Consider the following 115,343-nt stretch of genomic DNA (forward strand, 5'->3'; position numbering starts at 1 on the left):
TTTCAGTTCTGTCGGAATATTGCTCATTGTTCTTGTTCCTTGTTCCGTTTTTTTAAAATGCTTGTTTACCGTTGCGCACAAAGTTTGGCGCCACTACTCTAACAGCCACACGTTTTTTACGCATTTCGACTTCCGCAGTATCCCCAATCGAGCTAGGAACACGTGCCATCGCAATAGAATAGCCCAATGTTGGCGAGAAAGTCCCGCTGGTGATCACGCCTTGTTGCTCTACACCGGCTGCGTCAGTGAAAAATACTGGCATATCATGGCGTAACACGCCTTTTTCTTCCATCACTAGACCAACAAGTTTGCTGGTTCCGGCATCGCGAAGTGTTTCGAGGGCTTTACGGCCGATGAAGTCACGGTCGTTTGGTTCCCATGCAATAGTCCAGCCCATGTTGGCGGCTAATGGGTTGATGGTTTCGTCCATGTCTAAGCCGTAAAGGTTCATACCGGCTTCGAGACGCAGCGTGTCACGGGCACCGAGACCACAAGGTTTAACCCCTTGATCTAACAATGCTTGCCACAAGGCTTGGGCTTCATCTTCTGGGACGATAATTTCGTAGCCCGCTTCGCCTGTGTAACCCGTAGTCGCAATAAACAGTGAGCCAGCTTGCTTACCGAAGAAAGGTTTCATGCCTTCGATGGCGGCGTTTTGCTCGGCACTGAACACGGCAGCGGCTTTCGCTTTTGCGTTTGGACCTTGAACGGCGATCATCGCCAGCTCAGGACGCTCAGTCACAGTGACATCAAAACCTTGGGATTGCTTGGCGATCCAAGCGAGATCTTTTTCGCGGGTCGCTGAGTTCACTACCACGCGGTAGTTTGTGTCAGTGAGGTAATAAGTGATGAGGTCGTCGATGATACCGGCATTGTCATCTAACATGCCGCTGTATAAGGCTTTACCTGGCACTTTAAGTCTAGCCACATCGTTCGCCAGCAACTTACGTAGAAATGCACCAGCGTCGCTACCTATCACATCAACCACAGTCATGTGGGATACGTCGAACATACCCGCGTCTTGACGCACAGCGTTGTGTTCTTCGATTTGTGAACCATAGTTGAGGGGCATATCCCAACCGTGGAAGTCGACCATCTTAGCGTTTGATTCTAAGTGCTTGTTAAACAGAATAGTTTTGTTAGCCATTGTTATCCCTTTTTGCGGCCTTTTTCAGGTCTCTGCCTAGTGTAGGGTGTAGATACTAGGGTCTAAAATGCGGCGAAATTATACCTTGCGTCACAAATTTGTATACAGGAGATTTTTCTAATCCGAAGCCATTGCCATTAGATTTTCTCATCTTCAACATGTAATTTTTTTACATGCGAAGGCCAGATTTGCGCAGCTTGCAGTCAAATTGCTGATATTGTCAGCAATTCTGATCACATTAGCGCAACCTAGGCTAACGGCACAACTTAGGCAGTGCCAACTTATTACCCATGGCCTGTTGTATGAACACTGTTTTCAGCCCAGCGACATTATCAACCAGATTTAATCCCAGATCGCGAATCGCCTTTTTGACTGGGTTTGAACCTTCGAATAGGCGTTTAAAGCCCTCCATCGCCGCGATCATCTCCATTGCATCGGCTTTGCGCCAACGTTCAAGTGCACGCAGCTGCGCATAATCGCCGATATCTTTACCCGCTTGCTGTAATTCGCTGATCACTTCGATAATGCTGGCCGCATCTAAAAAGCCGAGATTCACCCCTTGGCCAGCCAGCGGATGAATAGTATGGGCTGCATCACCTGCTAACACTAAACGGTGGCGGGCAAAATGGCGGGCGTAGCGCATCCGTAATGGAAAGGCTTGGCGCTCGCTTTCCAGCTTGCAAATCCCTAAACGACCGTCGAAAGCAGCGGTTAAGTTGCGCTCGAATTGCACTTTATCCATTGCCAATAATTCAGTGGCGCGCTCGGGCGGCACCGACCAGACGATAGAGCAGAGATTGTCTTCATACAGAGGTAAAAATGCTAGCGGGCCGTCCTGCAAAAACACTTGGCGGGCGGTGGCAAGGTGTGGCATTTCGGTACGAATAGTTGCGACGATTGCGTGGTGGCCGTAATCCCAAAAGGTCAGCGGGATCTTGCACTGCTCGCGCACCCAAGAGTTGGCGCCATCGGCGGCTATCACAAGTGCAGCACTGACACTTTCTATTTCAGAATCGACGCCATTGGCAAGGGTCAACCAAGCTTCGCGCTCACCAAAAGCAATGCGCTCTAAGCGTTGGTTTTGAATATGGGTGATATTGTCAAACTCACTGGCGCGTTTGGCGAGGGCAAAGCTAATGGCATCGTTTTCGATAATCGCGCCGAGACTGGTTTCGCTGATGCTGTTGGCATCAAAGGCAATTTTACCGAAACCGTCTTTATCCCACACCGACATTTTTTGATAAGGCGTGGCGCGGGAAGTGTCTAAATAACTCCATGCCCCTAAGTTTTCTAACAAGCGCTGGCTCGCCTTATTGATGGCGCTCACCCGTAAACGTGGCTCGCCGCTCACGGCCTCTGTGTGGCCCGCATCGATAACGACAACATTCAGATCGGCCTGCGCCAATCCAATCGCGGTGGCGAGTCCCACCATGCCGCCACCCACAATGGCGATGTCATAGGCTTGTGAACTTAACATGGGTACATCCTTTTCGCGTTGCGATACCAGTAAATTGCGGAGTTATTTCCAGCCCATTGCCTTTTGAGCAACGGGGGTTTTCAGTGGCGGAAACCAAGACAAGAGCCTTAATCCTAAGTTACGACCCAGCGCCATCGGCCAATATTGGTTTGAAAAGCCACGGACTAAAAATTCGATATTTCGGATAGTGCTGTTTCTGTCGTGCTCGCGGGCATTAAGGTACGCATGGGTCACAGCGGCGGAGCCAATATCGTCACCCTGCGCGAGCGCCGTTTGGATCACCTCGAGCAAACTCACCACATCCCTCAACCCTAAGTTAAACCCTTGCCCCGCAATCGGATGCAGTGTCTGCGCCGCATTGCCGATAAACACACATCTGTGATGAATTGGCCTTGGCATATAGGACAAATTAAGCGGATACGCATGGCGCGCGCTGACATCGATAAACGTGCCTGCACGATAACCAAAGGCCTGTTGCAGCGCCGCTAAAAACTCAGCCTTAGGCGCGTCTTGCATCTGTTTAGCCCGCGCATCATCGAGCGCCCACACGAGAGAAAAGCGAGGTTGACCTTGAATATCGGCCATAGGCAACAACGCTAAGGGACCTGTTTGGGTAAAGCGCTCATAGGCCCAATGTTTGTGAGGCCTATTGGTTGGCAAATCGGCAGTTTGAATATTGGCAATAATGGCCGTTTGTTCGAAGGCCACTTGAGTCACGGGCAAATTAAAACTGCTGCGCACTTTGGATTGCAAACCATCTGCGGCAACCACAAGTTTGGCTTGAATTCGCTCGCCCGTATCGAGCACTAAGGTGTGACCTTCAACGGCGGGTTCTACTTGGGCAAGCTTGGCGGGGCAATAGAGTTTGACATTACTCTTATTCAACTCGTTAAACAGCACTTGGCCAACCCGTTCAAGCTCAACCACTTGGCCTAGGGCATCTAAATGAAACTGCGCCGCATTGAGTTCTGTCATGCCAAAGTGGCCGCGATCCGACACATGGATATTTTCAATCGCCGTGCCCAAATGGGCGAGCTTTTGCCATAAACCTAAACGGGATAATTCGAAAATAGAACCGTGGGCGATAGCAATAGAGCGGGCATCGAACCCGGGGTGTTGCTTATCGGGAAGGTGCGCTTCGATTAAGGCGATAGAAAGTGGCCGAGCTGCGGATAGAGAAAGACGCGCGAGAGCTAACGCTAGGGTCGCCCCCGCCATCGCACCGCCTACAATCGCGATGTCGACGTGTTGAACTGAAGTATCCATGTGATTTGTGGCCGTCATGGGGATCTCATTCAAGCTTTGGCATAACACTAAGGCATGTAAACATAAAAGATGTAAACATCAGTGCTATGCACTCAAAAATACCAGTGCTATGGACTCAAAGGCAGGTTTGCCCACCTTTGACATCTAATGAAGCCACTACTGTGTTAACTTATTGAACATTAAACAACTGCGGTAAATTAATGCACCACCGCAGTATCGTCAGCCTCGCCATGGGGAAGCTCAGGACCAAACTCCGAGTAACACATGATGGCTGCAATACGAACAAACTCGAGTAATTCAGTGTAAGCGGCTTCGGATTCTTCATCGTCGGCAACATCAAATTCCACTTGGGCAATTTCCGCCAAGTCTTTGATCACTTCACGTACTTCTGCCGAGGCTTGATTCAATTTAGGCTGAATAATCGCCATGCCAGTCAAAAAACTCTGGGTCCACAGGGACAAGGCTTCAACACGTTGGCTGAGCGGCTCTTCTTCTTCGGGCAACAGCGGCATGAAACCAAATTCAAAATCCACTAAACGCGTCACTGAATCGTTAAACAAATCACACACTAATTGGTGCAACTGCGCCGGCAAAGGTTGACCATCGTTCATCAGGTCGAATAAAGGCTTGATCCAAGTGTCGCCAGTTTGCTCTACACCACCGCAAATTAAGCCGACTAAAGCACCGTGAACTTCTACCGGATGCTGGCCGATTTCAGCCGCATCTAAGGCGAGTTTTAAGCTGTCGATACGTAACGAAGGAGGGGTTGCCATATCAGATCCCAATAAGATTTTTCCAGCAGCAATGCTAGCAGAGATAAAGACTTGAACCAATACTGAATCCCAATAATGGCGAAATCGGCCACGCCCTGATAAAAAACTATCCAACTGCTCACACAAACAGCAAACAAAACCGTCAAAGACCAATCCATTTGCGGCTTACCTTGCACTTTTAAGATCAGCCCTATATAGTCCGCCCTAAGAGGCTAACGAAAGGATCACCCGCGACATGAGTAACAGTGCTGTTGAAATTACCCTACTTGGGCGCACCTACTCTATCGCTTGCCCGAAAGGTCAAGAGGATGCCTTACGTACGGTAGCGTTGGGAGTTGAACAACAACTCAGTGCGTTAAAAACCCGAACCAATAGCCTAAGCCGTGAAGAAATTGCGATCATGGCGGCGCTGAATATTGGACACGAGTTGTTCCAAGAAAAGCAAAAAAATAAGCACTACATGCAACAGATGGACGACAGGATCAGCTTGCTGCAGTCGACCCTCGAATGTGCCTTAGTTGAGCGTTCAACTAAATAGATTTAAACTGTGCACCTTAGTGATTTAACACTCATTGAGTTAAACCAACTGACGCACAGTGAATGGCTAAACTGGATTATCAACATAAACCAATGCTTTAGCGATTCAATACCGTTTTGCTCCCTGGGATGCATGCCAACTGGTAATGTCCCTGTGCCGATAATTTTTATCTCAGGGTGAATGCTTTACTGACATTGTGCATGCTCGGCTTGTACCGAGAAGCCTTAGGAGGTAATCATTTACCCGCCTTGAACCTACGGTTCAAGGGCTACACCGGTAGCGGCATTCTGGGGAGCATCTTAATTCTATGTCTACATCTTCCAAACTTTCTCATTTGAATCCCCAAAGCAACACGGCGCAGCTTGCCGTAGAAGTCGCTGATGCCGTAGATGTCGCAAGCTATGCGGCAAATATCGCACTCCATACAAAAGAAAGCCGCAATCTGTTACGCAAAGCCATTCGCACCGCCCGTAAATCTCTCTCCGAAATAGAACAAACCCAAGCAAGTTTAAACGCCTGCCAGCGAATGCTCGATGCATTGCAGACCAACAAAGCGCAACATGTGGCATTATATCTCACCCATGATGGCGAACTCGCCACGCCGCCGCTGATCGCTGCGCTGTGGCAGTTGGGCATAAACACCTATCTACCTAGGTTGCATCCCTTCAATGCCGGACAATTGTTATTCCTGCATTACACCGCAGACACCCCCATGCAGGCGAATCAATTCGGCATCTTAGAACCTAAATTAGATGTGCGCGCCATTATCCCAGTGACAGAATTAGATGTTGTTATCACACCATTAGTGGCTTTTGATTTAATGGGCAATCGCATGGGCATGGGCGGCGGTTATTACGATAGGACGCTGGCGAACTGGCAGCTTAAGGGTAAACCTTTGCCTATGGGTTACGCCCACGACTGTCAGCAAGTGACGAGTTTACCTTGCGAACATTGGGATGTGCCTTTACCGTTCATCATCACCCCAAGTCGGGTACTGACGTTTTGAAAAAGAAGGATCGAGAAACTAGAAGCTAGGGCGCGGCGCTGCTAGAAAAAGCAGAGCGTCGCTCCATAACTGCTCCTGCACTCTTTTTATTAAAGAGTTCTACCTCCTACATCTGACAACTTTGGAGGGTGAAAATGTCATATTTGGTATGAAACAAAATAGATCATGCAGTCGTTAGCTCCTTCTAGAATCTAGAGCCATGCAGTGGCGTTCTAGAGCCTTCTCTACCTCAAATGCCGGCCACCATCGACATTATGGCAACGACCAGTGACGTAGCGGCTATTCAGCAGATATTCCACTAAGTCGATAATTTCCTCATTCCCCGCCTCTTTCGGCAACAGCGCTTTGGCTAAGGTTTTTTGCTGATAGGCAACATCATCTCCTGCATTAAATAGGATCATCGCAGGCGCAATCGAATTCACTTTGACCTCGGGCGCAAATTTGGCGGCAAAGGATAGCGTCATATTGTGCAGCGCGGCTTTACTGGCGGCATAGGCGATATGCTTCTGACTGCCCTTCTCTGCCACATAGTCAGTAATATGAATCACATCACTGCCGCCGATTTCATCGCCAGCAGCCGCACGTAGCTGCGCCTCTAAGGCCAAGTTCAACTGATAGGGTACGCTCACATGCACTTGCATCATCCGCTGCAGCACTTCGCTCGGCGCAAAAGTGGTACTCTTTAAAGACTCATTCTTTGTAAGCACAGGATCAGGCAGCCAGTCAGAGGCATTGTGAATAATGGCGCGAATTTGCGGCAATTTAGCTAACTCATTAATTAAGGATCGCACTTGGGCATCGTCATAAAAATCGCAGGGATACAGAGTCGCACCTAAAACGTTCAGCTCATCAATGCTAGCGTAATGGCTGCGATAAGTACCAATCACACGCTGACCTTGGGCGAGAAAATGTTTGGCTAAGGCGTAACCTATGCGTTTACCCACGCCTGTGATAATGATGGGAGATGTCATACCTATCCTTTTGAGTCGTTATTTGTCAGGCTTTACCTTGTTCACTTAAAAATCAGCAATCAAGTTAAACTGATTAATAACCAAGATGTTACTGCACTCATTTGAATTTTACCTAACAAAAAGCCAAATGAGATGCTGATCCGTTCTACAATCACTTCGATCTAAAACCCTTTCTTCTGCGTATAGGGTAGAAGAAAACCAAGCTTGAGTACTTACTTCAAGTATTGTGATCAAGTCATCAGAGGTAATACCGATGGAACTGCGGATTTTTTACGATGGGAATTGTCCATTATGTAGCGCCGAAATGCGTCAACTGAAAGCGCGCGATCCCAACAACTTGATTGCGCTTGAGGATTTAAATGCGCCAGACTTTAGTGAGCGCTTCAGCCATATCAATAAAGACTACGCCAATACGATTCTCCATGGCGAAACCGCAACGGGCGAAGTGTTACTCGGGTTAGATGTCACTTGTAAAGCGTGGGCACTGACAGGGACGCGCGCCTGGATCCAACTGTTACGCCTGCCCGTGATTAAAACTGTGGCCGATTGGTGCTATCTCAGATTCGCAAAACACAGATATCGCATATCTTATTTACTGACGGGCAAAGCCCGCTGCGATGATAACTGCCAAATTCCCACTAAGCGCCGCTGATCAACTGAATTAGCTTAGTAAAGTATAAAACCCAGGCATAAAAAAACGGAGCTCAATGGCTCCGTTTTTAATTCCTCATAATCTAAAAAGATTATCCGAAATATTATTTAACGAAATCAACGCCTAGTTTGATATCGCCTTTCAGCGTATCTAACATAGAATCACGAGCGTTAGCTTCGAATGCACTCACTTCACCGTAAGGCAGTACTTTTTCAATACCGTTTTTGCCTAACAGCACAGGTTGTGCGAAGAATTCAGCATGCTCGCTGCCGCCGTCAACATAGGCGCATTCAACGATGTTAGCCTCGCCTTGCAGACCACGAACCAGAGACAGACCGAAACGGCAAGCCGCTTGACCCATAGACAGAGTCGCGCTTCCGCCACCGGCTTTAGCTTCAACCACTTCGGTACCCGCGTTTTGGATGCGAGTCGTCAGACTTGCCACTTCTTCGTCAGTGAAAGTCGCGCCTTCAACTTGAGACAGTAATGGCAGAATAGTCACGCCGCTGTGGCCGCCGATCACATTCACTTTAACGTCAGCAACGTTCAGGCCTTTTAATTCGGCGATGAAAGTTTCAGAGCGGATCACGTCTAATGTCGTGATACCGAACAGACGGTTTTTATCATAAACACCCGCTTTTTTCATCACTTCAGCAGCGATAGCTACGGTCGTGTTGACTGGGTTAGTGATAATGCCAACCAAAGCCGTAGGGCAAGTTGCCGCTACTTTTTCGATCAGGTTGCGAACGATACCCGCATTGATATTGAACAGATCAGAACGATCCATACCAGGCTTACGCGCAACACCAGCAGAAATTAGAACAACGTCAGCACCCACTAGGGCAGGCGTTGGATCTTCACCAGCAAAACCTTTGATTTCAACAGCAGTTGGAATGTGGCTCAAGTCAACCGCAACACCCGGAGTTACCGGTGCGATATCATATAGAGACAATTGTGAACCCGCAGGCAATTGAGTTTTTAACAGTAGGGCAAGAGCCTGGCCGATACCACCAGCAGCACCAAGTACAGCAACTTTCATAGTTATCTCCGTTATTTCTCGGATATGTGTGACATGGATCTAATTTGCGTTGGCGTCACATTACTGGAATGTCACAACAATTTCAATTATCCCTTAGTCGTGGGACAAAAGAATTCCGGAATAATGTAGAAGCAATGTAGGACAATTACTCAAATTGGGATTTTTACGCCCCCTACAAACGCTTAACCACTGGGGCTTAGTGAATTTTTATTCAACCAATCTGGTTATTTGTTGACAATTTTTCTAAAAATATTCAAAATGGGCCTGTTTTTTTGAATAACGAATAATAATATTATGCAAACGACCAAGAATCAGGATGACCTTGTTAGAATTTTTAAGTCGATTTTAAAAGAAGAGCGCTTTGGCTCTCAGAGTGAAATCGTCACCGCCTTGCAAGCTGAAGGCTTTGGTAATATTAACCAATCAAAAGTGTCACGCATGCTCAGCAAGTTCGGCGCAGTGCGGACTCGCAACGCTAAGCAAGAGATGGTGTATTGCTTACCAGCCGAATTAGGCGTACCCACCGCGGGTAGCCCACTGAAGAATTTGGTACTCGACGTCGATCACAACCAAGCGATGATCGTCGTGCGAACTAGCCCAGGTGCCGCGCAGCTGATTGCCCGCTTGTTGGATTCTATCGGTAAACCAGAAGGCATTTTGGGTACGATTGCCGGTGATGACACTATCTTCATTTGCCCATCGAGCATCCAAGATATCGCCGATACCTTAGAAACCATCAAATCTTTATTCAATTACGCAGAATAAAAAAAACAGGTCAGTGAGCTGACCTGTTCTATTTTACCTGCACCTTTTGAAGTGCGATGCCGCGCTGGTTATTTGGCCATTGTCCCGATTACGTTACAGATTACAGCACAATATCTAACTCACAATCTCTAACTCAACTGTAGCGATATCAGTAAGCCACGCTGATACGCTGATTTGCGTGAGTGCCCTGTTCGGCTTCGTCTACCATGGCTTTTGCGTAATCGGTTACAGAGATACGACTTTGACCATTGGCATCGGTAAAGAAGCTGTCGCCACCAAGACGGTACGGGCTTTCACTCTCACCGGGATATATCTCAGCCGCAGGGCTCACAAACGTCCAATTGATTGTCGTTTGCGCCGCACGGAATACCTTCAAGGCTTCACCCTGAGCTAACGCTTCATCTTTATATGCTGCAGGGAAATCTGGGCTAGATACCAGCGTCACACCCGGCGCCACTTCTAAACTCCCAGCACCACCGACCCACAATAAACGTGGCACGTTAGCGTTAGGCAGCACATCCAGTAAATGCTGAACCGTACTCGCCACTAGACCATGATTTTGTTGGGCGCGGCCACCAACGGCGGCAATCACGACATCTACACCAGCAAAGGTATCGGCGACCAATGGCTGCTCTAAATCCACGGCATGTACTACTACGTCAGCCACGGATAACTTGCTTGGGTCACGCACTAACGCTGTCACTTGATGTCCACGACTCTGTGCTTCTTTTAAAATTGCACCACCAATCCAACCCGTTGCACCTAAAATTGCGATTTTCATTTCATTGTCCCACTCAGATGATTTACATTGGATCCAGTTTACTTGCAGTTTTTCACCTAATAAACATCAATAATTGAGCATGATTGTTTCAATATAGGATACTAATGTGGATAAAATTGCCGCTATACGCAGTTTCGTCGAAGTCGCAAACTGCGGCAGCTTTACCAAAGCTGCCGAACATTTAGACCTCAGCCGCCTGCAGGTTTCCCGTCATATTCAAGAAGTGGAGCAGTGGTTGAGTTTACGCTTATTACACCGCACCACGCGCAGCGCCAGCTTGACTTTGCAGGGTGAGGAAGCGCTACAATTTTGCCAGCGGATCTTAAGTGAAGTTGCTGCCATGGAGAGCCGTGCCCACAGCCATAACAGTGAACTGGTAGGCAGTATTCGTATCGCTACGCCTATTGGTCTTGGGCAGCACAGTCTGTTTGATGTCGTCGATCGCTTTATTAAAATTCATCCTAAGGTCAACATTCAACTGGTGATGTCGGACAGTTTTGCGCAATTGGTAGATGAGAGAGTCGACGTGGCGCTACGTTATACCGAGCAACCCGATGAGAATCTCATAGCTCGGCGTTTGATGACCATAGATGCAGTACTTTGCGCGGCACCGAGCTATCTTGATAGCGCAACGCCACTCCTCGAACCCATTGATCTGTTGGCCCACAACTGCCTCATACACTCAGCGCAACAAAACTGGCCTTTTCTAAAAGAACTGCAAGCCGAGCACGTCAAAGTTACAGGGAATCTTAGGGCTAACGATATGGGAGTGTTGGTCAGTGCGGCGCTACGTGGACATGGCATAGTGCGTTTACCCTGTGACTTAGCTAACCAATACCTTGCCAGTGGTCAACTCAAAGAAGTCCTACCCGAATTTACGACACCAGGCCAAACCTTGTGGGCGGTATATTTGTCCCGCAGTTATCAGCAAAATCTAGTGCGCGCCTTTATCGATTTCACCGCCCTGCAATGGCAGCTCGATATCAAAAAATGGGTTCCCGCGCATTAGCATAAAAAACGCACTTAGGCGTTAGCTTAAGTGCGTCTCGATTGATACTAATTCGGCTTGATTATAGAAAGCTTATTCGTCGAACTGCAGCATAAAATCCAGTGCGGGGGCAAAGAAAGATGAACCTGTCATCGCCTTAGTAAAATGCATCAAGTGATCATGATTGCCTTCGCCATCACCAAACATCATGCTATGCAGCATCTTTTCAAAATGTTCTGGCGTGCGGCAGTTAGAGATAAACATTAATCCCTGCTCCTTCAGCGAACCATAGGGCATACTCTGACGCAGGATCTCCATTGACTTACCATCGGCATCTTTAAGATTAACGCGCTTGATATGGCTGGTCAGTGGCTTATCTTCAGATTCATACTCGATATTATCTTGCTTAGTTCGACCGATTATATCCTCTTGTTTTTTAACTGGTAACCTATGCCACTTACTTAAGTTATGGGCATATTTTTGCACATGAATATAGCTGCCACCCTTAAACTCAGGATCCTCATCACCCACAAGTGCCACTTCCTGGCGGTGGCGCCCCTTAGGGTTTTCGGTGCCATCGACAAAACCAGTCAAATCACGGCTATCCATAAATCTAAAGCCACGCTCTTCTTCAACTAACTCCACTAAATCTTCAAACATTTGGCTGATTTCATTAGCCACTAAATGCAGAATATCGTAACGATCACTGCGAATATGCACGAATAAATCATATTCAATTGCAGGCGCTTCACGACTGCCCACTTGCATCGCAGGGAAAGGTTTGAGCAGTTCTGGGCGAGCAGTAGGATAGAGGCTATCCCAATAATTAGCACCAATACCAACAAAACCATTGAATGCACTGTCGGAATATTGATCTGTCAGCTCATAAATATACTGCGCAACGTTGGCAAGACAGGGACGTAATTGCGACTCGACATTGTCATTGGCATTAAACATCAAATAGACACTGTGTAAGTTCCCCTCTGCACACACACCCAACTGTTCACGCGGCATATTTTGAATATCCATTTGGTTATCACCCTTTTTCTAAATTCATTTTCGGCAATATTATCCGCAACTTTACCTAAAAATGACATTAACTAACGCACAGTTTGCTCTGATCTGTTTATGATAATGCCAATAGCGGAGCATTATCCCACCCCAGACCCTTAAACATAAAAATTGACGAGACCATTAAAGTCTCGCCAATCAGTTAAATCGAATCAATGACGTCAGGTTCACTCAGTGTTGAGTTTACCTTAGCATTTATCTTAGTGTTAATAGCCTGCGGCGTGACCATCCTTGCGACTCTCAGAGGCCGCACGATATACGCCGGTTTCGGCATTAAATCCAATGGCTTGATAGCCACCAAACTCCCCAAGTCCGTCACGCAGCACATGGCCTTTCTTAATCAACTCACGACGGGTTTCTACCGGAAAACCTGATTCCATACTGACGTAGCCGCCATCCTTCATCACTTCGCCTGTGGGCTCGGTTGACCCCATATGCAAAATTCTGGGGGCATCGCCCGCTTCTTGCAAGTTCATTTTAAAATCAATCAGATTCATTACAATCTGCGCGTGCATTTGTGGTTGAGTCGCGCCGCCCATCACCCCAAAGCTCAGCCAAGGTTTACCGTCTTTGGTCACAAAAGCCGGAATAATGGTATGGAATGGACGCTTGCCCGGTGCGTAGGTATTAAAACGCCCTTCCGTTAAATCAAACATTTGCCCGCGGTCTTGCAGCACAAAGCCGAGATCCGGCGGTGTCATCCCTGAACCCATACCACGGTAATTACTCTGAATGAGTGACACCATGTTGCCATCTTTGTCGGCGGTAGTCAGGTACACAGTATCGCCATGTTGCAACGCTGGATTACCCGCATCGACACTCTTGGCGGCTTTTGTAGGGTCAATTAACTTAGCGCGATCATAGTTATATTTCTGTGAGATAAGCTCAGTAACAGGCACTTTATTAAAGGCCATGTCGGCATAAAACTTAGCTCTGTCGGCAAAGGCGAGTTTCTTTGCTTCGACAAATAAATGGACATATTCAGGACTATTAAAGCCCATGGCAGCCACATTAAAGGGCTCCATAGTTTTTAAGATTTGTAGCGCCGCAATGCCTTGACCATTAGGTGGCAGTTCCCACACATCGTAACCACGGTAGTTCACCGAAACGGGATCTATCCAGTCGCTAGTATGGCTCGCTAAGTCATCATAACTTAAATAACCACCTTGGGATTTCATGTACTTATCGATACTTTTGGCGATATCACCTTTATAGAAAGCATCGCGGCCGCCCTTGGCAATTTTCTCATATGTGTTAGCAAGCGCTGGGTTTTTAAAGATTTCCCCTACGGCAGGCATCTTACCATTAGGCATATAGGTTTCTTTAAAACCGGGGAATTTAGCCAGTTTTTTACCACTAGCATCAAGGTAATAGGCAATCAACTCTGACACAGGGAAACCATCACGGGCGTAATGAATTGCAGGCGCGAGGTTATCAGCCATAGCTAATTTACCAAACTTATTATGCAGCTCATACCAACCGTCCACAGTGCCCGGTACAGAAACCGGCAAAGGTCCAAGCGGCGGTAAATAGTCTAATCCGAGGGATTTAAGCTTTTCTAAACTTAAGGATTTGGGACTGCGCCCCGATGCATTTAGACCATAGAGGCGTTTATCTTTTGCGCTCCAAACGATAGCAAATAAGTCCCCGCCGACACCCGAGCCCGTTGGCTCGACTAATCCTAACATAGCGTTAGCGGCAATCGCTGCATCGACCGCACTGCCGCCCTGTTTGAGTATATCAATAGCGACTTGCGTGGCTAAAGGCTGACTGGTCGCCGCCATCCCTTGGGTTGCATACACTTCTGATCGCGTTGCGAAGGCTTTACCTGTGATCCTATCCATGGCCATCACTCCTGAAGACGATATTGCCGTTGCTACAATAACGAGGGTGCAAATTGAATTTATTGTTTTTATCATAATTCCTCCAAAACCAGAGGATAAAAGTAGCAAGGATGGTCGAAAATATCACCAACCAATACCGCATAGACCCAAGTTAAACGTAAGCAAAAATGTCGTACTTTAGTTGGCTATGTCATATCAGCATTGAATAAATACTCATCGCTTAGATTGGGTCCCCACAGTTTGAATATGCTGAAGATTCAAACAACACGAGCGAATGCGGCTCAGTCGTTACCCCAACTTTTTGGCCGATAGTGAGCTGCATCATTTGGCTACGCACCTCCACATAATAAGCATGGGAAGCGGCTTCAATTTTGACCCAATAATGACAAAAGGCGCCTAAGAAACGTCGCTCAGTGATAGTACCAACGCCCTGTTCATCGGCGCTGAGCGTCAATTGCTGTGGTCGCAAGAATACTGTTCCGCTGAACTCGCTCGGCAAATTTAATGGCGTGAGGCTCGTTAAATGACCTATGGGAGTGACAACACTGTGCCCATCAAACACTGCTGCAGGTAAGTAATTACCGCTACCTAAAAAGTCCGCCACATAGCGGCTGTTTGGGGCGGCATATAAAGCTTCGGCACTACCATGCTGCACTATGATGCCTTGATTAAAGATGGCTAAAGTATCTGCAAATACAAAGGCTTCATCCTTGCTATGAGTAACAAACACCGCACTGACATTACGCTGTTTTAAGATGCTGCGAATTTCCGCCATCATCTCGTAGCGCACTTGGGCATCAATATTGGAAAAAGGCTCATCGAGCAGCAATAACTGCGGCTCATAGGCAAGTGCCCGCGCAATCGAAACTCGCTGCTGCTGACCGCCAGATAATTCATGGGGATAACGCTGTGCCAACCCTTCAAGTTTGACCAAGGCTAGCATTTCATCCAAACGTGCCTGACGTTCTGCGCCCGACAATCTAGCCACCCCAAAGAGGATATTTTCCGCCACAGTCAAATGAGGGAAAAGCGCATAGTCTTGAAAAATCATGCCGATGCCGCGCTGCTCGCTAGGTACAAACTGGCTATCGCCACTCACTATGCGGCCATTAATCTGGATTTCACCTTGGCTTATGGCCTGTAATCCAGCAACCGCACGTAATAAGGTCGTCTTGCCACAACCGCTTGGGCCTAACAACGCCAGGATTTCCCCTTGGGCGAGCGTTAAACTCAAACCTTTAAGTACTTGCTGGCCCTGATAATCGCTATGAATTTGCTTAAGCTTGAGCGTACTTGTCATCAGCTGTGATGCTCCAATGAACGGTTTAAATAAATAAGCGGCACTAAACCCACCAGTACAATCACAATAGCAGCTAATGCGCCGTGCTCGAGTTTTTCATCGGACGCAAACTGGAATACATAAGTTGCAAGATTTTCAAAACCGATAGGCCGCAGCAATAACGCAGCGGGCAGTTCCTTCATGCTTTCGATAAACACCAATAAAGCGCCCGCAAACAATCCCTTGGCAAGTAAAGGCAAATGCACCCGCCGCAAAAGTTGCCTAGGAGTTTGCCCCATGGTCAGGCTCACCATGTCTAGCGATGGCGAGATGCGTTTATAACTGCTTTCAACACTGCCAATCGCAATTGCCACGAAACGTACACAAAAAGCAAAAATCAATGCCATCACACTGCCTGTAAGGATAAGGCCTGGGCCTGCTATACCGAAAAGATCCGCCAGATCGTTAATCGCAAAATCTAACATAGTTAAAGGCACTAATACCCCAATAGCCAGCACAGTGCCTGGTAAGGCATAGCCCGTCGAAGCTAACCGTGAGGGCAAAGCATCACTCTGTCTTGGGCTTATCCGGCGAACGAACATAAGCAGTAAGGCGATTAAGCAACAGAGTAAACTGGTGATCAGCGCAAGACTGAGGCTGTTAAGACTCAATTGCCAAAAACTCTTATCCCAGCTTTGTTCAAAGTAACCAATGGCATAGGATAATAAAATCCCGAAAGGTAACAGAAAGGCTAATAGCAATAGCATGCCGCAAAAGCTGAGTGCGACCAAGGTTTGAGTCATCGAGAGTCGATACAAGTCTGTGGCTTGTATACGTGATTGTTTTTGGAATAACTGCTGTTTACGACGGGCAAAACGCTCAAATCCAATCAGGCTAAATACCACCAGCAAGATAATCGCCGATAACTTAGCGGCGGCGGTCAAATTGCCATAACCCAACCAAGTGTCGTACACGGCTGTCGTTAAGGTAGGCACGGCAAAATAGTTAACCGTTGCAAAATCAGCGGCCGTCTCCATCGCCACTAAAGCCACCCCAACGGCGAGCGCAGGCCTTGCCATAGGCAAAGATAAACGCCAAAAACTTTGCCACGGTGAACAGCCCATAATGCGCGAAGCATGGGCCAAACTTAAGGATTGCTCCATAAAAGCGGTACGCGCCAAGAGATAAATATAGGGAAACAATACCAGCGACAACATACACGCCGCGCCGCCTAAGGTACGAATATCGGGGAAGAAATAATCCTGCGGTGAGTCCCAGCCAAATATCGAACGAAGACCGCGCTGCACTGGCCCCGCATAATCGAGTAAATCGGTATAGACGTAGGCAACAATATACGCAGGCATAGCGAGGGGCAATAATAGCGCCCATTGCAAATATCGCCTGCCGACAAAGTCACAACGAGCCATCAACCAAGCGCAGGGTAACGCGAGTAATAACGCCCCCAGACTCACCCAGAAAATCAGCAATAAACTATTAATGATATATGTCGGCAGAACCGTTGCCATCAAGTGCCCAAACACCGCTTCGTCAGGCTGAAAAGCTTGAAATATCAACGCAAATAGTGGCAATACCAGCAAGGCAGCCACGGCATAACCAGCAAGCGACCAGCTTCTGGCTAATCCTAAAATCATGTCAATCCTTAAAACGTCACAGCGCCAATCACTGGCGCTGATCACCTAAATCTACATTTTGTCGCTAGCACTGGAGCTAGAGATCAAACTGCACTTCATCTAATAGCTTAACCGCCGCTTGGTGATATTCTGCCAATTTAAAAATGGGTAACTGATCTGACTTAAACTTACCCCATGAGGCCACTAAAGATGAAGGTGCCACATCGGCTTTCACTGGATATTCCATATTCACATCGGCATAGGCCTTTTGAGCCACATCGGCGGATAAGAACTCCATCAATTTGATCGCATTGGCTTTATTAGGCGCATGGCGAGTGAGTACCATACCAGACACATTCACATGGGCACCGCGGTCAGCTTGGTTCGGGAAGTTGAGCGTCACAGCTTCGGCGATCGCCTTTTGCTCAGGATCCTGCAACATATTGCCGTAATAGTAGCTATTACCAATGGCGATCTCACACACACCTTCTTTTACTGCGGCAATTTGCCCCCTGTCGTTCCCCTGAGGTTTGCGGGCTAAATTAGTTTTCACGCCTTGTAACCAAGTTTTTGCCTCAGCTTCACCGTGATGAGCAATCATAGATGCGACTAACGCTATGTTGTATGGATGCTTACCACTGCGAGTACAAATCTTTCCTTTATATTTGGGATCGGCTAATTCTTCATAGGTCAATTGCTGCTGGCCTAAACGATCCTTGGCTGTATAGAGATTTCGCACCCGCATAGTCAGGGCATACCACTGGCCGTCGGGATCGCGATACTGCGCAGGAATATTGCTCTCTAGCAGGGGATTTTTGACTGGAGAGGTTAGATCTTTATCCACTAATTCAACTAAACGTGAAAAATCAGACGTCAGCACAAGATCCGCTGGGGATAAACGGCCTTCACGGACGAGACGCTCGGCAATACCGTCTTTAGCAAATACCAAATTCACACCTATGCCAGTTTCTTCGGTGAAACGCGTCAGGATAGGCTCCACCAAGAAAGCTTGGCGATAAGAATAAACGGTTAATTTATCATCTGCATTCGCTGAATGCCCAACCGACATTAACCCAAAAACAGCCGCGCAAGTTACCCATTTCATTACCGAATTCTCCCCAAAGTGATGACGTGTTCTGCAAAATTAGAACACTAACGCATTAATGATAATGCTTATCAGTTTCGCAAGAGTAATAGATACGGAACTTGAGAGCAAGCAGCTAATTAACTTTATGTTTTTAATGGTATTAATCTGAAAATTTGAGATTATCTCAAATCAAACTAAACTGAACCTTAATTTGATTAAAATGCTTTCAGGAGGCGTTATGTTAACTGTTTTGCTGCTAGGCGTAGCCGCAATTGCGCTATTTGGCTTATTCAAACTCAATAGTCGTCCCAAAAGACATAAACACTCTTCTCAAGTTGCAGATCCCAGCATTAATAAAACTCACAGTTTTCACAGTGTGAGCATAGTGAATAACGGCAGTTGCTGTGAGCAGATTGAAGCGCTTTCTGGAAAACGATTTTTATCGAAAGATGCGCCCGAAATTCCGATGGAAGAATGCACTATGGCAAACTGCCAATGCCGCTATCAACACCATGAAGACAGGCGCCAACTAGGCAATGATCGCAGAGTAGAATATGGGGTTACTCGTGAATTATTCGGCGCTTTTGGTGAACAAAATCGCCGTGATAGGCCAAAAGGAAGACGCGCAACCGACGGTTGAGCATCCTCTGCGGATTATTGGGGACGAGTTTGAATAAATGCAGGTAAATCACGCATTTCACTGAACCAAAGTGCTGTCGCAGGTGCAACCTTACGCCAATCTAGCTCTGGATGTCTAAAATCCACATAATCGAGTAAGCAAATCAAGGCTAATTGCGGTGCTTGAATCGTGGTTTGGGTGATCACAGTTTGAAGCTCAATCTGCATAAGGCCGCGCAGCAGTGCTTGTTCAAAACGTGCAGTCCAAAATACTGACCTCACGCCTTCTTCTTCACGCATTTGCTCTTGGCGTAATTTCACCGCGCTATCGATTAAGCCTTTAACTAAAGAATACTGACACTCCAGCACCCAGTTATTATTTGAGATCCCAAACATCTTACGATCGCCAAACTCTGCATCTAGGTAACGCATGATCACTTCACTATCGAATAGTGCTACACCATCGTTGGTAATAAGACACGGGATCTGTCCTAACGGGTTAGCATCGAGTAATTCTGCGCTGTTTTCAAAGGGATTAACTAGCTGCTCTTCAATATTGTTAATCCCTAGATACTGGATTAAGGCTCTTACACAACGGGCATAGGGCGAAGCTTGAGAACTTAACAACTTCATCAAAAATTTCCTTTTGTTTGCATTAAACGCTATGGCTTTTTAGGGGCAAGAACGGAAACAAGTTTACTCTCGCCTTCTATGTAAAATTGAGATTACCAGTATTTTTCAACGGTAATTTGCCCAGGAGCACGGCGTAAATTCTTCACTAACCCTTTATCGAGTAAAGCGGCTTGCGCACCATTAATCATACCCGGATTGCCGCAGATCATAACTTGAGAGTCAGCTGCGTTTAAGGTTAATCCTGCCTTTTTTTCGATTTCACCCGAGACTATTCCCTCGGGAATGCGGCACTGCAAAGCATCGGCAAAGGGTTTACGGGTCACACTCAAGACTAATGTAAATTGTTCAGGGTATTTGCGTTCTAAATTACGCAGCTTATCAAGATATGCCAAATCCTGTGCCTCGCGCACGCCATACACAAGCACGACTTTTTCAAAACGCTCCCAAGGTTCATCGGTGTCGAGCATAGACAAAAATGGCCCTACTGCTGTTCCTGTGGCTAAAAACCACAAATGCTTCCCTTGGAGTTCACCCTTAGGAATTTCAGCTAAGGTCATAAAACCAGTCGCGGTTGAGGTAATTTCAATTTCATCGCCTATTGCAAGGTTGTGTAATTGAGGCGATAACAGGCCATCCTCTACCGCAACGGCGAGCACCTCGGCATAGGGTTTATCGGGAGAATTAACTAAGGAGTAGGCTCTAGCCACACGCTTATCATCTTGCATTTGACTTAACTTGATAAACTGACCAGGAATAAATGGAGCTAACTCGGCAGCAATGCGCAATGAGAATAACTTATCACTCCAATCAATACGTTCTATCACTTGTCCCCTAATCCACATAACCTGCCCTCAAGCGAAACGTTAAATAGGCTTCCAGCATAGACTTTTTTCTGCACAACAAAAACCCCTTATATAAGGGGCTTATGACTATAACGCTGAATATAGAACTGAAAATACTGAGGTATTAACTCGGACTCGATGCTGTCTCATCAGTCTTCTTGTTAAAGCTATCTCTAAAGGCTTGCAGCCCCTCTTGCACTAAGCTGTAGGTTTTATCGACACCATCGGCAATATCACCCTGCAATACTTTAAGGCCGGACAGAATATCTTTAGCCTCTTTAAAGCCATTGTCGATGGCACCGCCAATAATCCCCATAAAGCTATCGAGTTGATCACTTAGACTCATACCCGAATTTTGTTGTTGGTGAATGCTAAAAAACTGCGTCGCAAAACTCACGATACGATCTGCAGTCGCTTCTGGAGAAGTATCTACGCCATTATCGTAAGCCGTCTGAATCGCGTTCTCGCCCATAGTGGGCGCTAATTCTTTATTAATCGACTCTATCGCTGCGCGATAAAGCAAGGCCATAGACTGATCGCCTGACTTGATATTCACATCTTGCTGTGCCGATAAAATCGCTTGATTCATCAGCTGCTTGCTCGTTTGCTGCGCAGTTTGCTTCGAGGTTACTTCTGTGGCTTTCGCGTCCTTCGAATCACTCACTTCGGTGCCCTTAGACGCCGCGTTTTCAGCATATTTTTTCTGTGGCAAAGGGGTACTTTGCACTTGAGGGGGTTTATTGATTTCCATGATGACTATCCATTCAATTCGGGTCGACTTAATTATCGACCAAAATTTAACCAGCTTTAGTAATTTTTAGAATTGAAGTACCATCTGACCACAAGGCCATGATAAGGCCCACATAAATTAAGTGGGTTCATTCTTTAATAAGGTGCATAAAGCGCCAACCCACCGCAATGCAGATCATTACTATCGCTGAGCTTAGACATAAGCCAATAGAAAAGGATGTTACACCATGGCAGCAGGCCGCAGTTTGAGTCATTTCCGCTTTCACGGGTTTACACTAATCCTTAAGCACTATTTTAAGCATAATCTGGGTATCAATATAAAACGCTTTAGCCTGCTAACAAGCCTCGTCATATTCACTTGCCTCGGCTTTACTCCCATTAGCCAAGCTCATGCGGAAAGCAGACTAATTATTTTAGTCAGACATGCGGAAAAAGCCGACACACCAGCCAATAACCCGCAGTTATCACCCAAGGGAGAAATACGCGCAGCATCACTGATCACTGCCTTGAGCCGCACGCCGCTGTCGCAACTTATTGCGACTCAATACCTAAGAACCCAGCAAACACTCGCGCCCATCGCCGAGGATCGCCATTTACCTGTGACGATAGTAGAAGCTGCCAAACCTATCGAAGAACATATTCAACACATTGTCGAACAAGTGCATGCTGTAAAGGGCAATACACTCATCGTTGGGCATTCAAACACTGTCCCACTGATCATTAAAGCCCTTGGTGGACCGGAGATCCAAGCGATAAGTGAAGATGACTATAGCCAGCTGTTTTTACTCTCTCTTAATGATGACCAACCTGCGAGCTTGATCGCCACCCGTTATGGACAAGAATAAGGATAAATAACATGAGTGAACTCAATTGGTTTATGTGGGGACTCGATCTATTTTCAGGGTTGTTTTTAATTATAATAGGACTCGCAGTACTCGCGGTTATTTACATGTATATCGCAGATAAAATGCAGACCAAACAAGCGGTAAGACATAACTATCCTGTAATTGGTCGCTTTCGGTATCTGTTCGAGAAACAAGGCGAGTTCTTTAGACAATACTTTTTCGCCCAAGACAGGGAAGAATTGCCATTCAACCGTGCAGAACGCAGTTGGGTGTACCGCGCGGCTAAAAATGTCGATAGAACTATCGCCTTTGGTTCGACTCGCCCCTTGGATACTGTCGGTACTGTTATGTTTATGAATACCGCCTTCCCAACCCAAGATGAAGAGATCACGCCCATTCATCCACTGACAATTGGCACCAATTGCCGCCAACCCTATACGACTCAAGCCATTTGTCATATTTCAGCCATGAGCTTTGGGGCTCTATCGCGCCCAGCAATTACCGCCCTTTCCCACGGTGCGGCGCAGGCGGGTTGCTGGCTTAACACAGGTGAAGGCGGCTTGAGCCCTTATCATCTAAAAGGTGGCTGCGATATCGTCTTTCAAATTGGAACAGCCAAATACGGTGTACGTAATGAGCACGGACATTTAGACGATGAAAAGCTCAAGTCGATAGCCATTCATCCCGAAGTCAAAATGTTTGAAATTAAAATGAGTCAAGGGGCTAAACCGGGTAAAGGTGGCATTTTACCAGGGATCAAAGTCACAGCTGAAATTGCCCATATCCGCGGTATTCCTCAGGGTTATGACTCTATTAGCCCTAATGGTCATATTGAATTCAAATCCGTGAACGATATTTTGGATATGGTTGAACGAGTACGTAAAGTTACCGGTAAACCAACGGGCATTAAGGCCGTACTCGGTGACGTACAGTGGCTCGAAGATTTATGTGATGAAATCGAACGTCGTGGCGAAGACTCTGCCCCCGACTTCTTTACTTTAGACAGTGCCGATGGCGGCACAGGCGCTGCACCACAACCTTTAATGGATTATGTCGGATTACCACTGAAGGAAAGCTTACCAATCCTAGTTAATGTCTTGATCCAACGAGGCTTGCGTAAACGCATCAAAGTCATCGCTTCGGGTAAACTCATAGTGCCATCAAGAGTCGCTTGGGCTTTAGCATTAGGTGCAGACTTCATCGCATCGGCCCGCGGTAATATGTTCGCCCTAGGTTGTATTCAAGCCTTACAGTGCAATAGAGATACCTGCCCAACGGGCATCACAACGCACAATCCCAAGCTACAACAAGGACTCGATCCTAGGGATAAATCGGCTCGTGTTGCTAACTATAATCATAATTTACACCATGACTTAGCCTTAATTGCGCACTCTTGCGGAGTGACAGAACCAAGACAACTCAAACCCTCACATGTCCGAATTGTACTCGATAGCGGTTTATCCATTTCACTCGATAAATACTATGCACATATGGATAAGTAGCCGCGAACCCTCGCGGTTAATGGCGAATACAACTTTCGTTTATATAGGGTTTACATAAGGTATATTTGAATGCGTATCACAAAAGAGGTAAGATCCGTGACGTGAGACATTATTCAAATGTCTTACCCACAATTGAACTTAAGGAAACACTTTGAAATCTAGCTTCGTAAGCCAACTGCCCGCCAGTAAAACTGTAAGCACTAGCTGTAAGAGCTGTAATCGCCTGACCGAGATCGAAGGTGAACTGGTGTGTTTTCGCGAAGGGCAGATCATTCGACTCACTTTGATAGATGAGTCAGTACCTAAATTGAATCTTTTATGTGAAGGTTGGAAAGCGGGGAAGCTGAACGGCGTAGCTTAATTCAGTCATATTTTATCTCTGGAGTCTCTCTAGAGCATCAAGAATAGAGGCTCACCTCTATTCTCGGACGTTCTCACCTAAACTGTACTAAAGCACTAGCAAACACACCTAACGCATACCCATAAAGTCACTTGTCGGCGCGTTCATATCGCGGATCACACCTGCCAGCACCATTTCTGGATTGACTTTAGCCAAGGTAAGTCGCCGAGTTGTAACCAACAGGCCCGCGTTCAACTCAGCATGAATGCGTTGCAATGAATCATAATCAACACCACGTTTTTTCAATGTCGCCATGATGGCATACCAATCAGTGGCGACTTTTTCTTCTTTACCTTCAATATTAGCTCTCAGTGTAATATTTTCCATGCCAGATCTCTTCCGATTGATGTGTTGGCATTGAGTATAGAGAGCCGAAGCTGAATAAAGACTGAACTGTATTACGCTATTAACTGCTCAGAGGAGTATGTTGTTGCTCATTTTGTATCCGCCATAATTTGGCATAGAGACCATTTGCCAACAGCAAAGTCTGATGATTACCTTGCTCAACTATTTCTCCTTGGCTTAATACCACAATTTGATCGGCATCGACTATGGTCGATAACCTATGAGCCACCACTAGGCTAGTGTGCCCCATAGCGACTTCCCGCAGTGCCGACAAAATAGCTTGCTCGGAGCGACTATCGAGTGAAGATGTCGCCTCATCAAACACCAGCACGGGCGAGCCCTTCAAAATGGCCCTTGCTATCGCGACCCGCTGTTTTTCTCCGCCAGATAGCTTTAAGCCGCGCTCACCCACCTTTGTGTCCCAACCAAGGGCAAGTGATGCAATAAATTGCTCTAAGTGCGCCAGTTTAATCGCGTTACGCACCTCTTCATCCGTCGCGCTCGGGCGACCATAACGTATGTTTTCGACTAATGAATCGTTAAACAACACGGTATCCTGCGGCACTATGGCGATGGCACGCCGCAGCGCATCTTGCGTGAGATGGCGGATATCTTGTCCATCGATTTTAATCGCACCTTGGTCCACATCGTAAAATCGAAATAGCAGTTTAATCAGGGTCGATTTACCTGCGCCACTATCACCTACAACAGCCACCTTTTTACCGGCTTCAACCTTAAAGCTCACGTCCCGCAGAATTTGCCGCTCATCGTAGCTGAAATTAACATTTTCAAATATCAACTCACCCTTAGTGGGTTGAAAATCGAGTGCTTGGGGTAAGTCGACTATCATAGGATGTTTATCGAGCAGGCTAAACATGCGCTCAATATTGGCTAACGCGCCGCGAATTTCGCGATATACAAAACCTAAAAAGTTAAGGGGTAAAAAGAGCTGCATCATAAACGCATTAATCAACACAAAATCACCTAAGGTCATATCGCCATAGGTAACTCGGTAAGCCGCCAGCGCCATCATAGCAGTCATAGCCAAAGCGATAATCACAGCTTGTCCACCATTGAGCGCAAACAAAGATAAACGATTCTTACGCTTAGCTATCTCCCACTGTTCAAGCGCTTGGTCATAGCGCTGCGACTCATACTTTTCATTATTAAAATACTTTACCGTTTCATAGTTCAGCAAGCTGTCGATAGCGCGGGTATTCGATAACGAGTCAGCCTTGGCCGCATCACGTACATACTCAGTACGCCATTCGGTCGCGACCACAGAAAAAATAATATAAGCCAACACAGCAATAAAGGTGATTGCCGCAAACGCAATGCCGTAGTTATAAAAGAAAATGCCAATCACCATGACAATTTCGAGCAAGGTCGGCACTATGTTGAACACCATAAAACGCATGAGGAAACTCACGCCGCTGGTGCCGCGTTCAATATCGCGGGATAGGCCGCCGGTTTTGCGCTCTAGATGAAAATCGAGGTCAAGTCGGTGTAAATGGTCGAATACCGCTAAGCCTAAACGGCGGATCGCCCGCTCGGTTACGCGGCCAAACAAGGTATCGCGGATCTCCCCCGTAATCGCCGTCAGTAAACGAATCGCACCATAGGCCAACACTAATCCTACGGGCACACTGAGGGCTTGCGCGGTTTTATCGGCATCTAAGGTGTCGACCAAATGCTTTAAAATAAAAGGTAGAGCCACGCTGGTCAGCTTAGCGATGATGAGGCATGACATCGCCAGCGCAATACGGCCTTTGTATTCCAATAAGTAAGGCCAAAGCAGTTTCATGACGTGCCAGTTTAATTTATCGACTGGACCTTCAAAATATAACGTTGGGCGCATAGGACATAACCTTGAATGAGTTATGCCAATTGTAACAGTTCACACCGGACATAAGCTAAGCGAAACTAGCAAAGTCTGAATAAAATCAATCAGATTTTCCTGACAGACAAATAGACTTATTCACGACATACTCATCTGCTATTTTGATTGTATTTAAAGCCAAAACATCATACTTACGCATTACACTGGCGTATTCACAATAAATGAATTTATACTGATTTGTGTTCAGGCATGTACCGTTTTACTTAACCTCAGAGCCGTATGTAAGAGGATAAGAGTGCAATAGAAGAAGGCTTGGCACAAAGTTGCTGCTGTTGATTATTTTTGCCGTTTTGCCCAAAATGCCATGGAGGCGGTTATACAAATCAATAGAATTTGTTAACCTCTACGCGCTAGATTTTGCGATTCATACGCCCAAGTTCTAGCGAGAATATTAAGATAAACAAATTAAATTAAGATCAAAGGAAGCTTTATGTTGGATTCCGCTAAAGTTCAATACCCGCCATTACCACTGATCCAAACTTGGGTGTGGATGATGATCGAATCAGGCAATCCAGAGATACAAGATAAAGGTAGAAACAACCTTATTGCCGCCTTTGGTAGCTTAGCCAAAGCAAATGAATACATTGTTGAAATAAGCAATAAATAGATAAAACAAAGGCGCCGGGATAGCGCCTTTGTTTTTACTTAACCCACAATCGTTAACGGCTAACTCAGGTATAGTTGCGATTTATGTTCGCTCGAGCAGACAATTAAACCTGACGGCGTTCGATAATGCTTTGATTCAAAATGGCTAACAGACGCTCGGTATCATCCCAACCAATACACGCATCGGTAATACTCTGCCCATAGCATAAATCTTGACCTTCAATAAGATCTTGACGACCTTCCACTAAATGGCTTTCTACCATAACACCAAAAATAGCAGTATTTCCCGCCGCCACTTGTCCAGCAACATCTTCAGCAACCACTAACTGACGTTGATACTCTTTACTACTATTCGCATGGCTAAAGTCGATCATGATGTTGTCGGCAAGCTTTGCTTTTAACAATTGCTGGCTAATCTCAGTGACATGCGGCGCGCTATAATTGGGCTCGCGGCCACCCCGTAAAATAATGTGGCAATCAGGATTGCCCTTAGTCGAAACGATCGCAGAATGGCCCAACTTAGTCACAGATAAAAAATGGTGTGGTGCATTGGCAGCACCTATCGCATCAATAGCAACTTTAATCGTGCCATCAGTACCATTTTTAAAACCGACCGGACAAGAAAGACCCGAGGCTAACTCTCTGTGTACTTGAGATTCTGTCGTACGGGCACCAATGGCTCCCCAGCACATTAAATCAGCCATATATTGTGGGGTGATCATGTCAAGAAACTCACCCGCGGTTGGCATACCGCTGTCGTTCAAATCCACTAATAATTTACGGGCGGTGCGTAAACCATCATTGAGTTTAAAGCTATTATCCATGTAAGGATCGTTAATCAGCCCCTTCCAACCCACTGTGGTTCTTGGTTTTTCAAAATACACTCGCATCACAATTTCGAGTTGATCTTTATAACGTTCACGCAGTGAGACCAAACGCTGTCCATATTCCAACGCAGCTTTGGGATCGTGGATAGAACAAGGGCCAATCACCACTAATAGACGATCATCAGACTTAGCCAGAATATTATGGATACTATTACGCGCATTAAACACAGTCGCAGAGGCTTTTTCGGAAGCAGGAAATCGTTCAAGAATCGCGATAGGTGGAAGTAACTCTTTTACTTCTTTAATGCGAACGTCATCATTTTGGTAATACATAATTTTACTGCTCCAACGCTGGTGTTTTAGGCTATTTCTATCGCTGCGATAAGGGATCTCAACTGCAATACTGGGTTCAATTTATCGAGTCTCAAGCGCCAATGCAACCAAGTTGTCTCCATTTCAAAAAATCAAATATAACTTATTGTTTTAATATATTTAAAAAAAATAAAAATTCAAATATGCCAGCTAACTCACGGCCTTGATGAACAAAATCGAATATGGCGGATAAAAAGGAATAAACATATTTGCTGCAAGTGTATTTAGGTGCCCTATGTTAGCAAGCAAAGATGTTTACCCGTAATAAGCATAATTGATGGCCAGCTCTCTATAGAAAAGAGCGGGCAAATGCTAATGCTGTAACATGACTTGTAACTTGCTCTGATAGCGTTGACGCTCTGACTCATCTCGACTCAAAGCCAAGGCTTTATCCATATTCAGTTTGGCACACTTTTCGTCCCCCAGCGCCCAGTAGGTTTTAGATAAACCGAAGAAGAACTCATGACGATAATCCGCTTTTGCCAACGCCCTTTGATACCAAGCCAAGGCCTCGTCGTATTGATGCTCATCATAGGCTTGCTGCCCCATGTCATAGTAATAATAGGGATTACGTATTCGCGCTAATTCAAGCACTTTATTAATTTCGGCCCATTCATCAAGCCGCCCCTGCTCCCCTAAAATCAAGGCTAAGTTATAAAGCGTTGTCAGATTTTTCGCATCAAACTTGAGTGCATAGCGATAAACCTGTTCAGCCCGCTTTTCATCACCTTTATGCCGGTAAATAATGGCGAGCGTGTTGAGTGAAGGCACAAACTGGCCGACTTTTAAACCCGCTTTAATCAAGGCATAGGCCCTGTCTAAATCACCGTTCACCAAAGACTCTGCCGCCATGTTGTTGTAAAACATACTGATTAAGGTCTGCCGATCCACTTGGGTTTTACCGTATCCCCGTAGAGCTCGCTCCGGCATAAAGTCCACTAAAACTGCGGTAGATGACACATAAACTGAATGTGCGTTTTCAGGTGGAAGTAAGCGTAAATTCACATGCCCATTGATTAAATAGAAATCACCTTGCTTATCCCATACCGGTTCTATCGCAATATCTTGATACTCAGCACTCACATTCAATATGTCCGCTAACGCAGAAGTCATGACCACTAAAGACATGCAATTACCCGCCCTTTGGGCATAGGTTTCACGGGCAATTTGGGTCAGATTATCTTGATATCGAAAATCAATGTTAGCGCTATTGGTTTGACTCGCATTGATATAACTAGCTAACCATTCATTGGCTAAAATGTTGTTATTGTGTGACAAAGTGTATATCCCATAGCGACGTTTTACGTCTGTCACGACCTCGGGTGGCAGATAAAAAATATCCGCAACAGAAGGAATATCGGCCACAGGGGTAAACAGTGAATCGGCAAGTAACGACTCAAGATCCGACGGATTAGGCTCAATGGTCGTCGAGCTACAAGCAAACAATTGACTGAATACAACGCTCAAGATCGTACTCAAGTATACGGCTCGGAATAGTTTCGACATACGTCCTCCCACACCATTAGCTCCTATTTGAGCTTATTACAAATGGCGAAAAAGACGACATAAAATGGTTACAAAAAATGATAATCGCGATCGATTGAAAATAATCGCAAATAATTTAACGAATTAACTATTGCGAAGGTCGGTCAACTTCTATGTATAACTCACGCTGCTGATAATCATACGGCCGATAGTTATGCTCCCCACAGGTAAAATGTCGATAGGGTTTCATGACCGTAACGCAACCTGAGGGTAAAGCCTGCAAAATTTGGATTTGCTGCTGGCGACGAAGCGACTCCTGCCATTCAAAATCCTTGAGCACTTGATCACGCACAGCAAAGGCATCGACAGGCTCACTTGAGCGATTAACGATCACTTCTCCTGCAAAGGCAGAAACCGATATCCAGCCAGAAATGACGATAAGACTTAGTCGCGAAAATTGACCTATTGTTTTTATATTCAAGCTCATAGAACACTCCTTAATTTATACAAGAAAACAGAATTGCTCAGTAATTAAGCTTACGACCCAGTGCTTAAACTTCAATCACATTGATTACCCATAAAAAAGCAGAGCCTAGGCTCTGCTTCACTATCCCTCGATCCAAGCTAAGCATCAAGGTGAATCACGCGTTAATGTGCAAGTTTAATCAGCCCGCATTTTTGACCGTAACAAACTCAGGATAGGCATCAATACCGCAGTCAGAAGCATCCATACCGTTGTATTCTTCTTCCTCAGTAACACGGATCCCCATGGTTATCTTAATCACATACCAGACTGCAAATGATGAGCAGAATACCCAAGTGAAAATGATCGCTGCCCCCATCAACTGTCCGGTAAGAGTTGCATTGGCATTGGATAATGGCACACACATTAAACCAAGGAAACCAGCCACACCGTGTACTGAAATCGCACCAACGGGATCGTCGATCTTAATGCGATCTAAGCCCACAATCGAGAACACCACCACGCCGCCCGCCACTAAACCAATCACACCCGCCATTAACAATGAAGGCGAGAGAGGATCGGCCGTAATCGCCACTAATCCAGCCAAAATACCGTTAAGGATCATGGTCAAATCCGCTTTACCCCAAATCATCTTACACACGATAAGAGCTGAGATAGCACCAAAAGCCGCTGCAGTATTAGTATTCACAAACACTTTCGCCACTGAGCTTGCATTCGCCGCATCCGACACCATTAATTGCGATCCGCCGTTAAAGCCAAACCAGCCCATCCACAGAATAAACATACCTAAGGTTGCCATTGGCAAGTTAGAGCCTGGAATAGGATTCACTTGACCATTAGGCCCGTATTTACCCTTACGCGCACCGAGTAATATTACGCCAGCAATCGCCGCGGTCGCCCCCGTCATATGCACAATACCGCTACCGGCAAAGTCTACAAAGCCCAGTTTAGCGATAAAACCTTGGCCCCAAGTCCAATAACCTTCTACTGGATAGATAACCGCTGTCATCACCACAGAAAAGAACAAGAAAGCCCACAACTTCATCCGTTCCGCCACTGCACCAGAAACAATTGACATCGCCGTTGCCACAAATACAACTTGGAAGAAGAAGTCAGATTCTAATGCATGGCTCGCATCTGCTGATTGCGAACCAATTAAGGTGCCAATTGACGGTAACCAGCCACCTTCAGTGTTATCCACATACATGATGTTATAGCCAACCAACAGATACATCACACAGGCAATCGCGTACAGCACAACGTTCTTAGTTAAAATTTCAGTGGTATTTTTAGAGCGAACTAAACCCGCTTCTAACATAGCGAATCCCGCCGCCATCCACATGACTAAAGCGCCAGAAATCAAAAAGTAAAAGGTATCGAGTGCAAAGCGTAGTTCAGTGACTGTGCCGCCTAATTTCGTTAATTCTTCCATTGTCAGCCCCTTATAGCGCTTCAGTATCAAGTTCACCCGTACGGATACGGATAGCATGTTCTAAATCAACGACGAAGATCTTACCGTCACCAATTTTCCCCGTATGGGCCGCAGTGGTAATCGCCTCAATCAACATGTCGAGATTTTCAGCCTTAGTGGCAATTTCTAGTTTTACTTTTGGCAAAAAATCCACCTGATACTCGGCGCCGCGATACAACTCTGTATGCCCTTTCTGACGGCCAAAACCTTTCACTTCGGTCACCGTCATGCCCTCAATACCAATTCCGGCGATAGCTTCACGGACATCATCCAACTTAAACGGCTTGATGATAGCGCTGACTAGTTTCATCCTGACCTCCAAAAAAACGCGATTGTTATTAACTTGTATCAAAGGTAATTCAATCATTAGGCCAACAATTTAATCTATTGATTATTATTGGTTTAAATTATTTAACACTATTTTTTAAGGTTAAAAATGCACCATAATCGAGCACTAACTGGTGCGATGCACTCTTTTAGTGAGCAGTTTAAGTGCGGCAGCTATTCGACCTTAGGCCTATTGGTAACAAGGTTAAATTAGGGTCTACTGGGGGAAGCGTAAATCGAGATGAAATCTGAGCATCACAACACAAGCTCTTAAACAAAAGCGAAGATCATCACTAAGACAATCATCAAGCGCAGAAGGAAGGCCCGATGTTAAAACCAGAAGAATGTGTTCTCGTTATCGTCGATGTGCAAGGAAAACTTGCACAAATCATGGATAACAGTGACAAGCTGCATCAACAACTACAGACCTTAATCCAAGGCGCACAATTATTTGAAATTCCAATACTGTGGTTAGAACAGCTACCCGATAAACTCGGAGCAACTAGCCCTGAGCTGCAAACTTTACTTGCGAAAACCAGCTCACCCATTGCCAAGCAGCATTTTAGCGGCTGGCACTGTGACGCGTTTGCAAAGGCATTAACTAAGACGAATCGCAAACACGTCATACTGGCGGGTATTGAAACCCATGTGTGTGTTTACCAAACCTGTTGTGACCTTATCGAACAGCAATATTCGGTGCATCTCGTCGCAGATGGCGTCTCGTCACGCAGTGCCGATAATAAAAAACTGGGTATTCAGATGATGACGGCCAGAGGCGCCTTATTAACTAACGTGGAATCGCTATTATTTGAATTACAACATCAAGCCCAAGGCGAGCGCTTTAGGGCATTATTAAAACTGATCAAATAGCGACTTAGCCCGTGGTATTTCTTCAGCCAGCATGACCAACGCCTGACATTACTCGATATTTTTTTCCATAAAAAAGCCCCCGCTGAGTCAGCGAGGGCTTTTATTTACATGAGGGGTTAGCTCATATTGAAAACTCAACCGCGATTGATTAAAACCTACTTATAAGTGGCTTCGCGTTTTTTCGCTTCTTCATCCCACTTAGGTAACATGTCTTTCTTGAATGCTTCTTTCTCTGCATTCATCTTATCCATATCCATACCTAAGGCTGCTTGTGCCTTAGCTTTGGTAGAGATATCAGGAATAGCGATTGGATCTGTGATGCCTTTTTTACCGAGTAATTGCGCTAACTTAACACGAGCATCAGCAGCTTTACTTACCGAAGTTCCCAGAATACGCAATGCTTCATCAGGTGCGTGAGCTGCAACACCATGGGAAGCAATCGCTAAATCCCAACGCCATTGTGAGTGGCGAATATCTGTCAGTATGGGTTTCATTTCTTCTTCAGTTGCGCCAGCTTTCCACGCAGCCTCTGCTTCAAAGTGTGCTTTGACTAATTGCTCTTCCGCTTTCAACTTCATTTCTTTGACTTTGGCTTTACGCTCATTAGTCACGCCAACCAAAAACTCTTTAGTCTGGCTATGGCAAGTTGCACAGGTTTCTTCAAAACGGTCGAATGGATTGCCCACTTTATGATCGGTAAACTTCTTACCTTCAGCACTGGTCACTTTTGGCATGTGACAGTCAACGCAACTCACATTATTCATGCCGTGAATACCCATTTTCCACGTTTCATACTCTGGATGCTGGGCTTTTAACATTGGTGTCTTAGAAAGGGCGTGTGTCCAATCAGAAAATTGGATTGAGTCATAGTAGACTTCCATTTTTTCAACTGTTGTACCCATATCCCAAGGGAATTTAACAAAATTCTTTTTGTCGTCAGTTTTCTCAAAATAATACTCAACGTGGCACTGAGCACATACCATTGATTCTTTATCTTGTTTAGACGCTTTGCTAAAAGGTGTACCTATAGCTTCAAAAGCACGGTCTGCATAAGGGCGTGAAATACGTAACTTTGGAGAGCTTTTTTCATGGCAATCACCACAACCAATGGTATTTGTCACTTCAGGGCCACCCTTTGACCACTTACCTTTGAAGTAACCATCTTCGCCTTGCTCTTCAATCAAGCGAGGTACATCAGGGCTCTTACAACTCCAACATGCCATCGGCATAGGACCATCTTCCGCATTAGCGGGTGCACCTGTACGTAGCGTGTTGCGCACGTCAGTTACCGCATACATGTGGCCGCGTGGTGCATTATAATCTTTAGCAAAACCATAACCCGCCCATAAGATCACCATATTAGGATCTTGTGCAAGTGCATCCACTAGTTCTTCACTTTTAGCGGTATCATGCCAGCTACTGTATTGATTCTTAAATTTATCTTTATAAACTTCGTTGCGAGGCTCTGTTTTATCACTCGCCATTGCGCCCGCTGCCATGAAGCTGGCGGCAACCAGTGCACTCAGTGCAAAGGACTTACCTGTCATCTTCTTCATCATCTCATCTCCGTGTTGCATTATTGTTGTAAATCACGACATCTCCATGGTCAAACTTAGTGATTTAACCCTGCTAAAAATATACCTCTTAGGGGGTATCTAGGTTGAAGTTTGCGCTAGATCAAAATGTAAAGGTGTTGTTGTTCACATTTCTATACTTTTGTTAATGTATTACATTATTTTCTAATGTAAAAACCACTGCAAAGTGCCATAACAGCGGCCATCAAAATGAACAGCGGATTAATGAAACGAGGTAGTCTCACCTCAAAAATCTTAGGATTAATGTTAGTACTTATTCTGCTCTCTAGTAGTTTATCGACTTTTGCTATCATCAATTTGTCCTACAGCTTAGGCGACGCCAAGGCGATTAATGCCTCAGGGTCGCTGAGGATGCAAAGCTATCGGTTAATGTTTTACGCCAACTCAGGCAGTGAGGCCGCACAGGATAAAATTACCGAATTCGAAAATACGCTCTATTCCGACACATTAAAGCCCTCGGAAAGTTGGTTTAGTCCACCAGAAATTGCCGCTCAATATCAGCTTGTCATCGATAAATGGCTGGTGATGAAACACTACATAGAACAAGAAAACTCCCGCGATTATGTCGCCTCACTGAAGGACTTTGTTGATACCATTGATTTACTGGTGCTTGAGATGGAGCACTACGCCGCCTTTAAACTCAGGCTCCTTGCCGCCAGCCAAATATTAGGCTTAGGCGTCATGCTCATTATCGCTTTTGTGGCCGTGCGTTTTACAAAGAAGAAAGTGGTGATCCCACTGCAAAAACTGATGGAGTCGGCGAATACCATTTCTAAAGGTAATTTTGAAATTGAAATGCCCGAGACCGAATACATTGAACTTACAGCGCTGACCCATGCCCTACAAAAAACGGCTAAGGAACTCGCGACGCTTTATGGCAACTTAGAATCGCAGGTAGCAGAAAAAACCTTAGCGCTGACAAGGGCCAACAACGAGCTGGCATTCTTATATGATAACCTACTGACATTAAACGCAAATAAACTCGATTACAAGGCTCTCAAGGCGGCGCTGAATCAGTTAAAAGGCTATGAATCACTCGACTACCTAAGACTCATCATTCAATACCCAGAGCAAGAGTTAGAAGTGATTGAGGCCGATGGTGGTTGGCCAGATATGACTCAAGAGAGCACCCGTTTCCCACTGCAATTTGAGCAGGCTAATTTAGGCTATTTAGAGTTAATTGCCGACCAAACACCCAATATCGCCTTGTTTAACAATTTCGCAATTATGTTGACGCGCTCAATCGTGATCCACAATGCCACAGAGCAAAGACAGCAACTGGCGCTAATGGAGGAACGTGGCGTAATTGCCCGAGAGCTGCACGACTCTTTAGGTCAAGTGCTATCTTTCCTAAAAATCCAAATTAGCTTATTACGCAAAAACTTAGATTGCAGTTGCCGCAGTCCAATCGTTGAGGCGCAGCTAACCGAAATCAACGAAGGTGTAAGCACTGCCTACGTGCAGCTCAGGGAGTTACTATCCACCTTTAGGCTCACAATTAAAGAGCCCGATCTAAAAAGTGCTTTAGAGGCTATGCTTGAGCAACTCAGGACAAAGACGAATATAAAGATAACCTTAGACTATAAACTTGCGCCACAATGGCTAGAGGCAAAGCAACACATCCACATACTGCAGATCACGCGAGAAGCGACGTTAAACGCCATCAAACATGCTGAGGCAAGCCTCATTAACATCCATTGCTATAAGGATGACGAGGGTATGGTCAATATTGATGTTTGTGATAACGGCATAGGTATTGGACATTTAAAAGAACGAGATCAACATTTTGGCATAGGTATAATGCATGAACGAGCCAGTAAGCTTTCAGGTAAAGTCGTGTTCAGCGACAATGATTTAAAGAGATTTAAACCTGCTATGGCAACCACGACTGAGCAAGGATGCAATGCACAAGACGACGCACTCAACCCTAACAGCCCATTAAACCTTATGCAGCACAGCAAGGGGTCAAGTGGCACTAGAGTGACGCTTATTTTCCCATCTCAACAGGAGCCTTCAAATGGGTAAACCTTATTCAGTACTAGTGGTCGATGACCATCCCCTCTTGCGCAAAGGCATCTGCCAGCTCATCGCTTCAGATCCTGACTTCAGCCTATTTGGCGAAGCCGGTAGTGGTTTAGACGCATTAACCGCAGTGGTCACCGATGAACCCGACATCATATTGCTCGATCTGAATATGAAAGGCATGACAGGCCTAGATACCCTCAACGCCATGCGCCAAGAAGGTGTTACCTCACGCATAGTAATTCTCACCGTTTCAGATGCAAAACAGGATGTTATCCGTTTACTTCGCGCTGGAGCCGACGGCTATTTGCTCAAAGATACTGAGCCAGATTTGCTGCTCGAAAAACTCAAAAATGCCATGCTTGGCCACAGGGTGATCAGCGATGAAGTAGAGGAATACCTTTACGAACTTAAAGATGCGACCGATGAACAAGAATGGATTTCAAGCCTGACCCCAAGGGAGTTGCAAATTCTACAGCAACTGGCGGAAGGCTTAAGTAATCGCATGATTTCAGAGCATTTACACATTAGTGAAGGCACAGTTAAAGTGCACGTGAAAAACCTACTGCGTAAAGCCAATGCTAAATCGAGAACCGAAATGGCGGTGCGCTACCTAAATAATTAAAGATACGAAAATAAGCTTGGTATCGCGCAAACAATAAAGGCAATCCCATGATTGCCTTTATGTTTTTATCAAATAGAGATTAAATAAATGATTACAAACCTTTCTCAATAAATTGCTGCCAACTCAATAGCGCCTGCTCAAAATCCTCAAGGCCACAATAAGCTTCTGACTCAGCATCATAGAGTGACATAGCCTCTTCTAATTCATATTCTTGCTCAAAGCCTAAGGTATTGGCAAAGACTCGCGCCTGTTCACGCTCTAACTCTAAGGTAAAATCATTACCAACAAGACGCCATGAACCTCGTTTATCGGCTTGAATTTCTTTTATCACACCCAACACTTGCTGAATTTTAGCTAACTCAGTCCCTAATTCTTCCGTAAACCATTGCCCAAGCACTTCATGATCCATGCTAAAGCTAGCCAAAAAAGTGCCAGTTAAACTGTTACGCCGAAATTCGTATTCCATTTTATTGTCTCTTTGATCTAAGCCTACTAATGCTAATTTTAACCTATCCTTGGCTAAGTTGCTTGCATCACTCAGCACATCAAATTTATGTCAATTAACGTTTACCTCATGTCGTTAAGCATAAGTACTGACTTCATTTTCATGACAAAATCAGTTAGTTTGTTTGGATGATTTTGAAAGTTAAATGGAATGCGATATGCACGAAGGGTTTATCTACAGTTTAGTGCTAAGCGGCGCCCAAGCGGGTTCCACCTTGAGCCTAGAACAGATCGAAAAATGGGATCCTCAGGATGGCCTACTCTGGTTACACCTTCGCTATCGCAATAAAAAGGCACGCCACTGGATACTCAATAGCGGTCTGCCTAAGGTCGAAAGTGATGCCCTACTCGCCCAAGACACTCGTCCCCGCGCTGTGATAACAGGTGAAGGCATATTACTCGCGTTACGCGGCGTCAACCTCAACCCCAATTCAGCTCCCGAAGACATGGTGGCCGTGCGTATCTATGCCGATAAACAGCGGATCATATCCACCTGCGATCGCGAGTTACAGTCGGTCAAAGATGTCGCCGAGCTGATCCTTGAGGGAAATGGGCCTACAACTACGGGGGACTTTATCGTCGCAATCTGCGAACGACTGACCAATCGTAAAGTCGAGTTTATTGATAAATTAGAAGAACAGCTCTCTGATTTAGAAGAACTAGTCGTCTCAGGCAATGTGAAAGACTTACGTACCGATATCGCCGAACTGCGCCGTCAAACTGTAGCCATTCGCCGCTATTTAGCCCCACAGCGCGAAGCATTCTCGAAAATGATTTCCGAGCAATTCAGCCTATTTAAAGATACCGAACGACTCAAGCTGAGGGAAACAAACGATAAACTTATCCGCACCATTGAAGATCTCGATGCCCTGCGCGATAGGGCTAATGTAACTCAAGAAGAATTACTCAGTCAGCAATCGGAGCAACTCAACAAACGCTTATATTTCTTATCCTTAGTGTCAGCAATCTTCTTACCGTTGGGCTTTTTAACAGGCTTACTTGGGGTCAATATTGGCGGGATACCGGGCGCGGACAACACTTGGGCCTTCGCCACCTTCTGCGGCATATTAATCTCACTCGTCGCCCTGCAAATGGCGCTGTTTTATCGATTTAAGTGGTTATAGCCACCTTAAAACAACAAAGCCAATCGATTAGGATTGGCGTTGTTTTCGTTCATTCTTATAAGCTGAATGTTATGAGCTAATGCTTATGCTCTAAGCGGGCGATTATGTCGTTGGCAACTCAAACACATGAGTCATGACTTTATAAAGCTCTGTTCCTTGGTGCACAGACGCCGAAGCAAAGTGCAAAATCGGCACGCAGTCCTGCGGTAAACTGACCGTTTTTAGCTCATCCGCCGTACCGTATAAATCCATACGCAGTAAATTCACTAAGGGCTGTCCCGCTGCCAGTGGTTCACCCACAGGCGCGAGGTATTCCACTAAGCCAGCGCTTGGCGCGTGATACTTTTTATAGTCCTTAAGGTAACAACCAAAGCGCGGCATTTTAGCGGGCGCAACGGTTTCAGCGATCACGCCTCGGTGGCTTAAATATGCCAAAATCCCTTGTGCATCAACCAGTGCATCCTCAAGACAGACGCGCTCTTGGCTCGCCAATTCCAAGGTTAACGCTGATACTGCAACTCCTAAATCGCGCCCTTGAGATTTTGCAAAATCACTCAATTGCCACCAAGGACAAAACGCCGCCTCATCCATGGCGCCACCAAAGGCATTGGGGATAATGAGCGTATAAGGGATCGACAAAAACTGCGCAGCAGCTAAGTCATATTCAGGACAATACAAGTGCTTACAAGACTTAGGACCGGTGTGCAGATCGAGCACTATATCCGCGCCATGGGCCATAATCTGCAGGTTAACCGCGAGCCTATGGCCAGTAGTAATGCCCCATTCATGACGCAATTTTTGCTGACAAGCTTCAACCAAAGTACTGCGATAGGCTTGGATCAGCTCGCTATCACTCAGCTTGGCATGTTCGCTATACCAAATCGGCAAATCGATAACATGATTCAAATACTCACGATTCCAATTCGCGCCTGTAATAGGGTCAAATCGGCCAAGGGTAAACTCACCACTTTTTTGGTTGATACCGAGTGGATTCGCCAATGGCACTAAGGTGATTTCGCCGCGGATGTCACAGTGTTCAAGCTGCTTCATCAACTGATAAATCACCGCATTACCTTGTACTTCAGCACCGTGGACATTGGCCTGAATATACACTTTGGGGCCAGTCGCCTTATCGTCACTCGGCTTGAAATGGTAGATAGGCAAAGTGAGTGCTTGCCCTGCGGCAAGCTCCCCGATTTGCAGAGACGATGTTGTCGGCAACATACTAAACGCCTTCGAACAGATTTTGATGCAGCGATTTAACCACTTGCGCCGCTTCCGATTCTGCCACTAACACACACAGATTATGTGGGCTGGCACCTTGGCAAATCATCCGCACATTGTGCGGCTCTAACACTTCAAATACACGGCGACAGATACCTGGCGTCGTCGCAATACGATTACCGATAATTGCCACTAAGGCCAATCCATCTTCAACTCGCACACGACAATGCTGTGATAATTCTTGCAGCAATGCCTCACTCAACAGACCTTGACCACTCGAATCTGAACCAGTTTTATCGAGGGTTAGAGACACATTCACTTCTGATGTGGTAATCAAATCCACACTGATCTTATGTCGCGCTAATGTCGCAAAGGTTTCCGCTAAAAAGCCCTGCGCATGCAGCATTTGCAAGCTGTGAAGATTTAACAGGGTTTGATCGCGGCGCAAAGCCACAGCGCGGAATACGGGCGCATCTTCCACTTGATGACGGATCCAAGTTCCGCCCTTTTCAGGCTCTTTACTTGAACCCACAAACACTTGAATTTGCTGACGAACGGCAGGAAGAATAGTCGCTGGATGCAATACCTTGGCACCAAAGGTCGCCATCTCGGCAGCCTCATTGAAACTGATCTCGGCAATCGGAAAGGCATTGGGCGCCAAACGAGGATCCGTTGTATAAATCCCCGCGACATCGGTCCAAATCTCTACCGCTGAGGCGCGTAACGCTTCAGCTAACAGTGCAGCAGAATAATCACTACCGCCGCGACCTAACGTGGTCGTTTGACCCGATTCATCGGCACCGATAAAGCCTTGTGTCACAATCACTTGCTCCGCTAACAGTGGCTGTAGATAATCACGAGCTAAAGTCGCAATCTTTTCAACCTGAGGTTCAGCGCGGCCAAAGTGGCTGTCAGTACGTAATACTCGGCGCACATCGAAGGCACTTGAGTTGACACCTTTCTCGCGGATCACCGCCGAAAACAACGCCGAAGAACATTGCTCACCGAGGGACAACAACTCATCCATAGTCGCTTTGCTGCGTTGTGATGCGAGCGCTTCACTCAATACCGACATGCGACTCAATAATTTATCTAATGCGGCGGCCACATCGTTAGGACGACCGAGCTTATCTAAAATCGCATATTGAATTTGGGCAATTTGTTTTAATCGCTGTAATCGGCCATCGTCGTTGATCGATTCTTGGGTCAATTCCACTAGTAGATTCGTCACGCCGCTCGAAGCGCTGACCACGACTAAACGACAATGAGGATTAGCTAACACTATGTCGGCACAGCGATTCATAGCGTTATAGTCGGCGACTGAGGTGCCACCAAATTTTGCGACAACGAGGGACATTAGCGCACCTCCGTGAAACACGTAGGGCAACAAATAAATGCAGATTGAATAAGATATTGATTAACTAACATGATCACACTCCGAACTGACTTCGTTCGAAGAGCCTGGTGCTCAATGATAACGCACCCCAAAAGAAGGGAAACAGCAATCGTCACCAGAAGCTCTCCACCAATTACAGGTGACAATCGTCAGGATTCAGCCTGAGCGACCGACATAAACATGCAGCAACCATATCTATGCCTCGGCGTTAATCTCCCTCATCAGTCATCGCTGGAGTTTGTGCTCCTCTGACCGACTACCTAGTTAACGCTCCTCTTCTGTTCCTTTCCTAGGAAAGGGACGAAAAAAGTAGCAATAAACCCCTAATGAAGTCAATGCTAATTTCATAACAAATGAACAATTTAAATAAAATCTTTTGAAAACAACTAAATGTTCAAATCGGGTAGCTCGTATACCAGCTGCACATAATCTCTAAATTTGCCTAAACACACTTCATCATGTCCATCCAAGGTGCAAGGCACTAAGCTCACATCCCCTTGTTCGACAACATAAATCGCATATTGATTAAATTTCTTACCCAATTGCAATGCCATCGTTCTATCGATAAACACGGCCCAACTTTTTTCCATGTGGGATAAATCCGGTGCAGCGCCCACTAAAGCACGATAAGGGCTACCGAGTAATTCAATTTCACGAAGAAGTTGGCGATCGAGTAAACGGTTTTGGCTAGGAGAGAGAAGCTTTGAAGCGGGATTATGAGCGGTAATAACAGCAAAGGAAAAATCACAGGATAATGCTTGAGTCAGCAAAAACAACGGCGCTTGGTAACATTGCCACAAATTTTGAGTCGTATTGTCCATTGGTAGTCTAGTCGAAAAATGAACCCAAGCTAGTGTAGCAGAGTGATTGTAAAATCCAAAGAGGCGTGAACTGGCTCACAGGAATAAGAAATACATTAGTTATACTAATCAATAGCTAAAGTAAATATCATGGTAAAAACCCCTGCTCACCTAAAATTTGTTAACATTTCATTTGTTAACAAATGACTAAAACGAGTACAATGTACGTACTGGTGAGTTGAAACAGATTGAGCAAGATGCTTATCGTTCAATACAGTTTGTTACATATATCGCTTAAAGTAACGTGAACTGACCGGGCATCTGTTTAAAATCTGTTCTACATTTGATTTGTCTTTTAAACATTTAAAAAAAACAATAGTTAAGGAACTTATTCTAACTATTGCTTATCGAAGTTGGTACTGATTACGTTTTCTCGTATTACACTTAAACGTGCACTTAATCTACATCCAGATATAGATGTCACCGTAAAGATTTTCCTTTTGAGCACAAAGCAGTTCAAGGAAGTATCAACGCTTTTATGAATATAAGAGCCCGAAGTAAGTTGCTCTTATTGGTTAGTATAAACTGATTAAAATTTAGGTAAATAATATGCAAAATCCGCACATTCTGATCGTTGAAGATGAAGCCGTTACCCGTAACACGCTGAGAAGTATTTTCGAGGCAGAAGGGTATGTGGTAACTGAGGCCAATGATGGCGCAGAAATGCATAAGGCTATGCAGGAAAACAAAATTAACTTGGTCGTTATGGACATTAACTTGCCAGGTAAGAATGGTCTATTGTTGGCACGTGAACTACGTGAAATCAACAACATCGGTCTTATCTTCCTGACAGGTCGTGACAACGAAGTCGACAAAATTCTTGGACTTGAAATTGGCGCGGACGATTATATTACCAAGCCGTTCAACCCACGTGAATTAACGATTCGTGCTCGTAACCTTCTGACTCGTGTCAACAGCGCTGGCGCTGAAGTCGAAGAAAAGAGCTCAGTAGAATACTACCGCTTCAATGATTGGAGCTTAGAGATCAACAGCCGTTCATTAGTGAGTCCACAGGGTGAATCTTACAAACTGCCACGTAGCGAGTTCCGTGCTATGCTGCACTTTGTTGAAAACCCAGGCAAAATTTTGACTCGTGCCGATCTACTGATGAAAATGACTGGCCGTGAACTTAAGCCACACGATCGTACTGTAGACGTGACTATCCGTCGTATCCGTAAGCATTTCGAAAGCTTGCCAGATACGCCAGAAATCATCGCAACTATTCACGGTGAAGGCTATCGTTTTTGCGGTAACTTAGAAGGCTAATAGCCCGCTAAGCGATATCCGCATTAGAAACTGGATTGGTTTGATAAAAATCTATTCACAAAAAACCAGATCCTAGGATCTGGTTTTTTTATGCCTGCTATTTGGCGTTTTTCAACTGCCTATCGAGGAAATCTGCCAGTGAGCGATATAAGTGATTACGCACTTTCTCGCCACGCATCGAATGTTTAGATCCAGGATAATCGATCATCTGGAACAGTTTGCCCTCATCCTGCAACGCCTTATAAACCCGAGTGCTGTTTTCAAACAAGACGTTATCATCGGCCATGCCGTGATACATCAACAAACCCGCTTGATAGTTTTTCACATAAGGGAACACACTGCTGGCTTCATAACCCTTTTCATTCCCCTCGGGATGAGCTAAATAACGCTCAGTGTAATGGGTGTCATACAAGCGCCAGTCGGTTACAGGTGCACCCGAAATCGCGGCTTTAAAGTAATCGGGCGCCTTAAATAGACTCATCAAGGCCATATAACCACCGTAACTGTGGCCGTAAATTGCCACATTATCGGCATCGACAAATGGCAGACTGCGTAAATAGTCCACTCCCACTTTTTGATCCTTGACTTCAGCTTCACCCAAGTGACGGTAAATCACTTGCTCAAACTTTGTGCCCCTGTGGGCGCTGCCGCGGTTATCCAACTGGAACACCACATAGCCTTGTTGAACCAGATACTGGGTAAAGTAGTCCTGCTCGCTCCAACTGTTGGTCACTAACTGTGCGTGCGGCCCACCGTAAACCCGTACAACGACAGGGTATTTCTTGCTCGCATCAAACGGCACAGGTTTGAATAAACGGGTTTGCAACACTTGGCCATCTTCGGCTTTCAGTTCACCAAATTCAGGGAGTTGCCACAGACTCGCATAGTCATATAAAGGATGGCCTTGCTTGACTTCATTTTGCTCAACCCAAGCCAGTTGCTGGCCCTTGTCACCGTGTAAACTGACCTGCGGTGGCTGAGATAAACTATTGAAATAATCCAGATACACACTTTGATTGTCGGCAAACACAGGGTCGTGCATGCCCGCTTGCTTGCTTACCCGCTCAACCTTGCCACCCGCTAAAGGCACGCGATAAAGTTGTTTCTCGATTGGCGTATCTTTGCGGCCAGTGAAATATACCCAACCAGCGGTTTCATCTATGTATTCCAACGCATCAACAGCCCACTCGCCCTGAGTCAATTGCGTTTTAAGTTTGCCTTTTAAGTCAAAAAGATACAGATGATTAAAACCGTCACGCTCAGATGCCCAAATAAAAGCCGATTGTTGTTTTAAAAAGTGCAGATCGTTATTGAGGTTCACCCAAGCGTTACTGCGTTCTTTCACTAAGGTTTTTGGCTTAGTCAGCGCATCTAACGCCACCAGTTGCAAATCTAGCTGATGTTGATCGCGGCTCTGCCACTGGAACGATAAATGTTTGCTATCGGGCAACCAATCGACCCGCGGCAGGTAAATATCTTTGCTCTTGTCTTCGCTGTTCTCTTCGCGCAGAGTCACCCAATTGATAGCTTTATTTTTTAGCGTGACCACACCGAGGGCGATGTCGACATTGTTTTTGCCGGCATAGGGATAGCGCTGCTCAGTAAGTTTAATACCGTCAGCATAGATTTCGTTACGGGTTACTTGCTCGACACCGGACTCATCAATACGGGTAAAGGCGATGGCCGATTCATCCGGCGCCCACCAATAACCTGTCATGCGATCCATTTCCTCCTGAGCGACAAACTCGGCCATGGCATTTTTAATCGCCCCGCCGCCATCGCTCGTCATAGCTTGGAGTTTTTTGGTCGCCAGATCTAACACATACAGATTTTGATCCCGCACGAAAGACACAAAATGTCCCTTGGGTGATAGGCGCGCATCTGTGGCAAACCCTTCGCCAATGGGAAGTTGGCTGACTCTGTTATCCACTAATGAAAAATAATACAGATTACCAGCAGCCGGAATTAATAGCGCTTGGCTATCATCGGCCCAGAAGTACTCCATAATGCCTTCGCCATAAATACGTTGGCGTTCGCGGCGGGCCTTTTCTTCATCGGATAATTCATTGCTTGCCAACTTATCGGCATTGAGCAATAGGCTAGATTTGCCAGTCTTTACATCCATCTGCCAGAGATCATAAAAGTTTTGATTGTCTTTACGGCCCGCAAGATAAGTGACGCGCTGACCATCGGGTGACAGTTTCAAACCACGAGGACTGGTGCCCGCTAATGCGGGCGAGGCATTCATTCGCTCAATCGTCAGTGGCAGTTTGCCGCCTTCCATTGCAAAAGCTGGGGTAATTGAAAACATAGCTGTCGAAATCATGGCCATTTGGCTCGCTATCAGTAGGGGAACGGCGCGCACCTTAAGTGAGCACGCAGGAAACCAAGTTAACCTATTTTTAATCATTATTATTCCTTGGAAACATAATCGCCTAAGATGTCAGCGATTAAAAACAAGCCGACATTGTGCCAGAGGCAAACCCTAAATAGAAATAGCATGCAATATGCCGATACAAATTAGGCCCTTGCGCCAAGCTCAATCCAAATAATCCCAAAAAGCCTTAATATTCGCTAAAAGCATCAGCAACATCGCTGAAATTGTCGACTAACTGAGTTATCATTCGCGGCAAATAACGAAATTGACCTCATTGTTGAACCTCTAAAGGACATAACATGCAGACTCTGGCCCAGTACCTGACCTCACAGGCAGTGAACGACTCCCTCTCCCACCTAATTTTAACCTTAGCCGACACCTCAAAAGCCATTAGCCATGCCGTTCGCCACGGTGCACTTGCGGGCGTGTTAGGCGCGACCGAGCAAGAAAACGTCCAAGGTGAAACCCAGAAAAAACTGGATATCATCACCAACGACATGCTCAAAGATGCCTTAAAAGCTGACGGTACAGTGCGCGGTTTAGCGTCGGAAGAAGAAGATCATGTGGTTGAAGTCAGCCAAAATGGTCAATATCTGGTGTGTTTCGATCCGCTAGATGGCTCATCTAATATAGATATCAACTCGTTAGTCGGCACCATTTTCTCCGTCCTGCCAGCCCCTGCTGGCGAGCTGACTGAAACCAGCTTTTTACAATCTGGCCGCGCACAATTAGCCGCAGGTTATGTACTTTATGGTCCATCGACCATGCTGGCATTAACCACAGGCCAAGGCGTGCAACTGTTTACTTTGCACCCAGAAACCAATGAGTTTTTACTGACGAATGCCGCCATGAGCATTAGCCCAGACACAGCCGAATTTGCCATTAACATGTCGAACCAACGTTTTTGGGAAGCGCCAATGCAAACCTATATTGCCGATTTACTGCTCGGTAAAATTGGCCCACGCGAAAAATCATTCAACATGCGCTGGATTGCGGCCATGGTCGGCGATGTACACCGCGTGCTATCTCGCGGTGGTATTTTCACTTACCCAACCGACAATAAAGATCCTAAAAAACCGTACAAACTGCGCTTGATGTACGAAGCCAACCCAATGGCCTTCTTAGTCGAACAAGCTGGCGGTAAGGCTTCTACCGGTTATGAAACCATTTTGGATATTCAACCAACACAAATTCACCAACGTGTTGCCGTGATTTTAGGTAGCAGCAACGAAGTCGACGCTTGCCTGAGCTATCACGGTATTGATTACAGTGAAGAGCCAAATATAGAGTAAGCCGAATCGCTTAGATTTTGATTTTTTTGGATAAAGCCACTGATTACAGTGGCTTTTTTTATTTATACGGCCTTGCGGCCGAGAAGGTCGTGGGGCTTCACCCCACACCCGACCAAAGAGGACTGCTCGTCCTATCCTCCTTGGATGCTCCATGACGTCCCCAACGGAGTTGAAAGCCCCTTGTGCTCATTGCCAAATCTGCTATCGCTTCCTAAGGATGCGTCCCTGCACCTGCGAAAGCTAGCTCGGCATCCATGCCGAGACTCACGCAATTTGTCTATTCGCCCTGCGGCAACTCCGAGGGGATAGTGTATTCCTCAGACACTGGAGTTATTGGAAAGTAATCAAGGCATAAAAATGAAGCCTATTTGCTCTTTGGCCTTTAATAAAGAGTCTTCAATGCCCTTCTGCAACTTCGCAGGGAAAGATGAACTTCTGCAATCTCAGAGTTAGCTGTTAATCCCAAAAGATTGGTTCCTGAACCATCTTTTTTAATCCAGCTAAACCCTGTGTATATCTGATAGTCAATAATGACACTCCCAGCGTTAATGATTAGCTATTTTTGTCTTTATCTTTGAACTGCAAAGTGGGTATTATGAGGCTGATTATTATCAAGTTATGAATGGATGCTGTTGATAAATGATTCTAAAAACCAAATCACTTCAAAATACCCAAACACCACAAACGATTGCGGGTCAAAAACAAGAACAGGATGTTGCCTTCTATTTACGCCGCGCCTTCAAAGATCATCCTGAAGTGTTGGTCATCAATGATTTTCGATTCACCTTTAATGACGAAACCGCGCAAATTGATCACTTAATCATTTACCCCTATGGCTTTGTTTTAATTGAATCTAAAAGCATAAAAGGCCATGTGGATGTGAACCAACAGGGTGAATGGACTCGCAGTCACGGAAGTAAATGGTTTGGTATGCCGTCTCCTATCAAGCAAGTTGAACTACAACAAGCACTGCTTAAAGAAATGCTAAAACAGCATAGAAGTGAAATTCTAGGAAAATTACTTGGTATAAGACAACAAAGTTTTAGTATGCGTTGCTGGGACCATGTGTGCGCGGTATCAAGCGATGCGGTAATCAACAGAGATACTATGCCAACCGCTATTTCAGAGCTGCTAGTTAAAACAGAGTTTTTAGTCGATAAACTTGAAAAAATCATGAATCTTAAAAGCAAGTTCATGCGCATTATAAATGTAAGCGATACCCGCCCCGACTTTAATCAACATGAACTCAATTCAATTGCGAACTTTTTAATCGATCGACATATAGATCTACATCAGCCAACAAGTGAACAAACGCTCCCGCAGACACAACAAGTCAGAGAGCCTATCGTACACTTTAAAGTTAACAAAGCAGTTGAAGCTCAAACCCAAGCAATAACGCAATCTACTACACACAGCATTCTTAGCTGTAAACATTGCGGAGAATCAACAAATTACACCCCAATGTACGGTAAGTTTGGTTACTACATTAAATGCAATCAATGCACCAAAAACACACCAATGAAACAAGCGTGCCCACAGTGCCAAAGCACACAAACGAAAATAACTAAAGCTAAAGAAGCCTACACACTACATTGTAATGATTGTGATAATCTTTATAGGGTTATCTAAACGAAATCAATTAGGATACTCATAATTTTGTCTACTACACCGAACATGAAGCCCTATCAAATTAAGTTGAGGTACTTTTTATTACCAGTGCTATTGCATATGAGCTGCATTACGCTATTGTTTTTCTTATCATCTATATTCTTCACAAAGTATCTATCCGAGTTAATTAGTCATAGTCACTTCTATCAAATCTATCTAACTAGCATTGAATGGAATGGGATTGTGAGCCTATTCTGCATTTCAGGTTTAGTATCATATTTCTCGACTAGCTTAATAAAAAAGCCTTTTTCATTTGTTGAATTTAAAAAGCCAAGATATAAAAATTCAATGTTGGTATCAATTTTCTCACTGCAGTCACTTTTATTAATATCTGCTTTTTTCTTAAGTTCATTGGGTTTATCAAGGCTATCAGAATTAGATAATCTACCCGAATGGCAAGAAAAAGGAATGCCTATATATTTCAACATCAATACGGTAGATTTATCTGGACAGAAATCAGTACACATTCAATTAAGTCCATCACAAAATATGGTAAAGCGATAGATGTGTTTTGTGTTATTAGCCTTGATAGCAGTGGCCAATTTTGGGCAGGTTTCAACTACCCATTTTCTGTTAAAAAAACAGAAAAACACCCAAGTGAAAAAATAGACAAGCTAATCAGTGATAGTGTTAATAAGTGTAATAAAACATCAACTAGTGATATCAAATACTTCAAGAAAAGTAGTTTCGCCTTTGAAAATAGCGATTATTTAAATGCTTTAAAACGTGTAGTTAGCAGCGATACACTAGAGAATAATAACATCACTTTATTTGTAGCATCACAGCATCTCGAATTTAATAGTGTCAAAACAGACCTATTAAAAGGTTTCTTAATGATGTTCGCTACTATTATAACATTTTTGGCTTATGAACTCTGGCAAGCTAAAATACATTGGGAAACTTATTGGGCCATTAAGAAAATAGAATCTGGACAGGCATAACTCTTTTGGGGTTAACAGCCAACACCGAGATCACAGAAGTTCACCTCCCCTCGGAGTTGCCGCAGGGCATTTGCGTTCGTTGCGTGATCGAGGCATGGATGCCGAGATAGCGTCAGTCGAATCAGGGATGAGCGTCTGACGCGATAGCATAAGGACGCTAAATGCCCAAGGGGCTTTCAACTCCGTTGGGGGCGTCATGGAGCATCCAAGGAAGATAGGACGAGCAGTCCTCCTTGGTCGGGTGTGGGGTGAAGCCCCACGACCTTGATTCACCTCGGCCGTAAGGCCGTATAAATCTGCAACTACAATATGGACGTGAACTAAAAATCGAAGGTTCTACACCAGTAGAATTAACAATTAAAAAGACAAGGACGAGCAGTCCTCCTTGGTCGACTCTTAATTAAACGTCAGGGGTGAAGCCCTAGGACTTTCTAGGCCGTAAGGCCACAAAGCCAAAAGCTACGTAGCAAGTGCAAAATGTGGCGCAAAGAAAATCACGACAGGTACAAACTCCAAAGCACAAATTTGCCACAGCAGCCGCAAGGCCAGTGTGAGTGACCATAGCTGGACTCACACATTTATAAATCAAGAAGGCCAACGCCCCGCAGCATGGTTGGCGGGGATTGGTATTTTGTGGCATAAGCGGTGAATTAAAGCCAGATAAGAGCTGCCACTCCTGTTTGTCGTCTGTCGATTGAATACATCAAACAGGCGGCTTTACTGACATTGCTATTTTACTTCCAACCGATTATTTACCGAGTGCACACCAGAGGTTGCTGCCGTCACCCGTTCAGCTTGGTCTTTCTGAGCTTGGCTATTTACATTGCCGGAAATGGTGACATCGCCCTTGCGGGTTTCTATCTGAATATCTAAATTTTGTAGCTGCTGATCAGCGATCAACGCAGTATTAACTGCTGTGGCAATTTTAATATCATCACCAGTACCATCCTCGGTTGTTACAGTTAAGTCTGGTGTACCTGTTTGAGTATTCACATTGCCACTATCACAACCGTTAAGCAGCAAACTACCAACGAGTACAACACCAGCGGTAACGAACGTAAGTTTCATGGTTTGCATTATAAGCTCCTTCACACTGCAAAAAGTGCAGGGTAATAACCATAATGCAATAACACCAGTTTGAGCTCTGTGCGCTGGCAGACATACAAATCGATCTAGGGCGAGATCACCTTGTTAGACTCTTGATTAAGCGTCAGGGCTGAAGCCCCACGACTTTGATGCACCTCGGCCATTAGGCCGCAAAGCCAAAATCTACACAATAACCCAAAAATAACCCACTAATTGCTAGCACACAGATTTTGCTGAATCTTCCAACGGCGCTGCATCACGGGAATTGAAAAAACATAACAAAACACCACGATTAGAGGCTGAATTTGAAAGCTCAGCTCGGGCCAGAGCATGAAAGCTGCCACACAGGCTAAGGTGCGCACTATCGCATGCACTATGGCCACCTTTTGCGCTGCTAAAACACCGTGGACTAACCACATTAAACCTGTTTGCACCGCAAGGGCGAAAGGCAAAGCCAGATAATTTTCCATAAAAAAGGGAATACTGATGCTAAAGGTTAAAAAACTCATCCCCATCGCAGCGAGAAACACAGTCTCAAACCAATTACGCTCAGCGCTTTTCTTAAACGAGATATTCTCGCCTGTCAGCCGCGAAATACCCATGGCAAGGTAGATAATAGAACCAGTACCGATAAAGACCGCCATCACCAACTGCGAAGGAGGTAATACAAGGCTCAATACAAACAGTAGGATCCACACAATCATGCCAGATAAGGGCATAGCTAAAGCACGTTGTTGACGGTATTCGATTAATTGTTGGTCCAGTGATTTATGTTGCATGATTAAGCCTCCTTGTTTAGATGACTTAAGTATCTGCGTAAAATGTCCATCACGGCAGTGTGAGTTGTCAGCAATCTAGGATGACAAATGTCACTTCCTTCATCAAAGCCCTAAAATGCCAAGAAAAATGATCATCCATGGCTGAATTTGCTTGGTATTAGGTTGAAAAAAGCGACGATCAGACATATCAAAGGCTGTGCACATTAAACGATGTGGCGCCACTAACACCCAAATATGGGTTAAATAACCACAGAGGTTACAAAAAAACACAATAACAGCATATAACTCACGCCCTTGTGATTGGGTAATAGCGCGCATAAAGTGCATTATGTTACTGTTTTAGTCATTAGTGACTCGATTTTTTACCGCATTTTAGATAAAGGGTTTAATGGATTATGGAACAAATATTTGAAAAATTAATGTATGCATCGCGCTGGATTATGGCGCCAATTTATTTAGGACTCAGCTTTGTTTTATTGGGTTTAGGCATTAAATTCTTCCAAGAGATCTTCCATATTCTGCCGATCATTTTTGAGATGACTGAAGTGGATTTAGTGCTGGTGACCCTGTCCTTGATTGATATCACCCTCGTGGGCGGCCTGATTGTGATGGTGATGTTTTCTGGCTACGAGAATTTCGTCTCGCAGCTGGATGTAGGCGAAGACAGTGAGAAGCTAAGTTGGCTGGGTAAATTAGATTCTGGCTCACTGAAAAACAAAGTGGCGGCGTCGATTGTGGCGATTTCGTCTATTCACCTACTGAAAATCTTTATGGATGTGAAGAATATCGATAACGACAAAATCATGTGGTATCTGTTAATACACATCACCTTTGTATTATCAGCCTTTGCCATGGGCTATCTGGATAAAATTACTCGCACTAAGTAATGGGCTAACATTGTTGATGCTAACCTAGCAACACATCAATACCAGCATAGAGAATATTAAACAAAAGCCACTGTTTTCAGTGGCTTTTGTTTTTATAGAATACGACTTAGTGGCACATTAACTCTTCGCTGACTCAAGCTGATGCACTTTCTCGGTTTGATCCACTATAGTCAACACCGCAGTATCACCAACCACGTTACAGGATGTCAGCACCATATCAATAATCCGATCTAAGGCCGCCACTATGGTAAAGGCTTCTATCGGTAAACCCATTTGATGGATTAATACACCTATCATCACCATGCCGCCACCGGGAACACCGCCCGCACCGACAGATAATAGGAAGACACTAAATAACAGCGAAGGCAATTGCTCAGTGGTAATGGGCATGCCAAAAGCGTTGGCGACAAAGAAAATCGCAATAGTGATATAGATCGCCACACCGCCCATGTTCATGGTCGCCCCCAGCGGTACGCCAAAACCAGCAACAGCACGGTTCACGCCTAACTTGTCCGTTAAAGTACGCATGGTCACGGGAATAGTCGCATTTGAACTTGCAGTCGAGAGTGAAAACAGCACTTGCTCTTGGGTCTTCTCGCGGAAGGTTTTGGCTGAAATAGGAGTAAATACCCCCACTGCCATAGGATAAACCACAAAAATCCACAGTAGCAGCAGCGCGAGGATCAGCACCATATACTCAACCACACTCATAAACACACCTGCATCTAAGGTCGCGCCGAGTTTAAACATCAAGGCAAATACACCATAGGGCGCAAGACTCATCACCACAGAAATCAGTTTCATCATGATTTTATTGGCGGTTTGAAAACCTTGGACAGCACCCGCAACATGCTCCCCAAGGGACTTAATCACACCGCCAAGCAACAAGGCCATAAAGATCACCTGTAGCATATTGCCCGACATAAAAGCCGTCACAGGATTACGTGGGACTATGTCGATCACCAGCGCCATCAGGCTTGGCAGCTCAGTTGCTGTAATCGCTACGCCATCCGTGCTGCTCATATCTACACCTTTACCGGGTTCGAGTAGCAGCACCACTAATAATGCGGTCGCGATTGCGACGACAGTATTGATGATATAAAAACCGAAGGTCTTACCGCCCAAGCGGCCAAAACTTTTAAGATCTTGCAGCTCACAGACACCACAAACGATGCTCACAAACACGAGTGGCACAACCAGCATCATGATCATATTGACGAACATAGTACCAACGCCACCAGCAAGCTCGACTAAATTACCCGAGAAAAAACCGATATCGTTTAAGAAGTATTGCACTATTGTGCCGAAAATAAGGCCGGCAAACAGACCAATAAAGATCCGCGTCGAAAGTGATTTCATCATGCTTGTGATTTCCCCAGAAAGGTCATTTATTTGTTATTCATCTTCCATGATGAGCACAATTGCCAATCCATTTTTGGCTCAGGCGGGGATAGTGAAACATGCTAGCCGTTAATTCAATGAATAAATTTACTTATTTAATTTAAAATTAAGCAAAACACATCACAAAAAACTTATATCAATATGATTTTAAATAAAATAAAAACAACTGAATAATAAACAACCAGTTGACCACTTTATTTTAAAATCAAAATAATAACAGAATTAAAACAAAAAAAATCACGATTAACGGGTTTTATTGGGATAACTCTAGATTTAAAAACTGAATAAATACTTTAATTAGCATTTAAAACCACTTATATCGCATTTTACAGAGATATGGGGAAGGATAAAGGTTAACTGTATGCCAGTAGTACTAGCTCAAGCCGATGATGCAGCAGGTGCTGCTGTTTGATACTAATACAGTGTTGATTTAGCCAAACGGCTAATTTTTGCCAATGCTTTAACTCGGTATTTTGCAAATACTTAGCCTGTTTCGCTTGCTTGTCGAAATCATCAGTAGAATTAATTTGTGCTATTGCCAATAACTCAGCAGGTGCTGTCAGCGCAAGTTGTGGCACAAGCCAATGAGTCACGCCCATTAAGGTATGGGCGATTTGTAGTCCTGCGGGATCTAAGTCGGTAAAGGCAATGATCGGCAATTTATCTAACATCGCTTGCAAAAAATGCCGCACGCCAATCGGGGAATGATGACCGCTACCTCGGTAGATAACCATCACATGAGTTAAATCCTGTGGTAAACGCGCTTGATAGATAACATCAAATACATCCAAATTTTCAACCACTAGGATGGCTGCGACATTGAGTTCATGGCAATGCTTTTGTGCTTCATCCAAAGGAATTCGCAGTGATGTGCGAGTTGAAATCCCAGTTGGTGAAGATTCGAAACCTAGATACTTCATCAAAACGTATTCGGCTTCGGGGCGGATCTTAGCGAGCTTTTCATCGTGACTTTTGGCGGACATCGCCATGCGATCGACATTGAAATCATCGAAAAGTAAATCCAGCCCAAGGTGTTTTTTTACATCTTGGCGCAGTTGAGCTAAATCCTGCGCACTAAGAAACAACCACTTATAAGATGCATCTGGTTCGCCTATCTCTAACTCGCGATAGATTTGCTGCCATTTCGGGTTGAATAGCACTTTCGCGGGGCGATCCTTTAGTGCACCCGCGATTAGTCTCAATTGTCCCCTCGTTAACTTAACCACGCTTAAGCGAGCCCAAGTTCAACATCGCGAATAATAAAGTTGCCGCTATAGATGGGATGCGGTTCGCCCAATGGCTCAAGCTCAAAATAAGCCTTGTGTTCATCGGGCAGACCTTCGTAGCCACCAATCACTTGATAAATCCAGCTTTCAGCGTCCCAAGGCAAAGCCTTATCCGCCAGATATTCCAGCGCCGATTGGCGCAGGCCAGACTCAATTACATCGACGAAATACTCATCCACCGCTTGTTTAAGCGGATTATCCGGCACATCGAAGTCTTCACTTTGGGTGATAGAAACGGACACATCATGCTCACGCACCGCCGCAATCACAGGATGACGGCTGATGGCTTTAATGTGCGCGACTATCCCCATCAACTCCAGCTCTTGGCTGGCGTTGTGCACATCTACCGATGCAGGGGCGAGCAAGATTTCAGCGCGATTAAATAGACTTGGAATTTCCTTGTGGGACACATGGTTCGCAGGTCGATAATCCGGATGCAAATCAGTGTAGAGCAACCAGCCCTTGAGTAAACGGGTACGGCCACGGATTTGTCTGAAGCGACCTAAGAGTTCGAGTAAACGCCCCTGCACTACGCTCAGTTCCTGGGCGCAGTCGCTCATGGTTTCTTGCAAAGTCGTCACTAAGAGCTTGCGCAGTTCACGGATATCGCCAGCGATTTCGCCTAGCTCACTAAACTGGAACATCTCTAAGCCATTAAGTAATTCAGACACTTGGCTTTGGGCTAATTCGTTTTCGCGGATCTTAGCGTTGATCGTACCAACGTAACCGAACTCGTTGTTGATCCGGCCCCAGAGCACACGGATCGAATAACGCAGACTGTCGGCGAAACTATAAACATGTTCGCTTAAATCTGATAAATAGGCCTCGGCGGCGCTGTAATCTGAGCTATGACGCGCCTCTTTATAATGATCGGCCAAGGTTTTAATCGTGGCTAAGGCCGAACCGACATTAGAGTCGATTTGGCGATTGCGCTCGTCACTTAAGCCTTCTTCGAGCAAGGCTCGCACAGAACGCTTAAGCCGCAGCTCCTGATCTGGCTCTGGCCGCCATAAAATCCCTGCCTGTTTAAGCTTTTCGACCACGCTTGGATCGTGTGCATCCTCGTTAAGAGAGCCCGCTAAATAGGTGTCCATAATGATGTCAGCATGGCGACCTAACTGCTTGAGCAGTTTCACACCCGCCTGATGTAAGTTACTGCTCATCATGGCCTCCTTGGTCACAGCTTTTACCTAGGTTTAACAGTGCCAACATTAGATTAAGTCCCGCTGGGTCGCTGTTTCCGCCTGCGCTTCTAGGCTTAAACCTTCAGTTTCGTCGATAAACCGAATGACTTCATACAAATAATCCAGCTTGCCCGTGGCGATATAGATTTGCTTCTCCGCATTGGGGCGCACTAAATAGCCGAGTTCGACTAAGCGTTTGAAGACTAATTTGATTTGCGCATCGCTGTTAGTGCTGGTTGAGCCAAATAAACGATATTGGCTGAGCTTGGCTAACTGCTCACGGAACGCCGGCGTGTCTTCGATACGGCTTTGCAGCTCGGTTAAACGCACGGGCGCACCTTCGCTCAGCGGCGCATCTTGGCCACTGGCTTCTTGCACTAATACCAACCATTCCACCAGCGGGATCAATGCCTGACAGATATCTTTAAACTGCGATGAAATTACTTTACGTTCGGCATCGCCTAACTGTAAGTAACCGCAGAAGAACACATCACCTTCGGCGGCAGACGCCACGGTACGGTTGATCTGGTTTAAGTAGGCTTCAACCCGCTCGCGGGTACTGCTATTTTTAAGGGCGCGCCAGCCTTCTTCATTGGTGGTGCGACAAATAAACTCGCCCTTGAGTAACAGCTCAATCAAAGCGCCAGTGCCAACTAATACGGTTTGGGTTGCATCACTCATTAGATGGCCTCCTTCGACAAACGCTTATTCAACATGTCGGCAATTGCGCTTTTCACGTTAGCCTTAGGTTTTACCACCTGCAACATCTTGGTTTGTTTTAATTCAAGCATGATTAGATGGCCTCCTTCGACAAACGCTTATTCAACATGTCGGCAATTGGGTTGACCTTAGGCTTCACCACCTGCAACTTCTTAGTTTGTTTGTTGATAATGTAACGATTAGCGAACAAGTTCAGCACCTCAGACTCAGGGTTCGGGAAGGCGCCCAGCACACAAATATTGTTATTTTCGCAGGCATCGAAAATCTTCTTCACGTTGGTATGGTGCAAAGTGCCCAACTCATCAATTGGCCAGTGAATGGTCACATCGGCGCGGCCACGCAGCAAGCGCGTGAATGCCAACAAGAACTTACACAAAATCAGATACGCCATACCGTGGCTTGAGGATTCGTTAAGCTGTCTGTCGGTGCGGATGATCAAATCGCTGTTACCTTCTTTGAGGCGCAGCTCGATTTCCAGCAACTTAGAGATGCCCCCCGTTAATGCGGCGCGACCGATAATGTCTAAGGCGCGGCGCATGCTGTTGGTGTAATCCTCATCGGGCAAGCCATTAAAGCCATCGGCTTTCCAATGTTTAAAGGCTTTGACGAACTGTTCAAGCTCAGGCCAGAACTCTAACTCACTGATGCGCGAACGAATACGTACAGCCGATTCAGACACGCCATCGAGGAATAACTCTTCGCCCACTTCGCGGGTAATACGCGCACTTTGGGAGGCAATGCGGCGGTCGATATCGGCTAACACATCGTAGAAAGCGGTTAAGTCGACGCCGAAAATCCGCCCCTGCTCACGCAGCGCAGTAATCGATTGCGGCACGATCACGTTCAGCAATTGCTCAAGCTGTGGCACTAACTTACGGTAATCCAGCAGACGAATGCCTTTGTCGTTGATAAAGCTCGATTCTTCGCGGGCACGCTCCCAGGTTTCCGCAAGGCCAGAACCTGACTTGCTGGCGATCACTGAGTCGAAATGCTCTACATATTGCTTCACCGAACCCATCAGGTAATCGCGTTTTAGCAGCAAATCCTCACCTTGGCGCAGACGCTCGCCTAGGCTGCCTTGGGCTTCTTCGTTATTGGTCGGTAACTTAAGCTCGGCGAGTTTACGCATTACGGCACGTAACTTAGTTAAGTTTTCAGAAGCTTCAACCTGCGCCGCATCGGACACTTTACGCTCGGTTTCAAGTTGTTGACGACGGGCCTTAACATCCTGAGTTTTCGCCTTAAGCTGTTGATCGATTTCCGATACCGCGCGCTTCACATCGCTAAGCTGAGTTTGCAGTTTAGGTTTGCGCGCAAGCCAAGTGTGTTGATACCAATCGTCAAAGCGCAGTACGTCGCTGCGACGCTGCTCGGCGCAGCTGATTTTGGTTTCTAACTCACGAATTTGTTGCTTGAGTTTGAGGATATTATCCTCATCCACACCGCGGGATTTAAGCTCGTTTTTGTACCAAGTCTCGCAGGCTTTCTGCTCGATTTTGGCGCTTTCGCGGCGTCCTTCAATAGTCGCTTTAATTTGGCCGAGTTGGTTGTCGAGCGCGCCGATGACTTCCTGCCAATAGGCATTCTTTTCCATGCGCGCTTCGAGCGCTTGCTCTTTTTGATCTTCGAGCCAGAGTTCGTGCTGATGTTTAAGTTGTTTTAGCTCACCATCGAGTTGAGTCAGTCTTTGTCCCGCATGGGCTTTGCGCTCGCTCAATGCTTTGTTGATTTTCTCTTGCTCGCTGCGCTTTTCATCAAATAGGCGACGCAGATCGTCACGGCTATTTTTGTACGCCGTGCGGGCAAAGGTCAGTTCACGGCTGAGATTATCCAACTCGCCATTAATGGCCACCAGCTGAGATTCGGCCTCGGCCTGCATTTCTTGGGCACTAGTGTGGGCTTCTTCGGCTTTGCTTAACCGAATACGCAGCTCTTGTTCGGAGGCGGCATATTCAGGCACATCGATCGCTTTAAGATCTAAATGCACGCCAAAGAAAGCTTCGCTCGATTCAGTCACTAAGCTTGGATGTAAATCAGTGCGATGCAGTAGTTCAGGCGCGATCACTTTCCCTAAACTTTGCTCCCAGCCTTGGGATTCTTTACGCAGAAACTCCAATAGGGTGTGGGATTGCGGGAACAGCATGTGGTGCAGTTCATCCAGCGCAGTTTGACGCTCATTCACCCTTAAGGTGGCGATACGCAAGGCTTCGTTGGCTTGGTCACGTTTGGCTCTGAGCTTGCGCTCATCACTGCTTAAGCGCTCAACCTTGGCATTGCAGCTTTCTTGTTCTTCGTCGGCGCGGTGAATACGCTCATCGAAAATTGCGAGACTCAGCTTTTCTTCTTCAGTGTAAGTCACGCCATCGACACGTAATTTAAGCTCGGCGGCAGTGAGTTTGAATTGGTATTCCTGCTCGCTAAAGCTAGCCTTGCCCGCATCCATTTGGTTCCGCCATTGCAGCTCTAGGGCGTCAATATCGGTGCGCGCCACTTCACGTTGTTTATCGCGGGCTTCACGCTGCTTGTCTTGGTCGGCATGCAAACCTTCAAGCTCGCGGTTTAACTGCTCGCCAATCTTACTGCGACGGGCATTGTACGCCGCCTCAATGTCTTGGTGCTTCTCGGTTTGCAGCTTATGGCGTTCACTTAGGTTTTCAACATCGGTGCGCCAGTTCGGCAGCATCTCAAGATCGACCTTGGCTTGTTCTATGTTGGCATCTAAAAAAGCAGCGTGCTGATCTTCAATGGCATCGAGCTCATACTCGCACTTTGCCACATCGCCCTTAGCTGCCGATAAATCGAGATTGAGCTCATCGCGCTGCTCTTTCCATTCATCATCAAGCAATCTGAGCTTTAAATTCAGCTCTTTAGATAAGGTTTGCTGAATATCTTGGCGATCGGCTTCTAAGGTTTCATCGTTGCGATAACCACGGGATAAACTCGATAAACGCAGTTCGGCGCTGAGCAGTTGGTTAAATTCTTGCTCGAGTTTTTCAAACTCAGGGCGAATGACTTCAAAGCCTTGGATAAGTTGGCTCTCACGGATCCACGCCTCAACGCGCTGCGGGTTTAAGCGTGAGCTGGGCGGATTAACCCCGTCCTCCTCTAAAATGGCGGCGATCATGGATTTGACCGTCTCCATCTTGCCTTCTTTGGAGTGCACCGCTTTAGCGAGTTTTTCGATGTGGCGCAGGGAATGCTCACCCTCACACAGAGCAAATTGGCGTGCATAACCGCGTAGTTCGCTGCGGTTGCTGCCCGTGCTTAATAGGGTGCGATCGTTTTGAATAATGGCGCGATATTCACGGGTATTAAGCAAATTCGAAGCACCGATTCCCTCGCGCTTCATCTTAATACCTAACTCCTTCATCGAAAGGCACAAAATAGTGTCGCCATTTTGCGATTTAATATAATCGCTTAGCTCAAAACCTTTGGCGATAAAACGATAGTTAACGCCCTTACCATCACCCGCCGAGGCCAGCACGGCTTGGTACAGTAAGCCATCGGCCTTTTGATATTCGTAAATGATGTAGCTTGAATCGTGTGGCAAATACCAACGCTCGAAACTGTCGCGGGTCGAAGGCACCACGCGGCTTGGGTATTCACCATAAAAAACAGGGACTAGACGTTGTAATGTCGTTTTACCCGAGGCGTTAGTACCACAAATGTTGGTATGACCATTGAGGGCGAGTTCCACCACGCCCGGAAGGTGCGTATCAATCAGCACAATACGAATCAAGCTTGCCATTTCATTCCTTATGCAAACAGGAGAGTCTTATCTAAGCTGCAGAAGCTTCTACACAAATAAGAGAAAACAATCCAAGAGGGCCACTGACGTTAAAATCGTCACTGTAAATAAACACTTTAAAAAAGTGACTAAAAAGTGATGTTAAAAATCGTGACCTAAAAATAGTGCCCCTAAAATAAGGCAATCACAGTGTATTGGCAATTAAGCGGCGATGCACTAATGCCTTGGCTCACATCTCAGCCCATTGCTCAGCAAAAACATAACCCTATAGCTAGGCTCAAATCAAACGGCCAATGATACGACAACTTAGCCAAAATAGGCGGCTAACAAAGCGGCAATTAGCGCGATAAAAGGTAAATTCCAGCGGATTTATTCGAGACGCAGGCGTTCGGCAATCCGACTGTAGATCAGCATCATTTCCGCCAGCGATCCCACTTGCATGCCTTTCATCAAATTGGCGCGGTGGATCTCAACCGTGCGCATGGCAATACAGAGACTATCGGCGATCTCTTGGTTCTTCAGGCCTTGGGCAATCAGGTTGAGTATTTCCCGCTCCCTTGGCGTGAGCGCTTGATAAGTCTCAAGATACTGATTGTCTTGATGATGCGCCTTGGTATGTTCCAACGCTTTGACGACCGCTTCGGCTAACTTAGCGCCATCGGCGGGCTTTTGGAAAAAATCCACCGCCCCTAATTTAAGCGCATCTACCGCCATTGGCACATCGCCGTGACCCGTGAGATAAATCACCGCTAGCGGACTATTTTTTGCCACTAATTCAAGATGCAACTGCTGACCACTCAAACCCGGCATACGCACATCGACCAGCGCACAACCCGGTAGTGTTAAGTCTACGGCGGTAAAAAAGGCTTCGGCGCTATCAAAGTCGGTGATCTTAAGGCCATAACTTTCAAGCATAAAACGCAAAGAACGACGCACTGAGTCATCGTCATCGATTAAATACACAGGTAAGGCAAGACTCATTATTGTGCTCCATTGGGTTCAGGTTTACGCGGTATAGCCACCTGCGCTTGACAACCGCCACCCATAGCGCTTTCTAGGCTAAACGTACCACCATGGCTCTCGGCAATATCACGGCAAATCACTAAGCCTAAACCTAACCCCTCTGATTTAGTGGAATAAAATGCTTGCATCAGCAGACTGGTCTCTTCGGTTAACCCTGTGCCATTATCTGTGACCGTCAGCAAGAGCGTACATTCTTGATAGCGAAGATCGATATCGATCGTGGGTGTGTATGGCTTTTGCGTGATGCTCTGTTCGGTGCCACTGGATTCAAGCTCTAACCGCTGAACGCAGGCGTCAAAGGCGTTTTTCAGCAAGTTAAGCAACAACTGCTGCATGCCAACTTCATCGAGGGACTGTAAATAGGGCTCGCCGCTCACATTCACGGCAAGATTGATTTGATGTTGCTCAAACTCATAGGCGAGCAGCGGCACAGTATCATTGACCAACTCATGCAGATACAAAGGTTGTTTCGACACAGGTCGCTTCTTCAATAAATTACGTAAGCGACTGATAATATTGTCGGCGCGCGTGACTTCCTGCTGGATCAGCGCCAATACAGATTGCAACTCCTCAGGGCTCGTCCCCCGCTGTAATCGCACTTCAGCGCCATGACAATAATGGCCAATCGCCGCCAAAGGTTGATTGAGTTCATGGGAGAGACTCGCGCCAAGCTCGCCGGCGATCGCAATACGCTGTGCATGTTCCAGTAACGCACGGTTTTCATTGAGCTGGCGCTGAGTGTTAATCAACTCACGGCCACGACGACTAAAGCGGTATTCAAGCCAAAAATGATACACATTGAGTAAAACCAAAATCCCCAAAACAAGCCAAGCCCATTGTTGATGTAACTTGATCCACTGCCACGCCCTTTGCCACCATGGTGCCTGCAAAGGATGCATATCGAGATCTTTAAGCAGTTGATCGATCGCAAGCTGACTCACGGCCGTGGTCCAGCCCGCAGAATCAGCAGACTTAGCGGCGAGATGATCTTCGGGCAGCGCCAGCAAAGCTTGAGTCACACTTTTAGCCAGAGACTGGGAGGCGCGATTGGTCTTTGCCATAGACCAGTTGGGATAAAGGTGAGTCGAGACTTGGCAATTAAATCCCACCGGCGCTTGATTATCGAGCACTCGATAATGGGCGATGTTAATAAGACCTTCCGTTTGCATCTGCTCAAGCTGACACACGGGCACCACAGCCGCATCCAGTCGATTATCTTTCGCAGCATCATCACCACTTTTTTGATCATCTAACTGATACAACAAATTATCTAGCGGGAACCCCAGCGGAATAATCTCACCCACAAAGCGAGGCAAATCTATGCCCTTTAGCTGCGCTTCGTACACTAAGGTCAAGTAACCACCAAAGGCATTTTTCGATACGATCCCGAGTCGACGTCCCTTGAGATCACTTAAGGTGTGATAGGGTGAATCGGCGCGCACCACCAGCGCCGAGCCCACTTGCATTGCCGCGCCATTATTTAACGGACTGCGCAGGGTCGCCAACCAAGTGAGGGAATATTGCCGCGCCAGCAACACGGATTGCCCTGGGTTTGTGATCACAAAATCGAGCCCTTGGGTTTCAACGCCCTTAGCTAGCTCATCGAGGGTGAGAGGATGTAACCTAAAGTAACTGTTGGGAATTTGAGTTTCGAGCCACCCCATCAAAGGTTGCCAGCGGTTGATGGTCGCCTTATAACCGCGGATGGCTAACACGCCAACATCGACCACTTGATAACTGGGCTCTTCGATAGCAGCTTGAGCAACAACCTCAGGGTCAGTTAATCCCGAATGTACGCTTTGATTCAGTGGCTCCGCAGCAAACACCTTAACCGAAGCCAGCAAGCATAGGAATAACACTGCGTTCCTTGGCTTTTTTCTCGGTATTGCCACGGAATGTGGAGTGCTCAGAATCGATAACGGCCACTTGACCGATACAGCTAAGCGAAACACCGTTTTCATCATCCTCAATAACATGAAGTGTAATCCTTTATCCCCAGTCACTCACACTAAAATCAAGTTCAACTCAAGCTAAGAAAAGGCCAAACTCAAGTAACAAAAAATAAAACCCTAGCATTTTGAAGGCTATTCTAACGGATATTTGTTGCGCTAGATCAAGTCCACACCCGATATGTGGAAAACCACTATAGTTATGCCGCCTCCCCTTTTACAGAATGCCTGTAAACCTCGCCATAAACCTTAACTCTAGGTCTATGAGCCAGTTTATTCGCCATCTGCAAGTAGTGAAGGAAATCTGTATGGACAAGAGTAAACGTCAGTTTCTCGGCAAAATGGCCAGCGTCAGTGTTGGCGCCGCACTCATCCCTGTCGTGCAAGTGTATGCACAGGATGATAAGCGCAGCCCTCAAATGCACAGTGCCAGCGAAGGCCAAGTGGGTAAACGTTACGGTATGGTAATTGACTTGCGCCGCTGTGTGGGCTGCCAAGCCTGTACCGTCGCTTGCACTATCGAGAATCAACCGCCCCTCGGGCAATTTCGCACCACAGTGCAGCAGTATGAAGTCTCGCAGCAGGAAGATACCACTCCGCCTGCGTTTTTAATGCTACCAAGACTTTGTAATCACTGCGAAAACCCGCCCTGCATCCCCGTTTGTCCTACGGGCGCGACCTTCCAGCGCAAGGACGGCATAGTGGTCGTCAATAATGAATGGTGTGTTGGCTGTGGCTATTGCGTACAAGCCTGCCCCTATGATGCGCGCTTTATCAACCACGACACCAATACCGCCGACAAATGTACCTTCTGCGCCCATAGGTTAGATGCAGGATTACTGCCTGCCTGTGTCGAAACCTGCGTAGGAGAAGCCCGTGTGATTGGCGATCTGAATAATCCCAACAGCCAGATAAGCCAACTGCTTGCCGCCAACAAAACCGATATCAAGGTGCTCAAACCGACGGCCAACACTGCGCCACGGGTGTTCTACATCGGCATGAGCAGCGCTTTTGAGGACAAGATTAGCGGCCAAGCCCCCGTTAGAACCTTACTTACCGATACTGGCGAGGAGATCCACCATGGTCATTAAAGAAATCTTTACCCCAGATATCGCCATTACTTGGCTACCTTGGGCAGTGCAATACTTTTTTATGATGGGGCTCGCCTACGCCAGCGTATGGGTAGCGACAATACACTTGTTTAGCCAACCCAAACCCGATGACAGATTGCTGAAGCTCTGCGCCTGTTTAATGTTAACCGCAGGCATAGTCGCCCCTATCGCCTTACTCGCCGATTTACACCAACCGCTGCGGGCTTGGCATTTTTATGCGCAAGTTCGCCCTGATTCTTGGATGTGGTATGGCGCCTTTTTACTGCCCGTATTCTCGGGCACCAGCGCAGTGTTTGCTTGGCTGCTATTGCGTCAATACCTGCCTAAGCACACCACGAATCAAGACTCAGATTGGGTGAATAAAATAGGCCAATTACTGAGATTCGGTGATTGGAACAGTGACAAATTCATCAAGCCGATCGCACTGATCACGGCCCTGAGTGCCTGCAGTATCGCCCTCTACACTGGCATGGAAACCATGGCCATTAAGGCGCGGCCATTGTGGCATACCTATTGGCTGCCACCTTTGATGGCAATGAGTGCCCTGCTCGCCGCCTGCGGCACTTTGGTGGTACTGAATCGACTATTAAAGGGCTACCAACAGCGCACCCAAGACAGCCTATTACTCTGGGTAAGAGCGAGTTTTGGTCTATTCGCCCTATGCCTTATCGGCTGGGCGTTATTCGATAAGGGCTCGGCCCCCGAAGCCGCATTATTGCTTGAAACCAGCCCCAGCTGGCAACTTGCTGCGATTTGGGTACTGGTCACACTCGCCGTGCTGGCACTGATACTCGCCATTCGTCACTTACCCAATGTTGCAATGCTAATCGTCAGCCTCACGGCCATTCACCTTGCGTGGGGATTTCGCTGGATAGTGCTCATCCAAGCGCAAACCGATCCTAAATACGGCGCGGGGACTTATCTCTATCAACTGCCTTGGGGACCCGAAGGACTATTAGGCATAGCCGGTACCTTCGGCCTTTGGTTAGCATTAATGGCGCTGGTCTCCGAACTTATTCGCCACACGCCTGCGGCAAAACTTGCTCGCTGAGCACCCAATTAGTTTACAGAATTAAGGAGTCCATCATGGATAAGAGTAAACGTCGTTTTATCAAAGGGGCCGCTGTAACGGGTGGTGTGGGATTATTTGCCGCGGGTTATAGCCATACATTAGCGCAAATAGGTAAAGGTGTCGTCAATGGTACCTCAGGAAAACCAACCCAAGATCCGCTGCATGGCAATTCCTTAGCACCTGAATACAAAGTCGATTTAAAGTCAGGTCAGTTAATCAGCAATGACGATCAGCGCATCGCCAATACTATGTGTCTAGGTTGCTGGACCAAATGCGGCGTGCGCGCTCGTATCGATCAAAAAACCGATAAAATCATCCGTATCAGCGGTAATCCTTATCACCCGCTGTCATCGCGGGAACATATCGATTTCGATACGCCAATCAAAACCGCCTTTGTTGGGCTTAGCGCCTTTCAAGAACAGGGTCTACAAGGACGTTCCACCGCCTGCGCCCGCGGTAATGCCATGCTAGAACAATTAGATAGCCCACACCGCGTTACCCAATGCCTTAAACGCGTGGGTAAGCGCGGCAGTGGCCAATGGCAGAGCATTAGCTTTGAGCAATTGCTGAATGAAGTCGTCGAAGGTGGTGATTTATTTGGTGAGGGCCAAGTCGAAGGCTTAAGAGCGATTCGTGATATCGCCACGCCGCTCGATACCAATAATCCAGAATACGGCCCTAAGGCCAACCAGTTACTGGTCTCAAACGCCTCCGATGAAGGCCGCGATGCCATTATCAAACGCTTTACCTTCAACAGCTTTGGCACCCGAAACTTTGCCAACCACGGCGCTTACTGTGGATTTACCTACCGCGCCGGAGCAGGCGCTTTATTGGATGATTTGAAAAAATACGCCCACTTGAAACCCGATTGGGACCATAGCGAATTTTTACTCTTTATCGGCACGTCGCCGCAGCAATCGGGCAATCCCTTTAAACGCCAAGCAAGACAATTGGCTAACGCGCGTGTGAATAACACCAATTTCAGTTATGTGGTGGTGTCGCCCATGCTACCCAATACCTCGAATCAACCTTGCGCGGGTAACAATACTTGGCTGCCGATCCGCCCCGCCACCGACTCGGCCCTCGCCATGGGCATGTTGCGCTGGATTATTGATAATCAGCGCTACGCCGCCGATTTTTTGAGTGCGCCCAATGTCGATGCCGCAAAAGCATCAGGTTACCGTGGCTTCAGTAACGCAGGATTCTTGATCGTCAGCGAACCTACCCATCCAAGATATGGCCAATATCTCTTTGCCAGCGATCTTGGCTTACCTTTCGACGGCAAAGCCTACGGCGAGCAAGACTCGCAGTTGGTTGTCGATGCCGCGAGTGGCAAGATAGTTTTGGCGAGCCAAAGTCAGAAAGCTAAGCTCGACGTTGACCAAAGCGTCGACACACCTAAGGGGGCGATTGCGGTTAAATCTAGCTTCCAACTGTTAAGTGAAGCGGCGCAGAGCTTCGAGATGGCACACTATGCCAAGGAGTGCGATATCAGCGAGGCGCAAATTATCGCCCTCGCGGATAAATTTACCAGCCATGGCACTAAGGCCGCAGTCATCTCCCACGGCGGCACAATGAGCGCCAATGGTTTTTATAGCGCGTGGGCAATCATGATGCTCAACGCCATGATAGGTAACATCAATTTAAAAGGTGGCGCATTAGCTTCCGGCGGTTCATTCCCTGCCTTTGGTAAAGGCCCAAGGTATAATCTGCAGGAGTTTGACGGCATGGTCGAGCCTAAGGGCGTATTCCTATCACGATCTAAATTCCCCTACGAGAAAACCTCAGAGTATCGCCGTAAAGTCGAAGCGGGCGAATCGCCTTATCCTGCAAAGGAGCCTTGGTTTCCGATTTCATCGCCCTTGCTTGGCGAACATTTAACGGCGGCCGTGCACGGTTATCCCTATCGACTCAAAGCATGGATTAACCACATGGGCAATCCGATTTATGGTCAAGCGGGCCTAGGTGAAGCCATTGGTGAACAACTGAAAGATCCCAAAGTGCTGCCACTGTTTATCAGTATCGACAGCTTTATTAACGAAACCTCGGCGCTATCGGATTATATCGTGCCCGACACATTAACTTACGAGTCATGGGGTTGGAGCCCTTCTTGGCATGGTACTCTGACAAAGGAAACGACAGGTCGCTGGCCGATTGTCGAACCAAGGGTCACAAAGATGGCCAGTGGTGATGTGGTGTGCATGGAGTCTTTCTTAAGCCAAGTGGCAATAAAACTCGCACTACCCGGCTTTGGCGAAAATGCCGTTAAGGCCGCCGATGGCAGCTTACATCCGTTAACGCGCGCGGCGGATTACTCACTCTATGGCGCCGCCAACGTGGCCTATTTGGGTAAAGCCGTCGCCGATATTAACGCTGAGGACATGTATCTTAGCGGTGTGAGTCGTATCCAAAGTGAGCTCAACGCCAGACTCAAGCCTGATGAAGTCAAAAAAGTTAGCTACTTATTTGCCCGCGGCGGCCGCTTTGAAAATATGAGCGGTGCACGGGATGAAGTGGGGAATCCAACCAAGGTTTGGCCAAAACCTATGATGCTGTGGAATCCCGAAGTGGGCAGTCGGCGTAACAGTCTCACTGGGGAATTTATGAGTGGCTGTCCGCGCTTATATCAACCCGCCTTAGCCAATGGCACACCGCTCGATAAGGCGTTTAATAAATCACAATGGCCTTTGCTGATCAGTAGTTACAAATCCCACACCATGAGCTCTATGAGTATTGGCTCGGATCGTTTGCGCCAAGTGCACCCTAATAATCCAGTGCGACTGAACGAGAAGACCGCCAGTCGCCTTGGGATCAGCACAGGTGACACGGTCAAGATCAGCACGCCCAACGGCAGCGTTATTGCCTTAGTGGAATGTGTTGTCGGAGTGCACCCTGACTGCATCGCTATCGAACACGGTTATGGCCATAAGGAACTCGGTGCGCGGGACGTAGTGATCGACAACCTTAAAATCGCCGCCAATCCGCTGATCCGAGTCGGCATCAATATGAACGACTTGAATCTGTTTGATCCGAGTCGCCAAGGCCGTTACCCGCTGGTGGATTGGGCAAGTGGCGCTTCGGCCAGACAAGGGCTGCCAGCTAAGATTGAAAAACTAAGCTAACCGCCGAGCAAAGATGACACTTAAGAAGCTGCCCTTTGGCAGCTTTTCTATGGCCTTAATTCAATCTGATTAAGCCTAATCGCATCATTAATGCTTTCTAGCTATGCCTATTCGCGAATAAACCGAGGAATAGTGATCTTTTTTACTCAATTTAGGTATATAGATCCCGATCACGCGTTTCATAGAAATAAACCACATATTAAAATCACAGCTATATTTATCAGTATATCTAGCTCGAAATATCGAGCTTTCAATAAAGAACTGCAGTTTTTGAGTCAGTTAGACTCATCAGGAGTATCTCAGTGTTCAACTCTTCATTACGTAAAAGCCTTGAAGTGAGCGAAAGCAAACGCCAAGAGGCAGAGTCGATCATCGACTCGATTAAGCACAGTATTGCCACAGTAGAATTTACGCCTGATGGGATAATTCTCGATGCTAATGCGTTGTTTTTAAAAACGGTAGGTTATTCACTTAATGAAGTCGTAGGCCAACATCACAAGCTGTTTTGCTCGGCGGCTTATGGTAATTCTGCTACCTACCAGCAATTTTGGAGCAATCTAAAAGCAGGTCATCCACAGGAAGGCAATTTTGCACGAGTGAATAAAAATGGCCAAGAGATCTGGCTTAGAGCGACTTACTTCCCCATAAAACAGGCAGGTAAAGTCGTTAAAATAATGAAAACAGCCGCTGATATCACCCAAGATAAGCACCAACTTGACGACCAAGCGGCCATTTTTAATGCCTTGAATCGCTCGCAAGCCATTATTGAATTCACTACCGATGGCACGATTTTGAAAGCCAATACTAACTTCTTAAAGACAATGGGCTTTAGCAAAGAGCAGATTATTGGTAAACACCATCGTATTTTCTGTTTTGATGAGTTTTATCGACAAAATCCACACTTTTGGGACGATCTAAAGCAAGGTCGATATAGCAGCGGTCTCTTTGAACGCAAAAATGCTTATGGCGATTCGATTTGGTTAGAAGCGGCATACAATCCTATTATGGATGAGCAAGGTAAAGTGGTTAAAGTGATTAAATTTGCGAGCGATATCAGCAAGCGGATCGAGCAAAGCCACGCTGTACGTGAAGCCGCCAATATTGCACTGACCACGTCACAACGTACCGTCGAGCAAGCAGAACAAGGCGTACATTTACTCAATGCGACTGTAAATACCTCTAATGCTATTGCCGAGCAAACCCATAAAGCGACCTTGGCGATAACTCAACTCAATGAACAATCTCAAAGTATTCAAGCCATAGTCGCGACCATTAGTTCGATTGCCGATCAAACTAATTTACTGGCATTAAATGCCGCAATTGAGGCCGCACGAGCGGGGGAACAAGGCCGAGGTTTTGCCGTTGTCGCCGATGAAGTGAGGCAGCTTGCTTCCAGAACCAGTAAATCAACCAGTGAGATTGCCGCCGTCGTCACTAAAAATACACAACTCACCACAAGTGCAACTAGCATGATGAACGAAGTTGAAGGTATTGCACTGGAAGGAAAACAACAGTTAGCGGAGGTAACATTGGTGATGGGAGAAATACGTAGCGGCGCGGAAAACGTCTCAGCAATCGTGTCGCAGCTATCAGTCAATAACAATTAATTACTAACATTTAATCGCGCTATCAAGGATTGCATGGCGCTTTATCTAAAAGACAAAACGCCAACCTATTGCTTTTACGTTAATCAATAATCAGTTTTACGACCTTCATAGGTGGCACGCATTTGCTGTACAAGAACCTCATCGTAAGCACGTAATCCACTCATCACTAAGGTTTTGATACCTGTGCCAACTAAAGTGTCGCCGCTGTGTAATTCAAAATGCAATGTCACATCGCCACGTTTACCGTCGATTTTTAAATCTTGGCCAACGAGTGATAAGGTCACTTGCACAAAATCGAGAGTGGTTAAGTCAAACGACATACTTTCGTAAATCACTAAAGGCCGTTCTGGGTTGATCATCACTTGATGTTGTTTCATCAAAGGGATCAGAATATCGATAAAATTATGCCCAGAGAAAGCAACATATTGACGAATAAAGGATTCGGTCTGCGCATCGCAACAACTCACATCGCCATGACGGCTGACATTAAGATAGGTTTTTTCACGACTATCGCGAATCGAAAAACTCTCGCTCACTTGTTCAGGGAATTGCAGTTCGACGCTATCACCCACCATACCCGCAAAGCTAAACTTCATGCTCTGGCTCAAACCATATTGAGTCAATACTAGGGCAAACAGTAAATCTCCCGGTACGCAAAAGCGTTTTGCCCCCACATCGTGGATAGGATTAAAGTCCTGCGCAATTTTCTTCGCGAAGTCACTGGCTTGTTGTGCTGAAACGGAAATAGCTTGATTTTGCTTAGAAAAATAAGGCGCTAGAAACATATAAACTCTATTTGTAATAACTCAATACAGGGATGGATAACAAAATTATCACGAGTCTACCTTAAATTAGGTATTTAACTCACCCGATGACTTGACCCACGTAAGGCGTACAAAGTAACACCCTGCCCACATTTGTAAAGCCAAACAAATGACAGGGGTATCAGGATCTGTTGACGTTTCAGGTTTATTCTGCAGATATTAGGCGGAATTTTATGCAAGATAGAGCCTTTATGGCGAGATGACGCGACATATTACAGCCGATAATGCCGCAGAAATGTTAGCTAAATAAGACCGTTTTCATCACTCGTGACTCATTCAAAATAACTCAACATCATTTTTCATTTGGCGAGCAATACCTTGTCAGAACAAAAAACATCTAAAACGTAAGTATTGCCTAGCCACCGATAAGCCAAGGAATAAATCGTTAGACCTTTTTAAATTCACGCTTTAACTGAAAACCATCGTCAGTGACTAACTGCTCTAGCACTTCGATACGCTGACGAAGGATGGCTAACTCGGTCTGAAAAGCTTGGTTTTCGGCCACTTGCTCACGCGTCGACACACCTTGTTTGTTGCGAATTTTCATTATAGCGACCACATATCCGCCAACAATTGCGAGTATTGGGATAAGTAAAGCGAGGGCACCAGTGTTCATAGTCATTTCCTTTATCTATTGGCGTTATCGTTATCAAGCTCAACATTTAGGTCTGCTTATGACGCTTAATCAATGTCAAAGTCAGAACATGAAAATAAGTATGCGCAAGACAACCGCAATCAACCAGTGACAAAAGTCATGAGATTTAGCGAAACAGTGTCATTCTTTATCAAAACTATCCACAACAATAGCGCCCATAGAGGCTGGCATAGTGATCACTATGATCCGTTTTATAGAGGTTAATGGGTCCTCAAAAAATGGCACTTTATCGAGGCAAAGCAGCACGAGGAAAACCACGAGGGCAGTGAGCAAATACGCCACCACGATACGAAAAATAAACACAGGAACGCGGGAAGCAATATTCTGTTGGAACACGCTGTGATAGGTGAATACCCCAAGAAAGAGCAGCGATAAACTAAAAAGCATACCGATATTCAATAAAGGTAAAGTCTCACCGAGATGCCACGCTTCCTCAGAAAATGCAACGGGAACCGCAAGGGCAAAAGCCCCTACGCAAACTTGACTCGCATCTTCGGTGTTAAAACTAAATTTCATGCTGATCGCTCCCTAATCTTCCAATCTATTTGATTAGTCGAAAATAACGTTCGGTGAAGATGCGCTTATTACTGGGGTATTAAGTGCGATACAGCACTTTAACCACATGCCAGCCAAACTTAGTTTTCACTATATGTGGCACCAGTAATTCACCTGAAAATGCAACCTTATCGAACTGTGGCACCATTTGGCCTTTTTTGAACTCGCCTAAATCGCCACCTTTTTTGGCCGAAGGGCAAGAGGAAAAACGCTTAGCGAGCACAGCAAAATTAGCACCATTATTCAGCTGCTTAACAATATCCTCAGCCTGTTCTTTGTGTTTCACTAAAATATGCACAGCGGCAGCGGTTTTAAACATGTCATTTCTCACTTTGGATTAACGTCCCGTGCAAAGGGAAGATTGGCGCCCCGAGTTTGCCCTCGATCACACCACTTCCATCGGCACAGGTTCTACTGACTAAAAGGTTTTAGATCCAACGCATAAGTGCGTTATTGGCCCATTATCGCCCCTATTAACCTAGAAAATTTTCTGCCACCACTGCAAAGGGTCGCCGCAGTTATTCACAGGACGATAGGTAGCAGCTAATGCCGGAAGCGCATCGACATTGCTGCAAGTGGATTCCTTAGCCACACCTGTATCTCGGTCAAAAAAGCCCTTCACTACGCCGCTTACAGGGATTGAGCGCAGACTAATAGGTGGACGTTCCTTTAAGAAGGCAAGATACACGGCCATGGCGCCACTGCTACCATACAAACTGGTTTTGCCGTTATCGTCACGACCAACCCAAATGGCGGCGACATTACGCTCATCAAAGCCCGCAAACCAAGAGTCGCGGCTGTCGTTACTGGTGCCAGTCTTACCCGCAAGTCCAACGCCAGGGAAGGCATTACCTAAACGCGTCGCCGTTCCCGTATTCACCACTTGCTGCATAGCAAATTGAATTAAGAAATCTGTCTCAGGAGCTATAGCTTGCTCTTTAGGCAATCGCGTCACTGGCAATGGGTTCTTATCAGAATCTAGCACAGCGGTCACTGTGGTTAACTTACGATAAACACCGCTATCAGCTAAGGTTTGGTACACTTGCGCTACCATTAATGGCGAGCCATTGACGGCGCCGAGTAACATGGAGGGATACTCGTTTAACGGCTCCTGCCAACCCGATTTAGCCAATGTTGTGGCGACCGCATCCACACCCACAGCAATTCCAAGATTTACCGTCGGTACGTTCATCGACTTTTTCAATGCCGTTAACAAAGGCACCTGACCACTGAACTTCTTATCAAAGTTTTGTGGTGACCATGTCTTACCTTGCTCGCTTTTTAAGGTAATAGGTTGATCTTTAAGGGGGGTCGCTAAGGTAAATTGGCTATTAGGTGCCAAAGCCGTAGCATACACAAAAGGCTTAATTAACGAGCCAATAGGACGACGAATTTCAACCGCGCGGTTAAAGCCATCAAATCCTGGGGTTTTATCGCCGACCATAGCCGCAATACCGCCCGTGTATTTGTCGGTCACGACCATACCAATCTGCAATGATTTATTGCTCTTATCTAAGCTTTTGAGGGTTTGAGTCACCGCAATTTCGGCGGCTTCTTGGGCCATAGGATCGAGCGTGGTATAGATTTTCACCCCAGATTGCTTCAATAGCGCATCGCCATAACGCTCGTTCACTTCCTGTTTTACCAAGGCGAAGAAGGAAGGCAATTTCTGGTGTGCTGGTTTATTGAGATTACGGATCCCTAAGGGTGACTCTACCGCCACCTTGTACTCCGCCGTGGTTAAATCCCCCGCATCCATTAACAAGCGCAATACCAGATCACGGCGTTCTTGAATACGATCCGGATATTTCCATGGATTGTAGTAAGACGGTCCCTTAATTGCAGCCACTAAGAATGCCTGCTGGGAAATAGTCAACTCACTGATAGGACGGCCGAAATAGAAACGTGAGGCCAAACCCATACCATGGACGGCGCGGGATTTATCCTGCCCCATATACACTTCGTTAAGATACGCTTCGAGGATTTCGTCTTTGCTGTAACGAAAATCAATAATGACCGCCATTAAGGCTTCGCGTACCTTACGCAGCAAGGAACGCTCACTCGAAAGGAAAAAGTTTTTCGCTAACTGCTGAGTTAACGTCGAGCCACCTTGCACTGTGCGACCGGCGCTGATGTTCACAAAAGCCGCGCGCGCAATCGCGAAGGGATTCACACCATGGTGTTCATAAAAACTACGATCTTCCACCAGCAGTAACGCCTGCACGATCGACTTTGGCATTTCTTCGGTCGGCACAAACAGCCTGTCTTCACCGTCGCCAGTAATAATGCGGTCGAGCAATACTGGCTCAAGGTGGAACACAGCAAGCTGGCGCTTGTCTGAGACTCGAGTGACCGAACTGATGCCATTGCTGTCAAAGCTGATCATGACTCTTTGTTCGACTTGATCGCCTTCAGGATGCAAAAACGGCCGACGCCACAATTCAATACGAGTGCTCGATGCCGAAAACTCTCCCACTTGGCGTGGGTTAGCGACTTTGCGATAGCCGAGCAACTTAAGCTCAGCCATCATTTGCGGATGGCTGACTGCCGCACCGGGGTACAGCGCCATAGAACGACTAAACACCTGCGCTGGCAAATGCCATTTTTGGCCTTCAAATTTTTGCGCAATAATTTGATCAAGATAAATGCTGTAGAAAGTCACTACAGCTAATCCAGCCAAGCCTAATTTCCAACTGATAGACCAAATTCGTCGAAATAAACCGCGGCCATGATTAGCCCGACGGGAAGCGGGTGATTTTTTTGTCGTCTTAGTTGTCATATCTACTTCATCATTCATGCATTTAAAGACATCAGCCATAGGCACAAAGCTAACGTGGTGCGAATCAAAGTGTTTCATAACAAAATGTTATAAAAACAGCGGCGTGGTGCTAAGGCTGAGCTAAACCCAAGGTTTTCTTCTTGGTAAATTTTGTCGGCAGTGTATTCACAGGATCGTCTGGCCACAGATGTTTTGGATATCGACCGCGCATTTCCTTTTTCACTTCCACATAAGGTCCCTGCCAAAAGCTGGCTAAATCTGCCGTCAAGGCTAATGGACGCTGGGCCGGAGAGAGTAATTCCATCGTCACCTTTAGTTTGCCCTGCGCCAACATAGGACTCTGCGCCATGCCAAAGGTTTCTTGCAGACGCACACGCAGTAGCGCACGTCCAGACTCGTCGTATACTATTGGCGCAGAGGTACCAGTCACTAACGGCCAGGAAGTTGGCAATAATTCGTCAAGTCGCTGTTTCTGCTGCCAGCTCAAACAGTTTGCCACAAAACCAAAGCAATCGAGCTTAACTAATTGCGACAGATTATTCACATTTTCGAGGTAAGGCGCCAGCCAAGTTTCTAGGCTCGCTAATAATGCTTCATCATCAACCTTGGGCCAGTCACTGCCCACGTCGAACTCAGTTGCCAGTTTGAGCCTGTGTTGAAACTGTTCTAAGTTAGCGTTCCAATTGAGGATTTGTAATCCTTGCTGGCGAATATAGCCCAGTAAGGCCGCGACAATCTGCTTACGTTCAGGCTTAGCAATCGTCTCGGTTTTTACTAAAATTTGTCCGACCTTGTATTGGCGCTGCGCAATCACTCGACCTTTAGCTTCATCCCAGCCGCAGATCTCATGAATGTCCAGCAAACCTTTTAGCTCGCCGTCGAACAAGCTTGGCTGAAGCTGACTCGCTAAGTAAATCCGCCCAGCGTTTCTGCCTTCAGTTTCTTGAAAATCCGCCACCACCATCCACGACGTTTGCGCCAATGCATCATCGGCTGCGAGCACGACGCCAGTACCATTGGCTAATTGGTAGCCCTCAACACCGCGGGCCTTAGCGATACGATCCGGATAAGCAAGTGCTAATAATAACCCCACATCGCTGTGGTGTGCATGGGTCGCTATCTTAGACAAATCCGCCGCTAATCCTAGCTTTTTCTGCCACTGTTTTGCCTGTTGCCCAGCTTGTCCATGACAGGCAAAGTGCAGGTAATTCATGATATCGGCGCCCTTTTTAGGCAAACCGCGCGCCTCTAAAACCCCCGACAACAAGCAGGCCAAACTGCCCAATTGCGTTGCTTGTTCGTTAGCATTAATGACTCCCCCATTGTTTGTTCCCAAACTTTTTGCGCCCAATAACATATGTGCAAGCCTTGGGTGACACCCTAGCTCGTAGGCCGCTTTACCGTGGGGAGTGAGTTTATTTTGAGTATCGACCATGCCTAAATCTTGTAACAGTTTCCACGCCAACGCCTCATGCACACTTGGTGGCGGTGTTAACAATATCAAGTCGCTAAAGGATTTTGCGCCCCAGTAAGCACAATCGTGGGCCATAGCCACCAGATCCGCTTGGCTGATCTCGGGTTCATCGGCCCTGAGCATGCGGCCATGTTCTTCTTGGCTCCACAGGCGAACACACACACCCGCTGATAAACGCCCGGCGCGACCACTGCGCTGAGTTGCGGAGGCTTGACTTATACGTTTCAAGCCTAAGCGAGTGACACCGGTTTTAGGGTTAAAACTCGCTTGTCGTTTATAGCCACTGTCGATGACAAACCCTATGTCTTCAATAGTTAAACTCGATTCCGCCACGTTAGTCGCTAGCACGATTTTGCGCCTGCCATCTATAGTTGCAGCGATCGCGCTATCTTGCTCGGCCCCTGAAAGTTCACCATAAAGGGGGCAAATCAAAAAAGCATCGTCCGCTAAGCGCTCGCGCAAAAACTGCTGTAATCGTAAGATCTCCCCTTTACCGGGTAAAAACACGAGCACGGCATTATTGGCAGCCGTTTTATCAAAACTGGCACTGCTGCTGGCCGAGACCAGTTCAAGCACGCAGCGGCCGAGGTGATCAATCCAATGCTGCTGAGTTGGCACGGGGCGATATTCGATGTCGACAGGAAAACTCCGGCCTTCGCTGTGCAAGGTTACCGCTTCTGGCATGAGTTCAGCTAAGGCAAGACCAGATAGAGTCGCTGACATAGCTAATATCTTTAAATCGTCCCGCAGTGAAGCTTGCACTTCGAGCGCTAGGGCAAGACCTAAATCTGTGGTGAGGTGACGTTCATGAATTTCATCGAAGATGATCATTCCAATCCCAGTTAACTCGGGATCTTGTTGGATCATTCGCGTCAGTATGCCTTCGGTGACAATTTCTAAACGGGTATTAGCGCTGATTTTAGCTTCACCGCGGACGCGATAGCCGACTTCTTGCCCCACCTTTTGCTGGCGACAGCTGGCAATATAGTGCGCCACACTACGCGCCGCGACACGCCGCGGTTCGAGCATTAAAATACGTCCGCTGATTTCTGGCCAATCCAACATAGCCAAAGGTAACGCCGTTGATTTACCCGCACCTGTCGGTGCCTCGAGGACCACTTGGGCGTGACGAGAAAAAGCCGCGCGCAGCGGTGCTAATAAGCTATGAATAGGTAGAGAGTTCAAGAAAAAGACATCAGCGGCCAACACAGGGCGTCAGTGTACTAACAATCGGCTTTGAGTACCATTTCGCAGCAAACATTATCAAGTCAGTGCTGACCTAAGTAACAGCTCAAGGCTGCCATACCCAAGATTACAGCTGTGGATAGGGAGCAAAAATCTCACGCTTTTCGAGCCAAGGTTGACTGAGCCCTGACTGTAGTTCAGCTAAGCGTATCGGTTTATTGATGGCGTAACCTTGAGCATAGTCGACGCCTAAGGCTTGCAATTTCCACCCTATTTCTTGGGATTCGACAAATTCAGCAACCACATCAAACCCCATATCTTGACCAAGTTGGCAGATGGATTTTACGATCGCCTGATCCGCAGAGTCTTCGCAAATATTGACGACAAATTGGCCATCAACCTTTACAAAATCCACATTGAGGCGCTTAAGGTAAGCAAAGCTAGAAAAGCCTGCACCAAAATCATCGAGGGCTAATTTACAATTGAGCGGACGAAGTATCTCGAGTAACTTTGTGGCTTGATCGAGCTGACTCACAGCCGCGGTTTCTGTGATCTCGATGCAAAGCTTATCCACCAGCTCAGGTTCGGCCATCAAACGCATTTCTAGCCAATTCATAAACTCATGATCGCCCAAAGAGGTTGCCGACAGATTCACAGACACAAGATCCAATTGCTGCCAAATATCTAAATGACTACCACCCCACTTGAGCAAATTATCGATCACCCAAAGATCAACCTTAGAAGCCAAGTTGTATCGCTCGGCGGCGGGTAAGAAGATAGCAGGAGACACTATAGTGCCGTTAGTCTGCACCATACGCAGTAAGATCTCTAAATGTAAGCCAGTTTCCTCACGGTTTAACGGCACTATGCTTTGAAAATAAAGCTCGAATTGGTTTAACGCGAGTGCGCCGACGATATCTACAGAGGCCATCATCTCGGTGTAGAGACGGTTCATTTTAGGATCGCTCGCACTGTATAAATGCCAGCCATTTCGGCCTTGATCCTTCGCCAATCGACAAGCAGCGTCAGCTTGACTCATGACGGTATAAATATCGGCGGATTTTTTATCTAGCCTAGCAATCCCCATACTGACACTGACATTGTGACTACGACTTTCCCAAATAAACTCATGATTTGCTAACTGGGTACAAATCCGCTTAGCAATCTGTTTCGCAGAATCCACATTGCAGTAATGCATCAGAATACCAAACTCATCACCCCCTAAACGGGCAACAATATCGCCTTTACGTACGAGCTGTTTCAAACGTAATGCGACTTGGCAAAGCAGCTTATCGCCCGCCTGATGGCCACTGATATTGTTAATGACTTGGAATTGGTCTAAATCGAGAAATGCCACGCAAATAGGCATATCGTCGTGGGCATGTAGTAGGTTTTCTAATAGGGCTTCAAAATGTAGCCGATTAGGTAAACCCGTAAGTGCATCATAATTGGCATGGAAGGATAACTCATCGGCTAAGCGGTACTTTTCACTGACATCTTCGGCAATCATGACTAAAGTATCTTTATCGCCGCTAATCTGGCTAAAACTCAGTTTCAACCAAGTTAATTGATGAATTGATTTTAAAGGTAATTCACACCAAGCTTGGCCGAGCACACCTTCTCGTACCACATGTAAGGTATCGGTTAGCATGGCGTGTTCTTCCTCACGCACCATGTCGAATAAATCATAACCATGTTGAATTGGCAGGGTTTGCAGAGCGACTTTATTCAGCATAGTCAATTGATCATGCTTATCTAACAAGGCGCAAGCTAAGGGCAACTGGTTGAATACTTCACAGTATTTATGTTCACTGGCAAGCATGCTCAAAGCGATACGCGTCAATTCCATCGCAGAGCCAATCATCACAGCGGCGTGATTAAACTCACTTATAAACTCTTCGCTCCATTCACAGCATTCGGAGCAATTGACGGCCCCCAAGGCAATACGGGTTTCGCCAAACACGACTGGCGGCAATACTAATAGACTCTTGACGTCCCAATCCCTTAATAAAGCTCGCTCAGCCTGAGCATCGGCAGGCAAGGTATTCACATCAGCCAGATTTAATAGACGCGGAGTACGGACAAGAGAGCGAAAAAATGGCATTCGTGCCAAGGGCCAGACTCGTGTCTGTTGGCCTTGGGCAAATTGAGGTTTTAAATACAGATTACGCGTGCGTAAACGATCCAGTGACTGGCTTCCGGTTAATACAAATACCCCGTCACAATGCAGTTGCAAAGTAATAGTCTCAAGCGCTCTGTCAACATTCTGCTCTAAGGTTTCTAGCGGGGATTCACTAAAAATACTGACCAAAGCCTGTTGGAGTGGATTAGCTAAACCTACTGACATGAAAAGTCTCTTCCTTACCTAAAAATCCATTTAAGGTATTATCGACGTGCATTAAGTATAGGCTCACAGTGAATTAAACGTCTGCTTGAGTCACAAATTAGCTGATAAATTCAACAGCTAGATTAACGCTCAAATGCGCTTAACGTCAAAGTGCTCGCTAAGATAATCCATATTAAGCCCTCCAAAAGGATGATAAACCGATGCAACAAAGGCTATTCCTCGGCTTCGCTCCCACAGATAGTCAAAGGGAATATCTAAGTGAATTGCAGCAGCAATTGATATGCCACCTTAATCCTGAGGCGAAAGCGGTGAGTGTCAGCAATCTGCATTTAACGCTCTGCTTTATGGGTCAAGCTAACAGCGAGCAAAAAATCGCCCTCCTTGATGCGGTTGACCGCTTAGTGAAGCCAAGATTTAGCGTTCGGCTTAACCAGCTCGATGTATGGCCTAATGCGCAAGTATGTTGCTTGAAAGGCGATGATATTGAGCCGCCGTTAGTGCAATTAGCTAAACAGACGCAAGAAATTGCCGACCGACTGCAATTACATCGGAGTGAGCACAGCTTTTGCCCGCACATCAGTTTATTTAGAAAAGCAAAACAATGGACACTAGAAGAGTCGGCTTTATTGCAACTCAAAGGTATGAATACGCTGACGTTAATGCCCGATAATTTGCATTTATACCATTCAAAAAGCACAAGCACGGGTGTCGAATATCACATCCTAAATTCTTGGACACTCGGTTAACCTTAATCAAAAACAAAAAGCCCGAGTATCCACTCAGGCTTTATTTTTCAATTTATGAATCAATGCATTAATCAATACTAAAATAAAAATAGCAGTTAACTAGAGAGCGATGATGAAGAAATACCTATTCGAGTAAACGTAAGGTTTCGCGATAGGCACGCTTTTGCTCGTAGGTTTGTAACCGCAGCATAAACTCATCAGTCTTAGTCATTTCAGCATTCATTTTCAACGCTTCGATCGCTTTCTGCTGCGTCGAAATAGCAGCACCAAAATCACCTAACTCCGCATAAGCCGCGGCTAAATTATCAAGATTTGTAGGATCGTTTTCATTCACTTTGAGTAATTTTAAGGACAACTCGACCGCTTTATTACCATCGCGATACTCAGCTTCGGGGCAAGTCGCTAAAATCCACGCCACATTACCTAAGGCAATATCATCACCCACTTGGGAAAATTGCTCGACCGCTTTACCGCAGTTGCGCTGCACACCGTCACCGCCAGACGCATAAATAAAGCCTAAACGGAATTGAGCCCAACGACTGCCCTGCTCACTCAACGCTTTATACCAATGCTCAGCGACTGACAAGTCACGCTTGATCAATTGGCCTTCAAATGACAGATCCGCTAAGGTTTGCTGCGCTTTTTCATGTTGTTGTTCGGCGGCAAGTGAGATCCAGTGCAATCCAGTCGGCACTTCTTGCGACACAAAACGTCCGGAGAGATACATTAATCCCAGCAAAAATTGGGCATCGGCATCACCTTGCTCTGCCGTCACCTGAATATGCACAAACTTACTGGCCGCAAGTTCAGCTGCTGGCTGCGGGATAGAAAATGCGTGCGCCGCAGAGCTCAGCCCTATTGTTAAGCTTAAACCTGCACCTAAAACCCATAATCTGTATTTCACTTGCTTACCTCTCTTAAAAACAACTGCCCTCAAAGTTAGCCAGAATTAACCCCATAAGTCGAGCCTAAATACACACAAACCTCAGGATAATGGGGGAAGTTAAGCCAAATGGAATGTCAAATTTAAAAAGTGAAACATGTTATTGTGTAATTTAGTGGCATATTTTATTCATAATCTATAATAAAACTGCTGAAATAGACTGGTAAGATGTGATTAACTCGACAGAGTTAAGTGAATCCAGCGAGTTTCATACCGATTTAGTTGACTTAAATCACTAAAGTAGCAAAATAAGCTCTAATTTTAGATGGTTAATTGCATTTATTCACTTATTCTAAACTAAGACTTCCATCAAGTTTTTGTGAGTTTAATTGACGTAAAATGCTTATTTAGAATACTCTTACTTTCGTTTTAATCAATCGAGGAACACCAACATGGCTCTGATTGGTAAGCCAAAACCTGATCCAACTTTGGAATGGTTTTTATCACACTGTCACATTCATAAGTACCCTGCAAAGAGCACTCTTATCCATGCTGGTGAAGACTCAGATACCCTTTATTACATAGTAAAAGGTTCTGTAGCGGTATTGATTAAAGATGAAGAAGGTAAGGAGATGATCCTTTCTTATCTGAATCAAGGTGACTTTATCGGTGAACTAGGTTTGTTTGAAGAACAAGCCGAACGTACCGCTTGGGTTCGTGCTAAGCAAGCTTGTGAAATCGCTGAGATTTCATATAAGAAATTCAGACAGTTAATTCAAGTTAACCCTGAAATTCTGATGAAGCTGTCTGCACAAATGGCCTATCGCCTACAAAGTACCAGCCAGAAAGTGGGTAACCTTGCATTTTTAGACGTTGCAGGCCGTATTGCTCAAACTCTATTGCATCTGGCTAAACAACCTGATGCTATGACACACCCTGATGGCATGCAGATTAAGATCACTCGTCAAGAAATAGGTCAAATTGTTGGCTGCTCACGGGAAACTGTGGGTCGTATCTTGAAGATGTTAGAAGAACAGAATTTGATCCAAGCTCATGGTAAGACAATCGTGGTATACGGTACCCGTTAAGTTAGTCTTCAGCTTGATTTAAGCCTGCCTTATTAAAGTGGCCTAGAATAAATTCTAGGCCATTTTTTATTGGGGAGCTCAAATGAAACGGCTGTTTTTAATCTGTTTTTTCAGCCTATTCACGCTGGTGCATCCAATCATCTTGCATGCCGAACCTATTGAATTAGAACATTATCAAGCCAAGGCGTTAGTTAACTCTGGGCAAATATTGTCCTTAAACGGTACACTCGCCGTAGTGAATCAATTTTGCCAAGGTGAACTAATTGATGCTCATCTCTATCAAGAAGATCATAAATGGCGCTATGATTTGCAAATCAAAGTTCAGCGTGGCCAAATCGTTAATCTCAGTATTGATGCAACAAATGGTCAAGCCGATCAATCAATAGCACTACCGAGCGAATGTCGAAAACATGAAACTGTTACTCGTTGAAGATAACCCAATGCTAGTCACCGAGCTGGAGAAACAACTCAAACTCGCTGGCTATGTAACCGATATTACAGACAAAGCGCTTGAAGCCGATTATCTGATCAAAGAAACCCAATACGATTGCGTAATCTTAGACATAGGTTTGCCCGATGGCAACGGCCTCGAACTGCTCGAAGGCTGGCGAAATCAAGGGATCAGCACTCCAGTCATCATGCTGACGGCCCGCAGCCAATGGCATGAAAAAGTAGAAGGTTTTAATGCTGGCGCCGACGATTACTTAGGTAAACCTTTCCACGCCCAGGAATTATTGGCCCGAATCCAAGCTTTAATCCACCGTGCACATGGTCGTCTAAACACCTCAAGTAAACAATTGAGTTATGGTGGCGTGGTTTTAGATGAAGCAGAGCAAACGGTAAAAGTGGCCGAGCAACTGTATGAACTCACTGCAATGGAATTCAGGCTGTTAAAAATCTTCCTCATGTCACCTAAGAAGCTGTTATCTAAGACGCAGCTAACCGATAAGCTCTATCAGTTTGACGATGAAAAAGAGAGCAATGTGGTCGAGGTTTATGTCACCCATCTACGCAAGAAACTGGGTAAAACCACGATCGAAACCCGTCGCGGCCAAGGTTACATCTTCCACGGCATTATTGAATGATCTCGATCCGCACTAAGCTCAGTTTATGGTTAACTGGCTTACTCGTGTTAGGTACTGTAATTGGACTGATACTGTTTGAGTCCATGCTACGTCAGGCCTTCCACGACTCTATTATCAATCGCTTAGAAGAAGATCTCGAACATATCATGCTGGCAACCCATATCCATGATGGGGAGATCAGCATAGATCAAAGCCAGCTTTCCAGTTTCTACAAGCCCGCCTATTCAGGCCGTTATTTTCAGCTTAACCTGCCAAATGAAGTGATTCGCTCACGCTCCCTGTGGGATATGCAGTTAGATATCGAGCCACTGGCACCGAATCAAACCCGCGTCTGGCAAGCTAAAGGGCCAAAAAATAACGATATGCAGTTGTTATCACTGGGATTAAACTCCAGCAGTGCCAATGTCAGCGCCACCTTAACCGTTGCGCAAGATTTGAGTATCGGTAGACGTGTGTTTAGCGAAGTTTATGGCACTAAGCTTGGTGTCAATCTGGCGATGTTAGTTGCTATGATCGCGGGGATATTCTTGATCCTACGTCAATCCTTTAAGCCAGTTAAGCACATACAGCACGCGCTTTCTCGGCTAAGACAAGGGGAAATTAACGCGCTGGAACTCAATAATATTCCTCCCGAAGTACAACCATTAGCAAAAACCTATAATGAACTACTTGAGTACACAGCCAAGCAAATTGAACGTAGCCGCAATAACTTAGGTAATTTGAGCCATGGGCTCAAAACGCCACTTGCCGTGATGCAGCAACAGGTTGAAGCTCTTGGCCTCAAAGATCCTGAAACTGCCATTGCCCTGCAGCAGCAACTTGATTCGATTCACAAGATGGTCGAGCGTAAACTGGCTGCCGCGAGGATCACTGGCGACATGCTCCCCGCAGCGCAATTGGTGATCCCTAGGGATTTACATAGCCTAGCCAACACGCTAAATAAGGTTCACCGCAACAAGTCCATTGAATGTGATTTCGAACTCGATTCCAATATTCTCAGACTGCCTATTCACAGGGAAGATGGCATGGAGCTCTTAGGCAACCTGCTAGACAACGCCTTTAAATGGGCCCAGAGCCGAGTCAGCATTCAGCTATCGCGTCAACAAGAGCGTCTCTGCCTTTGTATTGATGATGATGGTCCAGGGGTTGCTGATGATGAGCTAGATAAGCTCACACAAAGAGGAACAAGGCTTGATGAGTCAGTGATGGGTCACGGTTTAGGATTATCAATAGTGAAAGAAATTGCCGAGCAATACGAGATTGAACTGCAGTTTAATCACAGCACTCGCTTAGGTGGATTGAGGATCGAGCTGACCTTTAGCTAGCCCCGGGTTATGCCAATCGTATTAAATGCCTTGTTTGAAATATCCATAAAAAACGCCATCGAATTGATGGCGTTTTTTTATGCAGAAAGCAATTTGAGGACGTTAGACTTTATTCACATTGGTGCTTTCAAAAATCTTGTCGGCAGATGCCGCCACAAAGCCTGTGTAGAGCTCGCCATTAGCCATAGGATAACGTAGTGCAAACTCATAGAAACAGCTTGGGATTTCCACTGTCGCGTCAGTAAATTCAACACCAATCTTATCGGCCATAGTCGAAGACTGTTCTAACAAGACTTCTGGCGAACCTTTGATCTCGCCACCTGAACTATTAAGCACAAAGCCCGCTTGCTTCAGAGCTTCATTCACTGACTCTAAAGTCTCAAAACCGTCGAGGTGATTGATAGACACAGTGAAATGGTTAGCGCGATAACCAAAAGCCGCTACCCAAGCTGCATATTCACTCTCAGTTAATAAGTCCTGATAGGTTTTAGCATCTAAAGACCAATGACGGCCGGAGTAAATAAAGTTGTCAGCGGTAGTCGCAGCAGCATCCACTTGGGCGATTAAGCCTTGAATAGTTTTTTGCAACGCAGGGCTAAATTCTTCAACCAACAGCTCAGAGATAAACACTTTAGGCTGAGTCGAATCTGGATGTTCAAAATGCTTAGCGATCAGTTTTTTCTGTTCAAACTTATAATCACCGCAAGGTACATAACCTAACGAAGTGAAATGCTTAGCGAGTACATCCAAATTCACCTTAGCGATATTGAAAGTACGCAGGGCAATATGGTCGTTTATGATCGGCTTACCATGACCCAACAACGCGTGCACTTTTGCCGCAGAAGGGGTCATCTGGATATAGTCTTGCCACAGAGCGGCAAATAACGCGTTGATGTCGGTATGCATAAAAACTCCTTTTATTGTGCTGCGGTTATTGCTGTTATTTTGCCGCGAACACTAAATGTAACGACCTAAATGCCACTGTTGCAGCGTCACACATACCCACAGTAGAAACTCAAGTAACGTTACTGCTTGTTATTAAAAAGGAAGAACATTAGTCCTTCCTCCTCTTGCCCACATATTCTTTACCACATAAAAGTCAAATCTCTACCCGCTTACAAGCTCAAACCTGGGCTTAATGTCGCGGGTAAACTCACGGCATCAGCCTCGACCGAAGCGACCGGATAAGCACAGTAATCGGCGGCATAGAAAGCACTCGCTCTGTGGTTACCCGAAGCCCCAACACCACCAAAAGGTGCCGCGCCCGATGCGCCAGTGATTTGTTTGTTCCAGTTAACAATGCCAGCACGAATACGCGCGAGGAAATAATCATAATCTTCACGGCTATCGGCAAGTAATCCCGCAGACAAGCCGTAACGCGTTTGGTTAGCCAATTTGATCGCTTGATCAAAATCACTGTAACGCACCAGCTGCAGTAGAGGTCCGAAGTATTCTTCATCCGGCAAGACATCAATAGCTGTCACATCGATAAGGCCAGGAGACACTAAGCCTGTACCCGCTTCTAGATGGGTCAACTCGACCAAAGACACGCCGCCTAAGTTCAACAGATTCGCCTGCGCCGCAACCATACCCTTAGCGGCAGTTTCAGAAATCATTGAGCCCATAAAAGGTTGTGGCTGCGCATTCCAAGGACCGACTTTAATCTGTTTAACCGCATCGACTAACATGGCAATCAGCGCATCACCCTGCTCGCCTTGCTCGACATATAAACGGCGCGCACAAGTGCAACGTTGGCCAGATGAAATATAAGCCGACTGCAAAATATCGTGCACTGCGGCCTTAATATCCTGCACACCTTTGATGATCAGTGGGTTATTACCCCCCATCTCAAGTGCTAAAATCTTGCCCGGATGACCGGCATATTGTTGATGTAAAAAATGACCCGTGCGTGAGCTACCGGTAAAGAACAGACCATCGAGCTGCGGGTGTGAAGCCAGTGCTTTACCCGTATCAACCTCACCTTGGACTAAGTTAAGTACGCCAGCAGGCAGACCCGCTTTATCCCATAGGCTGACCATCAACTCGGCGACTTTAGGTGTGAGCTCTGAAGGTTTGAAAATCACGGTATTCCCAGCCAGCAGCGCAGGGACTATGTGGCCGTTCGGCAAATGACCAGGGAAGTTGTAAGGACCGAACACCGCCACAACACCGTGGGGCTTATGGCGGATAACCGCACGTCCTGCTGGCGTATCGTTGGCTTCTGTGCCCGTACGTTTATTGTAAGCCGCAGCCGATAAAGCAATTTTGCCTATCATGGCGCCGACTTCAGTCGCGGTTTCCCACTGAGGTTTACCGGTTTCTTGGGCAATTGTTTCAGCCAGTTCCGCTTTATTGGCTTCGAGTTGGCTGCGATACGCTTCAACTATGGCTAAACGCGCATCAAAACCTAACATAAACCAATCAAACTGTGCGGCGCGCGCGGCATCAACGGCGGCATTAACTTGTTCTGCAGTGGCCGTTTTACCGGTCCAAATAGATTGTGCATTGGCAGGGTTAATTGAGGTCACGTCATGACCTTTGCCAGCATGCCACTGGCCTTGAATATAATGTGTCATTGGTTATTCCTACATTGCCAAAATACGGATTTGATCGCCTTTTGCGAGTAACAAACCCGCGGCCAGCTCAGGGCTAATGATGATATGTTCGGATTTGTCGTCCACGGCCAGTGCAGCAGACGTCACTCGATAATTGGCTAATTGGGTATTTGAGATAATAAATTGAGTGTCGGCTTCGACCATGTCACCAATATCGACGGTCAATAAACGACTTTCACGCACGCCGCGAATGTCCGATAAACGACACTCAACCGTTGGACCACCATCAAAAATATCCACGTAACCGCGGCATCTAAAACCTTCGGCCTGCAGTAAACTTAATGCAGGACGGGTATTGGTATGCACTTCGCCAATCACTTTCTGCGCTTCTTCAGGCAACAGACAAACGTAGACAGGATTTCGTGGCATCATTTCGGCCATAAATGCCTTTTTACCTAAGCCAGAAAGATAATCCGCCTGAATAAAATCTATGCCCAAAAAGTGTTTTTGCAACCAACCATAAAAAGGTGAATGCCCCTCGGCGTCGCTTACACCGCGCATTTCGGCAATCACAGTTTCGCCAAAACGCTTCGCATGTTGAGCTAAAAACAGAAAGCGACTGCGGGATAACATGCGGCCATTGTTGCCCTTGCGATATGCTTCACGCAAAAACAGCGTACACATCTCAGCAGCGCCAGTGTAGTCATGGCAAAGGGTGAGTGTTTCAACCTCGTTACGCACATCAATTTGTTCAGAATGATAGACTTCGGTACCGAGTCGATAATGGTAGAACGCATCTTCCATTCCCACCGCCGCTTCGATGGCGCACGTTCCCACCACTTCACGGGTATCGGTATCTTCCAGCACCATCAGATAACCTTCATCGAAGGGAGTCTCTACGGCTTTGACGAATGAGGCTTCTGCTCGAGCAATTTTATGTCTGAGCAGATCCGCATTCACAGGTAATGACGTAAAACCATGACCAGACTCTTCGGCAATTTGATATAAGGCCTCAAAATCACCAGCCTGAATAGGACGTATGATTAACATCTTAGTGTCTCCTCACTTTGGCTTACCGTGCATCAAGGCACCTCTCTTCAAAAAGACAGGCAGTGATGCAGGTAAGTATTCCCTGACAAAAAAGGAGTGCGAATAAATTCAGCACTCCTTTGGTCATTTAGGCGGCAGCGATGCTCGCCACAGCACGTTCAAAACGAGCTAGACCTTCAGCAATATCTGCCTCAGGGATCACCAGAGAAGGAGCAAAACGCACCACGTTAGCACCCGCCATCAGGCTCATTAAGCCTTCAGCGACAGAGGCCACCAAAAAGTCGCGTGAACGACCTTGGTATTGTTCATTAAGAACGGCCCCTAAGAGTAAACCTTTACCGCGTACTTCTGAAAAAACATGATATTTTTCATTGATTTTGTTCAAACCATCACGCAATAACTGCTCGCGATGTTTTACGCCATCTAACACTTCAGGTGTGTTCACTACATCTAATACAGCATTACCGATAGCGCAGGCTAACGGGTTACCACCGTAGGTAGAACCGTGAGTGCCCACTTTTAAATGCTCGGCAATCTCAGCCGTTGTCAGCATAGCTGCGATAGGGAAACCACCACCGAGCGCTTTAGCTGTGGTTAAGATGTCAGGCACGATTTCAGTACCCATGTAAGCGTACAGTTCACCAGTACGGCCCACACCCGTTTGGACTTCATCAAAAATCACTAGTGCATTGTGCTTATTAGCCAGTTCACGCACGGCTTTCAAGAATGCAGGATCGGCATCAATAATACCGCCCTCGCCTTGCAGCGGCTCAAGCATGATGGCGCAAGTCTTATCGGTTACTGCGGCTTCTAAGGCGGCAACATCGTTAAATGGCAGGTGAGTAATGCTCTGCGGCTTAGGACCAAAGCCATCGGAATAGGCAGCTTGTCCACCGACACTGACAGTGAAGAATGTACGGCCGTGGAAAGCTTTATCGAACGCTATGATTTCATCTTTCTCAACGCCATGTTTTTCTAAGGCATAACGACGGGCAAGTTTTAATGCGGCTTCGTTGGCTTCGGCGCCAGAGTTGGCAAAATACACTTTGTCGGCAAACGTGCTATTAACTAATTTAGTCGCTAATGCCAAGGCAGGCTCATTCGTCATTACGTTTGACAAATGCCATAATTTTTCACCTTGTGTCTTAAGAGCATTCACAAGGGCTGGATGACAGTGACCTAAGCAATTTACCGCAATACCGCCAGCAAAATCGATAAACTCGTTGCCCTCTTGGTCCCAAACTCGGCTTCCTTCGCCACGAACAGGGATTACGGCAGCAGGCGCATAATTAGGCACCATCACTGCGTCAAACTGGGCACGGTCCAACTTCATATCAACGCTCATTCTTCTTCGTCCTTTGTGTTTGTGTAACGGCGCCTTGCACCGTCAGAGTCCCATAGGTATCTTTATCTAGAGTTAGTGATACTGGGATTGCTTGTGTCTATTAATAACCATTATTAGCGAAAATGTGATCAAAATACCAGTTTTTCACAAACATCAATCCACGCACTTCCACCCAAAGTGCATAAAGATTGCAGTTTAAGAACTATACAAGCGTTTAAGCCCGTGGCTTGCAGCATAATTAGTCAGAAAAAAAGTTATTTACCCCTCATTTTGCTAGCTATTCACTGAATGTGAATAACTACACCATTTTAACGAATCAAGTGTGAAAGCACAAAATGGCCAATTTTCGACCTCACTTCAAGGGCTTCGGGTAATAAATTGAACAGAGGAAACACATGGGGCATGTTAGGGTAAAAGCAGCCCGTTATTTCACCACCACAGGCTTTTATTTGGGCGACTAAACGTTCAGAATCCTGTAATAATAACTCCCGCGTACCCGCAATCACTAAGATGGGCGGCAGATCTACCAAGTTCCCTTGTAAGGGGGAAACTTTTGCCGACATAGGATCGGCCCCAGCAAGATAAGCGCCACGTAAGCGCAGCAATGCCTCTATGGTGAAGAAGGGATCGTCGGCTGCGAGTATCAACTCAGTATCCCCCGTAAGCGCCAAGTCTAACGCGGGCGATAGCAAGATACAGGCGGTCGGTAAAGGCAGGGCTAAACGTTTTAATTCCAGCAACAAACTCAGTGCTAAATTGCCGCCCGCCGAGTCACCCATGAGGATCAAATTCTTCGTGCCTTTCAGCTCAATTAACCGCCTATAGGCTTCAAGCACATCATCAAATGGTGCGGGGAAAGGATGCTCAGGAGAGAGACGATAATCAGGAATATAAGCATCTAATTGACAGCGCTGGCAGATATCTGCGACCAATCTTGCATGGGCATGGGGCGTTTTAAAACAGAAGCCTCCGCCACGGATATAAAACAGACTTCCAAGGCGAGAAGGTTCGTTGAGAAGCACATAATGTAACAAGTTTGAGTGTTGTAAGGGGATGGTAGCGCTGACTAACTTATCCGGCCAAGGGAGCCAACGTCTATCAAGCTCAAGCAACTTTTCACGCACTTGCGCTAAGGGCATTTTGGCCTGTCCACGACTGATGGATGGCCTAGCGACATAGGATAAAATGGTATTTAGTACAGATGCTTGCCAGCTTGGCATATCCCTTCCTCTACTTAAACGCCGCAATCATGGCGCTACGTAGCAGACCGAGGATTACAGCAGATCTAACTTCCTATAGTTTTGTGCTTTTAAGCGCAGTACTTCTTGCTCATTTAACTCATAATAATCAAACATTAAGCGCTTTTCTTGGGGATCGATTTGACGCATTTCTTCGAGCAATACCACCTTAGCATAACAGTTTGCCCGCGCGACTAATGCCGACTGAGGCGACAATTCTCGATAGCTTAAGGTTTGGTCTAACTCCTTTAACAACCGAGTTAAGGGACTCGCTTCAAACTTAAGTAACTCTAATAATTGCCAATTAAGTTTAAGACCATGGCTTAGCACTTGTTCAAATACGGCCTTAGCAGGAAACTCAGTGGCAATCACCGCATCATACACTTCCTTATCACGGCTGCTACTGGCTTCTCTTATCCAAGATCCCCATGTTTGGTCGAATAAACGGGCACTTAAACTCAATACAACGGATGTACCTAACTGATTAAGTAAGGCACTACTATAAACCAAGGCTGAGTCAGTATTATGAAGCTGAGCTAAAGCATTGGCCGCTATGCCACTGACTATGCTGTAGCGCCATAATTTACGGGTAGTCCATAACAACTTAGCATTGCCACTAGGAAGCCAATTTCGCAAACAAAAGTAAGGGATAATGGTGCGAAGGTTTTCGATACCGATGTAATTCATCACTAATTTGATATCAGTGACCCGCACATCTGAGCTCTGAGACCGGCGAGCGCGAAAAGATGGGCTGTTGACCATGTTGGTTAAGTCGCGGCACAACCAACTTAAGTTACTGATCAGTGGCCTTAATCGCGTTGCATCGAGATTTTTTGCCAGCAATAATTCCAGCAAGAGGATTTGCGACTCATTGATATCTGACTTAGCCAGAACAGATTCAGGGGACGCGAGTTGATGCTCGATGGCGTTAATGACAGTTTCATGCAACTGGCTCGATACGGCTTCAAACACTTCTTTAGCTTTAATTTGTTTCATCAAACGCACCAAAATGGCTTCGCGTTCAACATCTAACTTATTTGCATCGGCCTCTAATTCAAGGTCGAGTTCATCCAAAAGAGTCGGGCTCGCTTTTTGCTTTCCGAGGATCAATTGTTGATAGAGTCTATGTTCTATCTCTATAATTTTGCCGGGTCTTACACCGCCCGCAACCGAAATCGCCACTATAAATCTTTCCTATATCGCTAATGCCCGAGTGACGTCAACACAATCAAACTCTCAAAATCATTACAATTTCAGCACATACACTTAATCTTAGCAATAATGCAAAGTCGCAGAACGCAAACAAAGAGTTATATCGGATATTTCCTAGTCAGTTACCCAATAAAAAGGCCTCGACTAGGAGACCTTTAACAGAAATCGAACTGATTTATTTAAGTTCTTGTTCAAATAACTTATAGATGCGGCGGTATTCATCTAACCAGCTAGAAGGTTGACGGAAACCATGGGGCTCAACAGGATAAATCGCCATTTCAAAGGTTGGTTTTTCCAATTCAATGAGGCGCTGTACCATACGTACACTGTCTTGGAAGAAAACGTTGTCGTCCATTACTCCACTCATTATAAGTAGTGGTTTAGTTAATCCTTGGGCATGCTCAATCGGAGAGCTGCGCTCATAGGCGATAGGATCAACTTCAGGCGTATTTAAGATATTAGAGGTATATGGCGCATTATAATGTGCCCAGTCCGCCACAGGACGCAATGCAGCTCCAGCTTGGAACAAGTCCGGCGCGGTAAACAAAGACATAAAGGTTAAGAATCCACCGTAAGAGCCACCATAAGTACCGACACGCTTAGTATCGACATGGGTATGAGTCGCCATCCACGTTACGCCATCCTTTAAGTCTTCCACTTCTGGATGACCCATATTGCGATAAATAGCGGTGCGCCAATCTCGGCCGTAACCTTTAGAGCCACGGTAATCCATGTCCATCACAACATAACCTTGTTGAGTCAGCAGGTTGTGGAACATAAACTCGCGAAAATAACCGCTAAAACCATAATCGGCATTCTGCAGATAACCTGCGCCGTGATTGAAAATCACCGCAGGATATTTCTCAGCGCGGGACTTATCATAGCCTTGCGGCAGATAAACTCGAGCGTACGCATTGCCAGCACCATGATTTGAAGGTACTGCTACCACTTCTGGCGCTTGCCATGGGTAATTTTTGAAGGCATCACTGGTATAAGACGTCAGCTGCTTTAACTCGCCGCCAATGGGTTGAACATAAAGCTCATTTGGCTGAGTACGGCGTGAAGCATTGAGTAATAGCTGAGTGCCATCGGGGCTTAAGCTGTAATCTAAGTTGCCATCCCACTGGGTTAGTTGCTCATTTTTACCTGTGGCAAGATTCACGCGGTGAACGTTATAAATGCCGGGGTGACTCTGGTTCGCTTTGTAATAGATGTAATTGGCATCCGGTGACAGCGTAATATCACTCACCACAAACTTGCCTTGGGTTAACGCACGCGGCTTTTCGCCTTGAGCTTTAATATAAAGCTGCGAATAACCGGACTCTTCTGACAAGTAATACAAGGTATCCGTATCCGGTAACCAACCGAATTGGTTGTAGTCGTAATTCACCCATGCATCATCATGCAAACGATGTTCGGTAATGAATTTACCCTTAGCAAGATCGACACTGGCGATCCAGCGATCTTTGTTATCAGTTGCTTCTAGCATCAGGGCTAATTTATTTTCCGACTCATGCCATTGAATCGCACTCTGAGTCCAGCCCCAATCCTGCATCAACTGAATTTTACGTGGCGATTTAGTGCTTTGATAAGTTTCGCCTTTTGCTTTAGCATTTTCAGCTTTCACTTTGGCTAGCACATCTTCATCAAAACCAGTAAGGCCCTCGATTGTGATATCGACTTTTTTATGTTGGTTTAAATCAAGCACCACAAAACGTTGCCCTGGTGGCGTATCTTCAGCCACGCGCGCGCGCACTGGCACTGGGTCGATATAACCTTCGCTACCTAAGTAATTAGGCATGATGTCGTGTTCGCTGCTACCTGTGTAATTTTTATCTGTAAGCGCGACTAAAATATAGCGGCCATCGGGTGATAAACTCAGCTCTGACACCACTTCGCTATCGCCTAAATACCAAGTGCTGGCGGCGAGCGTTGGATCGTTTTTTTGTAATTCATCTTGGTACTGCGCTTTAGCTTTAGCATTTTCTTGCTGCAGCGCTACATACTGAATCAATCTGTGCTGTTGTTTCGCAATATAAGACGTCGGCTCTTTTACCGCTTCTGGTGCTTTCGCCATTTTAATTTCAGCAAGTTGCTCGACTAAGCCTGAATCTTGATGAATTTGGAAAACATTGTCGCCCTGCCAATAGGCGATATCGCCATTATTGAGATAACGCACACCATCGATGGCGCTACGCTGGCGAGTCAGTTGGCTGATTTTACCCGTGCTTAATTGCTTAACAAAAATGTTGCCTTGATATAGGTAAGCCTTGTGGGACTTAGTGCGATCAAACACGCCAAACTGCTGATCTGCCGCATGTAACTTATCGAGAGCTAGCTCGACGGCGCGGCTGTCATTGATGCCTTGCTGATAATAGCTACGCAGAGGTGAAGCACTCGCTTGGCGGGCAAACAGCACGCTTTGGCTATCGTCGCTCCAGTAAGCCTCTTTGGCAAAGATCCCCATCCAATCAGGATTTGCCATAATTTGATTAAGCGTAAGCGCCTGTGAAACTTGTGGCGGTTGGGCTAAGGGAACTTGGAATGCTGGCGGAGCTATTACGGGAGTTGCAGTTTCAGTCGATGTCGCTGCGCACCCTGCCAATACGGCAACCGCTAACGCACTAAAACCCAAATTTCGCATTACGCTTCTCATTTATCCTTCCTTTTATTGTTATCGCAATGGCTAAATGACCCAGTCTACTTATCTGCTGGTTTCGCCTATTCGCGTAGTTTTGCGGCAGTTATAGCATAGTTAATCGCTAAACTTGCTTAAAAGAAGGATAAATCTTGTAACAGAAATTGATAGTGTGGAGAGTTTTTAAGGCGAGGAAATTATACGGACACAGCCGGTTGCGCTAAAAAATTGGCTAACAGTTCGAGACCTTGCTCAGTAAGAATTGATTCGGGATGAAATTGCACCCCATAAAGCGGTAAGTCTTGATGGCTCATGGCCATGATTTCTCGGCCGTGAATTGCATCGTCAAACCAAGCATCGAGTACAAAACCTTCAGGCACAGCATCAACCAGTAACGAGTGATAACGTGTCACGGTTAAAGGCTGATTTAATCCCTTAAATAACCGCTGTCCAGTGTGCGTAATTGCACTGACCTTGCCATGCATTACCCGTTCGGCACGCACTACATTGGCACCAAAAACCTGTGCCATCGCCTGATGTCCCAAACAGACACCTAAGATTGGCATGCGCGCAGCAAAATGCTCAATCGCCGCAAGGGAAATTCCCGCCTCATTGGGAGTGCAAGGGCCGGGCGAAATCACCAGATGAGTAGGCGCAAGTGCCTCTATGTCGGCTAGGCTAATTTCATCATTACGTTTAACTACTATCTCTTGCCCTAGCTGCTGAAAATACTGCACTAAGTTAAAGGTGAAAGAGTCGTAATTATCGATCATTAGCAACATACAAGATCCATTGGTCTAAATGGGTAAAGGTAACGCATATCTAACGGATGAATGCGGGCGCAAATGCTATCACACCTTGTACTTAAGGTTTAACCAATTACGGCGATAAAATACAGCGACAAAAAAGCCAGTCATTAGACTGGCTTAGTTTTTAAACGACTTGGGCATTTCACCACAGTTATTTAACCACAGTTAAATGACTGCGACGCTTAGGAGGCTCATCTGTCGGTTCAAACGCTTTATCTGTTGTTTCAACAACAGATAAAGATGAATCGACTTCATCGTCCATCAGGTAAGCATCTTCGATATCGAAGACAGTGCCAGCACCGTTTTCACGGGCATAAATAGCGACAATCGACGCCATTGGCAACATCACCTGCTGAGGAACACCACCAAAACGCGCATTGAACTCCACACACTCATTGCTAATTTGCAAATTGCCCACTGCGCCAGCAGCGATATTCAACACTATCTGGCCATCCTTCACGTATTGCTGTGGTACTTGAGTGCCTTCAACAAAGGCATCAACCACAACGTGAGGAGTCAATTGGTTGTCCATCAACCAATCATAGTAAGCCCTTAGTAAATAAGGACGATTTGGAGTCAAAGGTTTCATTACATACCCATGCGCATTTCGCGTTCGGCTTCAGTTAAAGAAGCTTTAAACGATTCACGCTCAAAAATACGTGTCATATACGCTTTGATATCTTTAGCTACACGGCTATCTAGCTCAATACCTAATACAGGTAAGCGCCACAACAATGGGCCAAGGTAGCAATCCGCTAGACCAAATTCTTCGCTCATGAAGTAAGGCACTTCACCGAAGATAGGCGCAATTGCGATCAGGCTTTCAGTCAACTCTTTACGAGCCGCTTCAACACGATCACCTTTACGGATACGGTCAACGAGCGAATACCAGTCAGTATCGATGCGGTGCATCATCAAACGGCTTTGGCCGCGAGACACTGGATAAACTGGCATCAAAGGCGGATGAGGAAAACGCTCATCCAAATATTCCATGATAATACGTGATTCGTATAAAACGAGTTCACGGTCTACCAAAGTTGGCACTGAGTTATATGGATTTACTTCGAGCAAATCCTCAGGCATTTCGTTAGGGTCGACCTGTAAAACATCAACAGTAACCCCTTTCTCAGCTAACACGATACGTACTTGATGGCTATACAGATCATCAGCACCTGAAAACAGTGTCATGATAGAGCGTTTGTTGGCAGCAACAGCCATTGATACCCTCCAGAATCGAAATAAAACAAAAGTAAACGAGGGGCAAAGCCCCCCGTTTACACTATGCGGATATTACATTTTACCCGTTATTGGTGCCTAGTGTACATCTTTCCAATACTCTTTCTTCAAGAGGTAGGCCACAATAAAGAATATAAATAGGAATCCGAGTACCCACCAGCCCATAGCTTGACGCTCTAGCTTAACAGGTTCAGCCGAATAAACTAAGAAGCCAGTGATATCACGTACTGCTTGGTCGTATTCTTCCGCATTCAATTTACCGCCAGTCACCACAATAGTGCCATCTTCTTGTTTAACTGGTGTGCCTTGTAACTCTTCGAGTACATGTGGCATACCAACAGATGGGAATACTGTGTTATTCACACCAAATGGGCGACTTGGATCTTTATAGAAGCCTTTCAGATAGGAATAAACCCAATCTTCACCACGCACACGAGCAACTAAAGTTAAGTCTGGCGGTGTAGCACCAAACCATTTAGCAGCATCTTTAGGTGGAATAGCGTTTTGCATCAACTCACCAATTTTAGCATCGGTGAACATATACTTATTACGCATATCATCCGCAGAGATACCGATATCGGTCGCTACACGTTCATAACGTTGATACTGAGTGCTATGGCAACCAGAACAGTAATGTTGGAACAGGTCCACACCACGCTCTAAAGAAGCTTTATCATGCAGATCAACATTGGCATCTTCTAAATGAATTTTATGTCCGCTCGCGGCCATAGCCAACGTCGGCAACAAGGTAACTAATGCAATCAATAATTTTTTCATTAGTGTGTCAACCTCGCTGGAACAGGTTTAGTTTTTTCATTCTTGCTGTATACCCACAGCGCTACAAAGAAACCAAAGTAAGTGAAAGTAAACACCTGTGCAACTATCGTCAGCGTCGGCGTGGCAGGCACTACCCCTAAATAACCCAATACTATGAAAGATATAGCAAATTGAGCAATGTTCAGCTTATGTAGCGTACTACGGTAGCGAACTGACTTCACTTTACAGCGATCTAACCAAGGCAATACGAACAGTACTGCAATCGACAGACCCATCATTATCACGCCACCCAATTTATCAGGCACAGCACGTAAAATGGCGTAAAAAGGAGTGAAGTACCAAACGGGTGCAATGTGTTCAGGTGTCTTCATCGAGTTAGCCGCTTCAAAGTTTGGCTTTTCAAGGAAGTAACCACCGCCTTCAGGAATAAAGAACAACACATAGCAGAACACTATCAGGAAGCCCGCGACGCCCATGATGTCTTTTACAGTGTAATATGGGTGGAATGGAATACCGTCAACTGGCCAGCCATTTTCGTCTTTGTTCTTCTTAATTTCGATACCGTCAGGGTTGTTAGAACCCACTTCATGCAGCGCAATTAAGTGTAAAAACACGAGTACGACTAATACTAGCGGCAGAGCAATAACGTGCAGCGCAAAGAAACGGTTCAGCGTTGCGCCAGAGATCACGTAGTCACCACGGATCCACAGGGTTAAGTCGTCACCAATAACTGGAATCGCACCGAACAGAGAGATAATTACCTGCGCACCCCAATATGACATTTGACCCCATGGCAGCAAATAACCCATAAAGGCTTCGGCCATCAACACGAGGAAAATTAACATACCGAACAGCCACAGTAGTTCTCTAGGCTTCTGATATGAACCGTAAATTAAACCACGGAACATGTGCAGATAGATCACAACGAAGAAGGCTGAAGCACCCGTTGAGTGCATATAACGCAGCAACCAACCGTATTCAACATCACGCATTATGTATTCAACAGAGGCGAATGCGCCTTCTGCTGTTGGTACATAGTTCATCGTCAACCAGATACCTGTCAGTAATTGGTTAACCAATACCAACATCGCTAGCGAACCGAAAAAATACCAAAAGTTAAAGTTAGTTGGCGTAGCGTACTGACCCACGTGACGGTTATAAGTCGCCGTCATTGGGATACGCGCATCAATCCAATTAATTAAATTCTTAACCATTACGCCACTCCTTTATCTACACCGATAATCACGGTGCCATCATCAACGTATTGATGTGGAGGGATAACTAGGTTCAATGGAGCAGGTACGCCTTGGAAAACGCGACCAGCCATATCGAACTTAGAGCCATGACATGGACAGAAGAAACCAGAAGTGACACCTTCAACTTGCTCACCAAATGAATCTGGCAAATAAGTAGGTGAACATCCGAGGTGGGTACAAATACCGACAGCAATAAAATACTCTGGCTTAATTGAGCGCAAAGGATTTGTTGCATAATCAGGCTGCTGCATCTCAGCAGAAGCAGGATCTCTTAACTTATCATCATGTGTTGGCAGTTCATTGATCACAGCATCTGTGCGACGGACAACCCATACAGGTTTTCCACGCCACTCAACACGGATCAGCTGACCTGGCTCTACTTTACTGATATTTACTTCGACCGGTGCACCTGCAGCTTTCGCTTTGGCACTCGGATTCCATGACTTGATGAAAGGAACCGCTACAGCGACGGCACCAGCACCACCTACTACGGCGGTTGCGGCTGTCAGGAATCTGCGACGTCCGGTATCGACTGGCGCATTGCTCATCCACTTATCTCCCAGAGGGTGTTGGAATTTTTATATTTCAAAGACTTTCAGCCCTTAGTCATCACTAGAGTCAAAAATCGAAGTTTGAAGCGGGGCTCATTATAGCTAAAAATTAGAAGCAGATCATAGTGAAAACACGCAAGTAAGTTAGGGAGATTGCGTGTTTTTTAAAAAAAGCCTAAAAAAGACCCAACTATTAACCCATTTTAATTCATTTGGATCATATTTTAAGCTTCTTGTCTGTGATATCGGCATAAAGCATGCATCGCTAATATAAATTAGCCCAGACTTTTCAAACTAAGTTAACAATCGCCAGATAAAAAAATAGGCCCTGAGTAACAGGACCTATTAAATCAATACTTTTAATGCATTACTTCTTGGGTGCAGTGCTCTTCATATACTTGAAGAACTCGCTATCAGGCTCTAACACCATAATATCGGACTTGCCTGAGAAGCTGGCTCGATAAGCCTCTAAGCTACGAACAAAACCGAAGAATTCAGCATCTTTGTTGTAAGCATCAGAATATATCTTCGCTGCTAACGCATCCCCTTCACCTCGAATGGTTAAGGCTTTACGTTCAGCTTCGGCAATCTTCACCGTCACATTGGCATCTATCGTTGCACGAATAATTTCAGACTGTTCTTTACCTTGCGCTCTATGCTCTTTTGCCACAGCTTGACGCTCTGCACGCATACGCTGGTAAATACTGTTACTGACGTTAGCCGGTAGATTGATTTGCTTTACACGCACATCAACAACTTCAATACCTAAGTCTTTTGCACTTTCTGAGGCATTGGATAACGCATCATTTTGCAGTTCATCACGCTTACCAGAAACAATCTCTCTAATAGTGCGACGACCAAACTCTGTGCGTAAATCGTTGTTGATCTTACGTTGTAATAGCGATTCTGCATTCGACTTAATACCACCGTTTGTAGACAGGTAATATTTTTCGAAATCCATAATGCGCCACTTCACATAGGAATCGACCATAAGGTCTTTCTTCTCTGAAGTCACAAAACGATCAGCTGCACCATCGAGTGTTTGAATACGGGCATCGAGTAATTTTACTTTATCGATCACAGGCACTTTCATGTGCAGGCCTGGACCATAGACGCGGGTGACTTGCTTACCGTCAACGTCGTCTTTTAAAATTTCACCGAAACGCGCCACAATAGCGCGCTCGCCTTCATTCACCACCATTAAAGATGACAAACCAATACCTAAGAGCACGGCGATAAGAATAACGCTTAATCTACCCATGGATTACTCCCTCCCTTGGCGAGTACGATCATCGCGGGATGGACGTCCACTCAAAGGCTCATTCGCGCGAGTCGTTGATACAGATGAAGAATTAACATTTTGCTGTGGCTTAGCTTCCAGCTCATTTGTCGCAGGCTTCTGCTGAATTAACTTATCTAGCGGTAGGTACATTAAGTTGCCGTTGTTCTTAGCATCAATCAGCACTTTATTCGTATCTGTCATCACTTGCTGCATTGTATCAAGATACAAACGCTTACGAGTCACTTCAGGCGCAGCTTGATACTCTGGTAATAACAACTCAAAACGAGCCACTTTACCGCGAGCTTCCAAGACTTCACGCTCTTTGTAAGCATTCGCTTGTTGCGCCATACGTTCAACTTCACCACGAGCTTTTGGTTCAATTTCACGGGCATAAGCTTCAGCTTCACGAATAAAACGTTGTTCATCTTCTTGGGCAGAAATCGCATCATCGAAGGCGTCTTTCACTTCTTCTGGCGGACGTGCCGGTAAGAAGTTAACGTCAACAACAGCAAGACCCAATTTGTACGGTTCAAGAATGCGCTCTAACTCTTTCCACGTATCGCGACGAATAGCATCACGGCCCGTAGTCAGAATATCATCCATCTTGTTATGTCCAATGACATAACGCAGTGCACTGTCAGTCGCTTCACGCAAACTGGCGTTCGCATCGACGGCACTAAATAGATATGAGTAAGCATCTAAAATACGATACTGAACATCAAGCTCAACTTTCACGACGTTTTCATCGGATGTCAGCATGCTACCAGACGCAGGAATAGAGCGAACCGATTGAATGTCGACGGGATAAATTTGGTCGATAAATGTGGCTTTCCAATGAAGTCCAGGGCCAATTTCGCCAGCGTGTTTACCAAATCGCAGTGCCACACCACGCTCAGCTTCTTTAATTGTATAAAAACCCGAAAGTCCCCAAACAACTACAGCAACAGCAAGAATGATGATTAGGCTAAACGAACTAAAAGACTGGCCTGAGCCATTTCCTTTGCCGCCAAAGCGCTTTGAAAGATTACGAAAAACCTCGTCAAGGTCCGGTGGTCCTTTGTCGTTACCACCTTTATTTCCCCAAGGATCATTACCCTTGTTACCGGGCTCGTTCCAAGCCATTTAGCACTCCATAAGTGGATGAAATAAATTAGATTATTAACAAACAGCTTCATCTATCGAATCTTCGAAGACGAAGGTTTCTAACTCACCCTGACTCTGTTTTGTTAATCGGCGCCAATCGGCGTCCGATAAACGAACAGACAAAATACAGTTCCCCAGATCGTCGTACTCTTTCTGCTGTATCGCATCCAGTCGATAAAACTGGCCAAGATAATGTCCAGCAGTTGCCGGAATTCTAAGTGTTAGCTCTTTAATCACCTCACCAATAAGCTCAGTGATGGCTTTCAATAGCAAATCAAATCCTAAACGCTTCTGTGCTGAAACCCAAACTCGAACGGGTTTGCCTATGTCGTTATATTCAATTCTTGGCGTCACATCTTCGAGTAAATCGATTTTGTTACAGACCACGAGTTGCATGACTTCATCGGCTTGGATGTCTTTCAGTACAGATTGAACCTGATCAAAATTATCCGCCATGTTTTCATCTGCACAATCAACTATGTGTAGTAATAACTCAGCTTGCCTTGTCTCTTGTAAGGTTGCCTTAAATGCAGCAACGAGATCATGGGGCAAATGACGAATGAACCCTACAGTATCCGCTAATATCACGGCACCATCAGGTAAATCTAACTTTCTTAGCGTAGGATCGAGTGTGGCAAATAGCTGATCTGCAGCATAAACATCAGATGATGTTAGGGCATTAAACAGCGTTGATTTACCCGCGTTTGTGTAGCCGACTAATGAAACTGTCGACAAATCACTACGCTTACGTGCACGTCGACTCTGTTCACGTTGCTTATCAACTCGCTCTAAGCGTTTGTTGATATTTTTAATCCGTCCTCTGAGCAAACGTCTATCGGTTTCGAGCTGGGTTTCCCCTGGACCACGTAAACCAATACCGCCCTTTTGCCTTTCAAGATGCGTCCAACCACGGATCAGGCGAGTCGACATATGGCGCAATTGCGCTAGCTCCACCTGTAACTTACCTTCGTGAGTTCGCGCTCTTTGGGCAAAAATATCGAGAATAAGTGTCGTACGGTCGAGCACACGACACTGACACACTTGCTCAAGATTACGCTCTTGGGCTGGACTCAATGCATGATTAAAAATCACCACATTGGCTTCAGTCGCCGCCACTAATGCAGCTAACTCTTCGGCTTTACCAGAACCCACAAAAAATTTGCGATCCGGTGAACGTCGACTTCCAGTAATCACCCCGACTGATCTTGCCCCAGCTGATTCTACTAATAGCTGCAGCTCGACTAAATCTTCTCGGCGTTCCTCATCGGAAAAGTCGATATGGACAAGAACCGCAGTTTCTCCCGCCTCATAACGATCAAACAAGAAGCAAACTCCTCAGATAATACTTATTCGCCACTAGGCGCATCATCTTGAGCACCATATCCGCCTTGGGCATTTTGGTGACCAGTAACGTTGAATGGGCGTGCTGGCACGACAGTAGAAATAGCGTGTTTATAAACCATTTGGCTCACTGTATTTTTCAACAGAATGACAAATTGATCAAACGACTCTACCTGTCCTTGGAGTTTAATGCCGTTAACCAAGTAAATTGATACAGGAACGCGCTCGCGACGCAATGCGTTCAAAAATGGGTCTTGTAAAGATTGCCCCTTAGCCATTTTATTATTTCCTTTTTAATTTATATAAAATAAATCGATATCAGTGATAGTTTTTTGTTTAGTTTTAGTATTATACAGCAAGGGCTAATAAGCTAGCGGCATTGACGCATAAGTATAACTAAATTCCCCTCAGCACCACTTTCAAGCCAATTCAACTCTGGCCAACTCCGCAACCATGTTAATTGACGCTTAGCCAATTGCCTAGTAGCAGCAACCGCTTTTTCGACCATAGTATCATAGTCAAACTCACCATCTAGGTATTGCCAGCACTGTCGATAACCGACACAACGCATTGAAGGCAAGTCTAAATGCAAGTCTCCACGGGCTTTTAGCTCTGTGACTTCCTCAATAAAGCCCTGTTTGAGCATAAGCGCAAAACGTTGCGCTATTAAGTCATGTAACACTTTGCGCTCGCGCGGTGCAATAGCAAACTGCACTACGTCATAGGGCAAGGGGGCTGACTTGGTCTGAGTCAACTCAGTCATGCTCTTGCCGCTTATTCTATAGACTTCCAGCGCTCTTGAAAGTCTTTGTGGATCATTAGGATGAATTCTTTCTGCCGACACGGGATCTATCTCCCTTAATTGGTCATGCAGTGCTTCCCATCCCTTTTTATCCGCCTCCGCTTGGATCTCGGCCCTAATGGCCTCGTCCGCACTCGGTAAAGGTGACAAACCTTCGAGTAACGCTTTGAAATACATCATGGTTCCGCCAACTAATACTGGCGTTTTCCCCATGCTGACAATCTCTTCTATCTGGGCTATTGCATCGGCTCTAAAGTCGGCTGCCGAATAGCTTTCACTGGGATCACGAATATCAATTAATCTGTGCGGCCCGCGAGCCAGTTCGTCTGCTGAAGGCTTGGCACTGCCAATGTCCATACCACGATAAATTAATGCCGAATCGACCGAAATGATTTCACAGTTATGCTTTTCGGCCAATTCTAATGCTAAAGCTGTCTTACCTGAGGCCGTTGGCCCCATCAAAAATAACACTTTAGGCTGTAATTCTTTATTCACTTGCTTGCTCTTCTAGCCACGATTGCCAAGGTAAGAATATCGCTTTGTTGGCAATAAGCTGTTTTTTCTCTTCAGCTAACTGCGAAAATGCTGCCCAGACTTCTGGTGCCGAAACGAATCCCGTTAAACTGTGTTTTGCCAACCAAAATGCCAATGCGCTCGGCGCAGGTGTTTCAAAACGTAGCGATTGTAGCCACTCAGGGATCACTTTGGCTAACTGGCTCTCTCTGATATATGGGGGCACTTTTTTAATAATCAACTGCTGGTAACGAATTGTTAGTTCTAAACCTAATTGGCGGATCAGCGTGTCGTGTTCAGTGAGCACAGCCTGCCAATCCGCATCAGCCGCGACAGACACTGGCATCAATAAAGGCTGACCAATTAACCCCGTCGCTAGTTTAGCTTCAATCTCTTGGCATCGCGTCGCCAATGCTACTGATTTTATTGATAATAGACTGAGTTTATCTTCCGACGTCATCACCCAATATTGCCCATCTAATATCGATGGCATAGGTAACACAGACTGATAATCTTGATCTTTTACACTGTAAGAAGGGGTTTGCAGTAAAGCACCATAACTTGCTATTGCCGCCTTTGACGGTAATTCAGTACGTTGTCGAGATTCACCTGCAGAATAACTGCCACGGCTGCTGTCCCTTGGCGTTGTCATGCTGCCAAAAGCATTGGTTTGAGTGCCAAAACTGGCGCCTTCTCGTCCTGCGACTAGAGACTTTACTTGAACGGCAGGGGTAACTGAATCTTGAGCAGACTCAAGTGTATCAGTTTGCGCATTAACTAGAGCTGAATCAGCGCCAAGTACAAAAGGGGCTGAGATTTCAGTGGCGCTTATCGGGGCATCCACAAACACATCTTCAACCTCACCCAAAGAGCTAGAGTGAACGAAGTTGAGCTCTCCTGCTTCTTCCAGCGCCGATTGCAATGCTTGCAGAATATAATCATGCACATAGCGACTCTGATGGAATCGCACCTCATGCTTAGCAGGATGCACGTTAACATCCACTTGATGGGGATCGATATCCAACATCAGCACGTAGCCGGGTTGTTCAAGTTCTGCTTTTTGAGCAAAGGCTTGACGCACTGCATGATTGACCAAGCGATCACGGATAAGGCGTCCATTGACATAAAAGTAATGGGTATCGCTGATAACCGGTGACCAAGGTGACTGCAAATAGCCACTGAGGCGCAAATCATCGTGTTGGCATTCAATCTTAAGCGCTTGCTCGGCAAATGGACGGCCACACACTTGCGTCAAACGCTGTAAATACTGGGCTTCATTCATGGCAGGACGATAATTACGTACTGTCTTGCCGTTATGCGTCAGCGTGAAATGGATATCCCCACGCACTAATGCAATGCGCTTTAACCATTCATCTATATGGGTAAATTCGGTTTTGTCACTCTTTAAAAAGCGTCTGCGAGCCGGTGTATTAAAGAATAAATCCACCACTTCAATCGTCGAACCTACTGGATGCGCGGCGGGCATCACTTTAACTGCCATGTCGGCACCTTCAGCATGGGCTTGCCACGCTTCGGTTTGCTCAGCCGTGCGTGAAGTTAAAGTTAAACGTGAGACTGAGCTGATACTGGCTAGCGCTTCACCACGGAAACCAAAACTAAGGATTGCTTCAAGATCGTCTAAGGTGTGTAACTTTGAGGTCGCATGGCGCGATAAGGCTAGCGCGAGTTCATCTTTAGGTATGCCAGATCCGTTATCGCGAATTTTAATCAGCTTGCTACCGCCTTTGTCGATTTCAATATCGACTCGGCTCGCTCCTGCGTCGAGGCTATTCTCGACCAATTCTTTGACTACGGAAGCGGGTCTCTCAACCACTTCCCCCGCCGCAATTTGGTTGGCTAATTGCGGAGGCAGGATCTGAATGCCCATCATGCTTTCCTATTTAACTCTGGGGTATGACTAGCGTTTGCCCTAACTGCACCACATCGGACTTCATTCCATTCGCTTGTTTGATGCTGGACATTGGCACACTGTAACGTTGCGCGATTGCAGATAAAGATTCTCCGCGACGGACCTTATGTTTAACCTTTGTCGATACCGCATCGCCAACATAGGCTGTAGGTGTTCTTTCAGTTGGCGTTCTTTCTGCTGATGCTTTTGCTGTGGTTTTGGCCGGCTTAGCACTGCTAGAGCTTCCTCCCCTTCTTTGGGCAAGCAAAGTATCCGCTGGCGGATTGTTGTGATAGTAACGGCTCACCCCCTTATAAATAGCATTGGCAATGCTCTCTTGATGGCGACTACTCGACAGTAAACGCTCTTCTTTAGGGTTTGAAATAAAGCCCGTTTCAACCAAGATTGAAGGAATATCCGGTGACTTCAGCACGGCTAAACTCGCGGACTCAGGGCGACTTTTATGCAATTGAGTCACGCCACCTAAATCTTTTAAAATATCCCCCGCAACAGAATGGCCAATTGCCATCGAACTGTTCATTGACATATCGAGCAGCGTCATAGCCAAATACTGTTCATTATCCGTGTTTTGAATAATCTCACCCGCGCCGCCCAGCAACTCAGAGTGTTTCTCTTTTTGCTCTAACCAACGACCAATTTCACTATTAGCACGACGCATTGATAGCACCCATACGGAGGCGCCACGTGGATTGGGCGAGGTAAAGGCATCCGCATGGATAGAAATCAGCAGATCTGCCTTACTGTTACGCGCCAGTTCAGAGCGTTTATTTAAATTCACAAAATAATCACCAGTACGGATCATCACAGCACGCATGCCTGGCGTGTCATTGATTTTGCTGGAAACACGTCTGGCGATTTCTAGGGCGACCTTTTTTTCATAAACACCAGAAGGACCAATGGAGCCAGGATCGTCGCCACCATGACCCGCATCAATAGCAATGACAATATCGCGGGATGATTGCGCCGCTTGGGTGACAGTTTTGACGGGTGTAGATGACACGATAGCCGTTGCCGTAGTTAACGTTTTATCTTCTAAATCAACCACTAAACGATTGCCATAGGGCGCAGTAACAGGCAAAGAAAACAAGCTTGCATTCAATGGTTTTACGAGATCGATCACTAAGCGCAAATCACCTTTAGTCGGTGACTTACTGATCCGTACGCCCTTAACTAACTTACTGTTGTTTTCAAGATTTTTAAGCACAACTTTAGCAGTGGTCTTTTTTAAATCCACCACTAAACGATTAGGGCCATCTAAAGAGAAATAGGTGTAATCAGGCACTCCACTCAAGTCAAACACGATTCGAGTTGACTCAGGCGCGGCCCAAATACGTACGCTTTCTAACTGATTAGCAGCATGGGCCACCACAGAGAAAAAAGAACATAAAGAAAGAATAATAATTTGAAAATACGGGTTATTTTTTATCATTTTAGTTTTTATTTTATCGCTTTTAATAACTTTTCACCTGGCTCAGACAAGGCCTCTATGCGTATTTCTCGCCCACTATTTTGATAACTTAAATGCATATGGACATCGGCAGCGGGCAGTAAACCCTCTCCCTTATCTGGCCATTCAACAATGCACAGACTCTTATCCGTAAAGTAATCACGGATCCCCATAAACTCGAGTTCTTCTGGATCGTTTAAACGATACAAATCAAAATGATAAACTTCGACACCTTCTAACTCATAAGGTTCAACTAAAGTGTAAGTCGGGCTTTTAACGGCACCTTTATGGCCCAATCCCTGAATTAAGCCACGACTCAGCGTCGTTTTACCGGCTCCTAAATCACCCGTAAGATACAGAGTCAAAGGCGCTTGGACATGGCGGGCTAATTTTTGCCCAACCGCAATAGTGTCGTCTTCGTTGTCTAAGAAAAAAGTTAACTCTGTCATATCCGCTTATATCACTGCTATTATTGATGGAGAAGCGACTCAATCCTAAAAAGGCACAGGGCACATAACAAAGTCCAGCCCCGCTTGAGTCTCACATTCCGCCTAGAGTAAATCACTATTCACTAATTGGCGAATAAAAGGCATTAAATCGCTCGCTAACATACCCCGTTCTCCCTGTATTGCCGCAAGATCAGCGGCGCAACCATGTACGACTACGCCAAGCACAGTTGCCTGCATATTATCCATTCCCTGAGCCATGAGCGCGCCTATAATACCAGATAACACATCGCCACACCCACCACTGGCAAGCCCAGGGTTGCCGACTGGTGCAACTACCATTTGCTGACCATCAAAAATGACCGTTCCTGCGCCCTTTAGCAATACAACGCCGCCGTACTTTTGCTGTATAGCGCGAACAGCGGCAAATCTATCCAGTTCAATATCGACCACGGTACAACCAAGTAAACGCGCGGCCTCGCCCGGATGTGGTGTTAGTACCCAATTCGCTTGGCGCCTTGGTTCATTACTGAGCAGATTCAACGCATCGGCATCTAAAACACAAGGCTTATCGCTCAAGCCCACGGCTTTAAACAAATTATACCCCCAGTCATGCTTACCTAAACCAGGGCCAAGCACGATAACCTGCGCCCAACCAAGGCGCAGATACACTTCCATATCGACTAAATCACAACCCCAAAACATCAGTTCAGGACGGGAGACATTCACCGTCAGTTGATGCTCAGGTCGACTGATCACAGTGACTAATCCCGCGCCTGCACGTAGGCAAGCCTCACTTGCCAGTCTCACAGCACCAGCCATGCCTATATCACCGCCGATGACAGTGACTTTTCCCGATTGGCCTTTATGGCTATCCCGTGCTCGGGCGGCAAAATAGTCCTTAAGAGTCTCTCTTCCAACTCTTTGTGCGCTCGCTTCAGCAAAGAAAGGCGTTAATCCTAAATCTGCAAATTCAAGCTCGCCACTGTAATGCCGCGCCTTACCTGTTAACACACCTTGCTTTACACCACCAAAACATAAGGTGATATCCGCCATCACAGCAACACCTACTACGGCGCCTGTATCAGCAATGACTCCAGAGGGTAAATCAAGGCTCAATACCCAAGCCGAATTGTCATTGATGGCACGGATATATTTAGCCATATCGTCGCGCACAGCATCACGTACACCCGTACCTAACAGACCATCGACTATGATTTTCGCAGCGAGAATAGGTTCAACCTCTAACGGCAGTAATTTTCCACCTTCAGCAAGATAATGGGTCAATGCTTGCTGACACTCAGGTGTACCTGCCGCTGACGTCATCATCACAGAAACGTCCATACCACTGGCACGGGCTAAATAGGCGCACACTAAAGCATCGGCACCATTGTTACCGCTGCCGGCAAGGATTAACACAGGTGAGACTTTGGAGCTATGTTTCGCTAAACACTCAAAAGCCGCCGCGCCAGCACGCTCGACCAATTCATAGAGACTAGATACTCCCTGAGACACTGCACTCAGTTCAGCTTCGCGAACTTGTGTTTGGGTGTATAGAGCTTTGGGAAATTGCGATAGATCTTGTGCCATGAAGGATCTCCTTAGACACCAATGACTCCATTTCACAATGAGTAATCTCACCATAGAAGTCTTGGCAGAATTGAGCAAGGCCAATAAAAATCAGCCAATAGATCAAGAAAGTAGCAAAAAAAGCAGCGAGAAATTATGACGTAAATCAGTTCTGGCGCAGAAACCCGCCCAAATGGAGCAAAGTAGAGTAAAAGTGGCCGATACAAAGTCGACATAAAAACCAAAGCCAGCACTGGGCTGGCTTTGAGATTCGAGAAGAAATGACGGTTTAGATATCGTCCATCCGAATCGTACTATGGACTAAACGTTGCTGCTGAGTTTTCTCTACTCGGATCAAATTGGCTAACGCATTGCGCGCATCTTCCGCCGTGGTTGAGTTAACTGTTTTTTCTAACAAACCAATCAGACGATTTTCTAGGTCTAAATGTAAGTTGAGCACATCATCTTCATTCATGTTTGCGGGCAACATAGTATCTTGGCAACGCTTAGTAAAGTCTTCAAAAGTGAAGTCTTTATACCAAGTATCAAGAATACGATGTGGTGCTTCATCCATATAATCACGCAGTTTTTCTGCCATGGTTTTTTGGTGTGATTCAAAATACTCCAACATCATTTTCACACGAGCCGAGTCAGCTTGATTATTGAGTCGGCCATAGAGTTGCGCCATATCTAAGCGGCAATTTGCCACATACTCGAGTAGATCACGTAATTGTTGAATACGCATATAATGCACTCCATTGTCAGGCCAACTACTTGGCGCTATTAATTTTGTCTAATTCCATTATGTGAGTAAAAGCGTTACGAATATTTGAACAAGGTCATAATTTAACTTTCACGCAGCTATCTAATTTAGGAAAACTTGAAGAAACACGCTATAGATCACGCATCTAAATCCTATCACACTGTTTTGTATAAAAGAGAAAAGCCAAAAGAGATCTCAACACACTTAGCCCAAAGGGTATTCGCAAGTCTTTGGTTATGCATGGTGAATCTGAGATAGAGGGCTTGAGGTAGATGTCAGTGAATCAAGACAAATATAGATGAGCCAATTGAGGGAATTATGTGAGAAGTACAGCGACATTATGAACTTAACCAATTGAAAGTTAAATAAACAATAAGGAAATGGAACGAAATTGGAGCGACATAATTTTGATCAAGAGCGGTTCGAACCTATGACCTATACCTTGGCAAAAAAGAATGTATAGCCATATCAAGTCCGCAACTGAGCTAATGTCAATTGAGTAATGTGATAATGGAAGATTCAGGGCATTGGAGCGACATGATTTTGATCAAGAACGGTTCGAACCGATGACCTATACCTTGGCAAAAAAGAAGGTATCGCCATATCAAGTCCGCAACTGATCTAATGTCAATTGAGTAATCTGATAGTGGAATATTTAGGAAATTGGAGCGACATATCGGGTTCGAACCGATGACCTATACCTTGGCAAGGTATCGCTCTACCAACTGAGCTAATGTCGCATAATCTGTATTAATGATTTGGTAAATCACTAAGTTTTAATTTGGAGCGACATATCGGGTTCGAACCGATGACCTATACCTTGGCAAGGTATCGCTCTACCAACTGAGCTAATGTCGCATAATCTGTATTAATTATTGGTAAATCACTAAGTTTTAATTTGGAGCGACATATCGGGTTCGAACCGATGACCTATACCTTGGCAAGGTATCGCTCTACCAACTGAGCTAATGTCGCATAATCTGTATTAATGATTTGGCAAATCACTAAATTTTAATTTGGAGCGACATATCGGGTTCGAACCGATGACCTATACCTTGGCAAGGTATCGCTCTACCAACTGAGCTAATGTCGCTTTTTGCATCACTGCTACATTTGCCTTCAACATTAATAAAGGTATCGTCTATCAACTTTTATCAACTGAGCTAATGTCGCCTTTTGTATCGCTGCTACATTTGCCTTCAACATTAACAAAGGTATCGCCTTTAACATTTATCAACTGAGCTAATGCCGCATTCAATCTAAATGACCGCACATCTCTGTTCGCATCAAAAAGTTGAGGCCGCATTATATGAAAAATTCATGCGGCTGCAACCCCTTCTTGCATATTTATCTACTGATCGGTCAAATTTTAAATACTTTGCTGCGATAATACTGCAATTCAGCGATCGACTCTTGGATATCCTGCAGGGCTTGGTGAGTATTTTGCTTCTTAAAACCGTCCATAGTTTCTGGGCTCCAACGCTTCACTAGCTCTTTAATCGTACTGACATCCACATTGCGGTAGTGGAAATAATCTTCCAGCTCGCGCATATAACGATTTAAAAAGCGTCTATCTTGACCAATGCTGTTACCACACATTGGAGAGGCGCCCTTAGGAACATGCTGTTCTAAGAAGGCAATCGTCTTAGCCACGGCTTGCGCTTCGGTTTCTTGGCTAGCACGAACGCGGTCAATCAACCCTGACTCACCATGGTGCTTTTGATTCCAATCATCCATAGCGGCCAGCACATCATCTGACTGATGAATTGCAATAACCGGGCCTTGACCGATAATATTGAGTTCTTGATCTGTCACTAAAGTGGCAATTTCAATGATCCTGTCGACGTCGGGCTCTAACCCTGTCATTTCCAAATCGATCCAAATGAGATTATTTACATCTGCCGTCATAAATCAGCCTTATCGTGTCAGTTAGCCTAAATTCAGGCTTTTTTATTCAAGAGCGTGTATCATACTGCTTTTTTCCAACACAAAAAATCACCTAATTGACGAAGACGAATCAGTGAGTAAAAAGAAACCCCTAAGCCAAGGTCAATTACGCCGTATGCGCGCTAATCACGAGAAGCGACTCAATCGTGATAGTGGCGATAAAAATACGCCAGAGTTACAGGATAGTTCATTGGGGCAAGAACAGCCCGGTACTGTGATTTCACGTTTTGGCCAACATGCCGACATAGAAACTGAAAGCGGCCAAATTGTGCGCTGTAATATTCGCCGTGCCGTCACCAGTTTAGTGACTGGCGATAAAGTGATCGTACGCTTAGCCATTGAGAGCCAAGCCAATAGCGGCATCGCAGGTATTGTTGAAGCCGTTCATCCACGTCGCTCATCACTTACACGCCCAGATTTATACGATGGCGTGAAAATTATCGCCTCGAATATCGACCAAATTTTGATTGTCTCCTCGGTATTACCCAGCTTTACCACCCAGATCATCGACCGTTATTTAGTGGCCGCTGAAGATACCGATATTCCACCTATCATCATTTTGAATAAAATTGACTTGCTCAATCCCGATGAAGCGCAGGCAATAGATGAAGCGCTACAGCGCTACAAAGACATTGGCTATCCGGTTTATAAGGTCAGCAGCAAGCTCGGTGATGGTATCGATACCATCAAAGGTATACTCAAAGATAAAGTCAGCGTGTTTGCGGGCCAATCTGGTGTGGGTAAATCATCAATCATCAATGCATTACTACCCGATGCAGAGCTTATTATCGGCGATGTTTCCGATAACTCAGGTTTAGGCCAACACACCACCACCACAGCCAAACTGTTGCACTTGCCTAGTGGTGGCGATTTGATTGACTCCCCAGGCGTGCGCGAGTTCGCCCTATGGCATCTTCCTGCACAACGTGTCGGCTGGTGCTTTATCGAGTTTCGCGAATATCTTGGCGCGTGTAAATTCCGCGATTGTAAACACGGTGACGATCCCGGCTGTGCACTTCAAGAAGCCCTGAGCCAAGGTAAGATCAGCGCAGATCGCTTTAATAATTACCATAAAATTATCGCCAGCTTAGATGAACAACGTCATGCCCGCCATTTCCGTGCGGCCACTGATGAATAACGACTTATTGATAAATAACAACAGTCTCAGCAAAGATTGAGCAGTAAGAAAAGGAATTGAAATTGGATAAAGTCAAAATAGCGCTGCAGTACATGCTGCCAAAACACTTGTTATCTCGTTTAGTGGGTAAACTCGCTGCAGCCGAAGCTGGCACCTTGACCACTGCCGCCATCAAGTGGTTTATCAAACAATATAAAATCGACATGAGCGAAGCGGCGCAGAGTGAGCCTGAAGCCTATAAAAGCTTTAATGCCTTTTTTACCCGCGCCCTTAAACCCGGTATTCGTCCGTTAGACATGGACGCCGATATCATGGTACATCCCGTCGATGGTGCGGTAAGTCAGTTAGGCCCCATCAAAAACGGTCGCATCTTCCAAGCTAAGGGTCATCACTATTCATCGTTAACTTTGCTTGGCGATCAAGCCGAAGATGCTAAACGCTTCGAAGGCGGTGATTTTGCGACTATCTATCTGGCGCCTAAAGACTATCACCGTATCCACATGCCGATTAAAGGCACGTTATCAAAAATGACCTATGTACCTGGCGAACTGTTTTCGGTGAATCCGTTAACGGCGAGACACGTACCCGGTCTATTTGCCCGTAACGAACGCGTTGTGGCGATTTTTGAAACCGAATTAGGTCCATTGGCCATGGTATTGGTTGGCGCAACAATTGTTGCCAGTATTGAAACTGTATGGGCTGGCACAGTCACGCCGCCGACAGGTAAGCAAGTCTTCACTTGGGAATATCCAACCCAAGGCCCAGATGCCATCACCTTAGACAAAGGTGAGGAAATGGGTCGCTTCAAGTTAGGCAGTACTGTAGTGATGTTGTTTGCTAAAGATGCTATCGCGACCTTTGCTGAAGGTGTCGAAGCCGAAGCAGTGACTCGTATGGGACAAGCCTTCGCTAACCTGAAAGACGTTAAGCAAGCGGATTAAGCTTTC

At 45.9% G+C, this 115,343-nt stretch carries 100 protein-coding genes, 4 tRNA genes, 1 other RNA gene and 1 riboswitch (1 of these 106 only partly in view); of the genes, 31 read left to right on the forward strand and 74 right to left on the reverse strand.

Annotated features, from left to right (window positions below; genetic code table 11):
• The 5 genes from gcvH to ACHA99_RS19235 form a co-directional block, all read right to left on the reverse strand.
• A protein-coding gene (gene gcvH / locus ACHA99_RS19215) for a glycine cleavage system protein GcvH (protein ID WP_011845766.1) crosses the window boundary here: on the reverse strand, positions 1-27 show its start. Its footprint begins 363 nt before the window's first position; only the first 27 of its 390 coding nucleotides appear in the window; the start codon lies at positions 25-27; its stop codon lies off the left edge, out of view.
• A gap of 25 nt (positions 28-52) precedes the next feature.
• Positions 53-1,147 (reverse strand): glycine cleavage system aminomethyltransferase GcvT, encoded by a 1,095-nt coding sequence (gene gcvT / locus ACHA99_RS19220; protein ID WP_263163559.1) that lies wholly within the window; start codon positions 1,145-1,147, stop codon positions 53-55.
• Between the two features lie 253 nt (positions 1,148-1,400).
• A complete protein-coding gene (locus ACHA99_RS19225; RefSeq protein ID WP_393944444.1) occupies positions 1,401-2,624 on the reverse strand; it encodes an FAD-dependent monooxygenase in 1,224 nt (407 codons plus the stop codon).
• A gap of 42 nt (positions 2,625-2,666) precedes the next feature.
• On the reverse strand, positions 2,667-3,908 hold the full coding sequence (ubiH, locus tag ACHA99_RS19230) for a 2-octaprenyl-6-methoxyphenyl hydroxylase (RefSeq protein ID WP_263184462.1): 1,242 nt from the start codon (positions 3,906-3,908) through the stop codon (positions 2,667-2,669).
• A gap of 179 nt (positions 3,909-4,087) precedes the next feature.
• Positions 4,088-4,663 (reverse strand): UPF0149 family protein, encoded by a 576-nt coding sequence (locus ACHA99_RS19235; protein ID WP_105252998.1) that lies wholly within the window; start codon positions 4,661-4,663, stop codon positions 4,088-4,090.
• Between the two features lie 235 nt (positions 4,664-4,898).
• Here ACHA99_RS19235 and ACHA99_RS19240 point away from each other — a divergent pair, with 235 nt between their 5' ends.
• From ACHA99_RS19240 to ACHA99_RS19250, 3 genes are all read left to right on the forward strand, one after another.
• A complete protein-coding gene (locus ACHA99_RS19240) occupies positions 4,899-5,201 on the forward strand; it encodes a cell division protein ZapA (protein ID WP_219233863.1) in 303 nt (100 codons plus the stop codon).
• Positions 5,202-5,318: 117 nt separating this feature from the next.
• Positions 5,319-5,499, forward strand: a non-coding RNA gene (gene ssrS, locus ACHA99_RS19245) — 6S RNA.
• Between the two features lie 9 nt (positions 5,500-5,508).
• The gene (locus ACHA99_RS19250; RefSeq protein WP_219233864.1) at positions 5,509-6,207 is read left to right on the forward strand and encodes a 5-formyltetrahydrofolate cyclo-ligase; all 699 of its coding nucleotides are present in this window, start codon (positions 5,509-5,511) and stop codon (positions 6,205-6,207) included.
• 224 nt (positions 6,208-6,431) lie between these two features.
• Here the strand turns inward: ACHA99_RS19250 and folM are convergent, their stop codons facing one another.
• Positions 6,432-7,178, reverse strand: coding sequence for a dihydromonapterin reductase (folM, locus tag ACHA99_RS19255; RefSeq protein ID WP_393944447.1), 747 nt, complete (start codon positions 7,176-7,178; stop codon positions 6,432-6,434).
• A gap of 253 nt (positions 7,179-7,431) precedes the next feature.
• On the opposite strand from folM, the gene ACHA99_RS19260 reads away from it, so the two are divergent.
• Positions 7,432-7,830 carry a thiol-disulfide oxidoreductase DCC family protein gene (locus ACHA99_RS19260; RefSeq protein WP_393944449.1) on the forward strand — a complete coding sequence of 133 codons (399 nt, stop codon included), beginning with the start codon at positions 7,432-7,434 and terminating at the stop codon, positions 7,828-7,830.
• Positions 7,831-7,933: 103 nt separating this feature from the next.
• On the opposite strand, the gene mdh is transcribed toward ACHA99_RS19260, so the two are convergent.
• On the reverse strand, positions 7,934-8,869 hold the full coding sequence (gene mdh, locus ACHA99_RS19265) for a malate dehydrogenase (protein WP_105250210.1): 936 nt from the start codon (positions 8,867-8,869) through the stop codon (positions 7,934-7,936).
• Between the two features lie 294 nt (positions 8,870-9,163).
• Between mdh and argR the strand changes: the two genes are divergently transcribed.
• The gene (argR, locus tag ACHA99_RS19270) at positions 9,164-9,634 is read left to right on the forward strand and encodes a transcriptional regulator ArgR (RefSeq protein ID WP_006080175.1); all 471 of its coding nucleotides are present in this window, start codon (positions 9,164-9,166) and stop codon (positions 9,632-9,634) included.
• Positions 9,635-9,782: 148 nt separating this feature from the next.
• Here the strand turns inward: argR and ACHA99_RS19275 are convergent, their stop codons facing one another.
• A complete protein-coding gene (locus ACHA99_RS19275; protein ID WP_393944452.1) occupies positions 9,783-10,415 on the reverse strand; it encodes an NAD(P)-dependent oxidoreductase in 633 nt (210 codons plus the stop codon).
• Between the two features lie 106 nt (positions 10,416-10,521).
• On the opposite strand from ACHA99_RS19275, the gene ACHA99_RS19280 reads away from it, so the two are divergent.
• Positions 10,522-11,424 (forward strand): LysR family transcriptional regulator, encoded by a 903-nt coding sequence (locus tag ACHA99_RS19280; RefSeq protein ID WP_113939097.1) that lies wholly within the window; start codon positions 10,522-10,524, stop codon positions 11,422-11,424.
• Positions 11,425-11,496: 72 nt separating this feature from the next.
• Here ACHA99_RS19280 and ACHA99_RS19285 read toward each other — a convergent pair whose 3' ends face one another.
• From ACHA99_RS19285 to ACHA99_RS19305, 5 genes are all read right to left on the reverse strand, one after another.
• A complete protein-coding gene (locus tag ACHA99_RS19285) occupies positions 11,497-12,432 on the reverse strand; it encodes a Dyp-type peroxidase (protein ID WP_113939098.1) in 936 nt (311 codons plus the stop codon).
• A gap of 248 nt (positions 12,433-12,680) precedes the next feature.
• Entirely contained in the window at positions 12,681-14,393 is a 1,713-nt protein-coding gene (gene ggt / locus ACHA99_RS19290) for a gamma-glutamyltransferase (RefSeq protein WP_393944454.1), read from the reverse strand.
• Positions 14,394-14,538: 145 nt separating this feature from the next.
• Entirely contained in the window at positions 14,539-15,618 is a 1,080-nt protein-coding gene (locus tag ACHA99_RS19295; RefSeq protein ID WP_105250215.1) for an ABC transporter ATP-binding protein, read from the reverse strand.
• Positions 15,618-17,249 carry an iron ABC transporter permease gene (locus ACHA99_RS19300; RefSeq protein WP_219250430.1) on the reverse strand — a complete coding sequence of 544 codons (1,632 nt, stop codon included), beginning with the start codon at positions 17,247-17,249 and terminating at the stop codon, positions 15,618-15,620. The genes ACHA99_RS19295 and ACHA99_RS19300 overlap by 1 nt, the downstream gene beginning before the upstream one ends.
• 76 nt (positions 17,250-17,325) lie before the next feature.
• Complete coding sequence (locus ACHA99_RS19305; RefSeq protein WP_113939101.1) at positions 17,326-18,333, reverse strand: Fe(3+) ABC transporter substrate-binding protein; 1,008 nt, start codon at positions 18,331-18,333, stop codon at positions 17,326-17,328.
• A gap of 220 nt (positions 18,334-18,553) precedes the next feature.
• On the opposite strand from ACHA99_RS19305, the gene ACHA99_RS19310 reads away from it, so the two are divergent.
• Positions 18,554-18,955 carry a hypothetical protein gene (locus tag ACHA99_RS19310; protein WP_393944457.1) on the forward strand — a complete coding sequence of 134 codons (402 nt, stop codon included), beginning with the start codon at positions 18,554-18,556 and terminating at the stop codon, positions 18,953-18,955.
• 14 nt (positions 18,956-18,969) lie between these two features.
• On the opposite strand, the gene ACHA99_RS19315 is transcribed toward ACHA99_RS19310, so the two are convergent.
• The 3 genes from ACHA99_RS19315 to ACHA99_RS19325 form a co-directional block, all read right to left on the reverse strand.
• Complete coding sequence (locus tag ACHA99_RS19315) at positions 18,970-19,566, reverse strand: glutathione S-transferase N-terminal domain-containing protein (RefSeq protein WP_263235907.1); 597 nt, start codon at positions 19,564-19,566, stop codon at positions 18,970-18,972.
• 92 nt (positions 19,567-19,658) lie between these two features.
• Positions 19,659-20,408 (reverse strand): ferredoxin--NADP reductase, encoded by a 750-nt coding sequence (locus ACHA99_RS19320; RefSeq protein ID WP_105250220.1) that lies wholly within the window; start codon positions 20,406-20,408, stop codon positions 19,659-19,661.
• A gap of 124 nt (positions 20,409-20,532) precedes the next feature.
• Positions 20,533-21,159: a DUF5610 domain-containing protein gene (locus ACHA99_RS19325; RefSeq protein WP_168824649.1), complete on the reverse strand. Its 627-nt coding sequence runs from the start codon at positions 21,157-21,159 to the stop codon at positions 20,533-20,535.
• Between the two features lie 226 nt (positions 21,160-21,385).
• Here ACHA99_RS19325 and ACHA99_RS19330 point away from each other — a divergent pair, with 226 nt between their 5' ends.
• The 3 genes from ACHA99_RS19330 to ACHA99_RS19340 all read left to right on the forward strand — a co-directional run bounded on the left by ACHA99_RS19330 (position 21,386) and on the right by ACHA99_RS19340 (position 23,866).
• Positions 21,386-22,003 (forward strand): histidine phosphatase family protein, encoded by a 618-nt coding sequence (locus ACHA99_RS19330; RefSeq protein WP_393944460.1) that lies wholly within the window; start codon positions 21,386-21,388, stop codon positions 22,001-22,003.
• An 11-nt stretch (positions 22,004-22,014) separates the two neighbouring features.
• Entirely contained in the window at positions 22,015-23,505 is a 1,491-nt protein-coding gene (locus ACHA99_RS19335) for an FMN-binding glutamate synthase family protein (RefSeq protein WP_393944462.1), read from the forward strand.
• 151 nt (positions 23,506-23,656) lie between these two features.
• On the forward strand, positions 23,657-23,866 hold the full coding sequence (locus tag ACHA99_RS19340) for a hypothetical protein (protein WP_105250224.1): 210 nt from the start codon (positions 23,657-23,659) through the stop codon (positions 23,864-23,866).
• A 108-nt stretch (positions 23,867-23,974) separates the two neighbouring features.
• On the opposite strand, the gene ACHA99_RS19345 is transcribed toward ACHA99_RS19340, so the two are convergent.
• Together ACHA99_RS19345 and ACHA99_RS19350 are read right to left on the reverse strand one after the other, a co-directional pair.
• The gene (locus ACHA99_RS19345) at positions 23,975-24,232 is read right to left on the reverse strand and encodes a hypothetical protein (protein ID WP_105250225.1); all 258 of its coding nucleotides are present in this window, start codon (positions 24,230-24,232) and stop codon (positions 23,975-23,977) included.
• A gap of 79 nt (positions 24,233-24,311) precedes the next feature.
• Positions 24,312-26,108: an ABCB family ABC transporter ATP-binding protein/permease gene (locus ACHA99_RS19350; RefSeq protein ID WP_393944464.1), complete on the reverse strand. Its 1,797-nt coding sequence runs from the start codon at positions 26,106-26,108 to the stop codon at positions 24,312-24,314.
• Between the two features lie 472 nt (positions 26,109-26,580).
• Between ACHA99_RS19350 and ACHA99_RS19355 the strand changes: the two genes are divergently transcribed.
• Positions 26,581-26,757, forward strand: a complete 177-nt coding sequence (locus ACHA99_RS19355; protein WP_105250227.1) for a hypothetical protein — start codon at positions 26,581-26,583, stop codon at positions 26,755-26,757.
• Positions 26,758-26,860: 103 nt separating this feature from the next.
• Here ACHA99_RS19355 and aroG read toward each other — a convergent pair whose 3' ends face one another.
• The 5 genes from aroG to ACHA99_RS19380 all read right to left on the reverse strand — a co-directional run bounded on the left by aroG (position 26,861) and on the right by ACHA99_RS19380 (position 31,705).
• Positions 26,861-27,916: a 3-deoxy-7-phosphoheptulonate synthase AroG gene (gene aroG, locus ACHA99_RS19360; RefSeq protein WP_105250228.1), complete on the reverse strand. Its 1,056-nt coding sequence runs from the start codon at positions 27,914-27,916 to the stop codon at positions 26,861-26,863.
• A gap of 351 nt (positions 27,917-28,267) precedes the next feature.
• A complete protein-coding gene (locus ACHA99_RS19365; RefSeq protein WP_393944467.1) occupies positions 28,268-29,461 on the reverse strand; it encodes a tetratricopeptide repeat protein in 1,194 nt (397 codons plus the stop codon).
• A 127-nt stretch (positions 29,462-29,588) separates the two neighbouring features.
• The gene (locus tag ACHA99_RS19370) at positions 29,589-29,927 is read right to left on the reverse strand and encodes a hypothetical protein (protein ID WP_168824642.1); all 339 of its coding nucleotides are present in this window, start codon (positions 29,925-29,927) and stop codon (positions 29,589-29,591) included.
• A gap of 178 nt (positions 29,928-30,105) precedes the next feature.
• A complete protein-coding gene (locus ACHA99_RS19375; RefSeq protein ID WP_393944469.1) occupies positions 30,106-31,356 on the reverse strand; it encodes an ammonium transporter in 1,251 nt (416 codons plus the stop codon).
• A gap of 10 nt (positions 31,357-31,366) precedes the next feature.
• Positions 31,367-31,705, reverse strand: coding sequence for a P-II family nitrogen regulator (locus ACHA99_RS19380; protein WP_028761800.1), 339 nt, complete (start codon positions 31,703-31,705; stop codon positions 31,367-31,369).
• 344 nt (positions 31,706-32,049) lie between these two features.
• Here ACHA99_RS19380 and ACHA99_RS19385 point away from each other — a divergent pair, with 344 nt between their 5' ends.
• Entirely contained in the window at positions 32,050-32,592 is a 543-nt protein-coding gene (locus ACHA99_RS19385; RefSeq protein WP_168824640.1) for a hydrolase, read from the forward strand.
• Positions 32,593-32,747: 155 nt separating this feature from the next.
• Here the strand turns inward: ACHA99_RS19385 and nrfA are convergent, their stop codons facing one another.
• Positions 32,748-34,151, reverse strand: coding sequence for an ammonia-forming nitrite reductase cytochrome c552 subunit (nrfA, locus tag ACHA99_RS19390; protein WP_393944472.1), 1,404 nt, complete (start codon positions 34,149-34,151; stop codon positions 32,748-32,750).
• Between the two features lie 225 nt (positions 34,152-34,376).
• Here nrfA and narQ point away from each other — a divergent pair, with 225 nt between their 5' ends.
• Together narQ and ACHA99_RS19400 are read left to right on the forward strand one after the other, a co-directional pair.
• The gene (narQ, locus tag ACHA99_RS19395) at positions 34,377-36,212 is read left to right on the forward strand and encodes a nitrate/nitrite two-component system sensor histidine kinase NarQ (RefSeq protein WP_393944474.1); all 1,836 of its coding nucleotides are present in this window, start codon (positions 34,377-34,379) and stop codon (positions 36,210-36,212) included.
• Positions 36,205-36,834, forward strand: coding sequence for a response regulator (locus tag ACHA99_RS19400; protein WP_105250232.1), 630 nt, complete (start codon positions 36,205-36,207; stop codon positions 36,832-36,834). The genes narQ and ACHA99_RS19400 overlap by 8 nt, the downstream gene beginning before the upstream one ends.
• Positions 36,835-36,925: 91 nt before the next feature.
• On the opposite strand, the gene ACHA99_RS19405 is transcribed toward ACHA99_RS19400, so the two are convergent.
• Positions 36,926-37,300 (reverse strand): YacL family protein, encoded by a 375-nt coding sequence (locus tag ACHA99_RS19405; protein WP_105250233.1) that lies wholly within the window; start codon positions 37,298-37,300, stop codon positions 36,926-36,928.
• Positions 37,301-37,496: 196 nt separating this feature from the next.
• Between ACHA99_RS19405 and ACHA99_RS19410 the strand changes: the two genes are divergently transcribed.
• Entirely contained in the window at positions 37,497-38,462 is a 966-nt protein-coding gene (locus ACHA99_RS19410; RefSeq protein WP_131525184.1) for a zinc transporter ZntB, read from the forward strand.
• Between the two features lie 102 nt (positions 38,463-38,564).
• Here ACHA99_RS19410 and ACHA99_RS19415 read toward each other — a convergent pair whose 3' ends face one another.
• From ACHA99_RS19415 to ACHA99_RS19425, 3 genes are all read right to left on the reverse strand, one after another.
• Positions 38,565-39,686 carry a succinylglutamate desuccinylase/aspartoacylase family protein gene (locus tag ACHA99_RS19415; protein WP_393944477.1) on the reverse strand — a complete coding sequence of 374 codons (1,122 nt, stop codon included), beginning with the start codon at positions 39,684-39,686 and terminating at the stop codon, positions 38,565-38,567.
• 1 nt (position 39,687) lies between these two features.
• Complete coding sequence (lysC, locus tag ACHA99_RS19420; RefSeq protein WP_393944479.1) at positions 39,688-41,043, reverse strand: lysine-sensitive aspartokinase 3; 1,356 nt, start codon at positions 41,041-41,043, stop codon at positions 39,688-39,690.
• Between the two features lie 150 nt (positions 41,044-41,193).
• A riboswitch (Lysine riboswitch) is annotated at positions 41,194-41,368 on the reverse strand.
• Between the two features lie 100 nt (positions 41,369-41,468).
• Positions 41,469-41,903, reverse strand: coding sequence for a DUF3293 domain-containing protein (locus tag ACHA99_RS19425; protein WP_173247481.1), 435 nt, complete (start codon positions 41,901-41,903; stop codon positions 41,469-41,471).
• 588 nt (positions 41,904-42,491) lie between these two features.
• Here ACHA99_RS19425 and arcA point away from each other — a divergent pair.
• Positions 42,492-43,208: a two-component system response regulator ArcA gene (arcA, locus tag ACHA99_RS19430; RefSeq protein ID WP_006080127.1), complete on the forward strand. Its 717-nt coding sequence runs from the start codon at positions 42,492-42,494 to the stop codon at positions 43,206-43,208.
• A gap of 97 nt (positions 43,209-43,305) precedes the next feature.
• Here arcA and ACHA99_RS19435 read toward each other — a convergent pair whose 3' ends face one another.
• A complete protein-coding gene (locus ACHA99_RS19435; protein ID WP_393944482.1) occupies positions 43,306-45,618 on the reverse strand; it encodes a S9 family peptidase in 2,313 nt (770 codons plus the stop codon).
• Positions 45,619-45,884: 266 nt separating this feature from the next.
• On the opposite strand from ACHA99_RS19435, the gene ACHA99_RS19440 reads away from it, so the two are divergent.
• The 3 genes from ACHA99_RS19440 to ACHA99_RS19450 all read left to right on the forward strand — a co-directional run bounded on the left by ACHA99_RS19440 (position 45,885) and on the right by ACHA99_RS19450 (position 49,486).
• Positions 45,885-46,877: a class 1 fructose-bisphosphatase gene (locus ACHA99_RS19440; protein WP_393944484.1), complete on the forward strand. Its 993-nt coding sequence runs from the start codon at positions 45,885-45,887 to the stop codon at positions 46,875-46,877.
• 639 nt (positions 46,878-47,516) lie between these two features.
• Complete coding sequence (locus ACHA99_RS19445; RefSeq protein WP_393944486.1) at positions 47,517-48,506, forward strand: nuclease-related domain-containing protein; 990 nt, start codon at positions 47,517-47,519, stop codon at positions 48,504-48,506.
• A gap of 431 nt (positions 48,507-48,937) precedes the next feature.
• Positions 48,938-49,486, forward strand: coding sequence for a hypothetical protein (locus tag ACHA99_RS19450; protein WP_393944488.1), 549 nt, complete (start codon positions 48,938-48,940; stop codon positions 49,484-49,486).
• Positions 49,487-50,215: 729 nt separating this feature from the next.
• On the opposite strand, the gene ACHA99_RS19455 is transcribed toward ACHA99_RS19450, so the two are convergent.
• Together ACHA99_RS19455 and ACHA99_RS19460 are read right to left on the reverse strand one after the other, a co-directional pair.
• On the reverse strand, positions 50,216-50,563 hold the full coding sequence (locus ACHA99_RS19455) for a BON domain-containing protein (protein WP_105250242.1): 348 nt from the start codon (positions 50,561-50,563) through the stop codon (positions 50,216-50,218).
• Positions 50,564-50,781: 218 nt separating this feature from the next.
• Positions 50,782-51,351 carry a DUF7010 family protein gene (locus ACHA99_RS19460; protein ID WP_173496287.1) on the reverse strand — a complete coding sequence of 190 codons (570 nt, stop codon included), beginning with the start codon at positions 51,349-51,351 and terminating at the stop codon, positions 50,782-50,784.
• Between the two features lie 395 nt (positions 51,352-51,746).
• Here ACHA99_RS19460 and ACHA99_RS19465 point away from each other — a divergent pair, with 395 nt between their 5' ends.
• Positions 51,747-52,238 carry a TIGR00645 family protein gene (locus ACHA99_RS19465; RefSeq protein WP_105250244.1) on the forward strand — a complete coding sequence of 164 codons (492 nt, stop codon included), beginning with the start codon at positions 51,747-51,749 and terminating at the stop codon, positions 52,236-52,238.
• A 117-nt stretch (positions 52,239-52,355) separates the two neighbouring features.
• On the opposite strand, the gene ACHA99_RS19470 is transcribed toward ACHA99_RS19465, so the two are convergent.
• The 7 genes from ACHA99_RS19470 to ACHA99_RS19500 form a co-directional block, all read right to left on the reverse strand.
• The gene (locus ACHA99_RS19470; RefSeq protein ID WP_393944491.1) at positions 52,356-53,600 is read right to left on the reverse strand and encodes a dicarboxylate/amino acid:cation symporter; all 1,245 of its coding nucleotides are present in this window, start codon (positions 53,598-53,600) and stop codon (positions 52,356-52,358) included.
• 392 nt (positions 53,601-53,992) lie between these two features.
• A complete protein-coding gene (locus tag ACHA99_RS19475) occupies positions 53,993-54,865 on the reverse strand; it encodes a hypothetical protein (protein WP_393944493.1) in 873 nt (290 codons plus the stop codon).
• 2 nt (positions 54,866-54,867) lie between these two features.
• A complete protein-coding gene (locus ACHA99_RS19480) occupies positions 54,868-56,088 on the reverse strand; it encodes a phosphoenolpyruvate carboxylase (RefSeq protein ID WP_393944663.1) in 1,221 nt (406 codons plus the stop codon).
• Between the two features lie 48 nt (positions 56,089-56,136).
• Positions 56,137-56,790, reverse strand: coding sequence for a hypothetical protein (locus tag ACHA99_RS19485; protein ID WP_011790751.1), 654 nt, complete (start codon positions 56,788-56,790; stop codon positions 56,137-56,139).
• 112 nt (positions 56,791-56,902) lie between these two features.
• The gene (locus ACHA99_RS19490) at positions 56,903-60,577 is read right to left on the reverse strand and encodes an ATP-binding protein (RefSeq protein ID WP_393944495.1); all 3,675 of its coding nucleotides are present in this window, start codon (positions 60,575-60,577) and stop codon (positions 56,903-56,905) included.
• 369 nt (positions 60,578-60,946) lie between these two features.
• On the reverse strand, positions 60,947-61,558 hold the full coding sequence (locus tag ACHA99_RS19495; RefSeq protein ID WP_011790753.1) for a response regulator transcription factor: 612 nt from the start codon (positions 61,556-61,558) through the stop codon (positions 60,947-60,949).
• Entirely contained in the window at positions 61,558-63,576 is a 2,019-nt protein-coding gene (locus tag ACHA99_RS19500) for a sensor histidine kinase (RefSeq protein WP_173496282.1), read from the reverse strand. The genes ACHA99_RS19495 and ACHA99_RS19500 overlap by 1 nt, the downstream gene beginning before the upstream one ends.
• Before the next feature lie 281 nt (positions 63,577-63,857).
• Between ACHA99_RS19500 and dsrO the strand changes: the two genes are divergently transcribed.
• From dsrO to ACHA99_RS19520, 4 genes are all read left to right on the forward strand, one after another.
• Positions 63,858-64,640 carry a sulfate reduction electron transfer complex DsrMKJOP subunit DsrO gene (gene dsrO / locus ACHA99_RS19505; protein WP_011790755.1) on the forward strand — a complete coding sequence of 261 codons (783 nt, stop codon included), beginning with the start codon at positions 63,858-63,860 and terminating at the stop codon, positions 64,638-64,640.
• Positions 64,630-65,712: an NrfD/PsrC family molybdoenzyme membrane anchor subunit gene (gene nrfD / locus ACHA99_RS19510; protein WP_173496281.1), complete on the forward strand. Its 1,083-nt coding sequence runs from the start codon at positions 64,630-64,632 to the stop codon at positions 65,710-65,712. The genes dsrO and nrfD overlap by 11 nt, the downstream gene beginning before the upstream one ends.
• 35 nt (positions 65,713-65,747) lie before the next feature.
• Entirely contained in the window at positions 65,748-68,855 is a 3,108-nt protein-coding gene (locus tag ACHA99_RS19515; protein WP_393944499.1) for a tetrathionate reductase subunit A, read from the forward strand.
• A gap of 302 nt (positions 68,856-69,157) precedes the next feature.
• Positions 69,158-70,462 (forward strand): PAS domain-containing methyl-accepting chemotaxis protein, encoded by a 1,305-nt coding sequence (locus ACHA99_RS19520; protein ID WP_113939130.1) that lies wholly within the window; start codon positions 69,158-69,160, stop codon positions 70,460-70,462.
• Between the two features lie 83 nt (positions 70,463-70,545).
• Here the strand turns inward: ACHA99_RS19520 and ACHA99_RS19525 are convergent, their stop codons facing one another.
• The 7 genes from ACHA99_RS19525 to ACHA99_RS19555 form a co-directional block, all read right to left on the reverse strand.
• The gene (locus ACHA99_RS19525; protein WP_131525486.1) at positions 70,546-71,247 is read right to left on the reverse strand and encodes a DUF3581 domain-containing protein; all 702 of its coding nucleotides are present in this window, start codon (positions 71,245-71,247) and stop codon (positions 70,546-70,548) included.
• Between the two features lie 424 nt (positions 71,248-71,671).
• Entirely contained in the window at positions 71,672-71,902 is a 231-nt protein-coding gene (locus tag ACHA99_RS19530) for a hypothetical protein (RefSeq protein ID WP_393944501.1), read from the reverse strand.
• Between the two features lie 159 nt (positions 71,903-72,061).
• On the reverse strand, positions 72,062-72,457 hold the full coding sequence (locus tag ACHA99_RS19535) for a DUF2391 family protein (protein ID WP_105250257.1): 396 nt from the start codon (positions 72,455-72,457) through the stop codon (positions 72,062-72,064).
• A 79-nt stretch (positions 72,458-72,536) separates the two neighbouring features.
• A complete protein-coding gene (locus ACHA99_RS19540) occupies positions 72,537-72,815 on the reverse strand; it encodes a peptidylprolyl isomerase (RefSeq protein ID WP_006084190.1) in 279 nt (92 codons plus the stop codon).
• 159 nt (positions 72,816-72,974) lie between these two features.
• Positions 72,975-75,293: a penicillin-binding protein 1B gene (gene mrcB / locus ACHA99_RS19545; protein WP_173248724.1), complete on the reverse strand. Its 2,319-nt coding sequence runs from the start codon at positions 75,291-75,293 to the stop codon at positions 72,975-72,977.
• Positions 75,294-75,384: 91 nt separating this feature from the next.
• Positions 75,385-77,958 (reverse strand): ATP-dependent helicase HrpB, encoded by a 2,574-nt coding sequence (gene hrpB / locus ACHA99_RS19550; RefSeq protein ID WP_393944504.1) that lies wholly within the window; start codon positions 77,956-77,958, stop codon positions 75,385-75,387.
• A gap of 103 nt (positions 77,959-78,061) precedes the next feature.
• Positions 78,062-80,281, reverse strand: coding sequence for a bifunctional diguanylate cyclase/phosphodiesterase (locus tag ACHA99_RS19555; protein WP_198571945.1), 2,220 nt, complete (start codon positions 80,279-80,281; stop codon positions 78,062-78,064).
• Between the two features lie 200 nt (positions 80,282-80,481).
• Between ACHA99_RS19555 and thpR the strand changes: the two genes are divergently transcribed.
• The gene (gene thpR / locus ACHA99_RS19560) at positions 80,482-81,027 is read left to right on the forward strand and encodes an RNA 2',3'-cyclic phosphodiesterase (RefSeq protein WP_393944506.1); all 546 of its coding nucleotides are present in this window, start codon (positions 80,482-80,484) and stop codon (positions 81,025-81,027) included.
• Positions 81,028-81,151: 124 nt separating this feature from the next.
• On the opposite strand, the gene ACHA99_RS19565 is transcribed toward thpR, so the two are convergent.
• Complete coding sequence (locus ACHA99_RS19565; RefSeq protein WP_168827664.1) at positions 81,152-81,931, reverse strand: tetratricopeptide repeat protein; 780 nt, start codon at positions 81,929-81,931, stop codon at positions 81,152-81,154.
• A 431-nt stretch (positions 81,932-82,362) separates the two neighbouring features.
• Here ACHA99_RS19565 and crp point away from each other — a divergent pair, with 431 nt between their 5' ends.
• The 4 genes from crp (at position 82,363) to ACHA99_RS19585 (ending at position 85,408) form a co-directional block, all read left to right on the forward strand.
• A complete protein-coding gene (gene crp, locus ACHA99_RS19570; protein ID WP_006080082.1) occupies positions 82,363-82,998 on the forward strand; it encodes a cAMP-activated global transcriptional regulator CRP in 636 nt (211 codons plus the stop codon).
• An 82-nt stretch (positions 82,999-83,080) separates the two neighbouring features.
• A complete protein-coding gene (locus ACHA99_RS19575; RefSeq protein WP_105250261.1) occupies positions 83,081-83,428 on the forward strand; it encodes a PepSY domain-containing protein in 348 nt (115 codons plus the stop codon).
• Positions 83,409-84,083, forward strand: a complete 675-nt coding sequence (locus tag ACHA99_RS19580; protein WP_131523983.1) for a response regulator transcription factor — start codon at positions 83,409-83,411, stop codon at positions 84,081-84,083. Before ACHA99_RS19575 ends, ACHA99_RS19580 begins: the two co-directional genes overlap by 20 nt.
• Entirely contained in the window at positions 84,080-85,408 is a 1,329-nt protein-coding gene (locus ACHA99_RS19585) for an ATP-binding protein (RefSeq protein ID WP_393944510.1), read from the forward strand. Before ACHA99_RS19580 ends, ACHA99_RS19585 begins: the two co-directional genes overlap by 4 nt.
• A 102-nt stretch (positions 85,409-85,510) precedes the next feature.
• On the opposite strand, the gene ACHA99_RS19590 is transcribed toward ACHA99_RS19585, so the two are convergent.
• The 28 genes from ACHA99_RS19590 to orn all read right to left on the reverse strand — a co-directional run bounded on the left by ACHA99_RS19590 (position 85,511) and on the right by orn (position 113,219).
• Positions 85,511-86,314, reverse strand: a complete 804-nt coding sequence (locus ACHA99_RS19590) for a 2-oxoadipate dioxygenase/decarboxylase family protein (protein ID WP_131523981.1) — start codon at positions 86,312-86,314, stop codon at positions 85,511-85,513.
• Between the two features lie 209 nt (positions 86,315-86,523).
• Positions 86,524-87,984 (reverse strand): succinylglutamate-semialdehyde dehydrogenase, encoded by a 1,461-nt coding sequence (astD, locus tag ACHA99_RS19595; protein ID WP_393944513.1) that lies wholly within the window; start codon positions 87,982-87,984, stop codon positions 86,524-86,526.
• Positions 87,985-87,993: 9 nt separating this feature from the next.
• Entirely contained in the window at positions 87,994-89,013 is a 1,020-nt protein-coding gene (astA, locus tag ACHA99_RS19600; RefSeq protein WP_393944515.1) for an arginine N-succinyltransferase, read from the reverse strand.
• Between the two features lie 127 nt (positions 89,014-89,140).
• On the reverse strand, positions 89,141-90,358 hold the full coding sequence (locus ACHA99_RS19605; RefSeq protein WP_105250267.1) for an aspartate aminotransferase family protein: 1,218 nt from the start codon (positions 90,356-90,358) through the stop codon (positions 89,141-89,143).
• A gap of 308 nt (positions 90,359-90,666) precedes the next feature.
• Positions 90,667-91,578 (reverse strand): alpha/beta hydrolase, encoded by a 912-nt coding sequence (locus ACHA99_RS19610; protein WP_263145527.1) that lies wholly within the window; start codon positions 91,576-91,578, stop codon positions 90,667-90,669.
• Positions 91,579-91,632: 54 nt separating this feature from the next.
• Positions 91,633-92,778, reverse strand: coding sequence for an HDOD domain-containing protein (locus ACHA99_RS19615; RefSeq protein ID WP_263139774.1), 1,146 nt, complete (start codon positions 92,776-92,778; stop codon positions 91,633-91,635).
• Between the two features lie 205 nt (positions 92,779-92,983).
• The gene (locus tag ACHA99_RS19620; RefSeq protein WP_263145525.1) at positions 92,984-95,464 is read right to left on the reverse strand and encodes a prolyl oligopeptidase family serine peptidase; all 2,481 of its coding nucleotides are present in this window, start codon (positions 95,462-95,464) and stop codon (positions 92,984-92,986) included.
• A 179-nt stretch (positions 95,465-95,643) separates the two neighbouring features.
• Positions 95,644-96,228, reverse strand: a complete 585-nt coding sequence (locus tag ACHA99_RS19625; protein ID WP_263145522.1) for an aminodeoxychorismate/anthranilate synthase component II — start codon at positions 96,226-96,228, stop codon at positions 95,644-95,646.
• Positions 96,229-96,406: 178 nt separating this feature from the next.
• Positions 96,407-96,844 carry a ClpXP protease specificity-enhancing factor gene (locus ACHA99_RS19630; protein WP_105250272.1) on the reverse strand — a complete coding sequence of 146 codons (438 nt, stop codon included), beginning with the start codon at positions 96,842-96,844 and terminating at the stop codon, positions 96,407-96,409.
• A complete protein-coding gene (sspA, locus tag ACHA99_RS19635; protein ID WP_006080065.1) occupies positions 96,844-97,473 on the reverse strand; it encodes a stringent starvation protein SspA in 630 nt (209 codons plus the stop codon). The genes ACHA99_RS19630 and sspA overlap by 1 nt, the downstream gene beginning before the upstream one ends.
• Positions 97,474-97,569: 96 nt before the next feature.
• Positions 97,570-98,268, reverse strand: a complete 699-nt coding sequence (locus ACHA99_RS19640; RefSeq protein ID WP_105250273.1) for a cytochrome c1 — start codon at positions 98,266-98,268, stop codon at positions 97,570-97,572.
• Entirely contained in the window at positions 98,268-99,482 is a 1,215-nt protein-coding gene (locus tag ACHA99_RS19645; protein ID WP_105250274.1) for a cytochrome bc complex cytochrome b subunit, read from the reverse strand. Before ACHA99_RS19645 ends, ACHA99_RS19640 begins: the two co-directional genes overlap by 1 nt.
• Entirely contained in the window at positions 99,482-100,072 is a 591-nt protein-coding gene (petA, locus tag ACHA99_RS19650) for a ubiquinol-cytochrome c reductase iron-sulfur subunit (RefSeq protein WP_006080059.1), read from the reverse strand. Before petA ends, ACHA99_RS19645 begins: the two co-directional genes overlap by 1 nt.
• Positions 100,073-100,442: 370 nt before the next feature.
• A complete protein-coding gene (gene hflC, locus ACHA99_RS19655; protein WP_113939145.1) occupies positions 100,443-101,336 on the reverse strand; it encodes a protease modulator HflC in 894 nt (297 codons plus the stop codon).
• A gap of 3 nt (positions 101,337-101,339) precedes the next feature.
• Complete coding sequence (gene hflK, locus ACHA99_RS19660) at positions 101,340-102,479, reverse strand: FtsH protease activity modulator HflK (RefSeq protein ID WP_028761770.1); 1,140 nt, start codon at positions 102,477-102,479, stop codon at positions 101,340-101,342.
• Between the two features lie 36 nt (positions 102,480-102,515).
• Positions 102,516-103,823 carry a ribosome rescue GTPase HflX gene (gene hflX, locus ACHA99_RS19665; RefSeq protein WP_263139778.1) on the reverse strand — a complete coding sequence of 436 codons (1,308 nt, stop codon included), beginning with the start codon at positions 103,821-103,823 and terminating at the stop codon, positions 102,516-102,518.
• A gap of 23 nt (positions 103,824-103,846) precedes the next feature.
• Complete coding sequence (gene hfq, locus ACHA99_RS19670; protein WP_006084207.1) at positions 103,847-104,119, reverse strand: RNA chaperone Hfq; 273 nt, start codon at positions 104,117-104,119, stop codon at positions 103,847-103,849.
• Positions 104,120-104,211: 92 nt separating this feature from the next.
• Entirely contained in the window at positions 104,212-105,138 is a 927-nt protein-coding gene (gene miaA, locus ACHA99_RS19675) for a tRNA (adenosine(37)-N6)-dimethylallyltransferase MiaA (RefSeq protein WP_393944521.1), read from the reverse strand.
• Positions 105,131-107,044, reverse strand: a complete 1,914-nt coding sequence (mutL, locus tag ACHA99_RS19680; protein WP_393944523.1) for a DNA mismatch repair endonuclease MutL — start codon at positions 107,042-107,044, stop codon at positions 105,131-105,133. The genes miaA and mutL overlap by 8 nt, the downstream gene beginning before the upstream one ends.
• Positions 107,045-107,057: 13 nt before the next feature.
• A complete protein-coding gene (locus tag ACHA99_RS19685; RefSeq protein ID WP_028761765.1) occupies positions 107,058-108,515 on the reverse strand; it encodes an N-acetylmuramoyl-L-alanine amidase in 1,458 nt (485 codons plus the stop codon).
• Between the two features lie 8 nt (positions 108,516-108,523).
• Positions 108,524-108,982, reverse strand: coding sequence for a tRNA (adenosine(37)-N6)-threonylcarbamoyltransferase complex ATPase subunit type 1 TsaE (gene tsaE, locus ACHA99_RS19690; protein ID WP_028761764.1), 459 nt, complete (start codon positions 108,980-108,982; stop codon positions 108,524-108,526).
• Positions 108,983-109,084: 102 nt separating this feature from the next.
• Positions 109,085-110,569 (reverse strand): NAD(P)H-hydrate dehydratase, encoded by a 1,485-nt coding sequence (locus ACHA99_RS19695; RefSeq protein ID WP_393944526.1) that lies wholly within the window; start codon positions 110,567-110,569, stop codon positions 109,085-109,087.
• Positions 110,570-110,837: 268 nt separating this feature from the next.
• Positions 110,838-111,293 carry a hypothetical protein gene (locus tag ACHA99_RS19700; RefSeq protein WP_028761762.1) on the reverse strand — a complete coding sequence of 152 codons (456 nt, stop codon included), beginning with the start codon at positions 111,291-111,293 and terminating at the stop codon, positions 110,838-110,840.
• Positions 111,294-111,975: 682 nt separating this feature from the next.
• Positions 111,976-112,051: transfer RNA gene (locus ACHA99_RS19705), tRNA-Gly, on the reverse strand.
• Positions 112,052-112,093: 42 nt separating this feature from the next.
• Positions 112,094-112,169 (reverse strand) — tRNA-Gly (locus tag ACHA99_RS19710).
• Between the two features lie 41 nt (positions 112,170-112,210).
• A tRNA-Gly gene (locus ACHA99_RS19715) sits at positions 112,211-112,286 on the reverse strand.
• Positions 112,287-112,328: 42 nt separating this feature from the next.
• Positions 112,329-112,404: transfer RNA gene (locus ACHA99_RS19720), tRNA-Gly, on the reverse strand.
• Positions 112,405-112,673: 269 nt separating this feature from the next.
• Entirely contained in the window at positions 112,674-113,219 is a 546-nt protein-coding gene (gene orn, locus ACHA99_RS19725; protein WP_393944528.1) for an oligoribonuclease, read from the reverse strand.
• A 112-nt stretch (positions 113,220-113,331) separates the two neighbouring features.
• Here orn and rsgA point away from each other — a divergent pair, with 112 nt between their 5' ends.
• A complete protein-coding gene (rsgA, locus tag ACHA99_RS19730) occupies positions 113,332-114,396 on the forward strand; it encodes a small ribosomal subunit biogenesis GTPase RsgA (RefSeq protein WP_105250279.1) in 1,065 nt (354 codons plus the stop codon).
• A 62-nt stretch (positions 114,397-114,458) separates the two neighbouring features.
• Positions 114,459-115,337: an archaetidylserine decarboxylase gene (asd, locus tag ACHA99_RS19735; RefSeq protein WP_212599644.1), complete on the forward strand. Its 879-nt coding sequence runs from the start codon at positions 114,459-114,461 to the stop codon at positions 115,335-115,337.
• Positions 115,338-115,343 lie beyond the last annotated feature (6 nt).

Source organism: Shewanella sp. S23-S33 (assembly GCF_043359565.1).
GTDB classification, from domain to species: domain Bacteria; phylum Pseudomonadota; class Gammaproteobacteria; order Enterobacterales; family Shewanellaceae; genus Shewanella; species Shewanella oncorhynchi.

Bases quoted from the DNA above. Each gene is read 5' to 3' on its own strand.
- gcvT (WP_263163559.1), bottom strand. From the start codon at position 1,147: ATGGCTAACAAAACTATTCTGTTTAACAAGCACTTAGAATCAAACGCT.
- ACHA99_RS19225 (WP_393944444.1), bottom strand. From the start codon at position 2,624: ATGTTAAGTTCACAAGCCTATGACATCGCCATTGTGGGTGGCGGCATG.
- ubiH (WP_263184462.1), bottom strand. From the start codon at position 3,908: ATGACGGCCACAAATCACATGGATACTTCAGTTCAACACGTCGACATC.
- ACHA99_RS19235 (WP_105252998.1), bottom strand. From the start codon at position 4,663: ATGGCAACCCCTCCTTCGTTACGTATCGACAGCTTAAAACTCGCCTTA.
- ACHA99_RS19240 (WP_219233863.1), top strand. From the start codon at position 4,899: ATGAGTAACAGTGCTGTTGAAATTACCCTACTTGGGCGCACCTACTCT.
- ACHA99_RS19250 (WP_219233864.1), top strand. From the start codon at position 5,509: ATGTCTACATCTTCCAAACTTTCTCATTTGAATCCCCAAAGCAACACG.
- folM (WP_393944447.1), bottom strand. From the start codon at position 7,178: ATGACATCTCCCATCATTATCACAGGCGTGGGTAAACGCATAGGTTAC.
- ACHA99_RS19260 (WP_393944449.1), top strand. From the start codon at position 7,432: ATGGAACTGCGGATTTTTTACGATGGGAATTGTCCATTATGTAGCGCC.
- mdh (WP_105250210.1), bottom strand. From the start codon at position 8,869: ATGAAAGTTGCTGTACTTGGTGCTGCTGGTGGTATCGGCCAGGCTCTT.
- argR (WP_006080175.1), top strand. From the start codon at position 9,164: ATGCAAACGACCAAGAATCAGGATGACCTTGTTAGAATTTTTAAGTCG.
- ACHA99_RS19275 (WP_393944452.1), bottom strand. From the start codon at position 10,415: ATGAAAATCGCAATTTTAGGTGCAACGGGTTGGATTGGTGGTGCAATT.
- ACHA99_RS19285 (WP_113939098.1), bottom strand. From the start codon at position 12,432: ATGGATATTCAAAATATGCCGCGTGAACAGTTGGGTGTGTGTGCAGAG.
- ggt (WP_393944454.1), bottom strand. From the start codon at position 14,393: ATGATAAAAACAATAAATTCAATTTGCACCCTCGTTATTGTAGCAACG.
- ACHA99_RS19295 (WP_105250215.1), bottom strand. From the start codon at position 15,618: ATGACAAGTACGCTCAAGCTTAAGCAAATTCATAGCGATTATCAGGGC.
- ACHA99_RS19300 (WP_219250430.1), bottom strand. From the start codon at position 17,249: ATGATTTTAGGATTAGCCAGAAGCTGGTCGCTTGCTGGTTATGCCGTG.
- ACHA99_RS19305 (WP_113939101.1), bottom strand. From the start codon at position 18,333: ATGAAATGGGTAACTTGCGCGGCTGTTTTTGGGTTAATGTCGGTTGGG.
- ACHA99_RS19310 (WP_393944457.1), top strand. From the start codon at position 18,554: ATGTTAACTGTTTTGCTGCTAGGCGTAGCCGCAATTGCGCTATTTGGC.
- ACHA99_RS19315 (WP_263235907.1), bottom strand. From the start codon at position 19,566: ATGAAGTTGTTAAGTTCTCAAGCTTCGCCCTATGCCCGTTGTGTAAGA.
- ACHA99_RS19320 (WP_105250220.1), bottom strand. From the start codon at position 20,408: ATGTGGATTAGGGGACAAGTGATAGAACGTATTGATTGGAGTGATAAG.
- ACHA99_RS19325 (WP_168824649.1), bottom strand. From the start codon at position 21,159: ATGGAAATCAATAAACCCCCTCAAGTGCAAAGTACCCCTTTGCCACAG.
- ACHA99_RS19330 (WP_393944460.1), top strand. From the start codon at position 21,386: ATGGCAGCAGGCCGCAGTTTGAGTCATTTCCGCTTTCACGGGTTTACA.
- ACHA99_RS19335 (WP_393944462.1), top strand. From the start codon at position 22,015: ATGAGTGAACTCAATTGGTTTATGTGGGGACTCGATCTATTTTCAGGG.
- ACHA99_RS19345 (WP_105250225.1), bottom strand. From the start codon at position 24,232: ATGGAAAATATTACACTGAGAGCTAATATTGAAGGTAAAGAAGAAAAA.
- ACHA99_RS19350 (WP_393944464.1), bottom strand. From the start codon at position 26,108: ATGCGCCCAACGTTATATTTTGAAGGTCCAGTCGATAAATTAAACTGG.
- ACHA99_RS19355 (WP_105250227.1), top strand. From the start codon at position 26,581: ATGTTGGATTCCGCTAAAGTTCAATACCCGCCATTACCACTGATCCAA.
- aroG (WP_105250228.1), bottom strand. From the start codon at position 27,916: ATGTATTACCAAAATGATGACGTTCGCATTAAAGAAGTAAAAGAGTTA.
- ACHA99_RS19365 (WP_393944467.1), bottom strand. From the start codon at position 29,461: ATGTCGAAACTATTCCGAGCCGTATACTTGAGTACGATCTTGAGCGTT.
- ACHA99_RS19370 (WP_168824642.1), bottom strand. From the start codon at position 29,927: ATGAGCTTGAATATAAAAACAATAGGTCAATTTTCGCGACTAAGTCTT.
- ACHA99_RS19375 (WP_393944469.1), bottom strand. From the start codon at position 31,356: ATGGAAGAATTAACGAAATTAGGCGGCACAGTCACTGAACTACGCTTT.
- ACHA99_RS19380 (WP_028761800.1), bottom strand. From the start codon at position 31,705: ATGAAACTAGTCAGCGCTATCATCAAGCCGTTTAAGTTGGATGATGTC.
- ACHA99_RS19385 (WP_168824640.1), top strand. From the start codon at position 32,050: ATGTTAAAACCAGAAGAATGTGTTCTCGTTATCGTCGATGTGCAAGGA.
- nrfA (WP_393944472.1), bottom strand. From the start codon at position 34,151: ATGATGAAGAAGATGACAGGTAAGTCCTTTGCACTGAGTGCACTGGTT.
- narQ (WP_393944474.1), top strand. From the start codon at position 34,377: ATGAACAGCGGATTAATGAAACGAGGTAGTCTCACCTCAAAAATCTTA.
- ACHA99_RS19400 (WP_105250232.1), top strand. From the start codon at position 36,205: ATGGGTAAACCTTATTCAGTACTAGTGGTCGATGACCATCCCCTCTTG.
- ACHA99_RS19405 (WP_105250233.1), bottom strand. From the start codon at position 37,300: ATGGAATACGAATTTCGGCGTAACAGTTTAACTGGCACTTTTTTGGCT.
- ACHA99_RS19410 (WP_131525184.1), top strand. From the start codon at position 37,497: ATGCACGAAGGGTTTATCTACAGTTTAGTGCTAAGCGGCGCCCAAGCG.
- ACHA99_RS19415 (WP_393944477.1), bottom strand. From the start codon at position 39,686: ATGTTGCCGACAACATCGTCTCTGCAAATCGGGGAGCTTGCCGCAGGG.
- lysC (WP_393944479.1), bottom strand. From the start codon at position 41,043: ATGTCCCTCGTTGTCGCAAAATTTGGTGGCACCTCAGTCGCCGACTAT.
- ACHA99_RS19425 (WP_173247481.1), bottom strand. From the start codon at position 41,903: ATGGACAATACGACTCAAAATTTGTGGCAATGTTACCAAGCGCCGTTG.
- arcA (WP_006080127.1), top strand. From the start codon at position 42,492: ATGCAAAATCCGCACATTCTGATCGTTGAAGATGAAGCCGTTACCCGT.
- ACHA99_RS19435 (WP_393944482.1), bottom strand. From the start codon at position 45,618: ATGATTAAAAATAGGTTAACTTGGTTTCCTGCGTGCTCACTTAAGGTG.
- ACHA99_RS19440 (WP_393944484.1), top strand. From the start codon at position 45,885: ATGCAGACTCTGGCCCAGTACCTGACCTCACAGGCAGTGAACGACTCC.
- ACHA99_RS19445 (WP_393944486.1), top strand. From the start codon at position 47,517: ATGATTCTAAAAACCAAATCACTTCAAAATACCCAAACACCACAAACG.
- ACHA99_RS19450 (WP_393944488.1), top strand. From the start codon at position 48,938: ATGGCAAGAAAAAGGAATGCCTATATATTTCAACATCAATACGGTAGA.
- ACHA99_RS19455 (WP_105250242.1), bottom strand. From the start codon at position 50,563: ATGCAAACCATGAAACTTACGTTCGTTACCGCTGGTGTTGTACTCGTT.
- ACHA99_RS19460 (WP_173496287.1), bottom strand. From the start codon at position 51,351: ATGCAACATAAATCACTGGACCAACAATTAATCGAATACCGTCAACAA.
- ACHA99_RS19465 (WP_105250244.1), top strand. From the start codon at position 51,747: ATGGAACAAATATTTGAAAAATTAATGTATGCATCGCGCTGGATTATG.
- ACHA99_RS19470 (WP_393944491.1), bottom strand. From the start codon at position 53,600: ATGATGAAATCACTTTCGACGCGGATCTTTATTGGTCTGTTTGCCGGC.
- ACHA99_RS19480 (WP_393944663.1), bottom strand. From the start codon at position 56,088: ATGAGCAGTAACTTACATCAGGCGGGTGTGAAACTGCTCAAGCAGTTA.
- ACHA99_RS19485 (WP_011790751.1), bottom strand. From the start codon at position 56,790: ATGAGTGATGCAACCCAAACCGTATTAGTTGGCACTGGCGCTTTGATT.
- ACHA99_RS19490 (WP_393944495.1), bottom strand. From the start codon at position 60,577: ATGGCAAGCTTGATTCGTATTGTGCTGATTGATACGCACCTTCCGGGC.
- ACHA99_RS19495 (WP_011790753.1), bottom strand. From the start codon at position 61,558: ATGAGTCTTGCCTTACCTGTGTATTTAATCGATGACGATGACTCAGTG.
- ACHA99_RS19500 (WP_173496282.1), bottom strand. From the start codon at position 63,576: ATGTTATTGAGGATGATGAAAACGGTGTTTCGCTTAGCTGTATCGGTC.
- dsrO (WP_011790755.1), top strand. From the start codon at position 63,858: ATGGACAAGAGTAAACGTCAGTTTCTCGGCAAAATGGCCAGCGTCAGT.
- nrfD (WP_173496281.1), top strand. From the start codon at position 64,630: ATGGTCATTAAAGAAATCTTTACCCCAGATATCGCCATTACTTGGCTA.
- ACHA99_RS19515 (WP_393944499.1), top strand. From the start codon at position 65,748: ATGGATAAGAGTAAACGTCGTTTTATCAAAGGGGCCGCTGTAACGGGT.
- ACHA99_RS19525 (WP_131525486.1), bottom strand. From the start codon at position 71,247: ATGTTTCTAGCGCCTTATTTTTCTAAGCAAAATCAAGCTATTTCCGTT.
- ACHA99_RS19530 (WP_393944501.1), bottom strand. From the start codon at position 71,902: ATGAACACTGGTGCCCTCGCTTTACTTATCCCAATACTCGCAATTGTT.
- ACHA99_RS19535 (WP_105250257.1), bottom strand. From the start codon at position 72,457: ATGAAATTTAGTTTTAACACCGAAGATGCGAGTCAAGTTTGCGTAGGG.
- ACHA99_RS19540 (WP_006084190.1), bottom strand. From the start codon at position 72,815: ATGTTTAAAACCGCTGCCGCTGTGCATATTTTAGTGAAACACAAAGAA.
- mrcB (WP_173248724.1), bottom strand. From the start codon at position 75,293: ATGAATGATGAAGTAGATATGACAACTAAGACGACAAAAAAATCACCC.
- ACHA99_RS19555 (WP_198571945.1), bottom strand. From the start codon at position 80,281: ATGTCAGTAGGTTTAGCTAATCCACTCCAACAGGCTTTGGTCAGTATT.
- thpR (WP_393944506.1), top strand. From the start codon at position 80,482: ATGCAACAAAGGCTATTCCTCGGCTTCGCTCCCACAGATAGTCAAAGG.
- crp (WP_006080082.1), top strand. From the start codon at position 82,363: ATGGCTCTGATTGGTAAGCCAAAACCTGATCCAACTTTGGAATGGTTT.
- ACHA99_RS19575 (WP_105250261.1), top strand. From the start codon at position 83,081: ATGAAACGGCTGTTTTTAATCTGTTTTTTCAGCCTATTCACGCTGGTG.
- ACHA99_RS19580 (WP_131523983.1), top strand. From the start codon at position 83,409: ATGAAACTGTTACTCGTTGAAGATAACCCAATGCTAGTCACCGAGCTG.
- ACHA99_RS19585 (WP_393944510.1), top strand. From the start codon at position 84,080: ATGATCTCGATCCGCACTAAGCTCAGTTTATGGTTAACTGGCTTACTC.
- ACHA99_RS19590 (WP_131523981.1), bottom strand. From the start codon at position 86,314: ATGCATACCGACATCAACGCGTTATTTGCCGCTCTGTGGCAAGACTAT.
- astD (WP_393944513.1), bottom strand. From the start codon at position 87,984: ATGACACATTATATTCAAGGCCAGTGGCATGCTGGCAAAGGTCATGAC.
- astA (WP_393944515.1), bottom strand. From the start codon at position 89,013: ATGTTAATCATACGTCCTATTCAGGCTGGTGATTTTGAGGCCTTATAT.
- ACHA99_RS19605 (WP_105250267.1), bottom strand. From the start codon at position 90,358: ATGAGCGTTGATATGAAGTTGGACCGTGCCCAGTTTGACGCAGTGATG.
- ACHA99_RS19610 (WP_263145527.1), bottom strand. From the start codon at position 91,578: ATGCCAAGCTGGCAAGCATCTGTACTAAATACCATTTTATCCTATGTC.
- ACHA99_RS19620 (WP_263145525.1), bottom strand. From the start codon at position 95,464: ATGAGAAGCGTAATGCGAAATTTGGGTTTTAGTGCGTTAGCGGTTGCC.
- ACHA99_RS19625 (WP_263145522.1), bottom strand. From the start codon at position 96,228: ATGTTGCTAATGATCGATAATTACGACTCTTTCACCTTTAACTTAGTG.
- ACHA99_RS19630 (WP_105250272.1), bottom strand. From the start codon at position 96,844: ATGAAACCTTTGACTCCAAATCGTCCTTATTTACTAAGGGCTTACTAT.
- sspA (WP_006080065.1), bottom strand. From the start codon at position 97,473: ATGGCTGTTGCTGCCAACAAACGCTCTATCATGACACTGTTTTCAGGT.
- ACHA99_RS19640 (WP_105250273.1), bottom strand. From the start codon at position 98,268: ATGAAAAAATTATTGATTGCATTAGTTACCTTGTTGCCGACGTTGGCT.
- ACHA99_RS19645 (WP_105250274.1), bottom strand. From the start codon at position 99,482: ATGGTTAAGAATTTAATTAATTGGATTGATGCGCGTATCCCAATGACG.
- petA (WP_006080059.1), bottom strand. From the start codon at position 100,072: ATGAGCAATGCGCCAGTCGATACCGGACGTCGCAGATTCCTGACAGCC.
- hflC (WP_113939145.1), bottom strand. From the start codon at position 101,336: ATGGGTAGATTAAGCGTTATTCTTATCGCCGTGCTCTTAGGTATTGGT.
- hflK (WP_028761770.1), bottom strand. From the start codon at position 102,479: ATGGCTTGGAACGAGCCCGGTAACAAGGGTAATGATCCTTGGGGAAAT.
- hfq (WP_006084207.1), bottom strand. From the start codon at position 104,119: ATGGCTAAGGGGCAATCTTTACAAGACCCATTTTTGAACGCATTGCGT.
- mutL (WP_393944523.1), bottom strand. From the start codon at position 107,044: ATGGGCATTCAGATCCTGCCTCCGCAATTAGCCAACCAAATTGCGGCG.
- ACHA99_RS19685 (WP_028761765.1), bottom strand. From the start codon at position 108,515: ATGATAAAAAATAACCCGTATTTTCAAATTATTATTCTTTCTTTATGT.
- tsaE (WP_028761764.1), bottom strand. From the start codon at position 108,982: ATGACAGAGTTAACTTTTTTCTTAGACAACGAAGACGACACTATTGCG.
- ACHA99_RS19695 (WP_393944526.1), bottom strand. From the start codon at position 110,569: ATGGCACAAGATCTATCGCAATTTCCCAAAGCTCTATACACCCAAACA.
- ACHA99_RS19700 (WP_028761762.1), bottom strand. From the start codon at position 111,293: ATGCGTATTCAACAATTACGTGATCTACTCGAGTATGTGGCAAATTGC.
- orn (WP_393944528.1), bottom strand. From the start codon at position 113,219: ATGACGGCAGATGTAAATAATCTCATTTGGATCGATTTGGAAATGACA.